General features: G+C 66.3%; 109 protein-coding genes and 1 tRNA gene (2 of these 110 cut by a window edge). 60 read left to right on the forward strand and 50 right to left on the reverse strand.

Going from position 1 to position 111,738, the window contains the following annotated elements; all coding sequences use genetic code 11:
* The 3 genes from K7G82_RS30190 to K7G82_RS09810 form a co-directional block, all read right to left on the reverse strand.
* Positions 1-122: the beginning of a TehB family protein gene (locus K7G82_RS30190; RefSeq protein ID WP_343228554.1), read on the reverse strand. The gene continues 460 nt to the left of window position 1, outside the view; 122 of the gene's 582 nt are visible here — the first part of the coding sequence; the start codon lies at positions 120-122; the stop codon falls past the left edge of the window.
* A gap of 24 nt (positions 123-146) precedes the next feature.
* Positions 147-545, reverse strand: a complete 399-nt coding sequence (locus tag K7G82_RS09805) for a group III truncated hemoglobin (RefSeq protein ID WP_222989659.1) — start codon at positions 543-545, stop codon at positions 147-149.
* A gap of 148 nt (positions 546-693) precedes the next feature.
* Positions 694-1,125 (reverse strand): Ros/MucR family transcriptional regulator, encoded by a 432-nt coding sequence (locus K7G82_RS09810; RefSeq protein WP_222989660.1) that lies wholly within the window; start codon positions 1,123-1,125, stop codon positions 694-696.
* Between the two features lie 101 nt (positions 1,126-1,226).
* Between K7G82_RS09810 and K7G82_RS09815 the strand changes: the two genes are divergently transcribed.
* The gene (locus tag K7G82_RS09815) at positions 1,227-1,433 is read left to right on the forward strand and encodes a DUF5818 domain-containing protein (RefSeq protein ID WP_222989661.1); all 207 of its coding nucleotides are present in this window, start codon (positions 1,227-1,229) and stop codon (positions 1,431-1,433) included.
* Between the two features lie 63 nt (positions 1,434-1,496).
* The gene (gene dinB / locus K7G82_RS09820; RefSeq protein WP_222990247.1) at positions 1,497-2,537 is read left to right on the forward strand and encodes a DNA polymerase IV; all 1,041 of its coding nucleotides are present in this window, start codon (positions 1,497-1,499) and stop codon (positions 2,535-2,537) included.
* Between the two features lie 99 nt (positions 2,538-2,636).
* On the opposite strand, the gene K7G82_RS09825 is transcribed toward dinB, so the two are convergent.
* Positions 2,637-3,854 (reverse strand): cytochrome P450, encoded by a 1,218-nt coding sequence (locus K7G82_RS09825; protein WP_222989662.1) that lies wholly within the window; start codon positions 3,852-3,854, stop codon positions 2,637-2,639.
* Between the two features lie 96 nt (positions 3,855-3,950).
* On the opposite strand from K7G82_RS09825, the gene K7G82_RS09830 reads away from it, so the two are divergent.
* Together K7G82_RS09830 and K7G82_RS09835 are read left to right on the forward strand one after the other, a co-directional pair.
* Complete coding sequence (locus K7G82_RS09830) at positions 3,951-4,457, forward strand: MarR family winged helix-turn-helix transcriptional regulator (RefSeq protein ID WP_246623398.1); 507 nt, start codon at positions 3,951-3,953, stop codon at positions 4,455-4,457.
* The gene (locus K7G82_RS09835; protein WP_343228556.1) at positions 4,454-5,077 is read left to right on the forward strand and encodes a Pr6Pr family membrane protein; all 624 of its coding nucleotides are present in this window, start codon (positions 4,454-4,456) and stop codon (positions 5,075-5,077) included. Before K7G82_RS09830 ends, K7G82_RS09835 begins: the two co-directional genes overlap by 4 nt.
* 15 nt (positions 5,078-5,092) lie before the next feature.
* Here the strand turns inward: K7G82_RS09835 and K7G82_RS09840 are convergent, their stop codons facing one another.
* Positions 5,093-5,854, reverse strand: a complete 762-nt coding sequence (locus K7G82_RS09840; RefSeq protein WP_222989663.1) for an NRDE family protein — start codon at positions 5,852-5,854, stop codon at positions 5,093-5,095.
* Positions 5,855-5,982: 128 nt separating this feature from the next.
* On the opposite strand from K7G82_RS09840, the gene K7G82_RS09845 reads away from it, so the two are divergent.
* From K7G82_RS09845 to K7G82_RS09855, 3 genes are all read left to right on the forward strand, one after another.
* Complete coding sequence (locus K7G82_RS09845; protein ID WP_222989664.1) at positions 5,983-6,459, forward strand: anthrone oxygenase family protein; 477 nt, start codon at positions 5,983-5,985, stop codon at positions 6,457-6,459.
* 102 nt (positions 6,460-6,561) lie between these two features.
* Entirely contained in the window at positions 6,562-9,057 is a 2,496-nt protein-coding gene (locus K7G82_RS09850; protein WP_222989665.1) for a putative bifunctional diguanylate cyclase/phosphodiesterase, read from the forward strand.
* A gap of 88 nt (positions 9,058-9,145) precedes the next feature.
* Positions 9,146-9,295: a hypothetical protein gene (locus tag K7G82_RS09855; RefSeq protein ID WP_222989666.1), complete on the forward strand. Its 150-nt coding sequence runs from the start codon at positions 9,146-9,148 to the stop codon at positions 9,293-9,295.
* Here K7G82_RS09855 and K7G82_RS09860 read toward each other — a convergent pair.
* A complete protein-coding gene (locus K7G82_RS09860; protein ID WP_222989667.1) occupies positions 9,277-10,239 on the reverse strand; it encodes a LysR family transcriptional regulator in 963 nt (320 codons plus the stop codon). The genes K7G82_RS09855 and K7G82_RS09860 overlap by 19 nt on opposite strands.
* Positions 10,240-10,386: 147 nt before the next feature.
* On the opposite strand from K7G82_RS09860, the gene K7G82_RS09865 reads away from it, so the two are divergent.
* Complete coding sequence (locus K7G82_RS09865; protein ID WP_222989668.1) at positions 10,387-10,713, forward strand: UrcA family protein; 327 nt, start codon at positions 10,387-10,389, stop codon at positions 10,711-10,713.
* A gap of 7 nt (positions 10,714-10,720) precedes the next feature.
* Here K7G82_RS09865 and K7G82_RS09870 read toward each other — a convergent pair whose 3' ends face one another.
* From K7G82_RS09870 to K7G82_RS09890, 5 genes are all read right to left on the reverse strand, one after another.
* Positions 10,721-12,106, reverse strand: coding sequence for a sensor histidine kinase (locus tag K7G82_RS09870; protein ID WP_222989669.1), 1,386 nt, complete (start codon positions 12,104-12,106; stop codon positions 10,721-10,723).
* Positions 12,107-12,793, reverse strand: a complete 687-nt coding sequence (locus K7G82_RS09875) for a winged helix-turn-helix domain-containing protein (protein WP_222989670.1) — start codon at positions 12,791-12,793, stop codon at positions 12,107-12,109.
* Positions 12,794-12,795: 2 nt separating this feature from the next.
* A complete protein-coding gene (locus K7G82_RS09880; RefSeq protein WP_222989671.1) occupies positions 12,796-13,200 on the reverse strand; it encodes a PDZ domain-containing protein in 405 nt (134 codons plus the stop codon).
* Entirely contained in the window at positions 13,197-13,748 is a 552-nt protein-coding gene (locus tag K7G82_RS09885) for a DUF1003 domain-containing protein (protein ID WP_222989672.1), read from the reverse strand. Before K7G82_RS09885 ends, K7G82_RS09880 begins: the two co-directional genes overlap by 4 nt.
* 68 nt (positions 13,749-13,816) lie before the next feature.
* Positions 13,817-14,041 (reverse strand): hypothetical protein, encoded by a 225-nt coding sequence (locus tag K7G82_RS09890; RefSeq protein ID WP_222989673.1) that lies wholly within the window; start codon positions 14,039-14,041, stop codon positions 13,817-13,819.
* Between the two features lie 244 nt (positions 14,042-14,285).
* Between K7G82_RS09890 and K7G82_RS09895 the strand changes: the two genes are divergently transcribed.
* Genes K7G82_RS09895 through mprF form a run of 5 tightly spaced genes read left to right on the forward strand, consistent with a single transcriptional unit; the run spans position 14,286 to position 20,005 of the window.
* Positions 14,286-14,651: a DUF6491 family protein gene (locus K7G82_RS09895; RefSeq protein ID WP_222989674.1), complete on the forward strand. Its 366-nt coding sequence runs from the start codon at positions 14,286-14,288 to the stop codon at positions 14,649-14,651.
* Positions 14,652-14,694: 43 nt separating this feature from the next.
* Positions 14,695-16,158, forward strand: coding sequence for an AcvB/VirJ family lysyl-phosphatidylglycerol hydrolase (locus K7G82_RS09900; RefSeq protein WP_222989675.1), 1,464 nt, complete (start codon positions 14,695-14,697; stop codon positions 16,156-16,158).
* Positions 16,155-16,961, forward strand: a complete 807-nt coding sequence (locus K7G82_RS09905) for a virulence factor (RefSeq protein ID WP_222989676.1) — start codon at positions 16,155-16,157, stop codon at positions 16,959-16,961. Before K7G82_RS09900 ends, K7G82_RS09905 begins: the two co-directional genes overlap by 4 nt.
* A gap of 12 nt (positions 16,962-16,973) precedes the next feature.
* The gene (locus tag K7G82_RS09910) at positions 16,974-17,393 is read left to right on the forward strand and encodes a DUF2147 domain-containing protein (RefSeq protein ID WP_222989677.1); all 420 of its coding nucleotides are present in this window, start codon (positions 16,974-16,976) and stop codon (positions 17,391-17,393) included.
* A gap of 5 nt (positions 17,394-17,398) precedes the next feature.
* The gene (gene mprF, locus K7G82_RS09915) at positions 17,399-20,005 is read left to right on the forward strand and encodes a bifunctional lysylphosphatidylglycerol flippase/synthetase MprF (protein ID WP_343228557.1); all 2,607 of its coding nucleotides are present in this window, start codon (positions 17,399-17,401) and stop codon (positions 20,003-20,005) included.
* Between the two features lie 10 nt (positions 20,006-20,015).
* On the opposite strand, the gene K7G82_RS09920 is transcribed toward mprF, so the two are convergent.
* Together K7G82_RS09920 and K7G82_RS09925 are read right to left on the reverse strand one after the other, a co-directional pair.
* On the reverse strand, positions 20,016-20,879 hold the full coding sequence (locus K7G82_RS09920; protein WP_222989678.1) for a MipA/OmpV family protein: 864 nt from the start codon (positions 20,877-20,879) through the stop codon (positions 20,016-20,018).
* Between the two features lie 83 nt (positions 20,880-20,962).
* Positions 20,963-21,988 (reverse strand): dipeptidase, encoded by a 1,026-nt coding sequence (locus K7G82_RS09925; protein ID WP_222989679.1) that lies wholly within the window; start codon positions 21,986-21,988, stop codon positions 20,963-20,965.
* Positions 21,989-22,049: 61 nt separating this feature from the next.
* On the opposite strand from K7G82_RS09925, the gene K7G82_RS09930 reads away from it, so the two are divergent.
* A complete protein-coding gene (locus tag K7G82_RS09930; RefSeq protein WP_222989680.1) occupies positions 22,050-24,044 on the forward strand; it encodes a M3 family metallopeptidase in 1,995 nt (664 codons plus the stop codon).
* A gap of 149 nt (positions 24,045-24,193) precedes the next feature.
* On the opposite strand, the gene K7G82_RS09935 is transcribed toward K7G82_RS09930, so the two are convergent.
* Both K7G82_RS09935 and K7G82_RS09940 read right to left on the reverse strand, forming a co-directional pair.
* A complete protein-coding gene (locus K7G82_RS09935) occupies positions 24,194-26,200 on the reverse strand; it encodes a M3 family metallopeptidase (RefSeq protein ID WP_222989681.1) in 2,007 nt (668 codons plus the stop codon).
* Complete coding sequence (locus tag K7G82_RS09940) at positions 26,197-27,381, reverse strand: alpha/beta hydrolase (RefSeq protein WP_222989682.1); 1,185 nt, start codon at positions 27,379-27,381, stop codon at positions 26,197-26,199. Before K7G82_RS09940 ends, K7G82_RS09935 begins: the two co-directional genes overlap by 4 nt.
* A gap of 111 nt (positions 27,382-27,492) precedes the next feature.
* On the opposite strand from K7G82_RS09940, the gene K7G82_RS09945 reads away from it, so the two are divergent.
* Complete coding sequence (locus tag K7G82_RS09945) at positions 27,493-28,080, forward strand: TetR/AcrR family transcriptional regulator (protein WP_222989683.1); 588 nt, start codon at positions 27,493-27,495, stop codon at positions 28,078-28,080.
* Between the two features lie 5 nt (positions 28,081-28,085).
* Here K7G82_RS09945 and K7G82_RS09950 read toward each other — a convergent pair whose 3' ends face one another.
* Positions 28,086-29,414, reverse strand: a complete 1,329-nt coding sequence (locus K7G82_RS09950) for an MFS transporter (protein WP_222989684.1) — start codon at positions 29,412-29,414, stop codon at positions 28,086-28,088.
* Between the two features lie 152 nt (positions 29,415-29,566).
* Between K7G82_RS09950 and K7G82_RS09955 the strand changes: the two genes are divergently transcribed.
* From K7G82_RS09955 to K7G82_RS10015, 13 genes are all read left to right on the forward strand, one after another.
* A complete protein-coding gene (locus K7G82_RS09955; protein WP_222989685.1) occupies positions 29,567-31,675 on the forward strand; it encodes a TonB-dependent receptor in 2,109 nt (702 codons plus the stop codon).
* Between the two features lie 28 nt (positions 31,676-31,703).
* The gene (gene solA / locus K7G82_RS09960; RefSeq protein WP_222989686.1) at positions 31,704-32,915 is read left to right on the forward strand and encodes an N-methyl-L-tryptophan oxidase; all 1,212 of its coding nucleotides are present in this window, start codon (positions 31,704-31,706) and stop codon (positions 32,913-32,915) included.
* 26 nt (positions 32,916-32,941) lie between these two features.
* Positions 32,942-34,144, forward strand: coding sequence for a M20 metallopeptidase family protein (locus K7G82_RS09965; protein WP_222989687.1), 1,203 nt, complete (start codon positions 32,942-32,944; stop codon positions 34,142-34,144).
* Between the two features lies 1 nt (position 34,145).
* Positions 34,146-35,855 carry a DUF885 domain-containing protein gene (locus K7G82_RS09970; RefSeq protein WP_222989688.1) on the forward strand — a complete coding sequence of 570 codons (1,710 nt, stop codon included), beginning with the start codon at positions 34,146-34,148 and terminating at the stop codon, positions 35,853-35,855.
* Positions 35,855-36,661: an alpha/beta fold hydrolase gene (locus K7G82_RS09975; protein WP_222989689.1), complete on the forward strand. Its 807-nt coding sequence runs from the start codon at positions 35,855-35,857 to the stop codon at positions 36,659-36,661. Before K7G82_RS09970 ends, K7G82_RS09975 begins: the two co-directional genes overlap by 1 nt.
* A 38-nt stretch (positions 36,662-36,699) precedes the next feature.
* Entirely contained in the window at positions 36,700-37,770 is a 1,071-nt protein-coding gene (locus K7G82_RS09980; protein WP_425517256.1) for a choice-of-anchor A family protein, read from the forward strand.
* A 132-nt stretch (positions 37,771-37,902) separates the two neighbouring features.
* Positions 37,903-38,769, forward strand: a complete 867-nt coding sequence (locus K7G82_RS09985) for a pirin family protein (RefSeq protein WP_222989691.1) — start codon at positions 37,903-37,905, stop codon at positions 38,767-38,769.
* 140 nt (positions 38,770-38,909) lie between these two features.
* Positions 38,910-39,551 (forward strand): hydrolase, encoded by a 642-nt coding sequence (locus K7G82_RS09990; protein ID WP_222989692.1) that lies wholly within the window; start codon positions 38,910-38,912, stop codon positions 39,549-39,551.
* A gap of 146 nt (positions 39,552-39,697) precedes the next feature.
* On the forward strand, positions 39,698-40,591 hold the full coding sequence (locus K7G82_RS09995) for a pirin family protein (protein ID WP_222989693.1): 894 nt from the start codon (positions 39,698-39,700) through the stop codon (positions 40,589-40,591).
* Between the two features lie 10 nt (positions 40,592-40,601).
* Positions 40,602-41,018, forward strand: coding sequence for an OsmC family protein (locus tag K7G82_RS10000; RefSeq protein WP_222989694.1), 417 nt, complete (start codon positions 40,602-40,604; stop codon positions 41,016-41,018).
* Positions 41,015-41,572 carry an NADPH-dependent FMN reductase gene (locus K7G82_RS10005; RefSeq protein WP_222989695.1) on the forward strand — a complete coding sequence of 186 codons (558 nt, stop codon included), beginning with the start codon at positions 41,015-41,017 and terminating at the stop codon, positions 41,570-41,572. The genes K7G82_RS10000 and K7G82_RS10005 overlap by 4 nt, the downstream gene beginning before the upstream one ends.
* A gap of 111 nt (positions 41,573-41,683) precedes the next feature.
* Positions 41,684-42,223, forward strand: a complete 540-nt coding sequence (locus K7G82_RS10010; RefSeq protein ID WP_222989696.1) for a nuclear transport factor 2 family protein — start codon at positions 41,684-41,686, stop codon at positions 42,221-42,223.
* A gap of 25 nt (positions 42,224-42,248) precedes the next feature.
* The gene (locus K7G82_RS10015; protein ID WP_222989697.1) at positions 42,249-42,719 is read left to right on the forward strand and encodes a DUF3237 domain-containing protein; all 471 of its coding nucleotides are present in this window, start codon (positions 42,249-42,251) and stop codon (positions 42,717-42,719) included.
* A gap of 21 nt (positions 42,720-42,740) precedes the next feature.
* On the opposite strand, the gene K7G82_RS10020 is transcribed toward K7G82_RS10015, so the two are convergent.
* A complete protein-coding gene (locus K7G82_RS10020; protein ID WP_222989698.1) occupies positions 42,741-44,378 on the reverse strand; it encodes a long-chain fatty acid--CoA ligase in 1,638 nt (545 codons plus the stop codon).
* A 226-nt stretch (positions 44,379-44,604) separates the two neighbouring features.
* Between K7G82_RS10020 and K7G82_RS10025 the strand changes: the two genes are divergently transcribed.
* Genes K7G82_RS10025 through K7G82_RS10035 form a run of 3 tightly spaced genes read left to right on the forward strand, consistent with a single transcriptional unit; the run spans position 44,605 to position 48,060 of the window.
* Positions 44,605-45,783 carry an acyl-CoA dehydrogenase family protein gene (locus K7G82_RS10025; RefSeq protein WP_222989699.1) on the forward strand — a complete coding sequence of 393 codons (1,179 nt, stop codon included), beginning with the start codon at positions 44,605-44,607 and terminating at the stop codon, positions 45,781-45,783.
* 11 nt (positions 45,784-45,794) lie between these two features.
* The gene (locus K7G82_RS10030; RefSeq protein WP_222989700.1) at positions 45,795-46,910 is read left to right on the forward strand and encodes an acyl-CoA dehydrogenase family protein; all 1,116 of its coding nucleotides are present in this window, start codon (positions 45,795-45,797) and stop codon (positions 46,908-46,910) included.
* 1 nt (position 46,911) lies between these two features.
* Positions 46,912-48,060 (forward strand): acyl-CoA dehydrogenase family protein, encoded by a 1,149-nt coding sequence (locus K7G82_RS10035; protein ID WP_222989701.1) that lies wholly within the window; start codon positions 46,912-46,914, stop codon positions 48,058-48,060.
* Here the strand turns inward: K7G82_RS10035 and K7G82_RS10040 are convergent.
* The gene (locus tag K7G82_RS10040) at positions 48,042-49,391 is read right to left on the reverse strand and encodes a spinster family MFS transporter (protein WP_222989702.1); all 1,350 of its coding nucleotides are present in this window, start codon (positions 49,389-49,391) and stop codon (positions 48,042-48,044) included. The genes K7G82_RS10035 and K7G82_RS10040 overlap by 19 nt on opposite strands.
* Positions 49,392-49,725: 334 nt before the next feature.
* On the opposite strand from K7G82_RS10040, the gene K7G82_RS10045 reads away from it, so the two are divergent.
* Together K7G82_RS10045 and K7G82_RS10050 are read left to right on the forward strand one after the other, a co-directional pair.
* Complete coding sequence (locus K7G82_RS10045; RefSeq protein WP_222989703.1) at positions 49,726-50,547, forward strand: IclR family transcriptional regulator; 822 nt, start codon at positions 49,726-49,728, stop codon at positions 50,545-50,547.
* A gap of 105 nt (positions 50,548-50,652) precedes the next feature.
* The gene (locus K7G82_RS10050; RefSeq protein WP_222989704.1) at positions 50,653-51,519 is read left to right on the forward strand and encodes an SMP-30/gluconolactonase/LRE family protein; all 867 of its coding nucleotides are present in this window, start codon (positions 50,653-50,655) and stop codon (positions 51,517-51,519) included.
* Positions 51,520-51,522: 3 nt separating this feature from the next.
* On the opposite strand, the gene K7G82_RS10055 is transcribed toward K7G82_RS10050, so the two are convergent.
* The gene (locus K7G82_RS10055; RefSeq protein ID WP_222989705.1) at positions 51,523-52,284 is read right to left on the reverse strand and encodes an SDR family NAD(P)-dependent oxidoreductase; all 762 of its coding nucleotides are present in this window, start codon (positions 52,282-52,284) and stop codon (positions 51,523-51,525) included.
* Positions 52,285-52,342: 58 nt separating this feature from the next.
* Positions 52,343-54,505, reverse strand: coding sequence for a TonB-dependent receptor (locus K7G82_RS10060; RefSeq protein WP_222989706.1), 2,163 nt, complete (start codon positions 54,503-54,505; stop codon positions 52,343-52,345).
* Between the two features lie 316 nt (positions 54,506-54,821).
* Between K7G82_RS10060 and K7G82_RS10065 the strand changes: the two genes are divergently transcribed.
* The 6 genes from K7G82_RS10065 to K7G82_RS10090 all read left to right on the forward strand — a co-directional run bounded on the left by K7G82_RS10065 (position 54,822) and on the right by K7G82_RS10090 (position 67,132).
* Positions 54,822-55,586, forward strand: a complete 765-nt coding sequence (locus tag K7G82_RS10065; RefSeq protein WP_222989707.1) for an enoyl-CoA hydratase/isomerase family protein — start codon at positions 54,822-54,824, stop codon at positions 55,584-55,586.
* An 11-nt stretch (positions 55,587-55,597) separates the two neighbouring features.
* Positions 55,598-57,175, forward strand: coding sequence for an AMP-binding protein (locus K7G82_RS10070; RefSeq protein WP_222989708.1), 1,578 nt, complete (start codon positions 55,598-55,600; stop codon positions 57,173-57,175).
* 70 nt (positions 57,176-57,245) lie between these two features.
* Positions 57,246-58,871 (forward strand): flavin-containing monooxygenase, encoded by a 1,626-nt coding sequence (locus K7G82_RS10075; RefSeq protein WP_222989709.1) that lies wholly within the window; start codon positions 57,246-57,248, stop codon positions 58,869-58,871.
* A 104-nt stretch (positions 58,872-58,975) separates the two neighbouring features.
* On the forward strand, positions 58,976-60,004 hold the full coding sequence (locus K7G82_RS10080; RefSeq protein WP_222989710.1) for an MBL fold metallo-hydrolase: 1,029 nt from the start codon (positions 58,976-58,978) through the stop codon (positions 60,002-60,004).
* A gap of 139 nt (positions 60,005-60,143) precedes the next feature.
* Positions 60,144-61,478, forward strand: a complete 1,335-nt coding sequence (locus tag K7G82_RS10085; RefSeq protein WP_222989711.1) for a porin family protein — start codon at positions 60,144-60,146, stop codon at positions 61,476-61,478.
* 14 nt (positions 61,479-61,492) lie between these two features.
* The gene (locus K7G82_RS10090; protein WP_222989712.1) at positions 61,493-67,132 is read left to right on the forward strand and encodes a hypothetical protein; all 5,640 of its coding nucleotides are present in this window, start codon (positions 61,493-61,495) and stop codon (positions 67,130-67,132) included.
* A gap of 57 nt (positions 67,133-67,189) precedes the next feature.
* Here the strand turns inward: K7G82_RS10090 and K7G82_RS10095 are convergent, their stop codons facing one another.
* The 3 genes from K7G82_RS10095 to K7G82_RS10105 are packed head-to-tail and all read right to left on the reverse strand — an operon-like array spanning position 67,190 to position 69,740.
* Entirely contained in the window at positions 67,190-67,723 is a 534-nt protein-coding gene (locus K7G82_RS10095) for a hypothetical protein (RefSeq protein WP_222989713.1), read from the reverse strand.
* Positions 67,720-69,060: a sensor histidine kinase gene (locus tag K7G82_RS10100; protein WP_222989714.1), complete on the reverse strand. Its 1,341-nt coding sequence runs from the start codon at positions 69,058-69,060 to the stop codon at positions 67,720-67,722. Before K7G82_RS10100 ends, K7G82_RS10095 begins: the two co-directional genes overlap by 4 nt.
* A complete protein-coding gene (locus K7G82_RS10105) occupies positions 69,057-69,740 on the reverse strand; it encodes a response regulator transcription factor (protein WP_222989715.1) in 684 nt (227 codons plus the stop codon). The genes K7G82_RS10100 and K7G82_RS10105 overlap by 4 nt, the downstream gene beginning before the upstream one ends.
* Positions 69,741-69,898: 158 nt before the next feature.
* Between K7G82_RS10105 and K7G82_RS10110 the strand changes: the two genes are divergently transcribed.
* Together K7G82_RS10110 and K7G82_RS10115 are read left to right on the forward strand one after the other, a co-directional pair.
* Entirely contained in the window at positions 69,899-72,766 is a 2,868-nt protein-coding gene (locus K7G82_RS10110) for a CHAT domain-containing protein (RefSeq protein WP_222989716.1), read from the forward strand.
* 547 nt (positions 72,767-73,313) lie between these two features.
* The gene (locus K7G82_RS10115) at positions 73,314-73,814 is read left to right on the forward strand and encodes a hypothetical protein (RefSeq protein ID WP_222989717.1); all 501 of its coding nucleotides are present in this window, start codon (positions 73,314-73,316) and stop codon (positions 73,812-73,814) included.
* Positions 73,815-73,986: 172 nt separating this feature from the next.
* On the opposite strand, the gene K7G82_RS10120 is transcribed toward K7G82_RS10115, so the two are convergent.
* Positions 73,987-74,063, reverse strand: a tRNA-Arg gene (locus K7G82_RS10120).
* A gap of 176 nt (positions 74,064-74,239) precedes the next feature.
* On the opposite strand from K7G82_RS10120, the gene K7G82_RS10125 reads away from it, so the two are divergent.
* Genes K7G82_RS10125 through K7G82_RS10135 form a run of 3 tightly spaced genes read left to right on the forward strand, consistent with a single transcriptional unit; the run spans position 74,240 to position 75,553 of the window.
* Positions 74,240-74,917 (forward strand): queuosine precursor transporter, encoded by a 678-nt coding sequence (locus tag K7G82_RS10125; protein ID WP_246623482.1) that lies wholly within the window; start codon positions 74,240-74,242, stop codon positions 74,915-74,917.
* Position 74,918: 1 nt separating this feature from the next.
* Positions 74,919-75,263 carry a hypothetical protein gene (locus K7G82_RS10130; protein ID WP_222989719.1) on the forward strand — a complete coding sequence of 115 codons (345 nt, stop codon included), beginning with the start codon at positions 74,919-74,921 and terminating at the stop codon, positions 75,261-75,263.
* Entirely contained in the window at positions 75,260-75,553 is a 294-nt protein-coding gene (locus K7G82_RS10135) for a hypothetical protein (protein ID WP_222989720.1), read from the forward strand. Before K7G82_RS10130 ends, K7G82_RS10135 begins: the two co-directional genes overlap by 4 nt.
* 10 nt (positions 75,554-75,563) lie before the next feature.
* On the opposite strand, the gene K7G82_RS10140 is transcribed toward K7G82_RS10135, so the two are convergent.
* The 6 genes from K7G82_RS10140 to K7G82_RS10165 all read right to left on the reverse strand — a co-directional run bounded on the left by K7G82_RS10140 (position 75,564) and on the right by K7G82_RS10165 (position 81,811).
* Positions 75,564-75,977 (reverse strand): GFA family protein, encoded by a 414-nt coding sequence (locus tag K7G82_RS10140; protein WP_222989721.1) that lies wholly within the window; start codon positions 75,975-75,977, stop codon positions 75,564-75,566.
* Positions 75,974-76,639 (reverse strand): phosphoribosylformylglycinamidine synthase subunit PurQ, encoded by a 666-nt coding sequence (gene purQ, locus K7G82_RS10145; protein ID WP_222989722.1) that lies wholly within the window; start codon positions 76,637-76,639, stop codon positions 75,974-75,976. Before purQ ends, K7G82_RS10140 begins: the two co-directional genes overlap by 4 nt.
* Positions 76,636-76,872 carry a phosphoribosylformylglycinamidine synthase subunit PurS gene (gene purS, locus K7G82_RS10150; RefSeq protein WP_222989723.1) on the reverse strand — a complete coding sequence of 79 codons (237 nt, stop codon included), beginning with the start codon at positions 76,870-76,872 and terminating at the stop codon, positions 76,636-76,638. Before purS ends, purQ begins: the two co-directional genes overlap by 4 nt.
* A 73-nt stretch (positions 76,873-76,945) precedes the next feature.
* A complete protein-coding gene (locus K7G82_RS10155) occupies positions 76,946-79,822 on the reverse strand; it encodes a M16 family metallopeptidase (protein WP_222989724.1) in 2,877 nt (958 codons plus the stop codon).
* 181 nt (positions 79,823-80,003) lie between these two features.
* On the reverse strand, positions 80,004-80,783 hold the full coding sequence (gene purC, locus K7G82_RS10160; RefSeq protein WP_222989725.1) for a phosphoribosylaminoimidazolesuccinocarboxamide synthase: 780 nt from the start codon (positions 80,781-80,783) through the stop codon (positions 80,004-80,006).
* Between the two features lie 113 nt (positions 80,784-80,896).
* Complete coding sequence (locus tag K7G82_RS10165; protein WP_222989726.1) at positions 80,897-81,811, reverse strand: DUF4349 domain-containing protein; 915 nt, start codon at positions 81,809-81,811, stop codon at positions 80,897-80,899.
* A 157-nt stretch (positions 81,812-81,968) separates the two neighbouring features.
* Between K7G82_RS10165 and K7G82_RS10170 the strand changes: the two genes are divergently transcribed.
* The gene (locus K7G82_RS10170) at positions 81,969-82,907 is read left to right on the forward strand and encodes a glutaminase (RefSeq protein ID WP_222989727.1); all 939 of its coding nucleotides are present in this window, start codon (positions 81,969-81,971) and stop codon (positions 82,905-82,907) included.
* Here K7G82_RS10170 and K7G82_RS10175 read toward each other — a convergent pair.
* Complete coding sequence (locus K7G82_RS10175; RefSeq protein WP_222989728.1) at positions 82,888-83,064, reverse strand: hypothetical protein; 177 nt, start codon at positions 83,062-83,064, stop codon at positions 82,888-82,890. The genes K7G82_RS10170 and K7G82_RS10175 overlap by 20 nt on opposite strands.
* Positions 83,065-83,182: 118 nt before the next feature.
* On the opposite strand from K7G82_RS10175, the gene K7G82_RS10180 reads away from it, so the two are divergent.
* Positions 83,183-84,079 carry a LysR substrate-binding domain-containing protein gene (locus K7G82_RS10180; protein WP_222989729.1) on the forward strand — a complete coding sequence of 299 codons (897 nt, stop codon included), beginning with the start codon at positions 83,183-83,185 and terminating at the stop codon, positions 84,077-84,079.
* Between the two features lie 67 nt (positions 84,080-84,146).
* Here K7G82_RS10180 and K7G82_RS10185 read toward each other — a convergent pair whose 3' ends face one another.
* The 3 genes from K7G82_RS10185 to K7G82_RS10195 all read right to left on the reverse strand — a co-directional run bounded on the left by K7G82_RS10185 (position 84,147) and on the right by K7G82_RS10195 (position 86,269).
* Positions 84,147-84,665, reverse strand: a complete 519-nt coding sequence (locus K7G82_RS10185) for a CAP domain-containing protein (RefSeq protein ID WP_222989730.1) — start codon at positions 84,663-84,665, stop codon at positions 84,147-84,149.
* A gap of 117 nt (positions 84,666-84,782) precedes the next feature.
* Positions 84,783-85,829 (reverse strand): aldo/keto reductase, encoded by a 1,047-nt coding sequence (locus K7G82_RS10190; RefSeq protein ID WP_222989731.1) that lies wholly within the window; start codon positions 85,827-85,829, stop codon positions 84,783-84,785.
* A gap of 86 nt (positions 85,830-85,915) precedes the next feature.
* Positions 85,916-86,269, reverse strand: a complete 354-nt coding sequence (locus K7G82_RS10195) for a hypothetical protein (protein ID WP_222989732.1) — start codon at positions 86,267-86,269, stop codon at positions 85,916-85,918.
* A gap of 129 nt (positions 86,270-86,398) precedes the next feature.
* Here K7G82_RS10195 and parC point away from each other — a divergent pair, with 129 nt between their 5' ends.
* The gene (gene parC, locus K7G82_RS10200; RefSeq protein WP_222989733.1) at positions 86,399-88,648 is read left to right on the forward strand and encodes a DNA topoisomerase IV subunit A; all 2,250 of its coding nucleotides are present in this window, start codon (positions 86,399-86,401) and stop codon (positions 88,646-88,648) included.
* Positions 88,649-88,747: 99 nt separating this feature from the next.
* Positions 88,748-90,508 carry a putative bifunctional diguanylate cyclase/phosphodiesterase gene (locus tag K7G82_RS10205; RefSeq protein ID WP_222989734.1) on the forward strand — a complete coding sequence of 587 codons (1,761 nt, stop codon included), beginning with the start codon at positions 88,748-88,750 and terminating at the stop codon, positions 90,506-90,508.
* On the opposite strand, the gene K7G82_RS10210 is transcribed toward K7G82_RS10205, so the two are convergent.
* From K7G82_RS10210 to K7G82_RS10225, 4 genes are all read right to left on the reverse strand, one after another.
* Complete coding sequence (locus K7G82_RS10210; protein WP_246623399.1) at positions 90,484-91,689, reverse strand: CCA tRNA nucleotidyltransferase; 1,206 nt, start codon at positions 91,687-91,689, stop codon at positions 90,484-90,486. The genes K7G82_RS10205 and K7G82_RS10210 overlap by 25 nt on opposite strands.
* Positions 91,677-92,279: a CoA pyrophosphatase gene (locus tag K7G82_RS10215; protein ID WP_222989735.1), complete on the reverse strand. Its 603-nt coding sequence runs from the start codon at positions 92,277-92,279 to the stop codon at positions 91,677-91,679. Before K7G82_RS10215 ends, K7G82_RS10210 begins: the two co-directional genes overlap by 13 nt.
* Positions 92,276-92,827, reverse strand: coding sequence for a DUF1285 domain-containing protein (locus tag K7G82_RS10220; RefSeq protein ID WP_222989736.1), 552 nt, complete (start codon positions 92,825-92,827; stop codon positions 92,276-92,278). The genes K7G82_RS10215 and K7G82_RS10220 overlap by 4 nt, the downstream gene beginning before the upstream one ends.
* Positions 92,828-92,898: 71 nt before the next feature.
* Positions 92,899-93,441 (reverse strand): GNAT family N-acetyltransferase, encoded by a 543-nt coding sequence (locus K7G82_RS10225; RefSeq protein ID WP_425517257.1) that lies wholly within the window; start codon positions 93,439-93,441, stop codon positions 92,899-92,901.
* A gap of 130 nt (positions 93,442-93,571) precedes the next feature.
* Here K7G82_RS10225 and K7G82_RS10230 point away from each other — a divergent pair, with 130 nt between their 5' ends.
* Together K7G82_RS10230 and K7G82_RS10235 are read left to right on the forward strand one after the other, a co-directional pair.
* Positions 93,572-93,943 (forward strand): dihydroneopterin aldolase, encoded by a 372-nt coding sequence (locus K7G82_RS10230; RefSeq protein ID WP_222989737.1) that lies wholly within the window; start codon positions 93,572-93,574, stop codon positions 93,941-93,943.
* A gap of 7 nt (positions 93,944-93,950) precedes the next feature.
* Positions 93,951-94,715 (forward strand): SDR family oxidoreductase, encoded by a 765-nt coding sequence (locus K7G82_RS10235; RefSeq protein WP_222989738.1) that lies wholly within the window; start codon positions 93,951-93,953, stop codon positions 94,713-94,715.
* On the opposite strand, the gene K7G82_RS10240 is transcribed toward K7G82_RS10235, so the two are convergent.
* Positions 94,691-95,566, reverse strand: a complete 876-nt coding sequence (locus tag K7G82_RS10240; RefSeq protein WP_246623400.1) for a hypothetical protein — start codon at positions 95,564-95,566, stop codon at positions 94,691-94,693. The two genes, K7G82_RS10235 and K7G82_RS10240, sit on opposite strands and share 25 nt — an antisense overlap.
* A 259-nt stretch (positions 95,567-95,825) precedes the next feature.
* Here K7G82_RS10240 and K7G82_RS10245 point away from each other — a divergent pair, with 259 nt between their 5' ends.
* The 4 genes from K7G82_RS10245 (at position 95,826) to K7G82_RS10260 (ending at position 98,393) form a co-directional block, all read left to right on the forward strand.
* On the forward strand, positions 95,826-96,482 hold the full coding sequence (locus K7G82_RS10245; protein WP_222989739.1) for an energy transducer TonB: 657 nt from the start codon (positions 95,826-95,828) through the stop codon (positions 96,480-96,482).
* Positions 96,483-96,542: 60 nt separating this feature from the next.
* Positions 96,543-97,355 (forward strand): MotA/TolQ/ExbB proton channel family protein, encoded by an 813-nt coding sequence (locus K7G82_RS10250; protein WP_222989740.1) that lies wholly within the window; start codon positions 96,543-96,545, stop codon positions 97,353-97,355.
* Between the two features lie 96 nt (positions 97,356-97,451).
* A complete protein-coding gene (locus K7G82_RS10255) occupies positions 97,452-97,943 on the forward strand; it encodes an ExbD/TolR family protein (protein ID WP_222989741.1) in 492 nt (163 codons plus the stop codon).
* Positions 97,944-97,961: 18 nt separating this feature from the next.
* A complete protein-coding gene (locus K7G82_RS10260; RefSeq protein WP_222989742.1) occupies positions 97,962-98,393 on the forward strand; it encodes an ExbD/TolR family protein in 432 nt (143 codons plus the stop codon).
* Positions 98,394-98,798: 405 nt separating this feature from the next.
* Here the strand turns inward: K7G82_RS10260 and K7G82_RS10265 are convergent, their stop codons facing one another.
* From K7G82_RS10265 to rsmI, 4 genes are read right to left on the reverse strand one after another with little or no spacing between them, the layout of a single operon-like run.
* Entirely contained in the window at positions 98,799-99,398 is a 600-nt protein-coding gene (locus K7G82_RS10265; RefSeq protein WP_222989743.1) for a DedA family protein, read from the reverse strand.
* Positions 99,398-100,354, reverse strand: coding sequence for a glutathione synthase (gshB, locus tag K7G82_RS10270; protein WP_222989744.1), 957 nt, complete (start codon positions 100,352-100,354; stop codon positions 99,398-99,400). The genes K7G82_RS10265 and gshB overlap by 1 nt, the downstream gene beginning before the upstream one ends.
* 52 nt (positions 100,355-100,406) lie before the next feature.
* Positions 100,407-100,757: a YraN family protein gene (locus K7G82_RS10275; RefSeq protein ID WP_222989745.1), complete on the reverse strand. Its 351-nt coding sequence runs from the start codon at positions 100,755-100,757 to the stop codon at positions 100,407-100,409.
* A complete protein-coding gene (gene rsmI / locus K7G82_RS10280; protein WP_222989746.1) occupies positions 100,754-101,593 on the reverse strand; it encodes a 16S rRNA (cytidine(1402)-2'-O)-methyltransferase in 840 nt (279 codons plus the stop codon). The genes K7G82_RS10275 and rsmI overlap by 4 nt, the downstream gene beginning before the upstream one ends.
* Before the next feature lie 11 nt (positions 101,594-101,604).
* Between rsmI and K7G82_RS10285 the strand changes: the two genes are divergently transcribed.
* Positions 101,605-102,801, forward strand: coding sequence for a penicillin-binding protein activator (locus K7G82_RS10285; RefSeq protein WP_222989747.1), 1,197 nt, complete (start codon positions 101,605-101,607; stop codon positions 102,799-102,801).
* A 62-nt stretch (positions 102,802-102,863) separates the two neighbouring features.
* Here K7G82_RS10285 and hemW read toward each other — a convergent pair whose 3' ends face one another.
* Genes hemW through rph form a run of 3 tightly spaced genes read right to left on the reverse strand, consistent with a single transcriptional unit; the run spans position 102,864 to position 105,369 of the window.
* Positions 102,864-104,033, reverse strand: a complete 1,170-nt coding sequence (gene hemW, locus K7G82_RS10290) for a radical SAM family heme chaperone HemW (RefSeq protein ID WP_222990253.1) — start codon at positions 104,031-104,033, stop codon at positions 102,864-102,866.
* Positions 104,030-104,650, reverse strand: a complete 621-nt coding sequence (rdgB, locus tag K7G82_RS10295; RefSeq protein ID WP_222989748.1) for an RdgB/HAM1 family non-canonical purine NTP pyrophosphatase — start codon at positions 104,648-104,650, stop codon at positions 104,030-104,032. Before rdgB ends, hemW begins: the two co-directional genes overlap by 4 nt.
* Positions 104,647-105,369: a ribonuclease PH gene (gene rph / locus K7G82_RS10300; RefSeq protein ID WP_222989749.1), complete on the reverse strand. Its 723-nt coding sequence runs from the start codon at positions 105,367-105,369 to the stop codon at positions 104,647-104,649. Before rph ends, rdgB begins: the two co-directional genes overlap by 4 nt.
* A gap of 360 nt (positions 105,370-105,729) precedes the next feature.
* Between rph and hrcA the strand changes: the two genes are divergently transcribed.
* Together hrcA and grpE are read left to right on the forward strand one after the other, a co-directional pair.
* Positions 105,730-106,773, forward strand: a complete 1,044-nt coding sequence (gene hrcA / locus K7G82_RS10310) for a heat-inducible transcriptional repressor HrcA (RefSeq protein WP_222989750.1) — start codon at positions 105,730-105,732, stop codon at positions 106,771-106,773.
* Positions 106,770-107,330 carry a nucleotide exchange factor GrpE gene (grpE, locus tag K7G82_RS10315; protein ID WP_222989751.1) on the forward strand — a complete coding sequence of 187 codons (561 nt, stop codon included), beginning with the start codon at positions 106,770-106,772 and terminating at the stop codon, positions 107,328-107,330. Before hrcA ends, grpE begins: the two co-directional genes overlap by 4 nt.
* A gap of 15 nt (positions 107,331-107,345) precedes the next feature.
* On the opposite strand, the gene K7G82_RS10320 is transcribed toward grpE, so the two are convergent.
* Both K7G82_RS10320 and K7G82_RS10325 read right to left on the reverse strand, forming a co-directional pair.
* Positions 107,346-107,771: a hypothetical protein gene (locus K7G82_RS10320; protein ID WP_222989752.1), complete on the reverse strand. Its 426-nt coding sequence runs from the start codon at positions 107,769-107,771 to the stop codon at positions 107,346-107,348.
* 57 nt (positions 107,772-107,828) lie between these two features.
* Positions 107,829-108,272, reverse strand: a complete 444-nt coding sequence (locus K7G82_RS10325) for a PH domain-containing protein (RefSeq protein ID WP_222989753.1) — start codon at positions 108,270-108,272, stop codon at positions 107,829-107,831.
* 44 nt (positions 108,273-108,316) lie between these two features.
* On the opposite strand from K7G82_RS10325, the gene K7G82_RS10330 reads away from it, so the two are divergent.
* Positions 108,317-108,601, forward strand: a complete 285-nt coding sequence (locus K7G82_RS10330) for an HNH endonuclease (protein ID WP_222989754.1) — start codon at positions 108,317-108,319, stop codon at positions 108,599-108,601.
* 9 nt (positions 108,602-108,610) lie between these two features.
* On the opposite strand, the gene K7G82_RS10335 is transcribed toward K7G82_RS10330, so the two are convergent.
* Together K7G82_RS10335 and K7G82_RS10340 are read right to left on the reverse strand one after the other, a co-directional pair.
* Positions 108,611-109,072 carry a vgr related protein gene (locus K7G82_RS10335; protein WP_222989755.1) on the reverse strand — a complete coding sequence of 154 codons (462 nt, stop codon included), beginning with the start codon at positions 109,070-109,072 and terminating at the stop codon, positions 108,611-108,613.
* Positions 109,069-109,521, reverse strand: a complete 453-nt coding sequence (locus tag K7G82_RS10340; protein ID WP_222989756.1) for a copper chaperone PCu(A)C — start codon at positions 109,519-109,521, stop codon at positions 109,069-109,071. Before K7G82_RS10340 ends, K7G82_RS10335 begins: the two co-directional genes overlap by 4 nt.
* Before the next feature lie 153 nt (positions 109,522-109,674).
* Between K7G82_RS10340 and dnaK the strand changes: the two genes are divergently transcribed.
* The gene (gene dnaK / locus K7G82_RS10345) at positions 109,675-111,579 is read left to right on the forward strand and encodes a molecular chaperone DnaK (RefSeq protein WP_222989757.1); all 1,905 of its coding nucleotides are present in this window, start codon (positions 109,675-109,677) and stop codon (positions 111,577-111,579) included.
* 69 nt (positions 111,580-111,648) lie between these two features.
* Positions 111,649-111,738 carry the 5' portion of a molecular chaperone DnaJ gene (gene dnaJ / locus K7G82_RS10350; protein ID WP_222989758.1) on the forward strand. Its footprint extends 1,032 nt past the window's final position, so only the first 90 of its 1,122 coding nucleotides appear in the window; the start codon lies at positions 111,649-111,651; its stop codon lies beyond the right edge, outside the window.

A 111,738-nucleotide genomic window follows, 5' to 3' on the forward strand; every position in this document is an offset into this window, starting at 1 on the left:
CCGAACAGCGACAGATACCAGAGCGCCCCCACGGTCATGACGATGCCGGCGATGCCGATCAGCTTCATCATCCGGCGGAAATCGGCACGGGCGCTGTCGCGGCTGGTCGATGCGGTCGTCATGGCAGGATCCCTTTCGATAGGCAATCAGGCGGTTGCCTGTCGTGCGGGCGGGTCGAGACGAAAGAACAGGGCGAGTTGCAGGCTCTCCGCGATGCGCGCGGCCTTGGCCTGCAGCGCCGCTGCATCATCGTGCGGCATGTGCCTGTCGGTGATCTCGGCCCAGAGCGTCAGCCATCGTCCGAACATCTCCGGCGTGATCGTATCGCGATGCGCGAGATGAGCGCGCATCGGATTACCCTTGTAGCGTCCGCTGGCGAGCATGACCGACGACCAGAAAGCAGTCAGCGTTTCGAGATGCGCCGGCCAGTCGTGTACCACGCCATCGAACACCGGCCCGAGCACGGGATCCAGCCTGACCCGATCGTAGAAAAGCGGGATCAGCCGGCCCAGTGCCTCTTCATCGATCTCGGATGTTGCGATCATCATCGGCTCACTAAACATGCTGCTAAAATGCATGTATAGGGCGGGCTTTAAAGATGCAAGAAAAATACATCTATCGGGCGTGAGGGAGATGATGCGAGATGCGCCTGGCCACGCTGGTTACGCGTCGGGGCCGCGTGTGGCCCCCCGGTCAGCGACTCTTCTTGCGCGTCGGCTTCTTTTCGGGGCGCTTGCCCAGGCCGATGGCGAGCGCGAGATTGCGGCGCTGCTCGGCATAATTGGGGGCGACCATCGGATAGTCGGCGGGAAGGCCCCAGCGCGCGCGATATTGTTCGGGCGTCAGATTGTGATGCGTCATCAGATGGCGCTTGAGCGTTCGCATCTTCAACCCATCCTCGAGGCAGACGAGATGGTCGGGCTTGAGCGAGGCGCGGATCGAGACCTTGGGCGTCGGCGGCTCTTCCTCGACCGGGGCGGGCGGGCTCGCAAGGCCGGCCAGCGCATCATGGACGTTCGCGATCACCATCGCCAGATCGGAGACCGCGACCTTGTTGTTCGACACATGTGCGGCGACGATATCCGCGGTCAGAACGAGCAGCTTTTCGTCGCGTTCGTCGGCCATCGAAACTTCCTCCAAAATGGAGGTAAATTCGATACCCAGCTTCGGCGACAATGCAAGCTTTTGGACTAGCGGGATCGCGATCCAGGCCATAGAGCGGCCGCATGGCGGGCATCGGCACCAGGATCGACGAATTGGGAACACTCCTGCGCGAGGGTGCGGGCTTTGTGTTGCGGCGCGATCTGGGCGGACGCTGGATGCTCGATATGCACCGTGTTCCCGTTGACCATGTGGAGAAGCGCGTCCGCGTCACCGGCGTGGTCGTGGCCGACGGACTCGTCGATGTCGATGGCGTGACCGCCGAGGCGTAGAACCGGCGACCGCTTGCTCCTAAAGTGCGAACGGTGGCCGAACGTAAGATCATTCATATCGACATGGACGCCTTTTTCGCGTCGGTGGAGCAGCGTGACGATCCGTCGTTGCGCGGCCGGCCGCTCGCGGTGGGAAGCGCCGGCGGGCGCGGCGTGGTCGCCGCCGCGAGTTACGAGGCGCGCAAGTTCGGCGTCCGGTCGGCGATGCCCTCGGTCACCGCGATCCGCCGCTGTCCCGAACTGACCTTCGTGCCGCCGCGTTTCGACGTCTATCGCGCGGTCTCGCACCAGGTGCGTGCGATCTTCGCCGATTATACCGATCTGATCGAGCCATTGTCGCTCGATGAAGCCTATCTCGACGTTACCGAGGATCGCCGTCGGCTGGGATCGGCGACCGCGACGGCGGAGGAGATCCGCCATCGTATTCGGGAGGAGACGCGCCTGACTGCCTCGGCCGGTGTCTCGTACAACAAGTTCGTCGCCAAGCTCGCGTCCGACCAGAACAAGCCCGATGGACTGTGCGTGATCACGCCGGAAATGGGGCCGGCCTTCGTCGCGGCGCTTCCCGTCAGCCGCTTTCGGGGCGTTGGGCCGGTCACGGCGAAGAAGATGGAACGACTGGGCATCCGCACCGGCGCGGATCTGCGCGATTGCGGGCTCGATTTCCTCGTTCGCCATTTCGGCGGCAGCGCCGAATATTTCCATCTCGCCGCGCAGGGCATCGACAATCGCGCGGTGATGCCCGATCGCCCGCTCAAATCGGTGGGCGCGGAAACCACCTTCGCCGACGATCTGATGGATGTGCCCGCCGTCCAGGCCGCGCTCGGCGAGATTCTGGATTCGTTGATGCGCCGGGTGGAGCGGTCGGGCGCGCGGGGCCGGACGGTGACGCTGAAAGTCCGCTATGCCGATTTCCGGTCGATGACGCGTTCGCGCACCCTGACCGGCGCGACCGGGAATGCGGAGATGATCGAGGCGCTGGCCCGCGGATTGGTCGACGATCTGCCCGCGATCCTGCCGGGTATCCGGTTGCTCGGCGTCACCCTCTCCAACATCGTCGAGGAGGATGAGGACGGGCCCGTCCAGCCGGCGCTGCCGCTGTGATATGACCCCTGGAGCGCTTCCGCCATGAGCGGAACGCTCTGGTCTTTCGTTGTCGCATTTTCCGAGCCGTCGACCGTAAACGGTCAACTCGAAAATGCTCTAGGCCGGAACCAGCTCCATCGGCAGGCTCGACCAGCTTCTGATCGTGTTGTTGTAATGACGGACGGGTTCGCCGGCGAGCAGGATGCGGCGCGCCCGGCGGGCGAGCGCGGTCAGCACCGCTTCCCCCTCCATCCTGGCGAGGAGCCGGCCGACACAGCCATGGATGCCGGCGCCGAAGCCGACATGATGGGTGATGCGCCGGCCGATATCATAGCGATCGGGCGCGTCCCAGGCATGGGAATCGCGATTGGCGGCGCCGAGGAACATCAGGATCTTGTCGCCCGCGCGCACCGGCAGGCCGCCGAGTTCGGCGGGGCGCGTGACGGTCCGGAAAAAGGTCTGGACGGGGGATTCGAAGCGCACCGCTTCCTCGAACGCGTTCTTCGCCAGATCGGGGCTGGCGCGCAGCCGATCGAATTCGGCGGGGAACCGTGCGAGCGCGTGCAGCGCCGCCGCGAGCGAATTGATCGTCGTGTCGAGCCCCGCCTGAAGCAGCGCGCGGACCAGCATCGGCGCATCGCCATGGCCGATCTCGCCCCGGTCGGCCGCTTCATGGACCATCATGCCGAGCCCGCCCGGGGCCAACCGCTCGCGATGCCCTTGCGCCTCGATCCATTCGAAATTGACCTTCGCGGTCGATGCCTGGAACAGCGCATTGCGCGGGCCGAACGAATTGAACAGCGCATCGGCATGGGGAAGCAGCTTTTCCCGATTTTCCGCGCCCATGCCGACGGCATCGGGAAACACGCGCAGCGGATAGGCGCGGGCGAGGTCCGCAATCCCGTCGAAGCGTCGATGCTCGATCAGTTCGGCGATCATGGTGTCCGCCGCCGCGAAAAATCGTTCGCGAAGGTCCGCCAGCACGGCTGGAGACAGTACGCGATTGAGCACGCGGCGAGCCGCGTCATGCTCGGGCGGATCGACCTCCAGGATCAGGCTGCGCAACCGGAACCGGCCATGCCGCTCGAAATCCTCCATGCCTACGCCGCGCGACGAGCAATAGGTACGCCAGTCCGCCAGCACCGCGCGGACGCTGTCGTGGCGCGCGACCGCGCCGACGCCGTAGCGGGACAGCCAGAAATACGGCCCCGCGTCGCGCATCGCCTGCTGCGCCGGATAGGGATCGTTGAAATAGCCGGTCTCGAAGGGATCGATATCGAGCACCGGCACGCCGGGCGGCGGATCATCGTCATAGATCGCATAAGGGGATCGCATCGCATTCGCCTCCTATGTTCATATTGATAAGTCAATATGAAGTGTCAATATGCGATCGCGATTTGGCAGGCGGCGGGCTTGTTGTAGGTTGGCGCGATGACCGAGCCCGAGAAACCGCATGCGCACCCGGCACAACTGGCGATGGATCTCGACCGTTCGGTTTCGGTGCTGATCAATTTCGTCGCGACGAAGCTCACCGCGAGCGGTTCTGCCGCCTATCGCGCGCGCTTCGGGCTCAACATCACCGAGTTCCGCGTCCTCGCGATGCTCGCGGTCGAACCCGATATCCTCGGTCGTCGCTTCACCGAAGTGATGGGGCTCGATCCCGGCGCGGCGAGCCGGACGCTCAAGGGGCTGGAAGCGCGGGGGCTGGTGGTCAGCCGTATCGACGACCGTCACCCCGCCTATCGCCGCTGGTCGCTGACCGCCGCCGGCGCGGCGCTGCAGGACGAAGCTGTCCCGATCGCGTTGGAACGCGCGCGGATATTGCTTCAGGATTTCGACGCGGACGAGGAAGCGCGGCTTGTCGACTTCCTGCGCAGGATGCTGAAGCGGATGCCCGATGTGTCCGCGCTGAACGGCGATGCGGGGGAGGCGGGGTGATCGATATCGGCCCGGTCGGGCGCAGAGTGGCGGCGGGACTGATCGCACTGGTCGGCTGGATCGGGATCGGGGTTCAGCTCGATGCGAGCACCGTCCTGGCGGGCTCGGTCCTGGGCGCGGTCTGGACGATGCTGCTGTTCTTCACGATCATCGCCAATCTGCTGGCCGCGATCGTCATGACCGGGATCGCGCTCGATCGGCGCGCTTTCACGGCGCCCGTCACGATCGGCGGCGTCACGATCGCGATCCTGCTCGTCGGCGTGGTCTATGCGCTGCTGCTGCGCGGTTTGCTCGAATTGAGCGGCGGCGCGTGGCTTGCCGATGTCCTGCTTCACAGCGTCACGCCGGTGCTGGTGCCGCTCTATTGGCTGCTGCTCGCGCCCAAGGGCGGATTGACGTGGCGCGCGCCCTTCCTCTGGGCGTGCCTGCCGCTCGCCTATTTCGGCTATGCGTTGGTGCGCGGCGGCCTGGAAGCGCGTTATCCCTATCCCTTCATGAATGTCGCGAAGATCGGATGGGCGGCGACGCTGACCAACGCGACGGCGATGGCCGTGGGTTTCCTCCTCGTCGGTTTTGCCCTCGTCTGGCTGGACCGGCGTCTGGCGCGGGGCGGCCGCTGAGCCGGCGTCACCGCGTCAGTCCGGCCAGGTGAAGTCCATCATCGTCTCGCCGGTCGTCACACCGTCCGGCCCATAGCGTCGTTCGACGATCACGCCCCGGCCGCGATCGTCGATTGCGACGACGGTGCCACAGCGCGTGCCATAAACGGGATTGCGGATGAAGATCGGCGACAATGCGGGCTCCTGCGGCACGTCCGACGCGGCGACCGTGCGGAGCCCGACATCGGGCAGCACATCTTCGCGAAGACCGTCGAGCAATGTTTCGGGATGCATCGCGTCGCGCACGATCCAGTCCAGCATCAGCGCCTTTAGCCTGAGCGTCTTGGGCCATGGCTCGTCGAGCGTGCCGTTGGACAGGCCGTAGATGCCCGGCGCGAGCAGGCTGCGCTGCGCTTCGGGCCGGTTGGACAGGAACAGCGCGCGATCGCGATCGGCGACGATCAGATTGAAGGGATTGAAATCCGCGAGCGCGGCGTGATCCGCATCGGCATAGGCGCCGTGCCCGGCCAGAAGATCGGTGACGAGCGCACCGCGTGACGCGCGATCGGGGTTCGGCCCGCCATGGCCGCGCAAATTGGTGACGACGGCGAAGCGGCCCTGTTCGGAAACGCCCATCCAGGTGCCGCCAGATGCCAGATCGCGCCCCGCGATCAGATGGTCGGGATCGTCCCACCGCGCGAGCGGGCTGGCGGGGCGGGCGTGAAGCTCGTCGCGATTGCCCGCGACGACCAGGCGCCAGCGCGGATGCGATCGCCATGCGAAGGCCAGGACACACATGGCCGAACCATTGCCCGCCGCGCCGCCCGCTGGCGACCGAAAAAAGCGCGCTCGACAAAGAACCGTGACAAAATCTTGGCGGGAGCACAGTCTCGTCTCCGTCGAACCCCCATGAAGGGAGTCTCGCCATGACCGACACGATCGTCTCCGTATCGCTTCTCGTCGCCGCGGTCGCCGCCATCCTGGTCGGCGGCATCTTCCATGCCTTTTCGTCCTTCGTGATGGCCGGGCTCGGCCGTATCCCCTCCGATCAGGGGGCGAACGCCATGCGGGCGATCAACGTCACCGTGTTCACGCCCAGCTTCATGATCCCGTTCATGGGCATGGTGCCGTTCAGCCTCGCGCTCGCGGGCTGGGCGCTGTTTGCCTGGGATCGCGCGGGTTCGGGCCTGATCCTGACCGGCGCGCTTCTGTATCTGTTCGGCTGCTTCGGCGTGACGATGGCCTTCAACGTGCCGCTCAACAACCGGCTCGCCGCCGTCCAGCCCGCCGGGGAGACGGCGCTATGGGCGCATTATCGACAAGCCTGGACCCGCTGGAACACGGTGCGGACGATCGCGCCGGTGCTCGCGGGTCTGTCGTTCGTCCTGGCGTTTCCTGCCTGAACGACAATCAGCCTTAACCGTCCATGCACCCTGATATGATTTGGCGCGTTTAGCTTCTCTTCAGCATGGCGGGCCTAACGACCCAGTCCCGAAGGGAGCCGAGTGCACGTACGTCATATCCTGCCGATCCTGTTCCTGCTGCTCGCGGTATTCTGGCCGGGGGCGGCGTCGGCGGAGAGCGTCGAGCTGAGGTCGCATTTCTGCCACGCCAATGCGCCGGCGGACAGCGCGCCGGATGCGGGCACGGTCCGCGGCCTGGCCTTTGATTGCAGTGCAAGGAAAGCCACAGGCTATCATGATCGCTGGCTTTGGCTGCGGCTCGATACCGCCCAGCTCACCGGCACGGATGCGGCCAGCCTGGCGGCACTGCCGATCAGGTGGCGGCTGCTCATCGATCAGGCGCGTTTCGACCGGGTTGCGATCGTGGTCATCGACTCGCACGGGCGGGCCCAGGAAATCGTGCGGGCCGCCGGCGATCTCGACAGGAACTGGGCGCCCGGCGGTTTGCAGCGCTTCGTCGTCGATCGCCCGGGCCGCGACGTCCGGCAGATCCATATCGGCTATTACAGGCTGGCCGATCTCGGCCTGATGCGAAAGGTGACGGCGGCAAGCCCGGAGACCGCGCGGCGGCTGAGCGACCGCTGGCTGCTGTTGATGGGGCTGTTCAGCGGCGCGCTGCTTTCGGCCTTCGCCTATAATCTGGTGATCTATATCGGGCATCGCCAGACTTTCCAGCGTTGGTATCTCATCTGGGCGGCCACCGTGCTTGCCTATGGGCTGATCTGGACAAATGTGATCGCGCTGCTGCTGCCCGGCTTCGTCGGGCCGGTCGCGGTCCGGCTCGATTTCATCCTGGTCGGCGTCATGATCGGCACCGGCAACGTCTTCTTCCTGGCGGTGATCGAGGAAGGCGTGTTGCCGCGCTGGCTGCATCGCGCCGGCCGCGTGCTGGCGCTGATCGGCATCCTGCTCGGCGCCGCCGCCTCGGCCGACCAGATCCTGCCCGCCGCGCTGATGGACCGGCTGATGAACTACGCCATCCTCGCCAGCGCGATCTCGGTCTTTGTCGGCGTCTGCTATGCGATCCGCCGGGGCAGCCGCATCGTCTGGTTCTATCTGCTGGGCTGGACGCCGGTGCTCGTCATCTTCGCGCTGCGGCTGGCGCGCAACCTGGGTTTCCTGCCGCAGAACGATCTGGTCGACCTCGCGACCTTCGGCACGCTCGCCTTCGAGTCGATCGCGCTTTCTCTCGCGATCGCCGATCGCTTCCGTCTGTTGCGCCGCGAACGCGACCTGGCCGAACAGGCGCGCGCCGCGATCGCGATCGAAAGCGACACGTTGCGGCGTGCGGCGCAGACCGACTTCCTGACCGGCCTCGGCAATCGCGCATCGTTCCAGGCGGCGTTGCGCACCAGCATGGAATCGAGCGCGCGCGGCATCCAGCTCTATCTGATCGATGTCGACAATCTGAAGGAGATCAACGACCGGCTGGGTCATGACGGCGGCGATGCGCTGCTGGTGCATGTCGGCGAGATGCTGCGCGGCGCGGCGGGCGCCGACGAACATGTCGCGCGCATCGGCGGTGACGAGTTCGCCCTGATCCTGACACGGCCGGACGAACGGCGCATCGCCGAAATTTCCGAAACGCTCGACATGATGCAGGGTGAGGTCTGGAGCTATGGCGGGCGAAGCTGGGCGCTGTCGCTGAGCATCGGCCTTGCCCGTTACCCCGAGGATGCTCTGGACGCCGATCCGCTGTACAAGAATGCCGATCTGGCGCTGTACGAGGCCAAGCTGCGCGGTCGCCGTCGCCTGCATCGCTATGACCCCAGCCTGCGCGCGGAGATCGATCGCAGCGCGGCGCTGGCGCGCGACGCGCATCTGGGGCTGGAGCGCGACGAATTCGTCCTCCATTATCAGCCGATCGTGGAACTGGAGAGCGGCCGCGTCGCCAGCTACGAGGCATTGCTGCGCTGGCAGCACCCCGAACATGGCGTGCTGACGCCGTCGGTGTTCGGCAGCGTGCTGGTCGACCCGAAGATCGGCAGCGCGGTGCAGGATCGTGTATTGGCGCGCGTTCTGACCATGCTCGCCGCGCGGCCCGACGATATCCGCACCGTCTCCATGAACTTCACCGCCGCGCAGCTCGATGGCGCGCACGCCGCACGCCGCCTGCTCGGCCGGCTGGAGGATGCGGGCGTCGCGCCGGAACGGCTGTGCATCGAAGTGACCGAGGATATCGTGCTGGGCCGTTCGGTCGATGCGATGGCGGAGGCCCTGCGCCTGCTTCACGATGCCCGCGTCCAGATCGCTCTCGACGATTTCGGCACCGGCTACGCGTCGCTCATCCATCTGAAGCGCATGCCGATCGATATCCTCAAGATCGATCGTTCCTTCGTGCTCAGCCTGTTCGACGGCGACCGCAGCAGCGAGGCGATCGTGCGGGCGATCATCGGATTGGGCCGGGGCATGCGCAAATCCGTGATTGCGGAGGGGATAGAGACGGTCGCGCAGCGCCAGCGCCTGATCGAACTCGGCTGCACGCTGGGGCAGGGCTATCTGTTCGCGCGGCCGGGGCCGCTCGACGATCTGCGATAGCCGATTGCGTCGATCCCGGGCAACGATGTGGCCGTGTCGGCGGTTGGATTGAATATCCACGCCGTCCGCCACGCGAAGGAGAAGCATGATGGGAGCCGACGAAATCCTGGCGCTGGAGATCTGGAAGGCATTGCGCGGCCGGCCGATCAGCGAAGCCGAGATCGTCGGGGAGGTCGCCGATTACCGACGCTGCCTCGACGCCGTACGTGCGACCGCGCCTCAGGAGGATCCGGACTGATCCTGCACGGCTGACGCCGGCATGATCGATCCCGGCGCCATGCCGGTGCCGGCCTGCGCCTGGCGGCGGGCAAGCTGGGTCAGCCGTTCGCCCAGGAAATCCAGCACCACGCGCACGCGGGGGATATGGCGTGATCGCTCGTGCGTCAGCAGCCAGACGCCGCGTTCCACTTCCTTGGGGATGGGCACGCAGCGGATCAGTTCCGGATCGGTATCGGCGACGAAGCAGGGCAGGGTGGCGAGCCCCATGCCCGACCGCACGGCGGACAGCAGGCCGGTGGCGGAATCATGGTGGATGGCGACGCTGTCGGCCAGACCATGCTGTTCCAGCCAGGCGCGATAGATGCGCCAGACGCCCTTGCCGCCGCCGCCGATGATCACATGATCGATCATGTCGCGGGCGCGGCGCGGCGTGCCGTGGCGCGCCGCATAGTCCCGGCTGCAATAGACCGTCCATGGCTCGTCGGCGACGCGGCGTCCGACCAGTCCGCTGCCTGACGGGCGCCCGGCGCAGCGCAGCGCGATATCGGCTTCGCCCGCTTCCAGGTCGCGCACCTGCTCGCTGGTGTCGAGTTCGATCCGGATCGTCGGATGCGCCTCCCGCAGGTCGCGCAGGATCGGCGCCATGATGGTGACGGCGTGGATTTCCTGCATGGTGAGCCGCACCGTGCCGCTCGCCTCGCGGCCATGCGATCCGGCATCCTCGGCGAAGCGATGCGCGGCCGCCTCCACCGCTTCGGCGCGCTCGCGCAGCGCTTCGCCCACGGCAGTCAGCACGTAACCGGCCTGGCGGCGTTCGAACAGCGTGACGCCCGCCGCGGCCTCGAGCGCCGCGACCCGGCGCGCGGCCGTGGTCTGGCTGACGCCGAGCGACTTGCCCGCCGCGAGCGTGCTGCCCGTGCGTGCGACGGCCAGGAAATAGCGCAGATCGTTCCAGTCGAGCATCCGTGGATCATGCCCCGGTCATGTGATGAGGGCATTCTGCAATAATGCAGTATCGCAGTGCAACATCGTTGTTCGTGCGCACCCGCAGGGCGGTGTATATCGGCCGGGCCGGACAAGACCGGCGACCCAGACATGATGGAGACGGTCATGAAGACCTTGCTAGCGCTGTCCGCGCTTGCCGGAGCCCTGTGCGTGGTGCCGGCCGCCGCGGCCGAAACCCGCCACCCGCCCGTCGTCCGCGCCGTCGCGCACGACGATCTGGACCTGAGCACGGCCAAGGGCCGCAAGACGCTCGACCGCCGCATCGAGATCGCGATCGCCACCGCTTGCGGCGACGCGTCGAGCGCCGATCCGATGGGCTGGAAGGCGATCCAGCGCTGCCGCCTCGACGCGGCCGACCGCGTCTCCGCGCAGCGCGAAGGCGTGATCGCCGCGGCCCAGCGGCAGGGGGGCACACGCATCGCCGCGCAGTGAGCGCGGATTACTGCTGCCGAACGATCGCCGGGCCCAGCGTCATCACGACGCGCAGGCCCGGCTGATTGTCTTCCAGCGCGATCGCGCCGTGATGCAGGCCCGCGACCGCTTCGACCAGCGACAGGCCCAGCCCCGATCCGGGGCGGTGGCGCGACGGATCCAGCCGGCCGAAGCGGCGGAGTGCTTCGCCGCGCCGGTCGGCGGCTATGCCCGGGCCGTTATCGGCCACCGCGATCGCCAATATGCCGTCGCGATCGCGGGCGGTGAGCGTGATCGCGCTGCCGCCATCGCCATGGTTCAGTGCGTTCTCGATCAGGTTGCCGATCGCCTGGCTGACGAGTTCGCGATGCAGGCGCCCGGCGAGGCCGGCCGGCGCATCCGCCGCGATCGCGAATCCGCGATCCTCCACCAGCGGGCCATAGACCTCGACCAGATCGGACAGCAAAATCGCCAGATCGGTCTCGACCAGCGATTCACGCCCGATGCCGGCTTCCGCCCGGCTGATCAGCAATGCAGTCGACAGCATCGAGAGCAGCGTGTCGGCCTCGGCCGACGCCTTTTCCAGCGCGGTGAGAGCTTCGGTATCGCGCGTTTCGACGATCGCGCGTTCCAGCACCGATTTGAGCCGTGTCACCGGGGATCGCAGGTCATGGGCAAGGCCGTCGGTCATCATCCGCAATTGCGACACCAGCGCCTCGATCCGCTGGAGCATCGCATTGATCGATTGGCCGAGCGCGTCGAACGCGTCGCCGCTGCCATCGACCGGAACGCGTTGCGCCAACGCGCCGTCCCCGACCGCCGCCGCGGTCGCGACCACGTTCTGGATCTTGCGGCTCAGCAACCGGCCGAAGATGAGCGTACCGATCAGGGTCAGCGATAGTCCGATCAGCAGTGCCGCGAGCATCGCCTCGGCATTGACGCGGGTCAGCCGCAGATTGGCGTCGATGACATGGCCGGTCAGCAGCCGCGATCCATCGGGCAGCCTGGACGTGGCCACGCCCATATGTTCGGGCTGGTCCGCACCCACGCGGTAAAGGTCGATCGTCCGCCAGTCGGTGTCCAATGGCACGACGGTCGGCCAGGCGGCGATATTCCCCGCGACCGGCATGCCCGCGCGATCGGCGAGCAGGATCACCACCGCGTCGCTCCGCACCGATCGCAGCCGCGTCAGGATCAGGCGTTTCACCTCGGCCTGGCCGCCGCCGGCATAGGCGCCGCGCAACTCGTCGCGCAATTCGCCCACCAGCGCCTGTTGTTCCTCGATCAGTGCATGCTGGCTCGCCTGCTGCACGAACAGCAGCACGCCGGCGGTCACCAGCATCTGGAACAGGAAGGCGAGGACGACCAGTCGCGCGGTCGTCGAACGGGTGAGGCTGCGCCGGCGCGACGCCATTCAGGCGGCTGCCCCCAAACGATAACCCGCTCCCCGGACGGTGTGGAGCAATGGCGTGTCCGATCCGTCGTCCAGCTTGCGGCGCAGGCGACTGACATGGACGTCGATGACGTTGGTGCCGGGATCGAAATGATAGTCCCACACGCCTTCCAGCAGCATCGTGCGGGTGACGACCTGATCGGCATGGCGCAGGAAATATTCGAGCAGGCGGAATTCGCGCGGCTGCAGTTCGATCGTCCGCCCGCCGCGCCGCACCTTGCGGGAAAGCAGGTCCATCTCGAGATCGGCGCAACCGAGGCTGGTCACCACCGCCGATCCCGATCCGCGATGCCGCAGCATCAGCCGAACCCGTGCGAGCAACTCGGCGAAGGCGAAGGGCTTGACCAGATAATCGTCGGATCCCGCGGTCAGGCCGCCGACGCGATCCTCCGTCGAGCCGAGCGCGGAAAGGATGATCACCGGCGTTTCGATCTTCGCCGCGCGCAACGCGCCGAGCAAGGCCATCCCGTCCATCCCCGGCAGCATGCGATCGAGGATGATCGCGTCGTAGCTGCCGTCGCTGGCCAGGAAAAAGCCGTCCCGGCCATTATCGGCATGGTCGAGCACGAAACCCTCTTCGGTCATGCCCTTGACGATATAGCTCGCGGTCGCCTCATCGTCCTCGATCAGCAGCAGCTTGTGCCCCATGCTCAACCCTCAACCTTCGTAAGCGCGACCATCCGGATATGGCGATCATGGACGATATCGAGCGCGATCGCATCGCCCCCGTGGTTATGCAGGCAAGCCGCGGCTTCATCCAGTGTCGAGACGCGGTGGCCGTCGATCGCCGCGATCGCGTCACCGACCGCAACACCCTTCGCCGCGGCCTCACCATCGGAACGCAGGCTGGTGACGACAAGGCCGCGCCCCGTCGCCGCCGGCTCGATCGTCATACCGGGCAGCAGGTCCGACGGCCGGATCGCCATGGTCTGCGCCGCCTGGTTCCCGGCGATCGTCCGCGTCAGCAGCGGTGCGGCGGCGAGAGGCGCGCAGCACAACAGCCAGATGCCCCACCAGGCCATGCTGTTGCGGTGCCCGCCGCGCGCCATCGTCATGCCGTCCGCGCCGGCCCATCAAGGCGCTGCGCGATTGCGGTGATCTGCTGGGTAAGCTGGTCGAGCCGGTCCACGACGCCCTGGTCGATCTTGTGGTGAAGCCGCAGGATCTCCAGCTCCGCGCGCAGATTGACCTCGAAATCGAGGCTGGCGGCGACGCGATCCTTCGCGGACTGGCGGTTCTGGCTCATCATGATGACCGGCGCCTGGATGGCGGCGAGCATCGAGAGCATCAGATTGAGGAAGATATAGGGATAGGGATCGAAGGCCAGGCCGAGATGGCCGAGTATGTCGGTGTTCAGGATCATCCAGCTCAGCAGGATGACGGTGAAGGCGATGATGAAACCCCATGAGCCGCCGATGGCGGCGACGCGATCGGCCAGCCTTTCACCGAAAGTCGCGCGCTCGTCGGCGATGTCGGCGGCGTCGCGGCTGGTCGGCTGGCGCGCCTGCATCGTCTTCAGGACATAATGTTCCTCGGGGTCGAGCGCATCGACCGGCTTGCCCAGCAGGCGAGTGGCGAGTGTCTGGATGTCATGGCCGGTCATGTCGTGTCCCCCGTCTGGATAGGTCCGGAGGATCATCGCGCGATCCTCCGGACGAGGGGCCCATGCTATCATCCGCGAACGGTCGCCGCACGCCGCTTGGTCGCGGCATGATGATGGCGTGCATGATGCGTCGCGGCGGCGGGTGCCGCCTGGGGATTCATGCATTCGTCGGTCACCGTCTTCGAACAGAGCGGTACGTCGCCCTGCGGCGTGGAAACGGTGCGCGGGGTTGCGGCCCCGGCCGCGGTCGCGCCGCCCAGGAGCAGCGCGGTGGCAAGCAGCAGCGTCTTCATGGCACTTCCTTTCGTGATGCGGGCGCACCGTTTCACCGGATCGGCGCGGCGCCCCGCGATCCCGATATTGGGTGATCGGCCCTGGCGAGTCATGTTAAGCTTTGGTCATCCGGCGGCCATCCGGCGCCTCGGGGGGGCAACCTGTCCAAAGCTTAATGCTGCGCCCAGCACGCCGACAGTTTCGCGCGCCTATCGTTCAGTTCATGGCCGGGCAAAGGGCCCGGTGGAACGAAAGGATCGCGATATGTTTCGCAAGCTCCTCATCGGCGCCATGGCCGCGTTCTCGCTGGCGGCCAGCACCGCGCCCGCTCTCGCCGCGCATCAGGCGGCGACCACCGATCGTCAGGCGACGATCCCGTTCGTCGATCTTGGCGGAATCCGGGATTGGCGCGCGGACGGCACCAGCGGCGTCTGGATCCAGGACGCGCATCGGCAATGGTATCATGCCACCTTGATGCAGCCGGCGTTCGACCTGCCCTTTGTCGAGCATATCGGCTTCGCCACCGGCCCGATCTCGACGCTCGACCGTTTCTCCTCGATCGTCGTGCGCGGCCAGTCCTATCCGCTGGCCTCGCTGGTGAAGAGCGACGCACCGCCGGCGAAGCGCTGACACCGTCGCGCTGAACGCTTCGATGAAAAAGGGGGAGGGTGAGATGCCTGTTCCGTTTTTGAAGATCGGGTCGGCCGTGGCTTTGGTCGCGGCGGCCGGCGCGCTCGCGCTTCCGCGCTCGCACGTCACTGCCGGCGCTATACCCGCCGTCGAGCAGGATGCGCCGCGCCCGGTGATGGACGGCACCATGCGGCTGGCGCAGGTGGGGCCGGTCTCCACCTATTTGCCGTCCGGCCCCGTCCGGGGCGTCGCTCTGTTCATGTCGGGTGACGGCGGCTGGAACCTGGGCGTGGTCGATATGGCGAAGGCGCTGACGCGCCAGGGCATCGCGGTCGCCGGCTTCTCGACGCCCGCCTTTCAAAAGGCGCTCGAGAAAGGCGCTGACCGCTGCATCAATCCGAACTATGCGCTGGCCGCGCTCGCGCAGGATTTCGAGCATCGCGCCGGGCTCGATCACTATATGAAGCCGATCCTGGTCGGCTATTCCTCTGGCGCGACGCTTGCCTATGGCGCGCTGGCACAGGCACCCGCGGGGTCCTATCGCGGCGCGGTCTCGCTCGGCTTCGGTCCCGATATCAGCGGCGGCAAGCCCTGGTGCGCGGCACCCGGCCTGTCGGTTTCGCGGATCACCAAGCCGGCGGGCTGGCTGTTCGCGCCGGTTCCGCATCTGTCCGCGCCATGGCTGGTGTTGCAGGGCCTTGACGATCAGGTCGTCCAGCCCGCGGTCACGCGCAGCTTCACGGGCAGGATTCCGGAGGCCCAGTTGATCGAACTCGCCAAGGTCGGCCATGGCTTCTCGGTGCAGGCGAACTGGATGCCGCAATTCGCCGCCGCCTTCGCGCCGATGCTGGAAAGCGCTTCGTCGTCGATCGGTTCCTCCGCCAGCATCGACGATCTGCCGCTCAACATCGTTACCGATCCGGCCGCGCCGCGCACCAGCCTGATGGCGGTGATGTATTCGGGCGACGGCGGTTGGGTCGGCCTGGACCGCGCGGTCGCGGCGCGGCTGGCGGCGTCCGGCGTGCCCGTGGTCGGTGTCGACAGCCTCGACTATTTCTGGAATGCCAAGACGCCGCAGCAGGCGGGCAGCGACCTCGGCCGGATCGTCAATCATTTCAGCCAGCAATGGCAGCGCCCCAGGCTGCTGTTGCTCGGTTATTCGTTCGGCGCGGACGATCTGCCCTTCATCGTCGACGCAATGCCCCAGGTCCTGCGGCCGGCGCTTGCCCGCGTCGCCATGCTGGGGCTGAGCGGCAGCGCCGATTTCCAGTTCCATCTCGCCTCCTGGCTCGATGTGGAGGGGGCCAATGCATTGCCGACGGTGCCGCAGATCCGGCGGATGCCGAACGTGCCGTTCCAGTGCATTCGCGGCGCGCGCGAAACCGACAGCGCCTGTTCCGCGCTGGCCGCGCCGTCCATCGCGCAAGCCGTGGTGCCGGGCGGTCATCATTTCGACGGCAATGCGGATCTGATCGCGGCGACGGTGCTGCGCGGGATCCGCGCATGAAGGGGCGGGGCAGGCTGGCCCTGGGCCTGCTGGGTCTTCTCGTCGCCGCGCTTTTCGGTTTCGCCGTCCATATCGGCTATTTCGGCGGCCCGGTCTTCACCGATGTGCCGGCGACGTCGCCGGCGGCACCGGGACGGGGCGGGGTCGCGGCGGTGATCCTGTCGGGTGATATGGGGTTCAAGGTCGGCATGGGGCCGCGCATCGCCCGGCGCCTGGCGGCCGACGGCATTCCGGTGGTGGGCGTCAATTCGCTGGCTTATTTCCGGCATGAACGCACGCCCGACGAGGTGGCCGCCCTGGTCGCCTCCGCCGCGCGGCGCGCGCTGGCGTTCGGCCACGCCCGCCGGCTCGTCCTGATCGGCCAGTCGTTCGGTGCGGACATGCTGCATGTCGGACTGACGCGGCTGTCGCCCGATCTGCGCGCCAGGGTCAGGCTGGTGGCGCTGGTGGTGCCGACGGACACGCTCTTCTTCCGCGCATCGCCGTCCGAACTGTTCAACTGGGCGAAGCCCGATGCGCTCGCGCTACCGACCGCGCGCGCGCTCACCTGGGTGCCGGTGGTCTGCATCCATGGCGAGGACGAGACCGAAAGCCTGTGTCCGCTGCTCGGCCAGCCCAATGTCCGGAGCGTCGCCCTGCCCGGCGGCCATCCCCTCGACGGCGATGTCGATGCGGTGCATCGCGTGCTCGCCGCCACCATCGACCGTGTATTCCCGCGCTACGCCAACATTACCAAAATTTCGGGAATCCCCCATGCTGCCATCATCGCGCAGCCGCTAATCTCGACGCAACCGAAGCGTTAGATGGAGGATGTCATGAGGTGCAGGTCGCTTGCGGCGCTTTCCGCCGCAGCCCTGATGGCGCTGGTGCCGGTCGGCGCGGGCGCGGCGGTTTCTCCCGGCACTGGGGTGATCGGCACCTGGGTCAATCCCAAGGGCTCGGTGAAGGTGCAGACGGGCGGATGCGGCGACAAGCTGTGCGGCTGGGTGGTCTGGGCCAATCCCCAGGCGACCGCCGATGCGCACGAGGCAGGCGTGGACAAGCTGATCGGCGTGGCCTTGCTCCAGGATTATCGCGCCACCGGCCCCGGGCGATGGCAGGGCCGGGTCTATGTGCCCGACTTGGGAAAGACCTATTATTCGACGATCCGCCAGCTCGATGCCAACAGCCTGAAGATCAGCGGCTGCATCCTGGGCGGGTGGATCTGCAAGTCGCAGACCTGGCAGCGGGGCTGATCGCCATGAACGCGCTGAGGGGCGGGGTGCGGCACATGCTGGAACGATATGGAGTCGCGATCAGGATCGTGGGGATCCTCGGCGTCGCGGCGCTCGGTTTCTTCGCGCTGCACGCATTGCTTGCCGATGTCCATGCGCGCGACGTGCGCGCCGCCTTTCATCAGGTCGGCGCGGGTCAGCTTGCCGGGGCGATCGCGCTGACCGCGATCAGCTATTTCCTGCTCACGCTCTACGACGTGCTGGCGCTCAGGATCATCGGTCGGCCGCTTCCCTATCGCACCGCCGCGCTCGCCGCGCTCACCAGCTACACGCTCAGCCACAATTTCGGTTTCGCGCTGCTGACCGGCGGGCCGGCGCGCTATCGGATCTACAGCGCGGCCGGGCTGGAAGCCGCCGATATCCTGCGCGTGATCGCGACGGCCAGCATCACCTTCTGGGCCGGCATCATCGTGATGGCCGCGGCCGCGCTGGCCGTCCATCCGGTTCCACTGGCGTTCGGCGCATGGGCGGTGCCGATCGCGGCGCAACGCGCGCTTGGGATCGCCACCATCGTCGCGGTCGGCCTGTCGATCCTGGCGCTGCGCGGCGGCACACGCACCATCCATATCTTCAAATGGCATTTCCCGCGGCCAACCGCCGGGCAGGCGTGCCTGCAGGTCGGCCTCGCCGCGCTGGATCTCGCCGCCGCGAGCGCGGCGTTGCTTGTCCTGGTGCCGGGCGCCGGCCTCTCCGTCTTCCCCACCGTCTTTCTGGGCTATGCGCTGGGCATCGTCGTCGCGTTGCTCAGCCATGTGCCCGGCGGGGTCGGCGTGTTCGAAGCGGTCGTGATCGCCGCGCTGCCCGGTGTGGATCCCCCGAAGCTGCTGGCCGCGCTGATCCTCTATCGCGTCGTCTATTATCTGCTGCCGCTCGGGCTGGGCGCGATCCTGTTCGCCATCCATGAGCGGCGCAGCATCCGGCGCCCGCTCGCAACCGCCTTCGGCGCGTTGCGCTTCGCGCTGCACGGCATCGCGCCGACCTTCCTGTCCGGGCTGGTCTTTGTCGGCGGGGTCGTGCTGCTCGTGTCGGGGTCTTTGCCCGCGATCCCCGCGCGGCTTCATCTGTTGCGCGATCTGGTGCCCTTGCCCTTTGTCGAGGCTTCGCACATCGCCGCGAGCCTGGCAGGCACGGCGCTGCTGCTGATCGCGCCGGGCCTGTATCGCCGGCTCGATGCCGCCTTCCTGATGTGCCGAGCGCTGCTGCTCGCGGGCGCGGCCTTCTCGCTGGCCAAGGGCATCGATTATGAGGAAGCGCTGATCCTTCTCGGCATTGCCGGGCTGCTCCAGCTTTCGCATCCCGCATTCTACCGCCGGACCGCGATGACGGGGCTTCCCGGCACGCCGCGTGCGCTCGCCACCGTCGTCGTCGCGCTGGCGCTGTCGACCTGGATCGGCTTCTTCGCCTTCAAGCATGTCGCCTATCAGGATGATCTCTGGTGGCGCTTCGCATGGAGTGGCGATGCCTCGCGCTTCCTGCGCGGGAGCTTCGCGGCCGCGATCGTGCTGGTCGGCGTGGCGGTATACCGGCTGTTCGGCCATGCGCGTCCGCCCGCGACCGAGCCGCTTGCCGATGATGGCGGCATCACCCAGCCCGCGCTTGCGCACAGCCAGCGCACCGACGCCATGCTCGCGCTGACCGGCGACAAGCGATTCCTGCGCTCGGAGAGCGGCGAAGCGTTGCTCATGTATCAGGTGCAGGGGCAGAGCTGGATCGTGATGGGCGATCCGATCGGTCCGAAGACCGAATGGCCCGACCTGCTCTGGCGGATGCGCGAGATGGCGGACGCCGCGCAGGGGCGGGTGCTGCTCTACCAGATTTCACTGGCGTCGGTGCCGGTGGCGATCGATCTCGGTTTGCAGCTCGTCAAATATGGCGAGGAAGCGAGGGTGGCGCTGCCCGGCTTCACGCTCGATACGCCCGACAGGAAGTCGCTGCGCCATGCCGAACGACGCGCCGAACGCGAAGGCGCGGTGTTCGAGATTGTCGCGGCGGCGGAAGTGCCCGCGATCATGGCCGAACTGCGCGCGGTCTCCGATGCCTGGCTGCGCGCCAAGCGGCAGAGCGAAAAGGCCTTCTCGATCGGCCGCTTCGATCCCGCCTATCTCGCGCGCTTCGATTGCGCGGTCGTCCGCCAGCATGGCCGCATCGTCGCCTTCGCCAATATCTGGACGACGGGCACGCGTGAGGAATTGTCGGTCGATCTGATGCGCCACGCCGAAACCATGCCCTATGGCACGATGGACTATCTGTTCGTCCAGTTGATGAAATGGGGCAGCGCCCAGGGATATCGCTGGTTCAATCTCGGTCTCGCACCGCTCTCCGGCATCGAATCGCGCCGGCTGGCGCCGATGTGGGCGCGGATCGGCGCGCTGCTCTATCGTCATGGCGACGCTTTCTACGGCTTCGAGGGCCTGCGCGCCTATAAGGACAAATTCTCGCCGGTCTGGGAGCAGCGCTATATCGCCGGCCCGCATGGTGTCGGCATGGCACGCGGGCTGATCGATCTGCAGACTTTGGTGAGCGGTGGCGCAAAGAGCGTCGCAGGCCGCAAGCGGCTCGCGCTGGTCGCCTGAGCGGGCGTCGTCAGAAACTATAGGCCAGGCCGACCGCGCCGCTCCACTGATTGGGGCTGCCGGCCATGTCGACGATGGGGGAGCGACGATAGGCACCCAGCAGGCGTCCATAGCCGCCGGTCACGAACACGCCCAGGCCATGGGTCAGATTGCCCGTCAGCGAATGGGCCAGCAACATGCTTGCATTCCAGTCCTTCCACCCGGCCTTGTCCGCGCCCGTATAGGCCGGCAGGCCGCTCGCCGCGCTGCCCGCGGCATCGACGTCGTAATAATAGCGCCCGAATCCTCTGCCGACATGATCGGCCGATAGCGAAATGCTGGCATAGGCGGTGTGCGACAGCGGCGTCGCATAGTCGATGCTGGGGCTGACGATCGCGCTGCGATGCGCGCCGCTCACGTCATGCTGGTAGGACAGGCCGAACGACAAGGTGTCATAGGGGCTGGTGACGACGCCGGTGCGCTGGATGCCTGCCCAGCCGCCGAGCTCCAGCGCCTTTCTGCGCTTGCCCAACGCCGCGACCGCGCTGTCGTCGATCATCGAATTGCGATCGAGCCGCAGCGCCGCGAGCGGCCCCAGTTGCAGCTTCCATCCCGGCTTGCCGCTGTCCGGAATCGCATCGAGGTAGAATGCGGTTCCCTGGCTGTTGAACGACAGGCCGGATACTTGCCCCTGGATCGCGAGCGTCGGCAGCGCGATCGTCGAATCCGATCCGATATAGCTGGGCGTCACCGCCAGGCCGGCGCCGATGGTGATCCGGTCGCCGCCGATATCGATGTCGTTATCCGAAGCGCCGGTGCTGCCCTGGGCCAATGCAGGGGTGGCTGCTGCGAACAGCAGCGACAGCCAGAGCATCGGTTTGGCGATCGATCTCATCCCGCACTGTCCTGTCGATGGCGCGGCGCGCGCCGATCGTCCGGCGATAAACGAAAGGCGCGTTCCGCCCGCTGGCGGGCGGGTTAAACATCGGTCATCTCCTGGACGGCGGCATCGACCGGGCGCCAGCAGGCGTCGGCGACGCGGCGCCAGTTACCGCCCAGGATCTGGCGAATCGCCGCGTCCGGATAGCCCAGCCCGATCAGCCGCTCGACGATGCCCGTCAGCCCTTCGGGGCCGATCATCGGAACGGTCTCATCCATGTCGGCGGGCAGCGTGTCCTTGTGCGTGCGGAAATATTCGAGCAGTTCCTCGCGATCATAGACATAGTCGAGCGCGATGCCGACATGCTCCGGCCCGACCAGCGACACGGCATGGTCGATATGCGCGACGATCGCCGTGTCGAGATCGGCGCCGCGCGGACCGAGGAAATCGCCGAGCCCGTTGATGCCGACGACCCCGCCGGTTTCGGCGCAGGCGCGGATGAGTGCATCGGGAATGTTGCGGGGGTGCTGGTAGACCGCACTGCAATTGGAATGGGAGAAGATCACCGGCGCTTGCGCGGCCTCAAGCACGTCCATCGCGGTACGATGTCCGGTATGCGTGCAGCAGACTGTCATGCCGACGCGGTTCATCTCCGCGATCATCGCGCGACCGAACGCCGTCAGCCCGCCATCCTCCGCGTCGAGGCAGCCCCCGCCGGCGAGGTTGGCGCGATTATAGGCGATCAGCATCCAGCGGACGCCGCCCGCATAGAAACGCTCAACCAGATCCAGCCGGTCGGCGATCGCGCAGGCGCCTTCGATGTCGAACAGGATGCCCAGCCTGCCCTCGGCCCGCGCATCGTCGAGATCGGACGGGCGCTCGATCAGACGATACTGCTGCGCGCGCGCGCTGAACCATTCGCGCATCGACGCGAGCATCGCGAAATGCTCGTCGGGGCCGCTCTGGCCGAAGCCGATATTGATCGTGACCGCGTCGAATCCGGCGGCACGGGCGCGCTCGATCTGCGGAAGGAACGCGGTGTCGGCCGGGCGCAGCGGCATGCAGGCGTGATTGTCCCATGCGAAACTGGAGCGGATCAGCGCGGAAGCGGCGGTTTCGGTCACGATCGTCCTCGAAGCTGTTTGGACTGGATACACCCCTGTATCGTGTTCTATAGCATTCGTCATGAGCGAATCTTCATTGACGCAATGGGCAGGGCCGCTGGGCGGCCTGCCGCCCTTCGATCGCACGACACCGGTGGGCATCGAGACCGCCTTTGTCGCGGCGCTTGCCGCCAAGCGTGCCGAGATCGAGCGGGTCGCGACCGATAGGACCGAGCCCGGCTTCGCCAATGTCGTCGAGGCGATCGAGGCCTGTGGAGGGGCGTTGCGCCGGGTCGATGTGCTTCGGCAGATGCAGGTCACCACCGCCGCGTCGCCGGAAATGCAGGCGGTGAACGCCCGGCTCGCATCGCTTGGCGCCGAACTGGACGTCGAGATCGCGCAGGATCGGCGGCTGTTCGAGCGTGTCGAGGCGGTCGCGGCGGGGCCGCTCGAACCCGAGCAGCGCCGGCTGACCGAACAGGTGCTGCAGCGCTTCGTGCGTGGTGGCGCCCGGCTGGACGCGGGCGATCAGGCGGAACTGCGAGAGTTGAACGAGCGGATCGCCGCGCTCCAGGCGCGCTTTCATGCGAACCTGCTGTCCGAAGCGGAGGAACTGGCGGTCGAGGTCGATGATCCCGGCCGGCTGGGCGGCATCGCGGAAACCGCGCTGTCGCAGGCGGCGGCGCTCGCCGAACGGCGTGGCCGACCGGGGACATGGGCATTCGCCGCCAACCGCCCGGCGGTGATGGCGGTCCTCCAGCGCGCGCATGACCGGGATCTTCGGCGAGAGGTGTGGGCGATGTGGATCGGCCGTGGCGCCAATACCGGGCCGCACGACAATCGGCCCGTCGTCAACGCGATCATCGAAAGCCGGGCGGCGCTGGCGCGGCTGATGGGTTATGACAGCTACGCCGAACTGGCCTGTGCGCCGCGCATGGCCGGAACGCCCGAACGCGCCAGGGAATTGCTGGAGCGGATATGGGCGGATGTCCGGCGCATAACCGAGGCCGATCTCGCTGCGTTGGGCGACGATATCGAGCCCTGGGATCGCTTGTACCTGGCCGAACGGATGAAGGTGGAGCGCTTCGGTTTCGATGCCGATGCGGTGCGCGATCACCTCTCGCTCGACACGGTGCTCGCCGCTGTCTTCCATGCGGCGGGCGCGCTTCATGGCCTGAGCTTCCATGCCATGCCCGATGCGCCCCGGCTCCATCCCGACATCCAGGTCTTCGAAGTCCGGCGCGGCGATGCGCCGATCGGCGCGCTCTGGCTCGACCTGATCGCGCGTCCCGGCAAGGGGCATGGATCCTGGCAGTCCGAACTGCGTGGGGCGGAGAGCTTTCGCGGGTACGTGCTGCCGCTATCCTGCATCGTTTCCAGCAATCCGCCGGGGCGGCCGGGCGAGCCGGTGCTGCTCGCCTGGGAATATGCCAATGTGCTGTTCCACGAATTCGGCCATGCGCTCCATATGCTGATGAGCCGCGCCCGCTATCCGTCGCTCGGCAGCACGTCGGTCGCATGGGATTTCGTCGAGGTGCCGGCATTGCTCAACGAGCGCTGGCTGCTCGATCGGGCCTTGCTGCGGCGTTTCGCTCGGCATCATGCGACGGGCGAGCCGATGCCCGATGCGACGATCGACGCGCTCGAGGCCGCGGTGCGGCATGACCGGGTGTTCAGCGTGACCGCCGAATATCTCGCGACCGCCCTGGTGGATCTGGCGATCCATGGAGCGGACCCTGGGGACGCGCAGGCGATCGAGGCGCGCGTGCTGGCGGACATGAACATGCCGCGCGCGATCGATCCGGTGATGTACGTCACCCATTGCTATCACAGCTTCACCGACGTCTATGCCGCCGGCGTCTATTCCTATCTCTGGGCGGACGTGATGGCGGCCGATATCGCGGAGGCGTTCACCGCGACGCCCGATGGTTTGTACGATGCCGAAACCGCCAAGCGCTGGCGCGAGACCATGCTCGAGATCGGCGCGAGCGTTCCGGCGGACGATGCGTTCCGCGCCTTTCGGGGGCGCGATCCCGATGGTGATGCACTGCTGCGGCGGTTCGGTCTGGCGGCTTGAATGACAAGTTCGGTTCCAACAGCCGTGCGGTGGCCGATCCGTAATTGTCATTCCCGCGAACGCGGGAATCCAGGAGATGTCGGCCATAGCGCTCTATGTCACTGGATTCCCGCGTTCGCGGGAATGACACAGGGAGAATGGGGCAGACCCTAAGCGCTCTGGACGGGTAGACCCCGCGCCCTGAGCAGCGCGTCCGGGCTGGGATCGCGTCCGCGAAAGGCGCGGAACGCGGCATCGGGCGGATCGGCGTCGCCGACCGATAACAGGCAGTGCTCCAGTCGTTCGGCGGTCGGGCGATCGAGCAATGCGCCGGGTGCTTCGGCAAAGGCCGCGACCACGTCCGCCGACATCAGCTCGGCCCAGATATAGACATAATAGCCCGCCGAATATGTCGGCTCGCCACCGGCGAAGAGATGCCGGAACGCCGCGAGCGGATGGAGCGGGCGCAGCGCGTCGGGCATGCCCAGCGCCGCCCTGGCCTCATCCTCGAACGCGCGCAGATCGGCGGGTGGGTCGGCCCGCATGTGCAGCCGCAGATCGATGATCGCCGCCGCGAGATATTCGGCGGTCTCGATTCCCGATTTCGCGACCGCAAGGCCCAGCGTCTCGGCCAGTTCGTCGGGCATCGCCCGGCCCGTCGCCGGATCGCGCGCGAAGGCGGCGAGCATGTCGGGCTGCGTCAGCCAGTTCTCGAACATCGTCGAAGGCAGTTCGACGAAATCCCATGGGACATGGAAGGCGCTTTGGCGATGATCTTCGACATCGCCCAGCAACAAATGCAGCGCATGGCCGAATTCGTGAAACAGCGTGACGGCATCCCATAGTCGCAGATGCGCGGGCGCTCCCTCCTGCGGCCGCGCGATATTGTGGACGATCATCGCGATCGGCAGGTCATGGCCGCGCTCGGGCTGCCGCAGCGGCTGCACCCAGGCGCCGCCGGTCTTGCCCGTCCGGGCGAAGGGATCCAGATAGAGCGCGCCGATCGGCGCGCCGGCGCGTTCGACACGATAGGCGGACACATCGGGATGATGGGCCGGTGCGTCCGGCAGCACGGTAAAGCGCAGGCCGAACAGTCGCTCCGCCAGCCAGAACAGTCCGTCGCGCAGGCCGTCGAGCGTCAGATATCGCGAAAGCGCGCTTTCGCCCGCGCCCAGCCGGTGCTGGCGATCGCGCTCGCGGTAAAAGGCGACATCCCAGGGGGCGAGCCGATCGATCCCGTCCTGCCGCGCCAGGGCCGCCAGTGCGTCCAGTTCCCGATCCGCCTTGTCGCGCGCCGCGGGCCAGAGCCGGTCGAGCAGCGCGAGCGCGGTTTCGGGGCGCGCCGCCATGCGGTTCGAGGTGGTGAGGTCGGCATGGGATGCGAAGCCGAGAAGGCGCGCGCGTTCGGCGCGCAGGCGCAGCAATGTCGCGGCGAGCGGCAATGTGCAGCGATCGGGCGCGCGGTCGCCCCGGGCGGCGAACAGCCGCCAGGCGCGCTCGCGAACCGCGCGATCCGGGTGTTGGGTCAGGATCGGCTCGATCGTCGCGCGCGTGCAGGGCAATGGCCGGTCCGCGAGACCGGCGGGCAGACCCGCACGTTCGGACGGCGCCAGCGGCAACAGGTCGCCTTCGTCCTCGACCAGGATCCGGCGGAACCCGGCATGGCAGGTCGCCATCTCCTCGCCGATCGCGATCAGCCGCGCCTTCTCCGTCGCGCCGAGCGACGCGCCGGACATGTGGAAATCCTGCAGGGTGCGTTCGAGCAGCCGGGCGCGCCGGCGGGCCTGGACGATATCGTTCGCCGGTTGGGCGTCCTGCCCCGCCAGCATCGCAAGCCGGTCATGAAGGCCGACATGCTGGCCGATGCGGTCGTCATGCGCGGCGAGCATCGCGAGCACCGTCGGTGCGGCGGCCGAAACCTGCGCATCCGCCATCGTATCCGCAGCGACGTTGAACAGCGCACGCAGCCGGCGAAGCGCGCGGCCGCATTGCCCGAGCGCCGCGAGCGTGTTGGCGTGATCGGGCGGTTCGGGATTGTCGGCGATCCCGTCGATCTCGCGTTCGCAATCGTCGATCGCGCTTTGGAAGACCTGGACGAAACGGTCCGGCGCGATCGCGTCGAGCGGCGGCAATCCGCCCAGCGGCCCATTCCAGTCAGCGAGCATCGCCTCGCTCATGCGCGGGCGCCGGTCGAGACCGTGTCGCGCATCCGGCGCACCGCCGCCGCCGTGAATTCGGGCGCTTCATAGACGAAATTATGTCCGGTGCCGGCGGGTGCGCGAATGCGTTCCGCGCGTGTGGAGATGGCGAGATACCGCTCGCGCGACGCCGCGTAGAAACGCGGCGCGCGGTTAGGATCGCCGGCTCCATCGGTGACGATCGCCTTCATCACGTCCCGCTCCGCATCGGTATCGCCGGGGGCGACGAGGAAGACGGGAAGGTCGCCCAGATCGCGGTCATAGGCAATGGCGTCCCAGGCGATGCGGGCCATGCCCTCCGGCGACAATTCCTCGAAGATCGACGCCGCCGCGCAGGTTTCGCGCGTGCGCAATCCCAGGGCCTCGATCGCGGCATCGACCTTCGGCCCCTGCGCATCGCGGACCGCCGCGATCACGGAGGCGAAAGTGGGATCGTCGCGCTGCCGGCGCTCGGCCGCGCTGCGCCGAAAGCCGAACAGGCGGATGGTCGCCGACCAGAGCGCCCCACGTCGCATCTGGCTGAGAAAGGGATTGGGCGGGCCGAACACGATGGTTTCGGGCGGCGTCGCGTCGAGCAGGACGAGCCCGGCGACCGATGCCGGACGGTGCCGGGCAATGGCGGCGGCCAGAAAACCGCCGAAGCTGTGGCCGGCGAAGACGAACGGGCCTTGTTCTCCTGCCTTGTCGAGCGCGGCTATGATCTCCTCCACCTCGCGCATCGTGGTGCGGGGGAAGGGGCCGGGATCGCTCCAGCCGCTGCCCGGCCGGTCGATCAGGATCGACCGGCCGTCGCCGCGCAGCATGCGGTGGAGATGATCGAGCGCGATCCCGGCGCCATGCGCGCCGGGCAGCCAGACGATCGCGGGTGCGCCGTTCGCATCGCCTTCCGCTAGCAGGTGGATGCGGTGTCCGCCCACGTCGATCAGCCGGCCGGGGGCGGGATGCGCCGCCATCGCCCGGCGGACCTGGGCGAGATGCACGATGCCGCCGGTCGCGGCGAGCAAAGCGATGAGGATGAGGAGCGATCCCGCGATCGATGCGCCGAACGCGATCAGCAGCAGTCCGGTCAAAGTGAGGATCAGCGCAAGCGCAAGCGCCGCCCAGTCCCGGCTCATCACCGTCAGCAGATAGTCGATCGGTCGCCGCCGCACCCTGCGCATCCTTGCATTTCCCTTTCGCATTCAGCCGGTCTTCGCTAACAGATACAAGTATGTATTGCGGTGCGCGTCGGCCTTGCCGTGTCGCGCGCCGCGTCGATTTGAGAGAGTGGAATGGCCGGGACCAAGCAGGATGACGCGCCGGGCGGCACGGCGACGCCGGTGGAGCGCGACTGGATCGCGGCCGCGCGCGAGATGCTGATTGAAGGCGGTGTTTCCGCCGTCCAGATCAATCCGCTCGCGGCCCGCCTCGGCGTCACGCGCGGCGGCTTCTACTGGCGTTTCAAGAACCGGCAGGACCTGCTCGATCATCTGCTGCGCGAGTGGCGCGACGGCAATGTCCGCGCCTTTCTGCGCGCCGCCGATCGGGCGGGTACGCCTGTGGACCGCTATCGCCGGATCGTCCGGCTGTGGATGGAAGGGCGCGATTTCGATGCGGCGCTCGATTCGGCGATCCGCCAATGGGGCCGCGTCGAGCCCGAGGTCGCGGAGCAGGTGCTGCAGGCCGACGAGGAATGCATCGCGGCGCTGGCGCGGATCTTCGTCGATGCGGGGCAGGAGGAGGTTGAGGCGACGGTGCGCGCGCGCATCGTCTATTTCCACCAGATCGGCTATTGGGCGCTCGGCATCCGCGAGACGCAGGAACAGCGCCGCGCGCTCGCACCCGTCTATACCCGGCTTCTCACCGGCTTTGACGACTAGCATCGTCAGGCCCTGACCGCCGCCAGCGTCCGTGGCAGCCCGCGTTCGCTGTAGCGGAGCAATATCGCGCCGCCGGCGAAGCCGGGCAGGGCGACGATCAGCATCGCCTGCAGCAGGTTGAACGGGGCGGCGCCCAGCGCGTCGGAAATGGCGCCGACCAGCACCGGGCTGAGCGCGCCGAACAGGGTGTAGAACAGGCCGGCGATCGCCAGCAGGCGCGTGCGGATCTCCGCCGGGGCGAGCGCCTGGGTGAGCGTGGGCGAAAGCACCAGCCCGCCGAATGATGCCGCGATCTGTGCGGTGGCGATCATGTAGAAACCGTCGGGCGATCGGGCGAAGGGATAGAGGCAGCAGAGCAGCAGCGCGACGAGCGCGCCGATCTGCGCGACGCGGCCCGGCGTGAGATCGCCGGCGCGCGCGGAGATCATGCGGACAAGGAGGTTCGCCGCGACCACGCCGCCGATGCTGCCGACCGCGAAGACCTGGCTCAGCCGGATGCCGACGGCGGCCGGATCGGCATCGAACAGGCGCACGATCGCGATCGCCATCCAGCCGAATACCGTGAAATTCGCTGCGGCGATCGCGCCGAAGCCGATGAAGACCGGAAACAGCGTGCGCGGATGCGCCTGGAGAAAGGACAGCACCGAGCCGCTGCCGGCATCGGCGGCGGGCCTGTCCCGCTTTGCCTTGCGCAGGGGAATGAGCAGCACCATCGGGATCAGCGCGATCGCCGGCAGCGCCATCGCCATCAGCGCCAGCCGCCACGGCGCCAGCGCGGCGAGCCCGGCGGGCAGTTCGGCGTGATGCTCCGCGATCCCGCCGACCAGCGCGCCGCCGATCGCCAGGCCGGCGGAGATGCCGAGCAGTTGCGAGATGAAGAAGATCGAATTGGCGATCATCCGCTGCTTTTCCTGGAACAGGTCCGGGATGATCGAGAAGGTGACCGGCCCCAGCACCGCTTCGCCGGCGGCGATCGCCATCGCGCAGGCGAAAAGGGCGCCATAGCTGCCCGCCATCGCGGTTGCGGCCGCCCCCAACGACCAGATCAGGATGCAGGCCGCATAGATCGGCCGGCGCCCGGTGCGATCGGCGAGCCAACTGATCGGATAGGAGGCGATCGCCACCACCAGCGTGACCGCGATGCCGCGCAGTGCGCCGATCTGGATGTCCGACAGGTCCAGGTCGGCTTTGATCGCTTCGGTCACCAGCAACATCACCTGAGGGATCGCGTTGCCGACCATCGAGGTGAGGATAAGCACGAACAGACCGTACCAGGCGCCGAATCCGGCACGTTCGCTGTCGATGGGCGCTGATGTTGCTGCACGCGATTCCATGCGTCTCTCCAATTCATGGATGTATTCTAAGCTAAACCAAATGTCGCCGTGTGCAAGCGTTGAGTTGCACGATCACTCCGATAATTCGAAGGCTATTGCGATTTTATCGGATACATGCTTGTATCGTGAAAATGACGATGAAAGGGCGGAGCATGACGGGGCGGAAAAATCGGGCGGTGATGGTTGCGGCGCTGTTCGCGGGAACGGGGCTCGGGCATGCGGTGCCGGCGATGGCGCAGGATACACAGACGGCCGGGGAGGCCGGCTCGCCCGACATCGTCGTGACCGCGCAGCGGCGCGAGGAACGGATCGTCGACGTGCCGATCTCGATTTCGGCGATCGGAGCGCGCGATATCGAGCGTCGCGGCGTCACCAGTCTCGATTCGCTGCAGACCTCGGTTCCCGGGCTCCGGCTGGTCGATATCGGCATCGGCACGCAACGCATCCAGTTGCGCGGCATCTCGCAATTTCTGGGGCTGCCGACCGTCGGCAACTATATCGACGAATTCTCGATCAACAATTTCTCGGCGGCCGGCGTATCCGATATCCGCCTGCTCGATATGGAGCGGGTGGAGGTGCTGCGCGGTCCCCAGCCGACCCTTTACGGCGAAGGGTCGATGGGCGGCACGATCCGCTATGTGACCGCGTCACCCGATCTCGCGCGGATCGGCGGCAGCGCGGAAGCCCAGATCAACACCATCGACGGCGGCGAGGCGGGCTATCGCGCCGAGGCGGTGCTCAACCTGCCGCTGGTCGAGGACAAGGTGGGCATCCGCTTCGCGGCGGCGCGCGAGCAGGTGGGCGGCTATGTCGATGTGCCGGCGGGCAACGACGTCAATGATGCGCGTTACACCACGCTGCGCGGCAAGCTGCTGGTGAAGCCGAGCGATGGTTTTTCGCTCTCGCTGCTGATCCAGCATCAGGTCGCGAGCCAGATGTACAAGAATTACAGCGAGCGGGATTATGACAGCGACGCGCTCGTCGCCTCGCCGTTGCGGCAGAGCTATACGCTCGGCAATCTCGTCGCGACTTATGATTTCGGGGCGGTCACGCTGCTGAGCTCGACCGGCTATCTGCGCAACAGAAGCCGCTCGGTCGATGATTCCGGCGAATATTACAACACATTCGTCTTCGGCGCGCCGGTGCTGACCAGCGCCATCGGCGAGAGCGTCGCGCGGCTGAGCAAATTCTCGCAGGAAGTGCGGCTGACGACCAATGCGACTGGACCGTTCCGTCTCGCCACGGGGGTGGTCTATGCGCGCGGGCGGACGGACAGCGATCTGAGCGGCGGATCCGATCCGGCGATACCGGGGCTCGATTATGTGATCACCGGGCCGCAGGTTTCGAAGAGCTGGGCGGTGTATGGCGATCTGAGCTACGACGTCACCGATGCGGTGAAGGTCGAGATCGGCGGGCGCTATTTCCACGATCGCCGGACGAGCGACACGGTGCTGCAGATCCCGTCGCTCGGCATCACTTCGCCCACGGTGCAGTCGGGCAGCTTCAACAGCTTCAATCCGCGCGCCAGCATCAGCATCAAGACCTCGGCCGACGGAACGATCTATGCGAACGCGGCCAAGGGGTTCCGCAGCGGTGGCTTCAACACCGTCACCTCGCCGCTGACGCCGCCGACCTATGGCCCGGAAAAACTGTGGAGCTACGAGATCGGGACAAAGCAGGCGCTGTTCGATCGCCGGATGTTCCTGGAAATTTCGGTCTATTACAATGATTACAAGGGCGTTCAGGCGGTGTTCCCGCAAAGCGCGACGATCAGCGCCACCACCAATTCGGGCAAGGCCAGCGGCCCCGGCGTCGATGTGACCCTGCAGGGCAAGCTGCGCTCCGATCTCTCGGTTTCCGCGAGTGTCGGTTACAATCATCTGCGTTTCGACACGACGGGCATCGATCGGCGCAAGGGCGAACCGCTCGACATGGTGCCGGACTGGACCTGGTCGGCGGCGATCGATTACGAGCCGCTGATCGGCAGCGATACCCGCCTGCTCGCGCATCTCGATTATGGCTATAGCGATGCGGCCCGGATCACGCTGCACAGCGCGGTGCTCGATCAGGTGAGCTTCACGCAATCCCGCGCGATACTCAACGCCCGGCTCGGCGTCGATCTCGGCCGGCTCAAGCCCTATGTCTTCGCCAACAACCTGACCAATACCGCCCGGATCGTGAACCCCGCGTTCGGCGCCTATTTCGAACCGGTCTATACGCGACCGCGCACGATCGGCGCCGGGGTGCGGGTGCAGTTCTGAGTGGTCGGGCCGGATCGTCGATAATAACATGACCGAAACCGCAGACGTCATCGTGATCGGCCTGGGGGCCATGGGCGCCGCCGCGCTGCACCAGCTCGCCCGGCGCGGCGCGCGCGTGCTCGGCATAGACCGGTTCGCGCCGCCGCACGACAGCGGCTCCAGCCATGGCGAAACGCGGATCACGCGCCAGGCCATCGGCGAGGGTGAGATCTATGTGCCGCTCGTGCTGCGGTCGCATGAGATCTGGCGCGAACTCGAAGCCGAGACCGGCGAGCAATTGCTGCTGGAATGCGGGTTCGTCGCGATCGACAGTTCGGGCGGCCAGGCGGTGATGCACGGCAAGAACGGTTTCGCCGAACGGACCGAACGCGCCGCCGCGCGTTTCCGGATTCCGCACGAGGTGCTGACGCCCGACGAGCTGATGCACCGCTTTCCGGGTTTCACGCTACGCGGGGACGAGCGCGTCTATTACGAGCCCGGCGGCGGACTGGTCTATCCGGAGCGTTGCATCGCGGCACAGCTCCAGCGCGCGGCGGCGCTGGGCGCGGAGCTGCGGCTGAACGAAACGGTCCAGGCGATCGTGCCGGTGGCCGGCGGCGTCCGCGTCACCACATCGCGCGGCAGCTATGAAGGCGGCCATGTCGTCGTGGCGGCGGGGGGGTGGACGCCGGCACTGATCGGCCCGCCGCTGCGCCGACTGCAATTGCTGCGGCAGGTGCTGCACTGGTTCGTGCCCGATCGGCCGAGCCGGTATCAGGCCGGGCATTTCCCCACCTTCATCTGGGCGCATGGCGTGGCACCGGAGGACAGTTTCTATGGTTTCCCGATCGCGCCGGGCGCGACGCCCGGCGTGAAGCTGGCGACCGAGCAATTCTCGACCGGGATGGGCGCTCCGCACGATCTGGATCGCACGGTGACGGCGGCGGAGGTGGAGGCGATGCATGTCGCCCATGCCGATGGCCGGCTGATCGGGCTGTCGCGTTCAGCGCTGCGCTCTGCCGCCTGTTTCTACACCAACGCGCCCGATGGCGATTTCGCCATCGATCATCGCCCGGACAGCGATCGTGTCCTCGTCGTTTCCGCCTGTTCGGGCCATGGCTTCAAGCATTCGGCGGGCATCGGCGAACATGTCGCGCGGGTGCTGGACGGCGAGGACAGTCTTCGCCCCGCTTTCGCGCTCGATCGTCCCGCGCTCGAACCCTTTCGGATGCGCGAACCCGACAAACCGGTTAGCTCATGAGCCTGACACGGGATGAGGAGCAGGTGATGGCGTATCGGGACGAGGATCTGGCGAGGCGAGGCGAGGCGATGCTGCCGCTGATGGTCTCGCTGCGGCGGGCGATCCATGGCGAACCCGAGATCGGCCTGCAAACGCCGGCGACGATGGCGAAGGTCCGGGAGGCGCTTGCCGATCTGCCGCTCGAATGGCGAGAGGGCAGCTCGACCACCGGCGCGGTCGCTTTGCTCAAGGGCGGCACGGCGGGACGCCGCGTGCTGCTGCGCGGCGACATGGATGCACTGCCCATGCAGGAGCATACCGGGCTCGATTTCCAGTCCAGGATCGCGGGCGCCATGCATGCCTGCGGCCATGACGCGCATACCGCGATGCTGGTGGGCGCAGCGCGATTGCTGGCGGAGCGGCGAGAGACGCTGCCGGGCGAGGTGGCTTTCATGTTCCAGCCCGGCGAGGAGGGCTGGCACGGCGCGCGCTTCATGATCGACGACGGTCTGCTCGATCCGCTGCCCGATGCCGCCTTCGCCCTGCATGTCATGCCCAATGCGCCGCATGGCGTGATCGCCGGCCGCCCCGGGCCGCTGCTCGCCTCGTCCGATCGGCTGAATATCACGGTGCATGGGGCGGGCGGGCATGCGTCGATGCCGCACCACGCGCTCGATCCTGTGCCGATCGCGTGCGAGATCGTGACCGCGATCCAGAGCTTCGTCACCCGCCGCGTCTCGGTCTTCGATCCGGCGGTGGTCACGATCGCCCGGATCGAGGCGGGCACCACCGACAATGTGATCCCGCATAGCGCGTCGATGGCGGGCACGGTGCGCACATTGTCACCCGAGCGGCGCGCATCGGTGCAGGAAGGGCTGACGCGCCTGGCGACAGGGATCGCGGCGGCGCATGGTGCGCGCGCGGACGTGTCGTTCGATCCCGGCTTTCCGGTCACGCGCTGTGATCCCGCCGCCGTCGCGTTCGGCAAGGCCGTTTCACAGTCGCTGTTCGGCGACGATGCCTGGATGGCGCTCGACGCGCCGATCATGGGTGCGGAGGATTTCTCCTATGTGCTCGATCGCGTGCCCGGTGCGATGTTCTTTCTGGGGGCGGCGGAAGCAGGGGCCGACTGGACCCGGTGCTGCGGCCTCCATTCCGGTCACATGATACTCGACGAACGGGTGATGGCGCGCGGCGGTGCGTTGCTCGCCGGGCTCGCCGAGCGCTTTCTCGAAAAGGGGTTCGATTGATATGGGCGATGCGCGGCTGGCCGCACTGGCGGAGCGGTTCTGGCGGTTCGAATGCCGGGAAACGCCGCTCGCGGCGATCCTGGCGGGCCAGCCGACCGAGGATGAAATCGTCTTCCGCGAGTCCGCCGCCGATCATGCGCGCCGCGACGCGGGCGCGACGGACATGCTGGACGCGCTGGCGGCGATCCCGGCCGAAGGGCTGGACGATCAGGATCGCGCGACGCGCATCCTGCTCGAACGCGAGTTGCGGGCGATCCGCGACCTGTATGCGGTCCAGGCGCATCTGCGGCCCTGGCTGCTGCCGGCCGGCCCCGATTTCAACACCGTGTTCTTCGCCAATTCCAGCGCGATCGCGGACAGCGCGGGCGCGGCGCTCTATCTGGACCGGCTATCGACGATTCCGGCATTCATGGCCGATATCCGCGCCAATCTCGCGGCCGGGCACGCGATGGGCATCCGCTATCCCCGCGCGGTGCTGGAGGGGGCGGCCGCCAATACGCGCGGCATGATCGCCGGCGATGCCGAGCATCTGCCATGGTATGGGCCGTTCAAGCGATCGGCGGCGGGCGGGCAGGTGGGCGTGCAGGCTGCCGGCGAGCGCGCCCTGACGCTGATCCGCGACGAGATCGTGCCTGCCATGGCCGGCTATGCCGACGACCTGACCGGGGCCTTGTCGGCCGGTGCGCGCGAGAGCCTGAGCTGCTGCGACACGCCGGGCGGACGTGCTTATTACGAGACCTTCGTCCGCCATTTCACCACCACCGGCATGACTCCCGACGAAGTGCACGCGCTCGGCCTCGACGAAGTCGCCCGGCTCGAACGCGCGCTCGACGCGCTGGCGGCGGAGGCCGGCCATGCCGGCGATATCGCCGGCTATCGCACTTTCCTGACGAGCGATGCGCAATTCGTTGCGGAGAGCCCCGACGCGCTCCGTGCCACGCTCGAAAGTCTTTGCAAGCGGATCGACAAGCGCATCCCCGCCTATTTCGGTCGGATCCCGCGCATCACCTATGGCGTGGAAACGATGCCGGCGGCGCTGTCCGCCAACATGCCGCCCGCTTATGCGCAGCCGAGTCCGGCCGACCGGTCCGCGCCCGGCATCTTCTGGGCCAGCGCGATCCCCGCCAAATGCCCCAGCTACATGCATGTGGCACTGGCGGTGCACGAGGCCTGGCCCGGGCATCTGATGCATATCGCGCTGATGCACGAACAGGATGGGCTGCCCGAGTTCCGCCGCCATGGTGCGGTCAAATACACTGCCTGTGTCGAAGGCTGGGCGCTGTATTGCGAAGGCCTGGCCGCCGAGATGGGCCTCTACCAGACCCCGCACGAACATTATGGACGGCTGGAGATGGAGATGTGGCGCGCCGTGCGCCTGGTCGTCGATACCGGCATCCACTGGTTCGGCTGGAGCCGCGATCGGGCAATCGCCTATATGGCCGAACGGCTGGCGCTTTCGGCGGAAACGATCGCGGGCGAGGTCGATCGCTATGCGGCGCTGCCCGCCCAGGCCCTGGCTTATCAGATCGGCAATCTGCGTATCCGGGCGTTGCGTGCCCGCGCGGAAGCGGTGTTGGGCGATCGTTTCAGCCATCGCGGATTCCATGACGCGATTACCGGCGTCGGCGCCGTGACCCTGCCGGTGCTCGACGATCTGATCGGCGCCTGGATCGATCGCGAGGCCGCGATGCCGCAAGCGGCGGCCGCCTGATGCCGCTCGATCCCGCGACCGGCGTCTATTACGAGCTGCATGGCCAGGGCGCGCCGCTGATGATCGGCCTGCCGTTGATGGCCTCTCATCAGGCCATTTTCGGCGAGAGCCAGGCGGCGGTGCTGCGCGGTTATCTCGACCGGCTGGCCGATCGGTACCGCATCCTGCTCGTCGACTATCCGGCGATCGGGAAGAGCCGCGATATCCTGCCCGAACCGATGACGGCGGAGCGTGTCTGTGCCGATCTGCTGGGCGTGGCGAGTGCCGCCGGCTTCGATCGTTTCGCCTATTGCGGCTATAGCTGGAGCGCGGCCGTCGGGCTGCAACTGGCGACGCGCAGCGACCGGTTGACCGCGCTCGCCATTGGCGGCTGGCCGCCGATCGATGCGCCCTATGGCGCGCTGCTGGCCGCCAGCCTGGCCAAGATCGGCCAGGTCGAGCCGTCTTCGATGGTCGTGCTGCGATCGGCCGAACAATATGTTCAATGGTCGCAATTCTACGCGAGCCTGCAAGGGTGGGGAGAGGCGGATGCGGCGGCGTCGATCCGCTGCCCCAGGCTGGTCTTTTTCGGTGGTGATGGCGATCTGGTCGAGGCCGGCCATCCCGTTCCGATCGCCTCGACGATCCGGCGCTGCCGGTCCGATCTGGAATTGACGGGCTGGGAGGTGCGCGAATTTCCCGGCCATGGCCACGAGGTCACGCTTCAAGCCGCTCTGGTTGTTCCCGTGATCGCAGATTTCCTGGACCGCGCATTGGTGTCGGCGGAGACGGGTGAATTCGACTCGTCTCGTTTTAGGAAAAATTAACCTTCATTTCTCCACCACCGGTTTCGACGGTCAACTATATGCGGCGAATGAGGAAAATTCACTTGCTGCTCGGCGCCGCGCTTGCCGCGGCCATCTCCATCCCCGTCCTGGCGGCGCCGCCCGTTGTCGGGCTCGACAGCATGCGCGAATGGAATCTGATCGTGCTGGGCGATCTGCAATCCTCGTCCGAAGTGGAGGGGCGCACCTTTGTCGGCGGTGACCTGACAGGCAATTCCTCCAACTATCAGATCAAGACGCCGACACCGTCGCCGACCGGGCAGCCGGGGCTGACGGTGGTCGGCAATGTCGTCGGCGGCGCGAAGAATCTCAACAACGGTTCGGGTGCGATCGTCGGCGGCAATGTGTCGAGCGGCTTCAACCTGAACGGCGCGGCGCAGACGGTGCAGGTGGGCGGCACGATCAGCAACACCAATGTCAACCAGAACACCGTCCAGTCCGGGCTGGCCGCTTCCAATCCCGATTTCGTATCGAGCCTCAACCAGCAGAAGAGCGTGCTGACGAGCAGTCTCACCGACATGTCGCACACCTTGTCGACGCTGGATTCGAACAGCGCCGTCGCGATCAGCGGCAACCGGGCGACCTTCAACGCAGCGCCCAATGCGGAAGGCGTCGCCATCTTCAACATCACCGCCGATCAGCTCAACAGCATCGGCGAGATCGATTTCAAGCTGAACGGCGCGGACACCGCGATCGTCAATGTCAGCGGCAAATCGATCCTGCTCAACGACAATTTCCTGGGCGGCACCAACAATCTCGGTGAGCATGTCATCTGGAACTTCGCCGAGGCGGAGTCGCTCAACCTGACGACGGCCTGGGGCGGATCGGTGCTCGCGCCGCGCGCCGCCGCGACGACGGGCAATTATATCCAGGGTTCGGCGGTGTTCGGCAGCCTCGTCCAGAATGGCGAGATGCATGTCGGCACTTACAAGGGCGGTTATACGCCGCCGTCCGGCCCGCCGACGGGCGGCGGCAGTTCGGGCGGTTCGACGCCGGTGCCGATCAATGGCGCATGGGGCCTGTTCGCACTGGGGCTGGCCGGGCTTCTGCTCGGGCGGCGGATCGGGCGCGAGAAGCTCGCCAAGGCATGATGTCAGGTTCGGTGTCCTGTTGATAGGACGCTGCGTCGAGTTTCGTGACCTTCTGGCCTCAACGTTGCCATGATATCTCCAGGGCAACAGCGATCGGATGGACAATCGTCCGATCGCACCTGGAGACAGATGATGAGCAAGAAGATCCTGGGCCGCTATGGCAATGATCGCGGCCATTGGGTGGGCGACGGCTTTCCCGTCCGCTCGCTCTTTTCCTATAACAGCCTGGGCGCGCATATCAGCCCGTTCCTGCTGCTCGATTATGCGGGGCCGCATTATTTCGCGCCCACCGATGCGCGACGCGGCGTCGGCCAGCATCCGCATCGCGGGTTCGAGACGGTGACCATCGTCTATGACGGCGAGGTCGAGCACCGCGATTCCGCCGGCAATGGCGGCATCATCGGCCCCGGCGACGTCCAGTGGATGACGGCGGCGGGCGGTATCCTGCACGAGGAATATCATTCGCCGGCCTTCGCCCGGACCGGCGGGCCGTTCCGCATGGTGCAGCTCTGGGTCAACCTGCCCGCCAAGGACAAGATGGCGCCCGGCGGCTATCAGGCGATCGTCTCCGCCGACATTCCGGTCGTCGATCTGGCGGACGGAGCGGGCAAGGCGCGGATCATCGCGGGCGAACTGGGCGGGATGAAGGGACCGGCCGGAACCTTCACGCCGATCAACGTGTGGGACGTGCGGCTGAACCGCGACGCCGATGTGACGCTCGACCTGCCCGATGGGCATACCGCCATGCTGGTGGTGCTCGGTGGCCATGTCACGGTCAACGGCACCGAACATGCCGGTGAGGCGGAGATGCTGCTGCTCGATCGCGACGGCAGCGACGTCGCCATCCATGCCGATGGCGATGCGGTGCTGCTCGTCCTGACCGGCGAGCCGATCGACGAACCGATCGTCGGCTATGGCCCGTTCGTGATGAACAGCGAGGCCGAGATCGCGCAGGCGATCGACGACTTCAACAGCGGCCGGTTCGCCGAGGCGGCCTGATCGTCGGACCCGGTCCTCCCTGGTGGAGGGCCGGGTTCTTTTTTCCGAACCGGGGCGGACATGTCCGCACTGCCCCATCCGCCGGACCGGGTCCGCGCGGAAACGAAGGCGGGCGCCATCACCACTGAAGGAGACCCGAAATGTCCAGCGAACCGATCCGCGATCCCAAGGATGATCATCTGCTGACGCCGCAGAATGCCGCCTTCGTGATCATCGATTACCAGCCGGTGCAGGTGAACTCGATCGCGTCGATGGACCGGCAGCTTCTGCTCAACAATATCGTCGGCTGCGCGCGGGCGGCGGTCGCTTATGGCCTGCCGATCGTCCATTCGACCGTGAATGTCGAAACCGGGCTCAACAAACCGCCCGTGCCCCAGATCCGCAAGGCGCTGGGCGATTATCCCACCTATGACCGCACCACGATCAACAGCTGGGAGGATGTGGAATTCCGCAAGGCGGTGGAGGCGACGGGCCGCAGGAAGCTGATCATGACCGCGCTGTGGACCGAGGCGTGCCTGACCTTTCCCGCGCTCGATGCGCTGCGCGAGGGATATGAAGTCTATGTGCCGGTTGACGCCGTTGGCGGCACCTCGCTTGCCGCGCACGACGCGGCGCTGCGCCGGATCGAACAGGCGGGCGGCAAGATGATTTCGGTGCCGCAGCTTTTCTGCGAATTGCAGCGCGACTGGCGGCGCGCGGAAACCGTGCCGGCCTTCATCGATCTGTTCATCGAAACCGGCGGCACTGCGGGTATCCAGTTCTCGTACGACCGGTCCGAATAAGGTTCCGTCATCGGCGCCCGCATGTCCTTACCGGCGATCGGAGGTTGATCGCATGCGGCTTGCGGGCGCACAGAGACGAGAGGCGCATGGGCGTGCGAATCCGTCGAAGACCGGCGATCGTGCGCAGATGGCAAGGAGAAGCGATCATGATCGAAATGGTGATCGAACAAAGGCGCCGCAGTCTGGGCGGCGGGCTGGACGTGGGGCGTGTGCTGCCCTTCGCCAAGCGGCGCATGGTCGGGCCGTTCGTGTTCTTCGATCATATGGGGCCGCTCGATCTTGCGCCGGGCATAGACCGCAGCCTGGATGTGCGCCCGCATCCGCATATCGGCCTGTCCACCGTCACCTACCTGTTTTCCGGTGAGATCATGCACCGCGACAGCATCGGATCGCAACAGGCGATCCGCCCGCAGGAAGTCAACTGGATGACCGCCGGCAGCGGCATCACGCATAGCGAGCGTTTCGAAAAGGGGCGGGCGACGGGCGATCATCTCCATGGCATCCAGGCCTGGGTCGCGCTGCCGCTTGCGGACGAGGAAACCGATCCGTCCTTCTCGCATCATGAGGGCGATGACCTGCCGCAATGGAGTGACGGCGGCGTGCACGGCCAGCTCATCGCGGGCAGCGCCTATGGCCTGACCGCCGCGGCACGGACGCATTCGCCGCTCTTCTACGCGCATCTCGATCTCGAACCCGGCGCGACCGCCGAACTGCCCGACGGCTTCAGCGAGCGCGCGCTCTATGTCGCGACGGGCGCGATCGAGTTCGACGGCATCCGCTACGACACCGGCAAGATGCTGGTGCTGGGGGCAGGGGCGTCGCGCATCCGCGCGGCTGAACGCGCGACCGTCATGGTGTTGGGCGGCGAGCCGATCGGCGAGCGCTTCCTCTACTGGAACTTCGTATCCTCGTCCAAGGACCGGCTGGCGCAGGCGGCAGCCGACTGGCGGGCGGGGCGGATGAAATTGCCCGATGCCGACGACCAGGAATTCATCCCCTTGCCCGAGGATCCGGCGCGTCCTGCGCCCGCCGCGACATGAGGAGCATGGCATGACCGATCACAGACTGAGCAGGGTTCGCGCCAGCATCGGCATCACCCCCTATGCCGTCGCCATCGATGCGGGGCGCCACCGTCTGACCGCCGACGAACCGGCGAAGCTGGGCGGCCAGGATGCCGGGCCCGCGCCGTTCGAGCTGCTGCTTTCCGGGCTGGGCGCCTGCACCAGCATCACGCTGCGCATGTATGCCGAACGCAAGGGCTGGGCGCTCGACGCGCTCGACGTCGATCTGGTGCTCGTTCGCGGCGACGATGGTGACCATATCGAACGCACGCTCCATCCCAAGGGAGAGCTCGACGATGCGCAGCGCGCGCGGCTTGCCGATGTCGCCGAGCGCACGCCCGTCACCCTGGCGATCAAATCGGGGCTGAGGATCGACACGCATCTGGGCGAGGGTACCGGACGATGACGCGCATCGTCGGGATCGCGGGCAGCCTGCGGCGCCAGTCCTTCAATCTGGGCCTGCTGCGCGCGGCCGGAACGGCGATGCCGGAAGGGGCGACGCTCGACGTCCACACCATCGCCGGAATCCCGCTCTACAATGCCGATGACGAGGCCGCATCGGGGCTGCCGGCCTCCGTGGTTGCGCTCAAGGATGCGATTGCGAATGCGGATGGGCTGATCCTGGCGACGCCCGAATATAACAATGGCATTCCCGGTGTTTTCAAGAACACGATCGACTGGCTCTCTCGGCCCGCCGACGATATCGGCCGCGTCTTCGGCGATCGGCCGGTGGCGCTGATCGGTGCCTCTCCGGGCAATTTCGGCACCATGCTCGCGCAGGATGCCTGGCTTTCGGTGCTGCGCACGCTCGGCACCCGGCCCTGGTTCGGCGGGAGGCTGCTCGCCTCGCGCGCCGGCGGTTTGTTCGATGGCGAAGGACGATTGTCCGACGAGGCCATGCGCGAGCGGCTGCGGGCGTTCATGGCCGGTTTCGTGGCATTCTCGGCGCAAGGCGGCTGAACCGGGATAATCGCGAATGGGATAAAGCGGCACCGGTATCGACATGCCGCGCATCGATGGTCGCGCGCGTTACAGATGCCGCTCCATTTCCTGTCATGGGGCATCGCGATCATGTCTTCAATCGAAGCCAAGCTGGAAGCCCTGCACGATCGCGAGATGATCCGGGACTGCCTGTTCCGCTACTGCCGCGGCATCGATCGGGCGGACGAGGCGGCGTTGCGATCCGCCTATTGGCCGGATGGAACCGATTGCCATGGGCCGTATCAGGGAAGCGCCTCGGGATTCATCGAATGGGCGCTGCGGACGTTGCCGTCGATCGAGCGCGGCATTCATCAGATTCACAATATCCTGATCGAGTTGCGGGGCGCCGAGGCGGCGGTCGAAACCTATTTTACCGCGCTTCAGCGCCAGCCGGGCGCGGACGGCGCGTTGGCCGATGTCCATATGGCCGGGCGGTATCTCGACCGGTTCGAGAAGCGCGGCGAGGAATGGCGCGTTGCGGACCGTCTGGTGGTGTTCGACCTGGTATCCGAAACCCCCGCGCGACCGGGCAGCGAAGCCGAACGGTTTGGGCGCCGGACGCCGATCGGCGGCCGCTGGCCCGACGATTCGGTCTATCGGTTCCTGGGCGCGACCGTGGCGGTCGACTGAAATCCGGATCGAAGGAGGATCGTGCATGTCCGCTATCGAGGCACTGGCATGGGAACCGTTGTTCGTGTTGCGGCTCGACGTCGATTATGCCGCCGCGCAATCGATCGGCGGCGACGATCGCCTGGGGATTTTCCCCGTGCGCGGGGGCACGTTCGAAGGCGCAAAGCTGCGTGGCCGCGTGCTCCCCGACGGCGCGGACTGGGTTACCTGGCGTCCGGACGGAACCATGAACATCGATGTCCGCACCTCGCTGGAAACCGAGGACGGGGCGCGTATCGCGATGCACTATACCGGCATCGCGGTTCCGACATCGCCCGCTGCCGTCGAGCGTTTTCGCCGTCGTGAGCCGGGCCCCTACGAGGATCTGTATCTGCATACCACGCCCCGTTTCGTGACCGATCATCCCGATTATGCGTGGCTCAACCATGTGATCGCCGTCACCAACGGCATGCGATCGCCCGATGGCCCCGTCTATCACGTGTTCGCGATCCGCTGAGAGGGAGGCTCGGAAACGCGGTCATTTCCCGGCGTAGTGACCGCCATAATCTTCGCGGAGCCGGGTCTTGAGCAGCTTGCCCGTCGCGGTATGGGGAAGTGCGTCGACGAACACGATGTCGTCGGGCAACCACCAGCGCGCGACCTGGCCTGAAAGGTGATCGAGGATTTCCGGAGGCGAGCAGCGTTCACCCGGATGCAGCCGGATCAGCATCAGCGGCCGTTCCTGCCATTTTGCGTGGGCGACGCCGATCACCGCCGCTTCGGCAACCTTGGGATGCGACGTCGCGGCATTTTCGAGATCGATCGACGATATCCACTCGCCGCCCGATTTGATGACATCCTTCGCGCGATCGGTGATCTGAAGGAAGCCGTCGGTATCGATGCGGGCGACGTCGCCGGTGTCGAACCATCCGTCCGCATCGATCGCCGAGCCCGGCCGGGTGCCGTGATAGGCGTTGAGCACCCATGGACCGCGCACCTTCAGCAGGCCCGATGCTTCCCCATCGCGCGGCAGGGCGTTGCCCTGATCGTCCTCGATGCGCAATTCGACGCCGAACACGGCGCGCCCCTGCCGGGCGCGCAACTCGGCCTGATCGCCGGCGCTCAAGGCGGATTGATGGGCGAGCGGGCGGCAGACCGTCGCCACCGGGCTCGTCTCGGTCATGCCCCAGGCTTGAAGCGTCTCGACGCCGAGCAGGTCGCGCAGGCGTTCGATCAGCGAGCGCGGCGCTGCGGCGCCGCCCGTGAAGATGCGGTCGATCCGCAGCGCCGCGCGTTCCGCCGCGCTGCGATCGCGTTCCAGATGATCGCAAAAGGCGAACCAGATCGTGGGCACGCCGAGCGAAAAGGTGGCGCCTTCGTCGCGCGCGAGTTCGTAAAGCGAAACGGGATCGAGCGCCGATCCCGGCAGCACCAGCTTGGCGCCGCACATCGCGGCGGAATAGGGAATGCCCCAGGCGTTGACATGGAATAACGGCGTCACGACCAGAATCGAGTCATGGGCGGACAGCGCCATCGAGTCTGCGGCAAGCGCGCTCATCGCGTGCAGGATCGTCGAGCGATGGCTGTAGAGAACGCCCTTCGGGTTTCCTGTGGTGCCTGACGTGTAGCAGAGCGAGCTGGCGGCGTGTTCGACGATCTCGGGCCAGTCTGCGATCGGCGCGGTTGCGGAAAGCAGTGCTTCATAGGCGATCAGGCCCTGCAGCCGCGTATCCGGCATGTCGGCCTCTCCACACAGCACGATGACCGCTTCGATCGTGTGCAGTTCTGCGAGCAGGGGGGCGACGATCGGCAGCAGATCGGGGTCGACGCACAGGATGCGGGCACCGCCATGCTCGAGGATGTAGCGGATCTGTTCGGGAAACAGCCGTGGGTTGACGGTGTGGAGCACCATGCCGGCGGCGCTGACGCCATAATAGAGTTCGAGATGCGGCAGCCGGTTCCAGGCCAGCGTCGCGACGCGGTCCCCTGGCGCCAGACCCAATGATGCAAGCGCGCCGGCGACGCGGCGGGCGCGTTCCTCGAGGCTTGCCCAGTCGGATCGGACCATGGTCCCGTCGAATGCGCGCGACACGATCTCGCGCCGCGGATGATTGATCGCCGCATGGCGGATCAGCATCGCCGTCGTGAGTTGCTGTGACTGCATCAGGCCCTGCATCGCCCGTCTCTCCTCGCTGAACTTTGCGGGCGAGGATCGGCGTGCGCGCAGCGGAAGCGAAGGCCTGCGGGCATCGGTCATGCCTTATCGCCTGCGTGATTTTGGGCCTGCAGGTCGGCACGGGGGCAACAATCACATGCTGGAATTTGCCGGGCCTGCCTGTCCTTCGGGATGGCCCCGGCGCGCCGGCGGCTAAGCTTGGGCGAAGGATTGTGGAGAGCGCGAAATGAATCTCGACCTCACCCCGGACGATCTGGCGTTTCGCGAAGAGGTGCGTGCCTTTTTCGCCGACGGCATTCCGGAGGATTGGAAGACGACGGTGCGTGCGGGCTTGCGCCTGCCGCCCGAAACGCTTGTGGCCTATCAGCGCCGGCTCGCCGCACGCGGCTGGGGCGCGCCGACCTGGCCGGTGGAACATGGCGGCACCGGCTGGTCGCCGACCCGGCTGCACATCTTCTGGTCGGAGGCGTCGGCTGCCGATGCGCCCGCGCAATATCATCAGGGCCTGGAACTGATCGGCCCGATCATCTTCACGTACGGCAGCAAGGCGCAGAAGGATTTCTACCTGCCGAGGATCATCCACGCGGACGACTGGTGGTGCCAGGGTTATTCCGAACCGGGCGCCGGTTCCGATCTTGCCGCGATCCGCACCCGCGCCGACCGCGACGGCGATCATTATGTGGTCAACGGCCAGAAGATGTGGACCAGCTATGCCCATGTGGCGGACCGCATGTTCGCGCTGGTCCGCACTTCGGCCGAAGCCAGGCGCCAGCAGGGAATCTCGCTGATCCTGGTGGATATGGATACACTTGGGCTGCGTGTCCGTCCGATCCATACGCTCGACGAGAAATATCACACCAACGAGGTGTTTCTCGACGATGTCCGCGTGCCGCTGGCCAATCTGGTCGGCGAAGAGGGTCAGGGCTGGGGCTATGGCAAGGTGCTGCTCGATCGCGAGCGCATGGTTGCGGCCGCCACCGCGATGTTTCTGCCGCAAACGCTTCGCGCGGTGCGCGATGCGGCCCGCCGCCGCCGCATGGGCGGCGGAACGTTGCTGGATCAGAGCGGTTTCCGCGCGAAGCTCGCCCAGGTCGAGATCGAGGCGATGGCGCTGCAGGCGATGGTGATGCGGCTGATGGCCGATGCCGCCGCCGGAGCCGATTCCGGCCCGCGCGGATCCATGGTGAAGCTGCGCTGGTCGGAGCTCATCCAGCAGGCCACCGCGCTCTGGGTGGAGGCGCTTGGCCCCGCCGCGCAGCATTTCGGCGCGCTGGACGACGGCGATGCGCCGCCGGACATGCCGCTTGCGCTGCAGGGCGCACTCTATTCGCGCGTGACCACCATTTACGGCGGATCGAGCGAGATCCAGCGCAACATCATCGCGCGTCGCGCGCTCGGGCTGTGAGGTAGGACGGGATGGATTTCGCATATAGCGAAGAGCAGCTGATGCTGCGCGACAGCGTCGATCGTTTCGGCGAGGATCGCTGGGCGGGCGCGGATCGACTGGCAAGACTTGCCGAGGGGCCCGAAGGATCGCGCCGGCGCTGGGCGGCCATGGCCGAACTGGGCTGGCTGATGCTGCCGATCGCCGAAGCCGAAGGCGGCCTTGGCGGCGGTCCGGTGGATGTGATGGCGGTGATGGAGGGGTTCGGCCGACACCTGATGACCGAACCTTATGTCAGCAATTGCGTGCTTGCCGCCGGCCTGATGCATGGCGGCGGAGAACTCGCGAGCGACCTGCTCGCGCGGATCGGCGCCGGTGAAGTACGCGTCGCCGCGGGGCTGACCGAAAATGACGGTTATGCGATCGAACAGGTTTCGGTCGCGGCGATCGATGGCCCCGGTGGCGTGCATCTGAGCGGCATGAAGACGCATGTCGAGGATGGGGCGGATGCCGACTGGTATGTCGTGTCCGCGCGCACCGCTGGCGCCATGGCGGAACGTGACGGCATCAGCCTGTTTCTCGTGCCCCGCGACGCCGCCGGGTTGACGGTTCGGCGTTTCCGCGCGGTCGATGGTCACAGGCATTGCACGCTCATGCTCGATCGCGTTCCGGCCACGCCGCTGGGGGAGCGCGACCGTGCGGCCGATCGCATCGATGCCGCGGTGGACCGCGCGATCGTGGCGCATCTTGCGGAGGCCGTCGGCTCGATGGAAAGCGCAACCGCCGCCACGCTCGACTATGTACGGACCCGTCAGCAGTTCGGCGTGCCGATCGGCACCTTCCAGGTGATCCAGCACAAGCTGGTCGATATGAGCGTGGCTTGCGAGGAAGCGCGCGCGCTTGCCATCGTGGCGACGCGCGGCATGACGCAGCCCGGCGCTGGTCGCGCGCTGATCGCGGCGGCGAAGGCACGGATCTCGCAATGCGGCATCGCGGTGGCGCAACAGGCGGTGCAGCTTCATGGCGGTGTCGGCACCAGCGAAGAACTGGTGGTGAGCCACCATCTGCGGCGCCAGATGATGCTCGACCTCGCTCATGGCGACCGCGATTTCCAGCGCGCGCGCTTCATCCTGCTTTCGGCCGGGTGACATGGCGATCGATACCGAAACCTTCGCGCTTCTGCTCGACGCCGTTCGCCGCTTCGTCGCACAGCGACTGATCCCGAACGAGGTGCTGGTCGCGGAAACCAATCGCATTCCCGAGGGACTTGTCCAGGAAATGCGCGAGCTTGGCCTGTTCGGCCTCTCGATCGCACCGGAACATGGCGGTCTCGGCCTCTCGATGGAGGAGGAGGTGCGCGTCGTGTTCGAACTCGGCCGTGCGTCTCCGGCCTTTCGTTCGATGGCGGGCACCAATATCGGCATCGGATCGCAGGCGATCGTGATTGCCGGCAGCGCGGCGCAGCGCGCCCGCTATCTGCCGCAGCTCGCATCGGGCGAGATCATCGGCAGCTTCGCGCTGACCGAGCCCGATGCAGGGTCCGACGCGATGTCGATCCGGACCAGCGCGCGTCGCGACGGGGAGCATTACATACTGAACGGCACCAAGCGTTACATCACGAATGCGCCGGTCGCGGGCCTGTTCACGGTGATGGCGCGAACGGGCGATGCGATCGGCGCCGACGCCATTTCATGTTTTCTGGTCGAGGCGGGCGCACCGGGCCTGGCGATCGGCAAGCCCGACAGGAAGATGGGGCAGGCCGGGGCGCTTACCTGCGACGTGATGTTCGACGAATGCCGCGTGCCTGCGACGGCGCTGCTCGGCGGTGTGGAGGGCAATGGCTTCCGGACCGCGATGAAGGTGCTCGACAAGGGGCGTCTGCATATCGCCGCGCTTTGCACCGGCATGGCGGAACGGTTGATCGCGGAAGCGGTGGGTTTCGCGCGTTCGCGAATCCAGTTCGGCCAGCCGATCTCCGAATTCCAGCTTGTCCAGGCGATGATCGCCGACAGTCAGGCCGATACGCTGGCGGCGCGCGCGCTGGTGCTAGACGCGGCGCGGAAGCGCGACGCAGGCGACCGGATCACGCTGGAGGCGGCGTGCGCCAAGATGTTCGCATCCGAAATGCTGGGCCGCGTTGCGGATCGGGCCGTGCAGATTCATGGCGGCGCGGGTTATGTCAGCGAATATCCCGTGGAACGCTTCTACCGCGACGCGCGCCTGTTCCGGATCTTCGAGGGCACCACGCAGATCCAGCAATTGGTGATCGCGCGCGAGACCTATCGCCTGTTCGATTGATCGGCCTGCTCATCGGCCGCGATCCTGCGGCCGCCGAGCCAGAACAGCAGCGATCCCAGCGCCAGCGGCAGCGCGACCAGCGCCATGGCCGCGCGCAGACCCTGTTCGCTGCCGAGCGAAGGGGCGAGCAGATCGCTGGCGACGCCGACGAACAGGGGGCCGAGCGCCAGGCCGATCGCATTGGTGATGAACAGCTGGATCGCGGATGCCATCGCGCGGATCGACGGTTTTGCAAGCGTCTGCACTGCCGCGAATACCGATCCGTAGTTGAGCGCGTGGACGAAGATGGCAAGGCCGAGCAGCACGAAGGACAGGTCGATCGTCCCCGCCATGGCAGCGCCGGCGAACAGCGGCGCCGCGAGCACGAGCGTGATCGAGGGCACGCGCGTATAGCCGGCGATGCCACCGCGCGCTGCCCGATCGGCGAGGTGCCCGCCGGCGAGCGTGCCCAGCATGCCGATCACCCCGACCATCAGGCCAAGAGCGAGGCCGAGCATCACGCTGGGCGCCACGCCCCAGGATACCGCGAGCGCATCGAGCCCGGCGCTATGGGTCCGCATGTAAAGCGAGCCGAAAAATGCCGCCTGCCCGTAATAACCGAAGGCGCCCATCGCCGTTCCGAACGAGATCAGCCAGAAGCTCGGCAGGCGGCGCAGCGTCGCGATGACCTCGCCGAGCGGCAGTTGCGGCGATGCCGCCGACGACGCGCCGGCGGCACGTCGGCGCGGCTCGTCGAGCGCGAACCAGACCAGCCCGGCAAGCAGCATGCCGGGAAGACCGGCCACCAGGAATGCCGCGCGCCAGCCCAGGCTGGCGAGCAGCACGCCGCCCAGTACCAGCCCGGCAAGCGACCCGACCGGAACGCCGAGCGAATAGAGCGACAAGGCCCAGCCGCGCCGTTCGCGCGGTACATAATCGGTGATCAGGCTGTGCGCGGCCGGCGTGCAGCCCGCCTCGCCGATCCCAACGCCGATCCGTGCGAGCAGCAATTCGGTGAAGTTCCGCGCGACGCCGCACAGGGCTGTGAATCCGCTCCAGACCAGCAGGGATACGGCGATCAGGCCGACGCGGTTCCCGCGATCCGCGAGCCGCGCCAGCGGAATGCCGAGCAATGTGTAGAACAGCGCGAAGGCCAGCCCGCTGATCATGCCGATCTGCCAATCCGCGAGCCCGAGATCGGCCTTCATCGGCTCGACCAGGATCGTCACGATCTGGCGGTCCAGCAGGTTGAAGGCGTAAACGGTCATCAGCAGCGCGAGCGCGCCATAGGGCAGGGGCCGGCCGGCGGCGGGTGTTTCGGATGGTGCGGGCGGGCGGGGGGCGTCTGTCATGGAATCCTTCCGGTGCCGGCCTTCGGACAGGCGCGATGCATCGGCGATCCTAGGCGGTGATCGGCGCTGTGCGCCGGCGGCGGCGGCGGGCGCCGTCTTTATCCCCTATATGATGAACCGATGCCCGGCGGCCTGCCGCGAACGCGCGGCCGGCGCCCCGCCAGGGCAATGCCGGGGGACGATGGTGCCGATATCACATATGTGATATCCCCGGCGAAACCGTGATGGCGGCTGCCCGGCGGCGTCTCGCGCGGCATTTTCCGCGTATCGAGACCGCCACCAACGCGGCAGACGGACCGTAATGACGTCCAGTGCGCCATGAAGGATGGAGAGGATGAAGAGAAAGCCAGTCAAGTCGGCATCGCGCACCTTCGAAGTGCTCGAACTGTTTCGCGATCGACGCCAGCCGCTCCGGCTCAACGAGATCTATTCCGCGCTCGGCTATCCGCAATCGAGCACCACCAACCTGCTCAAGAGCATGGTGATCGAGGGATACCTCAATTACAATCGCGCCACGCGCACCTATCTGCCGACGCTTCAGGTCGCGTCGCTGGGAAGCTGGCTTTACGGCCATATCGCGTCGGGCAGCGGCTATACCTGGTTGATCGACGAGCTGTTCCGTCTGACCGACGAGACCGTGGTGCTCGTCACCCAGAACGATCTGTTCATCCAGTATATGATGATGCGCGTGCCCGATCATCCCCACAAGCGCCCGCCCAATCCCGGCGAGATGCGACTGATGCTCGACGCGACGTCGGGCATGGCGTTGATGAGCCAGATGCGCGACCGCGAGATCGACAAGATCTATCGCTATTCCAACTATTATGAACTCAATCCCGATCGCCGGATCACGCTGGAGGATGTGATGCGGCGCATCCGCTGGATCCGCCATACCGGCTATTGCTACTGGCCCGAGCATCCCGTTCCCGGCATCGCTTCGATCGCCATGTCGTTGGGGGAGAGCATCCACGGCATCCCGCTGGTCCTGGGCATCGGCGGCACGACGGAAAGACTGTCGAAGCGGCGCGCCGAACTGGTCGATCTGATGCGCGGCAAGATTGCGGAGTTCCGCCACCGTTTCATGCATGACGACGGATTGCCCGATCCGCAGGTGCCGTTCGACGAAACCGATTATTTTCTCGCCGCGGCGGAGTGAGCGCATCGCCCTTGGGATAATCGCCGCCGATCCGCGATCCTCCGACGCGCTGTTGCGGTTTCGCTTATGATCGACCGTTCCCCGGACCATAGCGAGACATGAGCGATGCCGATCCAGATCGACCTGTTGGCGGCCGAACCCGCCGCATTGGGCGAAAGCCCCTTGTGGGATCATCGCAATGCGCGGCTATGGTGGGTCGATGCGCTGGCCGGGCGATTGCGGTCGAGCGATGACGAGGGGCGCGATCCGGCCGAGTGGCGGTTCGATCGGCCGGTCGGCAGTATCGGGCTTTGCGATGATGGGCTGATCCTTGCCCAGGCCGACAATTTCTGCCGTTTCGATCCGGCAAGCGGCGCCACCCGTCTTGTCGCGCGGCCGGCCATGGAACCGGCAACGCGCCTGAACGACGGCAAGGCCGATCGCGACGGGCGCTTTCTGGCCGCGTCCATGCGTGCCGGCGAGGATGGCGGGGTCGGCAGCCTGTTCCGGCTCGATGCCGATGGCGGTTGCGAACGCATCGAGCATGGCATGGCGATCGGCAATGCGCTGTGCTTCTCGCCCGCAGGCGATCTGATGTATTTTGCGGACAGCATGGAGGGTCTGCTGCGGCGTTATCGCTATGATCGCGATACCGGCGCGATCGGCCCGTGCGAGGTGCTGGCGGATTGCCGCGAGCAGGGCTCCGGCCCGGACGGTGCGACGGTCGACAGCGAAGGACGGATATGGGTGGCGCTGGTTCTTGCTCAGGCGATCGCATGTTACGATGCGCAGGGGCGTCACCTGCGGACGATCGCAATGCCGGTGCCTTATCCGTCATGCCCGGCTTTTGGCGGACCGGCACTGGATACGTTGTACGTGACGACGATCGCGAATTCCGGGCACAGGCTGGTGGCCGATCACCCTGATGCGGGCCGGATCGTCGCGGTCCGCGGGCTGGACGCCCTGGGCCTGGCCGAGGGCGTCTATCGCTGATCGTCAGCGGAGCGCGATCGATATCCCGCCATCCACGAGCAGCGACTGGCCGGTCACGAAGCCCGAGCGTTTCGGATCGGCAAGGAACAGGACGGCTTCGGCGATATCCGCGGTTTCGCCAAGGCGGCCGAGCGGGGTGCTGGCGACGCGTGCTTCGAACGTCGCATCGTCCAGCATGGCGCGGACCCCTTCGGTGGCGACGGTGGAGGGTGCCACCGCGTTGACGCGGATGTTGAACGGCGCCAGTTCGATCGCCGAAGATCTCGTCATGCCCTCCACCGCGGCCTTCACCCCGCAATAGACCATCGCGTTGGGCAGGCCGAGCTTGGCGGAAACCGACGCGATGTTCACGATCGCCCCGCCGCCGCGTGGCCGCATCGCCGCGACGGCGGCCTGCGTGCCCCAGACGATTGCGGCGATGCCGACGCCCAGCATGCGATCGACGGTTTCCTGATCGATCTCGGGAATCGGCGCGTAACGGGTCCACATGGCGTTGTTCACGACGACATCGAGACCGCCGAACGCCTCGGCGGCTTCGGCAAAGGCCGCGTGCAGCGCCGCACGATCCGAAACGTCGCAGCCCAGCGGCAATGCCCGTCCGCCTGCCTGTGCGATCTCTTCCGCCAGTTCGGCCGACCAATGGGCCTTGCGGTCAAGCAGCGCGACGGCTGCGCCGGCATCCGCAAGGCGCTTGGCGATGTCGCGGCCAAGGCCGCGCGATGCACCGGTGATGAGCGCGACGCGCCCGTGAAGCTCGTTGCTCATGGATGCTCCTGTCCGGATTGCCGGGCTCGCCGCGTGCGAGCCCGGTTTGCGATGGGGTTTAGAAACGATAGCCCAGCTCGAGGCCGTAGACCCGGCCCTTGTTGAGCGGCGAGAAGGTCGACCCGGCGAAGAAGGGCAGCGGCGCTTCGGTGCCGAATGTCGCCTTGTTCAGCAGGTTCGTGCCATAGACCGATACCTTGAAGGGGCCGTGGCTGACGGCCAGGCTGGCATCGACCATCGTCGCCGCGTTGAGCAGGCCGGTATTCTGGTCGTTGTAGAAAGCCGCGTCGCGATAATTGGCGCCCACGCGTCCTTCGATCGAGGTGTCGGCGGTGACCTTGGTTTCATAGGTGATCGACGCGCCATAGCTCCATGGCGACAGACGCGGCAGCTTCAGCGCATAATCGCGTGCGTTGACGACACCGTCGGCATTCAGGTCGAACAGGATCTTGTCGTACTTGCCGTGGGTGTAGCCGAACTGCGCGGCGACGGTCAGGCCGCGGACGGGCGTGAACAGGAATTCGCCTTCGACACCCTTGATCGAGATATCGGCGGCGTTGGTGATGACCTGGAAATTGCCGAAGGGCGGGAATGGCGCCTGGAATTCGCGCTGCACGCCGTAGATCTTGTTGTAGAAGCCGGCGAGATTGACGCGCGCGATGCGGCCGAATTCCTGTTTCAGGCCGATTTCATAGGCGTCCTGCTTTTCCTGGTCGAACGGACCGGGATCGACATTCGGGTTGAGGTTGCGGAAATTATAGCCGCCGCTGCGGAATCCCTTGGAAAAGGATGCGTAGAGCTGCGTCTTGTTCGTCGGTTTGAACTGGATGCCGATGCGCGGCGTGAATCCGTCCCAATTCTCCCGGTCGCGGAAGTCGTAATTGCAGTTGAGCGTGTCGAGGTTGCAGCCATTGCCGCGGATGCTGGCGATATCGACCGACTTCTCCTCGGTCGAATAGCGTCCGCCCAGATTGAGCGTCAGCGTGTCGGTGATCCGCCAGTCGACCGTTGCGAAGATACCGAAAGTGTTCTGTTCCTGCCGTCCGCCGCCCGATACGAGCAGCGCACCGCCCGAGAGCAGGCGCGATTCCGCATAGTTGATGTCCTGTTCGAAATAGAACAGGCCGGTGGTCACGTCGAAGCGGCCGAAACTGCCCGCGTAACGCAGTTCGTTGCTGAACTGGAATTGCCGGGTGTTGTTGCGCGAATGAAGCGAGGTCTGCGGCGAGGCGTCGACATCGCCGCCGGTATCGTTCGACAGCGCGCGCACGGCGGCGATGTTGGTGATCCGGCCATTGCCGAAGCCGACGTCCAGATTGGCCTCGGCGATGCCCTGATCCCAATCGGATCTGGTGAAACCCGCATAGTTCAGGTTCACGCGGAAGCTGTCGCGCGGATAAAGCCCGTGATTGGTCGCGATCGGTCCGTCGCCGCGAATGCGGCCATGCTCGTAGCGCAGGATGAGCTCGAAATCGTCCGCCGGGGTGAAGCGCAGCGCCGGACGCACGATCAGCGTTTCGTTCTTGCCGACCTTCTTGCCGTCATAGTCGTTTTTGAACCAGCCCTCGTCATCGCTGTAATAGACGGCGATCTTGCCGCTCAGCCGGTCCTCGACCAGCGGTCCGGACACCGAAATGCTCGCGCGTTTTTCCAGGCCGGACGAAATTCCGGCCCTGGCATCGATGCGCAGCCGGCTTGAGGGTGTCGTCGTGCGCAGCACCACGGCGCCGCCGGTCACGTTGCGACCGAACAGCAGCCCCTGCGGACCACGCAGGACTTCGACGCCTTCGAGGTCGAACGTGTCGAACAGCACGCCGGCGCTGACGCCCAGATACATCCCGTCGACGAACACGCCCACAGTGGGGTCGATCGACGGAATGGAACTGTTGATGCCCAGTCCGCGCACAGAGAAATTGGCATAGCCGGGCGTCGTGCCCACGCTTTCCAGCGACGCGTTCGGCACGCTGTAGCTGACGCTGGCGATCGAGCGCGCATGCAGGCTGTCGAGCTGGTCGCTGCCGAAGGCGGTGACGGCGATCGGCACGTCCTGCACATTCTGTGCGGAACCGCGCTTGGTGGCCGTCACGACGATATCGTCCAGCCCGCCTTGATCCTGCGCGGCGGCATCGTCCTCGCCGGCGGTCTGCGCCAGAGCGGGCGTGCCCAGAAGCAAGGCCAGCGCGCTCGCGCCGGCCAGAAGAATTTCGAACTGCCTTTTCATCACCATCTCCCGATATGATCGGCTGTTTTCATCGCGCAACACCAGGCCGAGCGCTGAACGGGCTCGCGGCGATGCTCAACGGATTGCTCTGCTGTGATTGACCGCGATGTCGTGCGATCGGCTGTCATCGATCCGGATTTGGGGGCGCTTGGGCAACCGGCGGCGCGTTCCGTCATCCGATAATCACAAGCGAGATTCCGCGCCCGCCCTTTCGAACGCGGCATTTTCCAGAATGAGATTTTCCGGGGTGTGCGCGCCTTTTCGCCGGTCGGCGGCGTCCGGCGATGCATCATCGTTGCGATTTGGGAGAGACGATATGGGCAATGTGCGCACCGAGGTCGCCGATCATGTGGCGCTGGTCACGCTGGACAATCCACCGGTCAATGCGGCCGCGCTCGATATGCTTCAGGAACTGACCGATGTTTTCGACAGCTTCAACGATCGCGACGATGTTCGCGTGGCGGTGCTGACCGGCGCCGGGCGCTGTTTCAGTGCGGGCGCGGATCTGAAGAACCGGCCCGATCTCAGTATTCCCGGCAAGCGCTGGAACCGCAATCGCGTCGTCCGCGAAGTGGCCTATTCGATCGCGGATTGCGCAAAGCCGGTGATCGCGGCGGTCAACGGGCCGGCGCTTGGCGCCGGATTGGGTCTGGTTGCCAGCTGCGACATCATCGTGGCGTCGGAAAATGCGGTCTTCGGCCTGCCAGAGATCGATGTCGGCCTGATGGGCGGCGGCAAGCATGCCGCACGCATCCTGCCGCATTCGCTGGTCCGTCGCATGATGCTGACCGGCTATCGCGCACCGGCGGAGGAACTGTATCGCCGCGGCGTGATCGAGGCATGCCTGCCCGCCGAGGATCTGCTGCCCTGGGCGCTCGACATGGCACGGACGATCGCGTCGAAAAGTCCCCTGGCGACGCGCTTCGCCAAGGACAGCATGCGCACGATCGAGACGATGACGTTGCGCGACGGCTATATCTACGAACAGGGCAATACGGCGAAGCTGTCGACGTCGCACGACGCGCAAGAGGCTGTCGCGGCTTTTGTCGAAAAGCGTCCCCCCGTCTTTCTCGGTCGCTGACGGTGGCGGGGATGGACTGGAATTTCGGCGATCTGCTCGATGCGACGGCGGCGAACGTTCCGGGTGACCGGCCGGCGATCGTCCGTGGCGACGCGGTATTGAGCTGGGCGGATTTCGACGCCCGCACCAATCGGGTGGCGCGGGCCATGCGGGACGCCGGGCTTCGTCCGGGCGATCGCGTCGCGATCCTGGCGCGCAACATCCCCGAATTCATCGAGATCGCGGCGGCTGCGTTCAAGGCGCGCGTCACCCATGTCAATCTCAACTACCGTTATTCCACCGCCGAGATCGATTATGTGCTGCGCGACTGCCAGGCGGCGGCACTGTTCTATCAGCAGGATTTCACCGATGTCGTGGCGCCGCTGATCGGGGGCGCGATCGACCATCTGGTGCTGGCGGTCGGGATCGGCGGCGGCGGAGGTTATGGCGACATGGCCGGGACGGGCGATGCGTCGCCGCTCCGTATCCCGCGTTCGCCCGATGACGGCTATCTTCTCTATACGGGAGGCACGACGGGGCGGCCCAAGGGGGTGATGTGGCGCTCGGTCGATGCGCGCCGGTCGCAACTCGAATCGCCCGTCGCGGTGACGACGCCCGCGAGCATGGAGGATCATGTCGCGCAGGTCCGGCGCGGCACGGCGGGACGGGTTCTGCCGGCATGCCCGCTGATGCATGGCGCGGGCCTCAACAGTTGCCTTGCCGAACTGCTCGTCGGCGGCACCGCGGTACTCTTGCCGTTCGATCGCTTCGATGCCGAGGGGCTCTGGTCGCAGGCCGCCCGCCACGGTGTGACGCGCATCCTGATCGTGGGCGACGCCTTTGCACGGCCGATGGCGGAGGCGTTGATCGCCAATCCCGGTCGCTGGGACCTGTCTTCGCTGCGCCTGATCTCGTCGGCCGGGCTGATGTGGAGCGAGGAAGTGAAGGCGGCATTGCTCGACGCGCTTCCGCAACTCACCCTGCTCGACATACTCGGGGCTTCGGAAGCCTCCGGTTTCGGCTATGCGATCACCAATCGGGAACGCTCGACGCCAACCGGAACCTTCGAGCCCGGGCCCCATACGGTGATCGTGGCGCAGGAGGATGGCCGCATCCTGAGCCCCGGCCAGGCCGGGCGCGGCTGGCTGGCGCGGCGCCCGCCTTTCGGCGCCGGCTATCATGGCGATCCCGAAAAGACCGCTTCGGTCTATCGGGAGATCGATGGCCAGGCCTATGCGGTTCCCGGCGACATGGCCGAATGGCTGCCAGACGGACGCCTTCGCCTGCTCGGCCGAGGCAGCACCTGCATCAATACCGGTGGCGAGAAGGTTTTTGTCGAGGAAGTCGAGGAAGCGCTGAAGCGTATTCCGGGAATTGCCGACGCGATGGTGTTCGGCCTGCCCGATCCGAAATGGGGCAGCGCGGTGACCGCGCTTGTCGAGGCCGGATCCGAACCAGACGACGCGGCGATCCGCGCGGCGCTGATCACCGATCTCGCCGCCTATAAATTACCGCGCCTGATCATCCGCACCGACGCGATGCCGCGTCAGGCGAGCGGCAAGAGCGATTACCGCCGCGCGATCGAGATCGCGCAGGCCGGAGCGGCGTGAACGCCGGGGTTTTCCGGTGACCGCCGGTTTTTCGAGACGAAATGGAAGATGGCGAATGGGGATGGAAGATATGGCCGATACTGATCAGGCGCGGATGGGCGGGGAACGCCGCCGTCTGGATGCGCTTGTCATCGGCGCGGGGTTCGGCGGGATGTACGCGCTTCATCGCGCACGCGGCATGGGCCTGGATGTGCTGGCGATCGAAGCGGGCGACGATGTCGGCGGCACCTGGTACTGGAACCGCTATCCCGGCGCGCGCTGCGACGTGATGAGCATCGACTACAGCTATTCATTCTCCGACGAAATCCAGCAGGAATGGACCTGGAGCGAGCAGTTCGCGGCGCAACCGGAGATCTTCGCCTATGCCCGTTTCGTCGCCGATACTCTGGATCTGAAACGCGACATCCACTTCGGGACGCGTGCGACCGCGATCGAATATGACGATGATGCCTGCCTGTGGCGGATCACCACGGATCGCGGAGATCTGTTCGAGGCGACCTATTGCCTGATGGCGACGGGGCCGCTCTCGGTTCCGAAGCAGGTCGATATCCCCGGTGCCGACCGGTTCGGGGGCGAACTCTATCTCTCGGGCAAATGGCCGCATCATCCCGTCGCGTTCGCGGGCAAGCGGGTCGCGGTGATCGGAACCGGATCCTCGGGTATCCAGATCGTTCCGGTGGTCGCGGAACAGGCGGCGCATCTTCATGTGTTCCAGCGCACGCCCAGCTTCACGCTGCCGATGCGCAATCGTCCGCTCGATCCCGATTTCGTCGGGCATATCAAACGACATTATCCGGGCCTGCGCGCGGTAGCGCGCCATTCGCTGACCGGCGGGGTCCGGCCGATTTCCAGCCGCCCGCTTTTCAGCGTTTCGCCGGAGGAGCGCGAACGGCTGATGGAAGAGGCGTGGCAGCATAGCGGCCTCGCCTTTCTCGGCCTGTTTTCCGATCTGCTGACCAATGCCGAAGCCAATGAGGTGGTGGCCGACTTCGTGCGCGGCAAGATCGCCGAAGTGGTCGACGATCCCGATACGGCGCGGCGCCTTACCCCGCGCGGCTATCCGATCTTCGCGCGCCGGCCCTGCCTCGACACGCAATATTATGAGAGCTTCAATCGCGAAAACGTCACGCTGATGGATTGCCTGGAGGATCCGATCGTCGAGATCACCGAACATGGCATCCGCACGCGCGAGCGCGAGGTGCAGGTCGACATGATCATCGCCGCGATCGGCTATGATGCGCTGACCGGCGCGATGCTGTCGATCGACATCAAGGGCAAGGGCGGGCGCAGCCTGAAGCAGAAATGGGCGGATGGCGGCCGGTCCTATCTTGGCCTGGTGATGGAAGGATTTCCGAACCTGTTCATCATCGCCGGACCCAACGGCCCATCGGCACTCGCCAATTTCATCCTGCTCAACGAACAGAATGTCGACTGGATCTGCGATTGCATCGAACATATGCGCGCCAATGGATTGCGGGCCGTGCAGGCATTGCCCGATGCCGAGGATCGCTGGATGCGCAAGGTGACCGAACTCGGCGGCCGGTCGCTCTATCCCACCGCGAACACCTGGTACACCGGCGCCAACGTACCGGGGAAACCGCGCGTGTTTCCGGTGTATATCGGCGGCCTGGGACGATATCGGGAAATCTGTTCGGATGCCGCGGCGCAGGGATATGAAGGCCTGGAATTCGAATAGATCCGTCCGTCCGTCGGCTGGAAAAGAGCGGCGCCCCATCCTAGGGTCGATGCCTGGTCGCGGGGCGAGCGCCCCCGCGGGCATCGGGTGGGAGGATAGGGATCATGCTGTTCGAACAGATCGCGACGGGCGGATGCCAATCCTATCTGCTGGGATGTCCGGATACCCAATGCGCGGTGCTGATCGATCCCGAGATCAGCCAGATCGATCGTTATCAGGGGCTCGCCTCGCGCTATGGCGTGCGGATCCGCTATGTGATCGACACGCACACCCATGCCGATCATTTCTCCGCCGCGCACCGGATCAGCGAGACGCTGGGCGTGCCGACGGTGATGCATCAGGTGAGCCCGGCGCCGCATGCGGGATTGCGCCTGGGCGACGACGAGATGCTGATTGTCGGCAATCTGCGGATCCGGGCACTGCATACGCCCGGGCATACGCGCGATTCGATGTGCCTGGTGGTCGGCGATCGCGTCTTCACCGGCGATACGCTGCTGATCGGCGGAACGGGGCGGACCGATCTGCCGACCGGCAACCCTGAGCAGCTTTACGACAGCCTGTTCGGCAAGCTGCTGACGCTCGATCCCGCGCTGCTGGTCTATCCCGCGCATGACTACAAAGGGCGCACGCATTCGACGATCGGCGCGGAGATCGCGGAGAATCCCCGGCTGCAGAAGCGCGATCGCGCCGAATTCGTACAGATGATGCGCGAGCTCAATCTGGCGGCGCCGACGCATATGACGGAGGCGCTGCGCACCAACATGACGGGCGGCAAGACCGTGAGCCAGCTGCTCGCCGATGCCGCGGCGAAGGTGCCGCATATCGGGCTGGAGGAATTGCGCAGGCATATCGATGGCGGCGCGAACAACCTGCTCGTGCTCGACGTGCGCGAGGATGCCGCCTTCAGATCCGGCCACATTCCCGGTGCGCGCCATTTGCCGCGCGGCCAGCTCGAACTGCGCGTGAACGAGGAGATTCCCGATCCGACGATGCGCATCGTCACCTGCTGCGAGTTCGGCAAGATCTCGACGCTCGCGGCGGCGACGCTGCGCGAGCTCGGCTTCATGCGTGCCGTCGCTCTCGATGGCGGCATGAAGATCTGGCGCGACAAGGACTACCCGATCGAGACTTGAGGCCCGCTGCGCCAAGATGCGCGGTTTCGCGCCGTTCTCGCGGCACCGAACATCACTTGTCAGAAGTCTGACAGGGCTTGTCATTTGAATCAGAACCCCCCGGCGGACATTCGTGCCCTGCATCAAAAAGGGGGTTCGGATGCTTCGGAATCTGCGTTCAACGTGCAGCCGTACGGTTGCGGTTCTGGCACTCGCCACCTGTGCTTTCGTCGCCACGCCGGCGGCCGCCGAGCAGGATGCGCTGGTGCGCGACGCGACGTTGCTCCACGCATCGGGCGAGCCCGAAAAAGCCTATCAGATGCTCAGCCCGCATGCCGCGTCGCGGATCGGCGATCCCGATTTCGATTATGCGCTGGCGATCGCTGCGATCGACAGCAAGCGGCCGGGCGAGGCGATCATGGCGTTGCAGCGTGTGCTCGCGCTCCAGCCCGGCAACGCCCCGGCGCGCGCCGAGCTTGCGCGCGCCTATGCGATGACGGGCGATATCGACACCGCCAAACAGCAATTCGATACCGTGCTGGAAGATCCGACGCTGCCTGATCCCGTCCGCCAGCGCTTCACCGGGATCGTCCGCAAATATGGCCGCGACATTCGCGGCGGCGGCTCCAGCATATCCGGTTTCGCCGATATTTCGGGCGGGTGGGACAGCAATATCAATTCGGCGACCGAACTGACGTCGATCGTCATCCCGCTTTTCGCCGGGCTCGGGCCGGGCACGCTGGGCGGCGCGGCGCGCGCGATCGACGACAGCTTCATCGACGCCCAGGCCGGCCTGTCGGGCGTCACCGCCATCGGGCGGCAGGACCGGCTGTTCGGCAGCGTGCTCGGCGGCTGGCGCGAGAATCTGTCCGACGACATGTTCGATCAGCAGAGCCTGACCGGCACGGCGGGCTATGCCCATAGCTTCGCCGACCGCGACGTCGTCTCGATCTCGCTCCAGGCGCAGCAATTCTGGCTGGGCGGATCGAGTTTTCGGCAGGGCTATGGCGCGATCGCCCAATATACGCACCTGATCGGCGGTGACGCGCTCTCGATCTCCGGCCAATATTATCGCTTCGACTATGATCGCGATGCGCTGCGCGATGCCGATCGCGTGGCGGCGGCGGTCAGCTATGCCGCGCGGCGCTGGGTCGTCACGGTCAATGCCGGCAAGGAAGCGACGCGCCGCGCGGCGGGCGACGCCAATTCGCATTTCTTCGCGGGCGCCAATCTGGGGGCCGAATTGCCGATCAACGATCGGCTCGCCTTTGTCGGCGGCCTCGCGTTCGACCTGCGCCGTCACGACGCCGCGGACGTGCTGTTCCTCGCCAAGCGGAAGGACGAGCGCGTGGACGCTTCGCTCGGCCTCAAGCTGCTGGTCTTCGACGATATCTATCTTCGGCCGCGCGTCACCTACACGCGCAACTGGAGCAATATCGGGCTTTACGACTTCGATCGCTGGACGGCGGGGCTCGGCGCCCGCGTTGAATTTTGAGGGGAAGAACCGCCATGAACGCAACGCTGAAGCTGACCCTCACCGCCGGCCTGCTCGCCGGGTCCTCGCTCGCCCTGCCTTGCGATCGCGCCGAGGCGGGAGAGGTCATATTCGGATCGACCAATTTGCGCGGTCAGGCGATCGAGCCGGGCCGCCGGCTGGTGCTGGCTGGCGGCGTGACCCAGATCCGCCTCGACGGCGGTGCGGTGGCGTCGTTCGTCGGCGCGGCGGAATTCGCGATCCGCGATGCCGACGCGATCGAGCTCCAGTCGGGCACCGTCACCGTCACCTCGCAGACCGGCAAGGCAGTGGTCGTCCATATGCCGAACGGCGTGGAAGGGCGGCTGGACGGGACGGGCGCCGCATCCTTCACGGCGGCGGCGGACGGCGCGCGCGGCCATGTGATGACGGGCAATGCCATCGTCACCGGCCGCACTGGCCGTACCCGCTATGCGGGCGGGCAATTCTGGCGCGTCGATGCGCGCGGCGAACCTTCGCGCGCGGTCGCGAATGCCGAAGGCGCGCCGGCGCCGGTGCTCGCCTCCGGCCAGCCCGTGGCGACCGCGATCCGCGCCGCCGACGCTGTCGCCGTGCCCGATCTGCGCGCCGGCGGCCCGGTCGCCGCCGCGGTGGCGGGGCTGCCGACCGGGCTGGGCGAGGCGCTGGCGGCGAACGGCGCGTCGGGCGACATCGTCAGCGCCGCCAACGCGGTGGAGGCGAGTGCCGCCAATCCGTCGCTCACCAGCTTCCCGGTCGGCGATTATGGCGCGCTCGTCGCCTATGCCGCCCAATTGTCCGCACCGCTCGGCGGGCAGGCCTTTCCGGGCGCGGGGCCGGATATCGTGCGCACCTATCTCGAATATCTGTCGAAGGGCGGCGCGCGCGAGAGCTTTCTCCAGGGCTATGCCGCGCTGCTCGTCCAATATCTCGATCTGATGCGCGGCGGCGCGCTGCCGTCGAGCTTCCAGGGCGCGAGCGTTCGGCAGATCAACGATTTCCTGGCCTATCAGGCGCGTACCAGCGGCTTTGCCGGCCTCTCTGCCGAGAACCGCGTGCTGCTCGACGCCTATCGCGGCTTCCTTGCCGGCGGCGGCAATGCCGACCAGTTCACCCGCCGCTACACCGATCTCGCCAAGGCCTATTTCGATTTCCTGCTGGCCGGCGGCTCGCCCGCCGAATTCACCGGGGCGAGCCAGCAGACCGTCAACGCCTATCTCGCCTTCCTGCGCGACGCCAGGCTGACCGGAGCGCTTTCGCCCGCCAATCGCGCGCTGCTCACCGCCTATCTCGACGGGCTCGCCAATGGCAGCAACGGGCTGGCGTTCGTCGATCAATATCGTTCGGCGCTCGGCGCCTATTTCGATTATCTCAAGGCCGGCAATCTGCCGAGCAGCTATGCCGCCCTGCCGCCCGCCACGCTGCGCGCCTATCTCGACACGCTGGCGCAGGCCGGCCTGCTCGATGGCGTGCTCGGTTCGCAGGCGGCGTTCTACCGGGCTTATCTCGATCATCTGAACGCGGGTGGCGCGATCGACGCCTGGACCGCGCTGCCCGCCAACCAGTTCACGGGCTATGCCGGCGCGCTCGCGGCGTTCGAGGCCTATCTGAAGGGTGGCAACCTGCCTTCGGCCTATGGCGCCGTGCCGGTCGCCACGCTCAAGGCCTATCTGGAGGCATTGTCCGCGGCGGGCGCGCTCGATCGCTTCCTGGGGAGCGATGCCGGCTTCTTTCGCGACTATCTCGCGCATCTGGCGGCCGGCGGTGCGGCGGACGGCTGGGCCGGACTGCCGGTCAATGTCTATGCCGGCTATGCCGACGCGCTGTCGGCCTATGCCGCCTATCTGCAGGCCGGCAATCTGCCTTCCGCCTATGGCGTGCTGCCGGCGGAGACGCTTGCCGCCTATCTCGATGCGCTCAAGGCGGCGGGCGTATTCGATCGCCTGCTCGCCCAGCAGACGCAGTTCTTCGATGCCTATCTGGCGCATCTGAAGGCGGGCGGCGGCGCCGATGGCTGGCAGGGCCTGCCAGCCAACCTCTATTCGGGCTATGCGGCGGCGCTTGGCGCCTATCTCGACTATCTGAAGACGGGTGGCGTGCCCAGCGCCTATGCCGCGCTCAGCGCCGCGCAGATCGCCGACTATCTCGACGCGCTTACGGCCGCGGGCGTGTTCGACCGGTTCCTGGGGAGCGAGGCCGGCTTCTGGACGGGGTATCGCAGCTATGTCGTCGGCGGCGGCAATCCCGACGCCTACCCCAATCTTCCCGCGCCGATCGACTTCGACGCCTATGCGGGCGTGGTCAACGCCTTCGCGACCTATCTGCGCGGCGGCGGGCTGCCGGGTGGCTATGTCGCGACCGACGCGGCCACGCTTCAGCGCTATCTCGCGGCGCTCAAGGGGGCGGGGCTGCTCAGCGATACGTTGCTGTCCGCCTATCTCGATCATGTCGTGGCCGGTGGCGCGCCGGGGAGTTTCGCCGGTGCGCCGGTCTACGGCAGCTATGCGGCGGCGCTGCAAAGCTATTATGCGCATCTTGCGGGCGGCGGCTTGCCGAGCGGCTATACCGCACTCAGCGCCGCGCAGATTCGCGACTATCTGAACGCGCTTGCCGGTGCGGGCCTGCTTCAGGGATTGCTGGGCGGCGATGCGGCGTTCCTGTCCGCCTATCTCAGCCATATCGAGGCCGGCAAATCGCCCGATCTTTTCCCCGGCCTGCCCGTGTTCGACGGTTATCGATCGGCGGTGCTGGCGTTCCTCGCCTATGTCCAGAATGACGGGCTCCCCAGCGGCTATGGCGCACTGCCCGCGGGCCAGCTCCTCGCCTATCTGACGGCGCTGCGTGACGCCGGCCTGCTCGAACAGACGCTCGCCGGCGCCGGCGGCGCGTCCGCCTATGTGACGCATCTGCTGGCCGGCGGCGCACCCGACGGCTTTGCGGGCCTGCCGGTCTTCGAAGGTTACAAGACAGCGTTGCTCGCCTATTTCGACTATATCTCGGGCGGCGGCAAACCGTCGCTCTACACAGCGCAGAGCCAGGGCACGCTGATCGGTTATATCCGCAAGCTCGATGCCGCCGGCGTGCTCGCCGCGAGCCTCGACGCGGACGACCGGCAGATGCTGCTCGACTATGCCGCCTGGGTCGATGGCGGCAGCAATCCCGATCTGTTTCCGGGGCTTCCCCAGGCACCGCTGACGCCGTTGCCTGCGCCCGCCTTCACCTATTCGGGCGGCTTCACGCCGAACGCGAACACCAGCTACAAGGCGATCACGCCGAGCGCCGCCGGGCAGCGGCTGTTCACCAGCCAGAATAACGGGTCGCAGGTCGTCGTGAACGCTCAGGGGCAGGCGACGCAGCTCGCCAGCCTGATCCGCACCTCGGGCGCGCAGGTCAAGGACGCGGCTGGCAACGCGAATGTCGTCGTCGGTCGCTGGACGGCGGGCGCCTATACCGTCGGCAATCCGGTGTTCGATCCGACGGGCGCCCAGTCGCTCCATTATTACGCCGCCGCGCCGGCAAGCTTCACCGCGCCGGTCTCGGGGCGCATCGATTACGAGATATTGGCGGCGACCCAGCCGACCTATGAGAGCGGCTATGGCGCCGCCGGGCTGTTCGATGCCGATCTCTCGATCGATTTCGCGACGCGCAAGGCGGGCATCGCCGGCACGATCCGCATGCCCGAACAGGGCGGCCCGATCAGCTACGCCTTCACCACCCCCGGCGGGGCGGCCACGCCCAGCGAAACGCTGAATCTCGGCACGCTTGCGCAGCTTTCCATCATCGCGGCGATGACCGGGGACGGCCGGGGCTGCGGCGGCAGTTGCAGCCTGCGCTTCGAGGGCGGGTTCGGCGGATCCAGCCCGGAAACGCTCGGCTTCGTCTATTATTCGCTGGGAACCGGCGTCGATCCGATCATGGGTGCCGTCGCTTTCACCGGCGACTATGTGGCGCCGCAAAATCCCTTGCCCGATCCGAACCATGGCTATGTGGCCGGGCTTCCGGGGACGGGCATCCGTCACATGCTGAGCGGCGTGCGCGTCACCGGCAGCTCGAACGGCCAGCTTTTCAGCCAGGTGCGCAACGGCACCGCGACGATCCAGCCCGATGGCGGTGTCACCGCGATCGGCATCGCCAATGGCCAGCCGGCGGGCATCACGCTCACCCGTGATCAGGCGAAATCCAGTGATGTCGCTGGCAATGCGCGCATCGTCGTGGGGCGCTGGAACGATGGCCGCTATGTGCCCGCGGGCAATGGCAGTTTCGCCACCACGCTGACGGCCAACACCGGCATGCATTATGTGCTCGGCCTGACGCCGGATTTCATCATCCCCTATATGGGGCGGGTCGATTACACGCTGCTGGCCGCGACGCGGCCCACCTATGTCGGCGGCGGCACCATGCCCGGCCTGTTCGACGCGGCGATGTCGATCGCTTTCGCATCGCAGCCCAAGATCGGCATCACCGGCACCATCCGCATGCCCGAGGCTTCGGGCATTGCCACCTACAGCTTCACCACGCCGGGCGGGAACACCAATCCGAACAGCAGTTTCCAGTTCAATTCGGATAGCAGTTTCAGCTTCTCCGCGCCGTTGCAGGGCAGCGGGGCGGCGTGCGGAACCGCCTGCTCGATCGGATTCGCCGGAACGCTGACCGGCAATGATCCGCTGGCGATCGGCGTCACCTATTCGACCTCGCAGCAAAATGGCTCGCCCGATGCCGTTATTCATGGTGCCGCGGCCTTCACCGGCAATTGGATCGGGGGCGCCCAGACTCTCACCCGCGTCACCGATCGTACGCTGTTTGCCTATACCGGCACCAACAGCGCACTGAGCCCGAGCAACAGCGGTACCAGCTACGATGTGAATCCGGCCGGCCAGGTGACCGGCATGACCAATTTCAACGGCCTGCATGATCGGCTGGGCACCGCGACGATCGCGGAAAGCGGCAGCCTTGCCGGCAATCTGATCGGCTGGACGCGCTGGACCAACGGCCAGCTCGACATTGCGCGCTTCGGCCCCAGTTCGGTCGTGCTCGGCGCGAACGACAGCTACCAGATCATGCATGGCCAGCCGCTCAGCAACATGCCGACGAGCGGCACGGCAAGCTACACGCTCGCGGGCGGAACGCAGGTCGCGGACAATCTCGGCGCGGTCGCGGCAGGGGGGACAAGCACGGGTACGGCGAAGGTGATGTTCGGATCGACGGTGAAGGTCGGTTTCGACATCACGACGCAATTCAACGGCAACAGCTATAATCTGTGGACCACGGGCCGCACCGGCGACGTTTCGGCGAGCGAGCTGACCGTCGGTGCCGGCGGGCGCTTCAACTCGATCGGCCCGAACGGCAACGTCACGGGCACCGGATGCGCGGGCAATGCCTGCCGGCCGATCTGGAACGGCTTCCTCGCGGGCAGCGGCGCGGCGGGTATCGGGTTGCACTTCCGCGTCCAGAACACGGTGCAGCGTAATCTCGACTTCCACGGCATCGCGGCGTTCGCGAAGGACGGCGTCGCAGCCGGCGCGCCGCCGCAGGCGGCGGCCTGGTCGACCGCTCCAGATGTGCCGGGCCTCTCGACGATCGCGACGCCCACGGGCATCGACATGGCGACGATGCGCGATCAGGCAAGCCAATTGCTCGGCGGCAATATCCGCTTCTGAACCAGCGTGCTACAAGGGGGCGGGGGCATGGCGGATCGCCGTGCCCCCGTATCCTTTTCAGTTGCTGACCAGCCAGTAGCGCAGCGGTTGCGCGGAACTGTTGGTCAGGCGGATTTCGATGCGCCGGGTGAAGGTGGGGATCCAGCTGCACCCGCCGCGCGGCGCCGAGACCTGGCGCTCGCAGATCGCGGTGTCGCCTTCGCCGATCCGGATCTTCACCGTGCCCGCGCCATGCGGAACGATCGCGACCTCGGCGCGCTGGCCGGCCAGGAAGATCTGTTCGGTGCTGATACTGGCGTTGGGCGCGATCAGCCCGGATCGATAGGCGGGGCCGAGCAGGCGTCCCCGCACGGGCGGCATGGGCGTCGCGCCGGCGGCGATCGCCTGTTCGCGCCAGCGCGCGGCGGCATCGTCGTCGGCGGGTTTCGCGCCCAGGGCGCGCAACGTCTCCGCAGCGTTCATCAGGGGCTGCGGGCTATTCGCGGCGGCGGCCTGTTCGCCGGCCGCGAGCGCTTCGGCGACGCGGCCGACCGGCGTGATCTCGACCTCCGTGGCGGACGCCGCCACGGCCAGCAAGGCCAGTCCGATCATGATCGCTCCCCTTCCAGAATGAACATCGCGCCCGGCTGCCCGTCCTCGTAACGGATCGACAGGCCATGGCGTTCGGCGATGGCGCGCACCAGCGCAAGCCCCAGTCCATGGCCCGGGCCGGGCCCGGCGCGCCGGAACGGCTCGAACATGGTCTGGCGCAGCGGCGCGGCGACGCCGGGGCCATTGTCCGCCACGACGATGCGCGGGCCCTGTTCGACGGAAACCGAGATACCGGCGCCCGGACCCGCATATTTGAAGGCATTGTCGAGCAGGTTGCTGAACATCCGTGTGAGCTGCATCGCGTCGCCGGCGATCATCACCTGCGGGGTGAGGTTCGCGCTCAGGCGATGGCCGGCTTCGTCGGCGCTGTCGGCGTAGAGATCGACCACATCCTGCGCGACGGCGGACAGGTCGATCCGTTCAAGGCCCGAGCGGTCGCCACGGCGCGTCTCGCTGGCGGCGATGTCGAGCAGCGAATCGAGCATGTCGGCGATGCCGCGTGCATCCCTGCGCACCGCGCCGAGCGCCGCCACTTGATCCGGATCGGGATTGACGGCGATGATCCGGAGCAGCCGACTGTCGAGATGGGCCAGCGGCGTGCGGATCTCGTGCGCCACCTGATCGGTGATTGCGCGCTGCCCTTTCAGCGCATGCGACAGTCGCCCGATCAACTGTTCCGCATGGCGGGAAAGCGCGCCAAGCTCGTCCTCGTCACTCCGGCCCGGCACCGGCTGGTCGAGCGCGCCGGCCTGGACGGCGTCGAATGCGTCGTTGAGCGCGGAAACGCGCCGGCCGAGCCGCGCCGCATAGCGCCAGGCCAGCAGCAGCGAAGCGATCAGGACCAAGATGGCGGCGACGGCGAACACCCAGTTCAGATGGGTGATCAACGCGCTGCGCTGTCCATATTCGCGCGCCGCGATCACGCTGACGCCCGGCGCGAGCTGCGTCGCGCGCGCATAGACCCGAATATCGCCGTTGATGGTGAGGAAACCGGCCTGACTGTTCTCGGCGGAGAGCATCGGCCAGCCATGGATATCGCCGGCGATCCGTTTGCCATCGGCATCGGCGAGCAGATAATGGGCATCGTCGCCCGAAGCGCCGCGCAACGCCAGCCGGTCCGAAATCCGGGCCGCGGTCTCGTCCAGGCCGCCGGTCGCGAAGACATCGGCCAGCGCGGCAAGCTCGATATCGACGGCCTGGGCAAGGCCGGCATCGCTGTCGCTACGGACCACCCACAGGGTGGCGAGATAGAGGAACAGGCAGGTCGCGAGCGCGAAGACGGCGCTCGCCAGGATCACCGGAACGACCAGCGACCGACCGGTGCGGACCTTGTTCAATGCGCCACCAGCCGATAGCCGGTGCCCCAGATCGTTTCGAGGACCGAGGTTCCGAACCCGTCTTCCAGCTTGCGGCGCAACCGGCCGACATTCACGTCGATCACATTGGTCTGCGGATCGAATGACAGGTTCCAGACATTGCGCAACAGCATCTCGCGCGTGATCACTTCGCCCGCATTTTCCATGAAATAGCGGAAGAGCTCGAACTCCTTGGGGCTGAGCGGGATATGCCGTCCGTCGCGATGGGCGGTGCGCGCCTTCACATGGCATTCGAGCCCGCCGAACAGGATCACCGCACTGTGCGAATGCCCGGTCGCGCGCCGTTGCAGTGCGCGTACGCGCGCGACGAGCTCGGCCGGTTCGAAGGGTTTCGCCATATAGTCGTCGACGCCGGCATCGAGCCCCTCGATCCGGTTTTCGGCGCGGCCAAGGGCGGAAAGCATCAGCACGGGGGCGGCGACGCCCGCGCCGCGCAGGCGTTCGATCACCGCGATGCCGCTCAGATCGGGCAGCATGCGATCGAGGATGATGACGTCGAAGGGCTCGGCGGCGGCGCGCCTCAGCCCGTCCTGGCCGCTCGCCGTCCAGGTCAGGCGATTGCCTTCGGATGCCATGATGCGCGCGACATCGTCCGCCAGCATCGCATCGTCTTCGACGTAGAGAATGTTCAGTCCTGTCATGCGTCCGGATGGTCCCCTGCGAACCTGGCGCATATCGCATCGCAAGCCCCGACTGCAGTGACAATCCCTGTTAGGAGAAGACGTTGCAATCCTGACGATGGCATCTAGTTTGCGCGGCGGGGTCGCGCCCGAGATGGATTCGACGACTGGGGGAAGCCGTGCGTTGGACATATCCCGCCGCCGCGATCGCGGCGGCGCTTGCCTTTTCGACATCCGCGACCGCTCGCCCGGCCGATTCGCAGCCGGATCGCGCGGCGATCGCGAAGCTTGATGCGATGTATGAGGCGGCCGACGCGATGGACGGCCGTGCCGACCTGAAGGCCTATCGCAAGACCTGGGAGGATGTGCACGCCTTCGCGCGGAGCATCTATCCGGCGGATCATCCCCGCCTCGCGGTGATCGAGGGGCAGATCGGCGTCGTCTCCTATCTGGAGGGGGACGTGCTGGGCGCGCTGGCGCGTTCGCGCCCGATCGTCGAGCGATTGCGTCGGGCAGGACCCGGCTATGCGGAGGCGCTGACCAGCGAACTGAACGGCGAAGTCGTCTATATGATGACGCTCGGATTGCACCGGGAGGCGCGCGAGATCGCGGCGGAAGTGCTGGCGCGCCGGCGCGCGCAATATGGAGAAACGCCGCACCGGCAGGTCGCCGCCGCCTATGGCAATCTGGCGCATGCCGAATTCGAGTTCGGCAATTACGATATTGCGATCGAGACCGACCGTCGCGCGATCGCCGAATCGAAGCGCCTCTCTCCACCATCCCCCAATCTGCCACTCTATCTGGCGAATCTGGCGATCTATCTTGGCGGGGCGGGGCGTATCGAAGAGGCGGTGGACGCCGCCCATTCCGCGCAGCGCGATTATGAAACGCTCTTGCCCGCCGACCATCCGACCGTCGCGCAGAATCTCAACACGCTCGCGCGGCTGCAACTCCAGCTCGGCAGGCCTGCCGAAGCCGAACTGGTCGCCAGACGTGCGACCGATATCGCGGCCGCCAAGTTCGGCGAGATGCAGCAGACCGCCAATTATCTGGCGACGCTCGCCCAGTCCCTGGTCGAGCAGCGCAAGGTGGCGGAGGGCAGGACGATCGCCGAACGCGCCATCGGCATTCTCGAGCGCGATCTCGGCCCCGATGCGGATCGCACGCTGATGGCGCGCGAAACGCTCGCCGCGGCAATGGCGGCGGGCGGGGATCGAGCGGGTGCGCTCGCGCTGCGGACGCGCATCGCCGAGACGCGCCAGCGCAAATTTCCGCCCCATCATCGCGATCGCATCCTTGGCGGCGACCGTATGGCGACGGAGGCGCTGATGCTGGGTGCTTTCCCGCAGGCGCTTGCCGCGCAGAGCGATGCGCAGGCGTTGCGCGCGGCGACCTATCCCGCCGACGATATCGCGCGACTGGTGGGGGAGGCGCGGCTGGGCGCGATCGAGGCGCGCGGCGGCCAGGCGGATGCCGGATTGCGCCGCGCCGGCGCGGCGGCGGCGATGCTCGATCGCAGGCTCGATCAGTTGCGCGCCGCCGGGGCGGCGCGCACCGGCCATGATCGCGAGGCGCGGGGCGGCTATGGCTGGGCGCTGGATGCCGCGCTCAGCGCCGGCGATACCGATGCGGCCTTTGCCTTCGCGCAGCGTGCCATCGAGAATGCGGCCGGCCGTGCCGCCGCCGATGCCGCCGCGCGCGAGGCGATCACCGATCCCGCGACGGTCACGGCGTTGCGCGATCGTCAGGATGTTGCGGCCGAGCTCCAGCGCGTGCTGGACCGGCAATTGCGGCTGGCCGGGCGCGGCGAGGACATGCGCGAGATCGACGCCCAACGCGCGGCACTGGCCGAGAAACTGGCCGGTGCGGATGCGCGGCTGGTTGCGCTGGCGCCCGCACTGGTCGCTGCCGAGCGCGCGGGGCCCGTCTCGCTGGCGGACGTGCGGGCGGCGCTGCAGCCCGAAGAGGCGCTGCTGGTCGCGGCGGTCGGCCCGACGGGAACCGCGCTGATCGCGGTCACACGCGATGGAGCGACGCTCGCGCGCGCCGATCTCGGTCGCGAGACGGTCGAGGCGCTGGTGCGGCGGCTGCGGACCAGTATCGCGCCGGGGGCGGACAGCTTCGACTTCGCGGCATCGGCGGCTTTGCATGACGCCCTGCTGCCGCAACCGATCGCGCGGGCGATCGCGGGGCGCAGGCGGTTGCTGGTCGCGACCGGCGGAAGCCTTTCCGCCTTGCCCTTCGCGGCGCTTGCGCCGGCTATGGCCGTACCGACGCCGGGCAAGGCGCGCTGGCTGATCCGTGATCACGCGATCGTCCAACTCCCCGATGTCGCGGCGGCGGCGCGGCGGCGCGCGTTCGTCCAGGCCAAGGATGTGACGCGCTTTGTGGCGGTCGGCGCCCCACAGCTTGCCGCCGCCGATCCCGATTCCAGCGCCACACCTTTCCGTTCGGCCAATCTGGCGCGTCAGGTTGCCGAATTGCCGTCGCTGCCGGCGACCGCGCCCGAACTCACCGCGCTGGGCCGGGCGCTGGCCGCGCCGAACCAGACCATATTGACGGGCGCGGGCGCGACCGAGGCTGCGGTGCGGCAGACGCCGCTGGCGGGCGTCGTCGCCTTTGCCACGCACGGCCTGATGCCCGGAGAACTCGATGGGCTCGACGAACCGGCGCTGGTCGTGACGCCCGGCGGGGGGGACGATGGATTGCTGACCGCGAGCGAGATCATGCGGTTGCGCATGGATGCGGATTGGGTCGTGCTTTCGGCCTGCAACACGGCCGGTGGCGGCGGTGCGGACGATGCCGGCTTCGCCGGGCTGGCGCGCGCGTTCCTTCATGCCGGCGGACGCAATCTGCTGGTATCGCATTGGGCGGTGCGCGACGATGCCGCCGCGTTCCTCTCGGTCGAGACCGTCAAGCGCTACCGCGCCGGCGCCGATCCTGCCGAGGCATTGCGCGAGGCGATGCTGACGATGCTGAAGCGATCGCCGGTCCCCGGCGGCGATCAGCCGGTCAATTGGGCGCCTTTCGTGTTTGTGGGCCGCTGACGAAACAGGGCGCCGCCACCCTTGGATGACGACGCCCCTGACCGCTCCGCTCCCCCTGCCAGGGTCGCATAATGGCAAGGGGGCGGACGATGTCTCGTGCCTGGAAGGCGATACGCAACTGGCGCGCGCGATGGCGGGCGGGGCGCCGGCCATCGCTTGACGGGCGGTTTCGCGTTCAGGCGATCCGGAGGAGCACCATGTTCGCGAAACGTCCGCCGTCGCGCCCCGATCATGTGCAATTCGCCGAGTCCGGACCAGTGACGTCTGGTGCCAGAATCATGTCAAATCCTGTCATGAATGCGGACATGCGGGTGGGAAGGTCGGGAACGATGGAACCCCGGATGCACATGATCATGCGCTTGAGCCGGGCGAACTTCGAGCATGAGGGCGTGCGCCTGCTCGACCTGATCGGCGGAGTAATACCGACTGGAACGATCCAGTGACCGGGGTTTTCATGATCGTAGATTGATCAAAAATGGATGCTTCAGATGTTGACGAATGAAGCTGCCCACCTACGTTCGCTGAAGATTTGCCAGGAGGGTCGTCGATGGCTCGTTCAGTGATGACCGGCGCGGGTATGATAATTGCCGCATTCGGCCTGTCCGTTCCGACAATCGCTCAGTCTGATCCGCCGATCACCAGAAGTGACATTGATGCCGGAAAGCGTTCAATCATCGAATACGCCGACAGAGGAATCGCGGAAAATCTGCCTGAATATTCAAAAAGCTTTGAACCCGTTGGAGTAACGCTGGCGCAGTTTCGTACCACTTTTCGGTGGGCGTTTTACGGCGCAACCATCGGGAACTGCGCAAAATTTGCTTCCCCGGGCGACAAGGAAAATTGGCTCGCCAAGTTGGATCAGCTGGAGCTGGGAGACGGAAAATTAGCGACGGCGACGATCCGCGAGCTAACAAAAAAGAACGGCCTAGAATATTACGATTGGGCAGCCAGCGATGCTCAGGCCGACCCTAACCAATGGGGAGTTAGGCATTTCTGCCTCATAAACCTGCCGGCGGTCCGGGAGTTGCTCGCAGAGCTGGGCCGATGAACACCCGCGCGCTCAAAGACCTGGGTTGAGATGAAACGCTTGCGCTCGATCAGGTTCGCCGGGGCGGCGCGCGCGGCGCGCAGTAAACGAAACCAGCGTGCTTATCTTGTGATTGTCCAGCGTGATTAGCCTGAGGCGGCTTGGGTTGATGGTCGGCTAAGTCATCGAAAATTGGCGCGCCCGGCAGGAGTCGAACCTGCGGCCTCAAGATTAGAAGTCTCGCGCTCTATCCAGCTGAGCTACGGGCGCGCGCCGGACATCCGCTTATCGCGTGATCGCGCGCGGGGGAAGCGTCTTGAAATCGGAACCTTTCATGTCCGGCATGGATTGCGCGGGCACGAAAGCTCGATCATCATGCCGGGATGAGCATGCGGGGCATTGGGGTCGGCGTTGGCGCGCCACGGGCGGTTTCGGCCGAATCGCTGATGGGCGGGCATTTCCGCTGGTTCGATTTCGTGATGGCGGCCTTCGTCACCGTGCTGCTGCTCTCCAATCTGATCGGCGCGGCCAAGCTCTCCACCCTATGGGGTTTCACCTTCGGCGCGGGCATTCTGTTCTTCCCGCTCGGCTATGTGATCGGCGACGTGCTGACAGAGGTTTACGGCTATGCGCGCGCGCGCCGCTGCGTCTGGGCGGGCTTCGGCGGGATGACGTTCATGGCGGTGATGAGCTGGGTGGTCGTGGCGATGCCGCCGGCCGAGGGCTGGACCGGGCAGGCGGCCTATGAATCGGTGTTCGGCAGCACCTGGCGCATCGTCTTCGCATCGTTGCTCGCCTTCTGGGCGGGCGAGTTCGCCAACAGCTTCGTGCTCTCCAAGATGAAGATCCTGACCAAGGGCAAGCATCTGTGGAGCCGCACCATCGGCTCGACGGTGGTGGGGCAGGGTGTGGACAGCGTGATCTTCTACCCGCTCGCCTTTCTGGGCGTGTGGACGACCGATCAGGTGCTGACGGTGATGGTCACCAACTGGGCCTTGAAGGTGGGCTGGGAAGCGGTGCTGACGCCCGTCACCTATGGCGTGGTCGGCTGGCTGAAGCGTCAGGAGGGCGTCGACGTCTTCGACGAAGGCACCAATTTCACGCCGTTCAGCGCACAGGTTTGAAATGAGCCCCGTCCAACAGGCGAAGCTGTGGCTGGTCGATCATGTCCATCTCGCCAAGGATGCGCTGCATATCTATGTCGCGCTGCTGCTGTTCCTGGGTTCCGCCTTGCTGTTCAAATGGCCGCTCAGGAGCTGGAAGCCCTGGTCGGTCGTGCTCGCCGCCGCGCTGATCGGTGAGGCCTGGGATCTGCGCGACAGCGTGACCTACGGCACCTCGATCGACCTCACCGCCAATCTGAAGGATATCTGGAACACCTTGTTCTGGCCGACCGCCTTGCTCATCCTCGCGCGGACGACGCGGGTGTTCGAGCGGGGCGCCGCCGTCACCGCCAGGGATGCACGATGATCCTGATTTCGCTGCTGGCGGCGACGGGAGACGTTGCGACGTTGCGCCAGCGCCTCGATGCCCTGCCGCGCCCGGTGGGCACGTTTGTCGAACGCCGGGCGGACTGCAATCACTGGACGGGCGAGGAGCCGTATGACGCGCCGCGCCGCGCGGAGATCGAGCGCGCGATCCGCGATCTGCGCTGCGCGCGGATCGAGAAGGATGAACGGCGGATCCGGCAGCGCTATCGCGGTGATGCGGCGGTGATCGCGATGCTCGACGAAACCGCGGACCTGCCCGGCATCGATTGAAGGCGTCGCGTCAGGCGACCGGCGGGGGCTGGCCTTCGTTCTGCGGGATCGCAGGATCGAAACACGCCCAATCGGGCGCCTGGCTCGTCCAGATCGTCGCCTGCGGCGCGATCAGATTGGGGTTGTCCAGCGCCCCGGCGCGGATGAAGGTCAGATGCGGTCGGATCTCGGCATTGCTGAACAGCGGCGTGCCGCATTGCGGGCAGAAGCCGCGCCGCATCCGGTTGCCGCTGTCGGCGATGCTGGCGTGCCAGCGTATCTCACCCTCGACTTTGAGCGCATCGGCGGGGAAACAGATATTCACTGTCGACGATCCGGCGCCGAGATATTGGCACAGCCGGCACCAGCATTGCCGCGCCGCCAGCGGTGCGGCGTCCACCGTGAAGCGCACCGCGCCGCACAGGCAGCCGCCTGAGGCCATCATGCAACGGTTTCCAAAAGACCTTCGAACAGCCGGCGGCCGTCGCTGCGGCCGTGCGCCGCTTCGATCACGCGTTCGGGATGCGGCATCATGCCGAGCACATTGCCCTGTGCATTGAGGATGCCGGCGATGCTGCGCGCCGATCCGTTGACCTGCTCGGCATAGCGGAAGGCGACGCGGCCTTCGCCTTCGAGGCGGTCGAGCGTTTCGTCGTCGGCGAAGAAATTGCCGTCATGGTGCGCGACGGGAACCAGAATCTCCTCGCCCGCGTCGTAGCGGCTGGTGAAGGCGCTCTGGGCGTTGTCCACCGTCAGCCGTACGTCGCGGCAGACGAAGTTCAGGCCGGCATTGCGCATCAGCGCGCCGGGCAGCAGTCCGGCTTCGGTCAACACCTGGAAGCCGTTGCACACGCCGAGCACCGGCACGCCGCGACCGGCGGCTTCGACCACAGCGCGCATGATCGGGCTGCGTGCAGACATGGCGCCGGCGCGCAGATAGTCGCCATAGGAAAACCCGCCGGGCAGTGCGATCAGCCCGACGCCGTCGGGGAGATCGGTGGCGCCGTGCCACACCATCTCGGCCTTGCGGCCGGTCACCTGTTCCAGCGCGACGGCGAGATCGCGGTCGCAATTGGATCCGGGGAAGACGATGACGGCGGTTTTCATCCCTGCACCCTTTCGATGCGGTAATTCTCGATCACCGTGTTGGCGAGCAGCTTGCGGCACATCTCGTCGATCTGCTCGTCCGAAACGCCATCGTCCAGATCGAGCTCGATCAGCTTGCCGGCGCGCACGTCGTTCACGCCGTCGAAGCCGAGCCCTTCCAGCGCATGATGGATCGCCTTGCCCTGGGGATCGAGAACGCCGCCCTTGAGAGTGACGAAGATGCGCGTTTTCATGGATGTCCTCGGGCCTGGATGGAATGCCGTCCCTATGACGCCGGAGCCGCGAAGGTTCAACCCGATTCCGGCCTTATCTTGGCGAAGGGGCGTCCGGCGGCATCACGCGGATACGCAACATGGCGTCCGGCCACAGGTAGCGCCGCGCCGCGGCCTGAAGGTCGGCGGCGGTGATCGCCTGATAGACCGACTTGCTGGTCCGGAACCGCTCCAGATAGCGCGGCGCCGATTGCGCCTGGCCGGTGATCGCCAGCCAGCTTGCATTTTCGCGGCGATTCCGCTCGATCCGCTCCAGGATCGGCTGGCGCGCGCGCAGCAGCAGATCGGCATCGACCGGCGTGTCGCGCAGCGTCTGCGTGATCTCCGCGATCGCGGCTTCGACGATGGGGGCGTCCTTCGGGTCGATGCTGTTCGTCACCGAGAATTGGCCGAAACCGGGATAGGTGTCCGACATGCTGGACCCGGCGCTCGGCGAATAGGTCGCCCCCAGCCGCTCTCGCAGTTCCTCGGTCAGCATCAGCCGCATCACCCCCGCCAGCAGGTTCAGCCGCGCCACCTGCGGATAGTCGCTATCGTCGGTGGTGGGCCAGTAAGCGAGCGTCATCGCCTGATCCGGCTTGCCTTCGTGATGCAGTGTCACCGGCGTGCGATCCGCACGAAATTCGACGCACCGGGCTTCGGCGAAGCGCGGCGGGGTTGCGTCGCGCATGGGCAGCGCACCCAATGTGCGGGCGACACGATCGATGGCGTCCTGCTCGCCGACATCGCCGACGATAGCGATCTCGATCGCGCCGGTGCGAAAGGCGTGGGCCGTGGCGGCGCGCAACTCGGCCATGTTCCGGCGCAGCAATGTTTCGAGCGGCGGGACACCGAAGCGCGCATCGCCGTTCGCCAGGATACGCCCGACATCGCGGCCGACAATGGCGCCGGGCGACGCGTCGAGCGTATCGTAGAAGGTGGGCACCATGCGCTGCCACTGCGCGTCGGCTTCGCCACGAAAACCCGGCGCGGTCAGGAAGGCCGCGAAAAGCTGCATCTGCAACTCCAGGTCGCGCGGATTGGTCGTCACGGTGCCGCCGAAATGATCGTCGGACGCGGCGAGGCCGAAGGTCACCGACCGTCCCGCCAGCATCGACTGGAGCGCGTCGAAGCTGTGCTTCTCCAGCCCGCCGGCGGAAAAGACGCTGTTCATGAGCAGCGCCAGCCCCGGCTGATCAGCCGGAAACTCCAGCATGCCGCCACCGACGCGCAGCGATACGCGCACGCGATCCTTCTCGAACGCCGTGGTCTTGATCGACAGGCGGACATTGTTGGCGAAGCGGATCGTGCGAATGCCCAGATCGGCGATGCGCGTATCCTCCACGATCGCGCCAGACGGGCCGAAATCTGCATAGGCGAAACTGTCGAGACCGGTGTCCGGAAGCGCATCGACCGCGACCGAGCGGCTGGCGGCATAGGCCGCCAGAATCGTGGCATCGGCATTGTCGAGCGCGGCCTTGCCGGAAACATGGATCAGCGGATTGGCGCCGGCCCATTGTTCGCGAAATGCCGTCTCGACCGCATCCAGTGTCAGGTCCGGCGCGAAGCGCTCGAACAGGGTCAGGCGATAGGCGGGTGTCGTGACGATACTGTCCTGCTCGATCGCGCTGACGATCGCGCCCGCCAATGCATCGCTGCGCCGGGTATCGGCCTGGCGCGCGGCATTTTCGAAGCCGGTTCGCAGATTGGCGAGCTGTTCGGCGAGTTCGGCGCGGGTGAAGCCGTGCGCCAGCGCGCGGCGCAATTCCCGGTCCGCGACGGCGAGCGCGCTTCGCCAGTCATCGCCCTTGCCGCCGATCGTGATCGCGCTTTGCTCGGCGGTTGAGAAGATTTCGCCATTGCTGGCGCCACCACCCAGGATCGGCGCGTCGGCCTCGCGCGCCAGGCGTGCGATCCGCCGGCTGACGATCGCATTGGCCAGGCTTCGGAGAATATCGGTGCGGCGCTTGGCGATATCGTCCGGCCCGTTGTTGCGCGGCTTGATCACGAACAGCGAAACGCTGGTCGGCACGTCGGGATCACGGAAATAGGCGGCGGCGCTCGGCCGATCGGCCGCGATCCGGGCCGAGGTCGGATCGCCGGACGTTTCTTCGCTCGCCCGCCAGCGCGAGAAGCGCGCGCGAATCTTCGCTTCGGTCGCGCGGACATTCACATCGCCGGCAATAACGATCGCGGCGCGGCGCGGCGTATAATAGCGTGCATAAAGGTCGCGGATGCGGCTGGCGGGTGCATTGCCGATCACGTGCGGATCGCCGATCGGCAATGCCCGCGACACCGGGGCGCCGGGCAGCGCGAAATCGATGAAATGCTCCAGCCGCCGCAGCGCGAACTGGTCGCGCGAGCGGCGTTCGGACAGGATCACGCCGCGCTCGCGATCGACGGCTTGAGGGGAAATGGTCAGCTCGCCCGCGATCTCGCGCATCAGCATCAGGCCGGTATCCAGCGTCGCATGGCCGGCATTGGGCAGGTCGAGCGAATAGACGGTCTGGGTGAAGGAGGTGGATGCGTTGGTATCCGGGCCGAAGGCGAGGCCGTGGCGCTCCAGAATCTTGATCATCTCGCCTTCGGGAACGCGCTTCGATCCGTTGAACGCCATATGTTCGAGGAAATGCGCGAGGCCGCGCTGGTCGTCGGCCTCGGCGGTCGATCCGACATCGAAGCGCAGCCGGATCGAGGCGGCATGGAGCGGCGTGGTGTTGCGGCGGATGGCATAGCGCATGCCGTTGCGGAGCACGCCATAGCGGATATCGGGATCGGGCGTCAGATCGCTGCCGCGCAGGCCCCAGGCGCTCGCCGCCCGGTTCGAAGGCGGAACGATCGTTCCGTTCGACGATGGCCGCTGGGCGGGAAACTGGCACGCGGAAAGCAGCGACAGGCCGGACAGGGCCAGGATCAGGGCGGGGCGCATCATCGACGGGCGATCAAGCACGGCGCAGGGGCGCAGGCAAGCATCGGCGGGAGCGATACGGGTCGCATGAGCATCGCCCCCGCCGGACCCGAAGGCCTGGCGACTCGATAGCGCCCGCGCGCGAATCGGAATTGGATGTTTCGGACGATGGGCCGATTTGATCGGCCCATCTGCCGCGACGGGATTACTTGCCGCGCTTCTTGCGATGGCTTTCCAGGTCGAGCACCGGATTGTCGCCACCCTCGGGCAACAGGCCCAGCCGGCGCGCGACTTCCTGATAGGCTTCCACCTCGCCGCCCAGGTCGCGGCGGAACCGGTCCTTGTCGAGCTTTTCGTTGGTGGTCATGTCCCACAGGCGGCAGCCGTCCGGGCTGATCTCGTCCGCCAGGATGATCCGGGCATAGTCATTGTCCCAGATCCGGCCGAATTCGAGCTTGAAATCGACCAAGCGGATGCCGATCCCGGCGAACAGCCCGCTCATGAAGTCGTTGATGCGGATCGCCATGTCGGCGATGTCGTGCATCTCTTCCTGGCTGGCCCAGCCGAAACAGGCGATATGCTCGTCGGAGATCATCGGATCGCCGAGCGCATCGTCCTTGTAGCAATATTCGATGATCGTGCGGGGAAGCTGGGTTCCCTCCTCGATGCCGAGCCGCTTGGACAGCGTGCCGGCCGCGACGTTGCGCACCACCACTTCGATCGGAACGATCTCCACCTGGCGGATCAACTGCTCGCGCATGTTGAGGCGGCGGATGAAATGGTGCGGGATGCCGATATTGCCGAGCAGCGTGAAAATATGCTCGGAAATCCGGTTGTTGAGGACGCCCTTGCCGTTGATCGTGCCCTTTTTCTGGGCATTGAACGCGGTCGCGTCATCCTTGAAATACTGGATCAGGGTGCCGGGCTCCGGCCCCTCGTAAAGAATCTTGGCCTTGCCTTCGTAGATCTGGCGGCGGCGGGACATCGGCACGAACCCCTGAAAAAAGCGGCCCCGGCCGCGCAACGCGGATGGTGCGCAGGCCGGGGCGGGAAGGGGGCGCCTATAGCTCAATGGGAACGGTGGCGCAATTGCGGGGTTCAGTCCGTCGTCGATGGCGCGACGGAGGCGGGCGATCCGGCCTGCCACCTGCGGACGAGCGGGCGCAGCAGCAACCGCCAGAGCCCCCAGCCCAGCGCTGCCAGCAGAGCCAGCGGCAGCAAGGCGCCAAGCACGACGATGAAGGCCGCGATTGCGCCGACAAAGGTTTCGCCGGCCGTGCGGAAGGCATCGCGCAACGGCGAGCCCGCATCGAAGCCCGGCACGATCTCGCCCGATCCGTAATTGAACACCATCGGCGTGTTGGCGAGCGATTCCCGATTCTCCTCGCGCGTGACGCTGGCCGATTCGATCTGCCGCGCGACCTCTTCCAGCCGGCTGTTGATCTCGGCGCGTTCGGCTTCGGTGAGCTTGGGCTGTTTCAGCCGCGCTTCCAGCCGCGTCTGTTCGTCGCGCAGCCGGCCTTGCGCGCGGCCGGCCGCGCTGATCGCCGAGCCGGCATCGACGCCGCTGATCTCGCTGCGGACGAGCATGCCCTCCGCCGCGTTGACCAGTCCGATTCCGTCCTTGCCGAATTGCCGGGCCAGCGACGGTTCGAGCTTGAAGGCCAGCATCGCGGCGATGTCGCGATCGTTGATCAACCTGTAGGACATGCCGGTGATCCGGCAGCGGTCGATGCCCAGCTTCTCGCAGGCCTGGGCATGTTTCTCCTGGGTTTCGCCGATCTTCGCGGCATCCATGCGGAAATCATAGCGATAGTTGAAGGCGACGCCCGGCGCGCCGGTCGGGGCGATTCCGGGCGGGCTGGCGCGGCCTGCGGCAGGCGGTTCGTTCGCATCTTCGACGGTGAGCGCCTGCACGTCCACCGCATTCTCCGATGGCGCCGGCTTGTCGCAGCCGGCAAGCGCCAGTGTGGAGAGCATCGATACCAGAACCAGTCCGGAAAACCTGCGCATGCACCTTCTCCTCCTTGTTGATGTTATATTAGCTCATTGGTTGAGATTGCGGTCAATCGTGCAAATATGTCGATGAGCTGTTGCGTAAAGGCCACGCGCGCAAAACGAGTGATGCGTAGCCGCCAAGCGGTTAAGGGAGGGGCGAAGGGGAGGCGGTGTGCCTGATATCCAACGCATCATCGATACGATTGCAGAGGAGATTGCGGGCGCTCCGCATCGCGGCAGGGTCGCCGATTATATTCCGGCGCTCGCCAAGGTCGATCCGATGCGATTCGGCATCGCGGTGGTGGCGGCGGACGGACGCGTCTTCACCGCCGGCGAAGCGGATGCCGCATTCTCGATCCAGAGCATTTCCAAGGTGTTCACGCTGACGATGGCGCTGGGCAAGGCCGGGCAGGCGCTGTGGAAGCGGGTCGGACGCGAACCGTCGGGATCGGCGTTCAATTCGATCGTCCAGCTCGAGCAGGAGCATGGCATACCGCGCAATCCCTTCATCAACGCGGGGGCGCTGGTAGTGAGCGACGTGGTGCTGGGTGGCGGCGATCCGCGCGCGACGATCGGCGAAATCCTGCGCTTCGTCCGCTATCTGGCGGATGACGACGCGATCGCGATCGATATGGATGTCGCTGGATCGGAGGCGCGGACCGGATTCCGCAATGTCGCGCTCGCCAATTACATGAAGGCGTTCGGCAACATCGAACGGCGCGTCGAGGATGCGCTGAACGTCTATTTCAACCAGTGTGCGCTGGCGATGAGCTGCCGCCAGCTCGCGATGGCCGGACGGTTCCTTGCGCATGACGGCATGCATCCCGGCACCGGGCGGCGCGTGGTCTCGGCGCTTCGCGCGCGGCGGATCAACGCGCTGATGCTCACCTGCGGCCATTATGACGGATCGGGCGAATTCGCCTTTCGCGTCGGCATTCCGGGCAAGTCGGGTGTCGGGGGCGGTATCCTCGCGATCGTGCCGGGGGAAGCGTCGATCGCGGTCTGGTCGCCGGGGCTGAACGAGCGCGGTAATTCCCAACTGGGATCGCTCGCGCTCGAACGCCTGTCGGACGCCACCGGCTGGTCGGTGTTCACCGCGCGGGGCGGATGACTTTCGCGTTGTGGCGTGGCGCGCGCCACGGTGCCTCGAACTGAATTTCGTTCAGCTTGGTCAGTGCCGCCATGGTCGCGCTGGCGATCGCGCCGATCGCGCTGGTGAAGGATTGGTGATGTTCCGCCCACATCCGGGCGTCATAAGCGTCGCGCATGATGATGCTCCTTTCGGGTTGTTCCGGACTGGCCGGCTGACACCCAAATGGAGGATCCCTGGGCATTCCGCCAATCAAAGGCTGGACCGATATCATAAGTGTAGCTTATGATGTGGCGATGCGCAGATTGCCGCCCCTCGCTGCCGTCCGGGTGTTCGAGGCGGCCGCGCGCCATGGCAACTTCACGCGCGCGGCCGAGGAGCTCGGCATGACGCAGGCGGCCGTCAGCTATCAGATGAAATTGCTCGAGGAGCGACTGGGCGTCGCCTTGTTCCATCGCGTCCGGCGTCAGGTAAGCCTCACCGAAGTCGGCCGCCGCATCGCGCCCCTGGTGTCGGGCGCGTTCGATGCGCTCGACGGCGCCTTCGCGAGCGTCCGTTCCGAGGATGAGTCGATGCTGACAATCTCGACCTCGCAGACTTTCGCCAACACCTGGTTCGCGTGGCGACTGGGCGGCTTCCAGGTCCAGCATCCCGATATGGCGGTGCGGTTGCTCGCCAGTGATGCGCTCACTGATTTCAGTGACGATGTCGATGTGGCGGTGCGCGTCGGGCTCGGTCCCTGGCCGGGGCTGGCGACCGATCTGCTCCTCCCGATCGATTTCACGCCGATGTGCAGCCCCGAATTCCTGGAGCGTCATGGCGGCAGGATCGATCCGCGCGATCTGCTCGATGTGCCGCTGATCAGCCCGCAGGATCCCTGGTGGGCCTATTGGTTGCGCGAGGCGGGCGTTGATGTGCCGGACGGTACGATCAAACCGGGCGTCAGGCTCGATTCACAGGCCAATGAGGGCAATGCCGCGATGGCCGGGCAGGGCGTCGCGATGCTGACGCCGTTCTTCTGGCGCAACGATCTCGCGGAAGGCAAGCTGGTGCGACTGTCCGAACAGCTTTCGTCGCGGGGCTATGCCTATTGGCTGGTCTGCCCGGAGCAGCGCCGCAACGTTCCCAAGATCAAGCGTTTCCGCGAATGGCTGCTGGGCGAGATCGCGAAGGATCAGGCGGACCGGGGCTGAGGATGAGGCTCTATCCCGAGGGAGATGCCGGCTTTCGCCGGCCTGACCTTCAAGGAGGGTGAACTGCCTAGAAGGGCCGTTCGCCCATCACATTGCCGCTCGCCGCATAACGGCAGACCAGATAATCGTCCTCGTCATTGCTCGCGATCGCGCAGCCGACGGCGCCGGTGTCACGCCAGACGATCTGGGTATAATGGCCGACATCCTCGAGATCGCCGGTGCGGCTGTTGTCGGGGAAGGTGCCGTAGACGAAATCCTTCTTCTCGCCGATCCAGTGGCCGACCATGGTTTCGGGCCGGAATGCGCCGCGCGTGCCCATCCAGAGATTTTCACCCTGGGCGTTTGGATCGTCCGATTCCTCCTCGAAATGCTCGAACTCGCCGCTCGCCGCGAGATATTGCGCCCATTCGCGTGCATCGGCGGCGAGTTTGGCGTCCCAATGCATGGCGGGCAGGCCGAGCGTCGCACGTTCGCGATTGTGCGCCGACAGGATCAGCGTGTCGCGATCGGGCGCCACGGCGCCGGTCAGCGCCGGGGCCAGCCCCAGCAGCAGCGCAGTCTTCGCCAGCCATGTCCGCTTCGTCATACCGGATCCCCAGCCGCGCTGTCCCCCCGGAGCGCGCGCGGGAGTCAGTATAAGGGGATGCGATCTTGGTGATTGGTAACCGGCAGCGGTGAATGGGGCGTTAGGGGTGTTTGGTGTTCAGGCGACCGGCGTAAAGGGCGTGGGGATCCGGCCGCTGCCCTGGCGTGAGAGCATCCAGCCCGGATATTCCTCGGGAAGCGCGCTCACGGCATCGAGCCGCGCCATATCCTCACCGGTCAGGGTGAGGGCGGATGCGCTCAGATTGTCGTCGAGCTGGTCGAGCCGCTTCGCGCCGATGATGACGCTGGTCACGAACGGTTTGGCGAGGATCCAGGCGAGGGCGACCTGCGCCACCGTCACGCCATGCGCGGCCGCCACCTCACGCATCACCGCGATCGCGCGGTCGGCGCGGTCGCGATCGACCGGCGGAAAATCGAAACTGGCGCGGCGGCCCTCGCCTTCGCTGCTGCCGGGGCCATATTTTCCCGACAGCAATCCACCCGCGAGCGGGGACCAGACCATCAGCCCCATCTTCTCGAATTCGATGAAGGGCACGATCTCTCGCTCCAGATCGCGGCCGGCGATCGAATAATAGGCCTGTACGCTTTCGAAACGGGCGAAGCCGCGGCGTTCGGAGATGCCGAGCGCCTTCATCATCTTCCAGGCCGCCCAGTTGGACACGCCGATATAACGGACAAGGCCGCGGCTCACGAGGTCGTCCAATGCGCGCAACGTCTCGTCGATGCCGGTGACGCTGTCATTGCCGTGGATCTGGTAGAGATCGATATGATCGGTCTGCAGTCGGTCCAGGCTCTGCTGCACCGCATCCATGAGATGGCCGCGCGAAGCGCCAGCATCGTTGGGGCCGGGCCCCATTCGGATGAACGCCTTCGTGGCGATGACGACATCGCTGCGCCTGACGCCGAGGTTCCGGAGCGACTGGCCGAGCAGCCGTTCGGACTCGCCGCCCGAATAGACATTGGCGGTGTCGATGAAATTGACGCCGGCGGCGAGCGCGCGTTCGACGATCCGATCGACGCCATCCTGATCGAGCCCGGCGATCTGGCCCCACATCGTGTCCTGGGCGGACGAGCCGAAGGTCATCGCGCCCAGGCAGATTTCCGAAACGAACAGGCCGGTATTGCCGAACTGGTTGTAACGCATGGCAGGTCTCCAGGGCCGAGGGAGGGAGGGGCGAAGATAGGCGGTGCGGTCGCCGGCTCCAAGCCGGGCGCCGAACCGTCGAACGATCAGAAGGGCGTCTTGAGCCGGATCATCGCGCGATTGCTCCGAAGGCCGTTCATGGTGGTGCTGTCGGCCTCTACGGCGACCTTGCTGTTGCCGAAAACACCCATTTCGGCGCGCACCGGCTCGGCGGCGTAATCGGTGTCCGGAAGCGCGCGCAGCCGATGGCGCTGCTCGCCGCTGCGACGCGCGCAGACCACGATCTCCGTCCCGTCTTCCGATCGGCAATGCCGTGATCCGGTCAGGTCCAGCGGCTCCTCTTCCTGTTCGGGCAGCTTGCGCAGATCGAAATCGGCCGGGATGCCGGGCTCGGCCAGGGCGCTGGCGGCTTGAAGGGCGAACAGGAAAAACACTGCCACACGGATCTCCCCACCGTCACCCGTGCAGCCTCACATGCGATTGTGTCGTCGATAGGGCGGGCCCGGAAAGCGTGGTTGAGATGATCGGGGGTACTCGCCACGCCGAATCCGCGCTGCTATCGCCTGATCATGGCCACTGAATTTTCCGATCCTCTCGATCAGATCGTCGACGCTCCCTTCGATACCGCGCTCAGCGAACGCTATCTGGTCTATGCCCTGTCGACCATCACCGCGCGATCGCTGCCGGATGTGCGCGACGGGCTGAAGCCGGTGCACCGGCGGTTGCTCTGGGCGATGCGGCTGCTCAAGCTCGATCCGGGGCAGGGGTACAAGAAATGCGCGCGCGTCGTCGGCGACGTGATCGGTAAATATCATCCGCATGGCGACGTTTCGGTCTATGACGCGATGGTGCGCCTGGCGCAGGATTTCGCGCTGCGTTACCCGCTGGTCGATGGCCAGGGCAATTTCGGCAATATCGATGGCGATAATGCCGCGGCCTATCGCTACACCGAAGCGCGGCTGACCCAGGTCGCGATCGACCTGATGGCCGGGCTCGACGAGGGCACGGTCGATTATCGCCCGACCTATAATGGAGAGGATGAAGAGCCGGAGGTAATGCCCGGCCTGTTCCCCAACCTGCTCGCCAATGGCGCGAGCGGGATCGCGGTGGGCATGGCGACGAACATCCCGCCGCACAACGCCGCCGAGCTGATCGACGCGGCGATGCTGCTGATCGACCAGCCCGCCGCCGAACCCGCGCAATTGCTGCAATATGTGAAGGGTCCCGATTTCCCGACCGGCGGGATCGTGATCGACAGCGCCGCATCGATCGCGGAGGCCTATGCCATCGGGCGCGGCGGTTTCCGCGTCCGCTCGCGCTGGGAAAAGCAGGATGAAGGCCGGGGCACCTGGGTCGCGGTGGTCACCGAGATTCCCTATGGCGTCCAGAAATCGAAGCTGATCGAGCAGATCGCGACGCTGATCAACGACAAGAAACTGCCGATCCTGGCCGATGTCCGTGACGAATCGGACGAGAAGATCCGGCTGGTGCTCGAGCCGCGCAGCCGCACCGTCGAGCCCGAGATGCTGATGGAAAGCCTGTTCCGGCTGACCGACCTCGAATCCAGGATTTCGCTCAACCTCAACGTGCTTGATGCGAACCGGACGCCGCGCGTGATGGGGCTGAAGGAGGTTCTGACGTCATGGCTTCGCCACCAGATCGAAGTGCTCATCCGCCGTTCGCAGCATCGGCTGGCCAAGATCGACGACCGCGTCGAGCTGCTCGACGGCTATCTGATCGCCTATCTCAACCTCGATCGCGTGATTGAGATCATCCGCACCGAGGATGAGCCCAAGGCGGTGATGATGGCCGAGTTCGGCCTGACAGACCGCCAGACCGAAGCGATCCTCAACATGCGGCTGCGTTCGTTGCGCAAGCTCGAGGAAATGGAAATCCGCAAGGAGCGCGACGACCTCGCCAAGGAGCGCGAGGGGCTGGTCGCGCTCATCGAAAGCCCGGCGCGCCAGCGCACGCGGCTGAAGCGCGATCTCGGTGTGCTGCGCGAGCGTTACGGGCTGGAAACCCCGCTTGGCGCGCGGCGGACCACGATCGAGGAAGCCGCCCCCGCGCGCGAGATTCCGCTTGAGGCGATGATCGAGCGCGAGCCGATCACGGTGATCATGTCGCAGCGCGGCTGGATTCGCGCGATGCGCGGCCATATCGACCTCGCTTCGGCCGATGCGGTCAAGTTCAAGGAAGGCGATGGGCCCGCCTTCGCTTTCCACGCGCAGACCACCGACAAGATCCTGCTCGCCGCCGATACCGGGCGCTTCTACACGCTCGGTGGGGACAAATTGCCGGGTGGGCGCGGTTTCGGCGAGCCGGTGCGGCTGATGATCGATATGGAGGGCGATGTCGGCATCGTCGCGCTGGTGCCCGCTTCGGCGTCGGACAAGCTGCTCGTCGCGTCGTCCGATGGTCGCGGCTTCATCGCCGCGACGGCGGAGGCGGTCGCGGAGACGCGCAAGGGCAAGCAACTCGTCAATCTCCGCCCTGGCGCGAAGCTGAAGGTGGTGAGGGCGGTTCCGGCCGAGGCCGATTATGTCGCGGCGATCGGCGACAATCGCAAACTGGTGGTGTTCCCGTTGAACGAGCTGCCCGAAATGGGGCGCGGGCAGGGCGTCACCATCCAGAAATATCGCGATGGCGGCCTGTCCGACGTGATCGCCTTCCGCTTCGAGGAGGGGTTGAGCTGGACGATGGGCGGCGAGACCGGGCGCACGCGAACGGAAACCGATCTGACGCCATGGCGCGTCGCCCGTGGCGCGGCCGGCCGCATGCCGCCAACGGGCTTTCCGCGCAACAACCGCTTCGTCTGAGAAGGGCAACCCGGCCTCTTCTCGGGCGGTCTCGTGTTGTCGTTGCCATTAACCTAGTTTCACGAAGAATTTACCTGATCCGGGCTAGGCCGGGTCCGCATGCGTGTTGTGTCGAAAATCAGGGGCGACAAACGCCTCGAACGGCAGGCCGGAATTCCGGCGCAGCTACCCCTTGGGCTGCGCGTCGCCGAAACCCCGCTTCAGAAATTTTTCGAGGCGCGCCAACAGCTTCTGGACACTCTGCCGATCGCCGCCGCGCTGGTTGCGGTCAGCAAGTCCGGCAAGACGTTCGTCGAATGCAGCAATCCGATCTTCAAGCGTTATGAAACGCCGATCTCCACGTTCGACGGCGACGATGCGCCGATCCTGGAACGCAACGGCCTGGGCGCGCGCGTCCGCGCCTTCCTGACGAGTGGAGACGCGAGCGACGAGTTCGTCTGGAATGACGGCAGCCCGATCGAACAGCGCCATTTCACCGTAAAGATGACGCGGCTGGTCGATACGCCGGACGACAAGCGGCGCTGCATGGTCTTCCTGCTCGACCAGACGGCGCAGGTGCGGACCGAACAGAATCTGCGCCGTGAAATGCTGTCGGACAGCCTGACCGGTTTGCCGAATCGCGCCGGTTTCACCGAATTGCTGGAGGACGCCGCCGAACAGGACGGGCATTTTGCGGTGCTCGTGATCGATCTCGTCCGCTTCAGCCGGATCAACGAATGCATCGGCGCGATCGCGGGGGATGAGCTGATCATCACCGTGGCGCGACGCCTGCTCAAGGCGATGCGGTCGGGCGACCGGCTGGCGCGCACCGGGGGCGACGAATTCGGCATGCTCATCCGGCTTGTCGACGGGCCGGGCGATGCGCTGCATGTCGGGCGCCGGATCAAGGAAGCGCTGGCATCGCCCTTCAGGCTCACCGATCTTGAGATCCGCGTCGATTGCAGCGTCGGCTGCGCGCTGATGCTCGACGAGCAGAGCGATGTCGAGAAGCTTGTCCGCCACGCCCAGTTCGCGCTCAAGCGCGCGAAGGAAACCGGCAAGATCGAGATCTACCAGCCGACCGCTTTCCACCTCGCGCGTCATCGTTTCAGCATGGAGACCGAACTGCGGCGCGCGATCGAGGTCGGGCAGCTCCATCTGGCCTTTCAGCCGCTTATCGACCTTTCCTCCGAAAATGTGTCCGGTTTCGAGGCGCTGGCGCGCTGGGAGCATCCCGAGCATGGCACGATCGGCCCGCAGGACTTCATCCCCGTCGCCGAGGAATCGGGGCTGATCGTCCCGCTCGGTCGCTGGGCGCTGACCAATGCGGCCCGCACGCTGGCCGAATGGGATCGGCGCGCGGGATCGGCGTTGCCGGTGCGGATGAGCGTCAACCTGTCCGCGATCCAGATCGTGCGCGACGATATGTGCGCGGCTGTGGCGGAGGCGCTGGCGGCGACGGGCATCGCGGGCAATCGGCTGACGCTGGAATTGACCGAAAGCGCGATCATCGCCGACCCCGAACGCGCGGTGCGCGTGCTCGACGGGCTGAAGGCGCTCGACACCACGATCGCGATGGACGATTTCGGCACGGGCTATTCGAGCCTCGCCTATCTCCAGCGCCTGCCGATCGACATATTGAAGATCGACCGCAGCTTCATCACCGGCATGTTGCTCGACAAGAACAAGATCGCGATCGTCCGCGCCGTGCTGTCGCTCGCCGACGCGCTGGGCATGAAGACCACGGCGGAAGGCATCGAGTCGTTCGAACTGTCCCGTACGCTGGCCGCGCTCGGTTGCGCGACGGGGCAGGGCTATTTCTATTCCGATCCGCTCGATACGGATCAGGCCTATGACTATCTGGTCGCGCGCAACAGTTGATCGACTTCGGCGTCGGCGATTTCGCCGATGCGCGTTTCTCCCGGAAAGCCTTCCTCGATCCAGCGCCGCTCGATCGCCTGCATCGCCTGCGCCACGCGCGGGCCGGCGGTCAGCCCGCGCGCGACCAGCGTGCCGCCGCGCAGGGGAAAGACGGGGCGATCGCGATCACGGATGCGCGCCCATTGCGCAGCCGCATCGGTCGCCAGCAGCAGCCGATCCAGGGCACCCTCATGGCCAAGCCGGTAGAGCGCTTCCACCGGATCGCTGGGATCGGGCGCCAGTGCGGCGGCGATGCGTTTGCGCTGCGCGTTCGACAGGCGCAGCCGAGACGCCACGCCATCGGCGGCGGCGGTGTCCTGGGGCAGCAGCGCGATCAGCCGGCGGACCGCGTCCGGAGACGCCGCGATCTCCCGCTCCTGTGACAACAATACGCCAAGCCGGTCGAGCCCGGCCTGATCGATCTCGGGCAGGGCAGGCGCCAATATGCCGTTCTCCAGCATCAGCGCGATGGTGGGAAAGGGATCGGGCAGCGCGAGCAGCTTGGTGAGTTCATCGGCGATGCGCTCGCGCGAAAGCGCCATCAGGTCACGCGCGCGCTGCCTGCAGGCGGTGAGCGCTTCCGCGTCGGGCGCGCCACGGCCGAACCGGGCGTGGAAACGGAAGAAGCGCAGGATGCGCAGATGATCCTCGGCGATCCGGGTCAAGGCGTCGCCGATGAAGCGGATGCGTCCGGCTTCCAGATCGGCCAGGCCGCCGAAATAATCGAACACGGCACCGGTCAGCGGATCGGCGTAAAGCGCGTTGATCGTGAAATCGCGCCGTGCCGCGTCTTCGCGCCAATCATTGGAAAAGGCAACGGTCGCGCGGCGGCCGTCGGTGGAGACGTCGCGCCGCAGCGTGGTGATCTCGATCGGCCCGTCGGCCAGCACGGCGGTCACCGTGCCATGCGCGATACCGGTGGGGATCACCTTGATTCCCGCCTGTTGCAGCCGGCGCATCGCATCGTCGGGCGCCAGCGGCGTGGCGATGTCGATATCGTTGACCGCGATGCCCATGATCGTGTCGCGCACGGCGCCGCCGACATAGCGGGCCAGCCCGTCATCGGCGCCCAGCGCCTGCAACAGCCTGTCCAGCCCCTCGCGTGTCCGCCATGCGGCTTCGGGCAGCGTCACTCCGTCCAAGCGAGCCTCCGCGCCAGGTTGACGATCATCGCCGCGGTCGCGCCCCAGATCCGCCGTTCGCCATAGGTGATCTCGTAATAATGGCGCTCGCGGCCCTGCCACTCCACCGCCTGTTCGAGATGGTTCATGGGCTCGAGCAGGAAGGAGAGGGGCACTTCGAAGACGTCGGCGACCTCGGCGTCATTGGCGCGGAACCTGATGTCGGGCGGCACCACGCCAACCACGGGCGTCACCTGAAAGCCGGTGATGGTGCGATAGGGGTCGGTTTCGCCGATCACCGTCACCGCCGATGGCGGCAGCGCGATCTCCTCCTCCGCCTCGCGCAAGGCGGCGCTCACCGCGCCCGTGTCGCCGGCATCGATCCTGCCGCCGGGAAAGGCGATCTGGCCGGCATGTTTGCGCAGCGTTTCGGTGCGCTGGGTCAGGATCACGCCGGGATCGGCGCGATCCGTGACCGCGACCAGCACGGCGGCGGGCACCAATATATCCTGTTTGCCGAGCACGGCGTCGCGATTGTCGCCCGCCAGCAGGATCGGCGATCCCCGGTGGCCGGCGTCGAGCGCCCGGCGCAGCTTGTCGGCCAGCATCATGCCGCCTCCTCGATCGGAAAGAAGGTGTCACGGCTCCACAGGCCGGGCGGCTCGTGATCGAGCGCGAGATCGGCGAGCTCATACCAGACCGAGCGGGCGACAAGCGCTTCCAGCCCGCCGCGCACATGAAGATAGAGGTGCGGCCCATCGACGGTTTCGGCGAAGCGCAGCGGATGGTCGGGCCCAGCGACGACGATATCGCCGGTATTCAGCCGAAAAGCGAGCGCGTCACCTTCCACCTTGACCTCGACCGCGAGAAACGGCGCGTCGTCCACCGCGATATCGAGTTTCTCGACCGGCGTGACGAGCACATGGCCGCCATCAGCCTCGCGCCGCAGGATCGTCGAGAAGAGCCGCACCATCGCCGGTCGACCGATCGGCGACCCCTGATGATACCAGGTGCCGTCGCGCGCGATCCGCATTTCGCTGTCGCCGCAATGGGTGGGGTTCCATTTCTCGACGGGCGGCAGCCGTCGCTCCTCGGCAAGCCGCGCGATCTCGGCGAGCGAAAGGCCGGTCAGGTCGGCGGGCGGTTCGATCGAAGGCATGGCGCGGAGTTAGGGCGTCGGCGGGACGTACGCAATGTCATCCGGCCGTCATCCGGCCGGATAATGGCGCGTCACTCGGGGCGCGGCAGCACTTCGCCGGCGGCGGGCATTGGTTGACCGGCGCGCGCACGGGCGAGCAGGCGGCGGCGCTCGACCGGGCCGTCCACGATCCAGCCGGCGGTTCCATCGGCGCTGAAGCCGAAGAACCGCCCGTAATATTCGGGATCGCCGATCATCATCAGCGGCGGCCAGGCGCCGGCATCCGCCGCGTCGAGCATCGCCTGCATCAGCGCGCGGCCGATGCCGCCGCGCTGCACGGCGGGTTCAACCGCGACCGGGCCGACCATCACCATCGCGGCGTCGCCGATCCTGACCGGCCAGCACTGGATCGTGCCGAGCAGCGCGCCGGCCGTGTCGAGCGCGGCGAAGCTCAGTGCTGGAATCGCGCGCGTTCCCGCGCGCAGGCGATAGGCGGTACGGCCATGGCGGTCGGTTCCGAACGCATCGTCGAGCAAGGCTTCGACCGCGTCTTCGGAGACATGGGCGATTGGGACGATATCGATCGCGTCCGCCGCGTTTGCGTTCGCGGCGTCGATCTTTGCGGGATGCGACACCTGGATCCTTTCATCGGGCCGGGCAGGGGCCGGCGGTCGCGGGCATTTAGCGATTCCGGCACGCAAGAAAAGCGTGAATCGCGCGCCAGCCGTGATACGGAGGCCGAAACAGCCTTGGAACAGGGTCTCAATGGACGATCGTCTTCAGTTGCGCGTGCTCGATCTCGAGGTTCCGGTGCTCACCGGCATCTACTCGGAAGAGACGCATCTTCCCCAGCCGCTGCGGATCTCGGTGCGCGTCGATATCGACTGCCCCGCGCATTTCGCGCCCGAAACGCCGCTCTCCGCGTCGAAAAACTATATGGACCTGAAACATGCGGTGACGTCGGCTCTGCCGGAGGGGCAGCATTTCACACTGGTCGAGGCGATCGCCGATCATATCGTTGAAACGCTGATGGTGCAGGATGCACGGGTGCAGCGAGTCGAGGTCGAGATCGTGAAGATCGCCATCGCCGAGGCGGGCGAGTCGATCGGCATCTCGCTGGTGAGGCACCGGCGATGAGCGCGCGGTGAAGCTCGCGCTCGTCACGGGCGGCTGCCACAGGCTGGGCGCCGCGATCTCCGGCCGGCTCGCGGAGGCGGGCTGGGCATTGGCGCTCCATTCGCGCGAGCATCCGGAGCCGGACCCCGCCCTGCGCGCCCGGCTGACGCAATGGGGTGCGATCTGGGACGGCTTCGCAGCCGATCTTTCGGATACCGGACAAGTTGCCGGGCTGGTCGAACGCGTGACCACGCATTTCGGTCAGCCGCCGACCTTGCTGGTCAACAATGCCTCGATGTTCGGGCTCGATGGGCCTGAGGATATGACGGCGGATACGCTGATCGCGCATTTCACGATCAACAGCGCCGCGCCCGTGCTGCTGGCGCGCGACGTGGCGGCGCGCGCGCAACCCGGCGCGCCGGCGGCGATCGTGAACATCCTGGATCAGCGCATCGTCCATCCGGCGGGGGACCAGGCGAGCTACACGCTCTCCAAACTGGCTCTCGCCGGGGCCACCGACATGCTCGCGCGCACGCTGGCGCCGCAGGCGCGCGTCTGCGCGGTCGCGCCGGGACTGACGCTGCCGACGGAGGATTATCTGCCGGCACAGATGGTAAGGCTGGAGCAGGAGATGCCCCTCTGCATGCTGCCCGACCCCGAGGACGTCGCCGATGCGGTCGTCTATCTGGCGGGGGCGAATGCGGTCACCGGCCAGACGATCTTCGTCGACGGCGGTGCGCATTTGCGCAGCTTCGGCCGCGACTTCCTCTATCTGGGGCGCGACGAGACCTGAATCGCCGGATGTCGGCGCTCGCAAGGGCCCAGGCCATCGCGCACGACGCGATAATCCTCGCGCGCCTGCGCGGCATTGGCCGGGTCGCCCGGATCGATCGCCCGTTCGGGCAGTTGCGGCGGCAGCGCGCAGGCCAGCCTGTACCAGAGCAGCGTGCCGGGCTTTGGCGGGCCGGCGGCTTCGTCGACGATCTCGCCGAGCGCGACCGACCATCGGGCGATCTCGCCGGGTCGGCGCAGGATCGAGAAGGAAACCGGATTACCGGTCTCGGTCTGCACGAAGATCTGGGTTTCCCCTTCGCCCTTGACGGTGCCGGGCACATGAAAGGCGCTGCGGATGCCCGTGATCCTCGGCGGTGCGCCGGCTGCGGTCAGTTCGCCCAATATCGCCCGGAGCTGGGTGTCCACCGGTTGACTCCACGGGATCTGGGCGTGGGGGGCGAGCAATTGCAGGGCGCCGGGCTTGCCCGCCACCTGGCGGGCGAGAAGCAGCACGCGCATCTTCTTGAGCTTGGGGGGCTTCCCGCGCGCGTCGACCGGTACGTCGGCGACATAGGTGACCAGCGCCGGGCTGCCCGCCGGGCCGCGAATCAACGACCGAACCGTCGCCTCGACATAGAAGCGCGCCATGCCGGCCGGCGCGCCCTCCTCGATGCGAATCGCCGACTTGATCTGGGCGTCGATGACAACGGGCGCATTGGCTGAAAGATCGGCTAAATCGGCATAGGTATATGCCGTCGCTGCATAGCCTGACCCGGCGGCCGGGCGCGCGGGAGCCGCCTGGGCGAGGAGATTCGCGGGGGTGAGGGCGAGCGCCGCGAACAGCGGAAACGCCAGTCTTTCAAACGTCATAAACTCTCCGTAACGTGACGCCGGGCTTATGGCAAAAAACGGATTAACGGGGCCTGCAACGCTCCGGCGAACCGAAGCGTTTCGGGCGAAACAAAGCAATTGCGTCAAAATGCACGGAGCGATAGAGACTCGCGTTCTGCCTTAGGACATAAAATCGTGGCGGGACCGGATCGTTGACGTTCTCCTGGCGCCTTGCCTTGGTGCGTCCATCGTCCGAAGCCTCCGCGATCCGAGGAATATGAGGGAGTGTCGTTTCTGAATGGCTTACGCTGATCAATCGATGAGTTCGAGCCGCATGGTGGCGATTATAGTCGTCGTCCTATTGCATGCGGTACTCGGCTACGCCTTCGTCACCGGACTGGCCTATAATGTGGTCAAGAAGGCGGCCGAGGATCTGAACGTCTTCGATGTCGAAGACGAACCCCCACCACCCGAGGAAGAGCCGCCGCCGCCGCCGCCCGAAAAGCAGATCGAGCCGCCGCCGGTCGTGACTCCGCCGCCGATCGTTCAGACGAACGTCGCGCCTCCCCCCCAGATCGTGACGGTCGATCGTCCGCCGCCGCCGTCCCCGCCGACGCCGGTCGCCGCTCCGCCGCCACCGCCGCCGCCGCCTGCCATCAGCAAGGCTGCCGGCGCCAAGGGCGATCCGGCACGCTGGATCACCAATGACGATTATCCGCCTTCGGCGATCCGTGCCGGTGCACAGGGCACGACCTCGATTTCCTGGGATATCAATGCTGAGGGCCGCGTCGAGAACTGCGTGGTGACCGCATCCAGCGGTAACTCCGATCTCGACCGCGCAGCCTGTGCCGCGCTCACCCGTCGCGCCCGCTACACGCCGGCCGTCGACTCGAACGGAGCTCCAACCCGCTCCAAGTCGTCGCGTCGCGTTCGCTGGGTGCTGCCGGACAATTGAGTTCGCTTATCTAACAAGAACATCCTGAACATTTTCAGTTTTTGAAGAGGAATAACCCGAATGTTGATCCAGTTTGCTGCTGCGGCCGGAGCCGCCAACGCCGCCGCCGCACATGGCGGGGAGAACCCCTATGGTCTGTGGGCCGCGCTCGAGCAGGGCGGCGCCATCGCCTGGGCCGTGTTCCTGATCCTGGTCGCGATGTCGATCTTCTCCTTCTACATCATGTTCACCAAGCTGTTCGATCAGCAGAAGATCATCAACCAGTCGAAGCGCGTCCGCGCCAGCTTCTGGGGCAATCCGAGCCTGAAGGAAGGCGCCGCCAAGCTCGAGAAGAACTCGGCCTACAAGCAGATCGTCGATGACGGCCTGACCGCGCAGGAACAGCATGGCAAGCTGACCGATCCGGTCGAAGCGCATGACTGGCTGCACGGCTCGCTCAGCCGCAGCCAGGCTTCGATCAACTCGAAGCTCAACGGCGGCCTGGCCTTCCTCGCCACCGTCGGCGCGACCGCTCCCTTCATCGGTCTGTTCGGTACCGTGGTCGGCATCTACCGCGCGCTCGTGAAGATCGGTGCGTCGGGTCAGGCGTCGATCGACGTCGTCGCCGGTCCGGTCGGTGAAGCGCTCATCATGACCGCGCTCGGTCTGGTCGTCGCCGTTCCCGCGGTGCTCGCGTACAACTGGCTGCAGCGCCGCAACAAGTCGATCGCCGAAGACCTGTCGGCCTTCGCGAACGACGTGCTGGGCTACATGGCTTCGAACGGCGCCGTGAAGCCGACCATCGCCGCTCGTGGCGCCGCCAAGGTCGCCCCGCCGGCCGCGGCTCCGAAGCCCGGCGTCGGCACGACGACGGCTGGTGCGCCCAAGGCCTGAACGGATAGCGGCGGCGCGCCATCGGGCGCGTCGCCGCCGCCATTTGCGGGCGCTCGCCAGGGTGTCCCGAATTCAGCAGGATAGGATCCTAATACAATGGCAATGAGTGTAGGCGACGCGGGCGGCGACGAGACCCCGATGTCCGACATCAACACGACGCCCCTCGTGGACGTCATGCTGGTGCTCCTCATCATCTTCCTGATCGCCGTTCCCGTCGTGATTCAGACGATCGACGTGAAGCTTCCCGAAGTTCGCCACGATCCGACGACCACAAAGCCGGAGAACGTCTCGCTTTCGGTCAAGGCAAGCCCGAGCGGCGAGTGCGAGGTTTACTGGAACCTCACGCGCGTCAATTCGCAGGAACTGCTGGATCGCGCGGTCGCGAAGCTGAAGGCGGAAATCGAAAAGAAGGGTGGTATCGAGAACTTCACCGCGGAAGACATGCCTGAAGCGCATATCCGCGGCGACGTGAATACGCCCTATCGCTGCATCGGTGGTACGATCTTCACGATGCAGATGGCCGGTTTCGCACGCGTCGGTTTCATCTCGCAGCCGCCTGCGGGCAGCTTCGTGGCCCAGCGTCTCTGAGATCAGGAGTAGTTTGACATGGCAATGAGCGGTGGCCGCGACGACGGCGAGCCGATGATGGAAATGAACACGACGCCGTTGATCGACGTCATGCTCGTGCTCCTCATCATGTTCATCATCACCATCCCGATCCAGACCCATGCGGTGAAGATCGACCTTCCGATCGACGATCCGAACGCGCGGCAGAACCCGCCGCCGATCGATCCCGAGAAGAACAAGATCACCATCGATCCGGCTGGTGTAACTTACTGGAACGGCGCGCCGATCGATCGGGTCACGCTGCGTCAGTATCTCGACCGGACCAAGGTGATGGAGCCCGAGCCCGAGCTGCACTTCCAGCCCGACGCCCAGGCCCGTTACGATACGGTCGATCAGGTGTTGGCGATCATCAAGAAGTCCCAGGTGACCAAGATGGGCTTCGTCGGCAACGAGCAGTATCGCGCTTTCTGATCCTCGGATCAGAAGCGGGAATCGGGGGCGGTCCGGTCAGGATCGCCCCTTTTTCTTTGTCTATCGTCCGGCCGTCGGCATGCGGCTCTCGATCAGCCGCCACCCGCCATCGCCTGAGCGCGTGTCGACGAGCGGTATATCGGTCGGCAGGGAGGGGCCGCGCCCCTGCAGAAGCCGGGATTGAAACGGCCTTTCACAACAGGATGCGCACGCGGATATCCAGGACGATGTGTGCAGCCACGCTTCACGATCCGTTCCGGCGCTTCCAGGATAGATGACGGCGCGGCAATCCGGGGGGGGGCAACCGGACCATGGCATTCGTCCAGGCCGGCAGGACAATCTCCCTCGCCATGCGTCACCCGGCCGGATGCGATATCGCAACGGGCGCCTTCCGCGGGATTGCGGTCAGCGTTTCGGCCGCCAGAAGATCACCCGCCACACATAGGCGGCGATGATCAGCACGATGACCGCGCTGGAGACCGGGCCGACGAAATCATCGACCTTGTCGACATTGCGCCCGAGCATCCAGCCGGAGACAGCGAGCAGACTGGTCCATCCCGCCGTGCCGATCGTCGACCAGATCACGAAGGTGGAGAGCCGCATGTGCAGCAGGCCGGCGGGAATCGAGATCAGCGAGCGCAGCGTGGGCAGCATGCGCGCGAAGAAGACGAAGGCGGATCCGTAGCGGCCGAACAATTTTTCGGCCCGCTCCACTTCATGCCAGTCGATGGTGAGCCAGCGGCCGAATCGCTCGATGAAGGGCCGGAAGCGCTCGACACCGATCACGCGCGCGGCGAGATACCAGAAATAATTGCCGAGCATCGCGCCCGCCGTGCCACTGGCGATGACAAGCCCGAGCGACATGTCGCCCTTGGCCGCATGCACACCCGCGATCGGCATGATCACCTCCGACGGGATCGGCGGGAACATCGTTTCCAGGAACATCAGGAACGCGACGCCGAGATAGCCCGACTGGTCGATGAGATTGACGATCCATTCGGACATCAGCGTTTCGCCGCAACCTTCCGCTCGATCGCATCCCAGATCATCGCACCGGTATCGGTGCCGTTGAACCGGTCGATCGCGACGATGCCCGTCGGGCTCGTCACGTTGATCTCGGTCAGCCATTCGCCGCCGATCACGTCGATGCCGACGAACAACAGCCCGCGCCGCTTGAGTTCGGGCCCGAGCACCGCGCAGATTTCCGCTTCGCGCGCGGTGAGTTCGGTCTTCGCCGCCGATCCACCGACGGCCAGATTGGACCGGATCTCGCCTTCACCCGGAATGCGATTGACCGCGCCGGCCACTTCGCCATCGACGAGCACGATCCGCTTGTCGCCCTGGCTGACCGCAGGAATGAACGCCTGGATCATATGCGGTTCGCGATAGGCGGTGTTGAACACTTCGATCAGCGAGGCGAGATTGGCGCCGTCGCTGCCGACCTTGAAGATCGCCTTGCCGCCATTGCCATGCAGCGGCTTGACGACGATTTCCCCGTGCTCGGCCAGGAAGGCGCGCGCTTCGTCGAGCGAGCGCGTCACCAGCGTCGGCGGCATGAATTGCGCATAGTCGAGCACGAAGACCTTTTCGGGCGCGTTGCGCACCGATGCCGGATCGTTGACGATCAGCGTGCGATCGCTGATCCGTTCGAGCAGATGGGTCGCGGTGATATAGCCGAGGTCGAAGGGCGGATCCTGGCGCATCAGCACCACGTCCATCTGTTCGCCCAGATCGATATTCTCGGCGGCGCCGAACGCGAAATGATCGCCGGCGACGCGCTGTACCGTCACCGGATGCGCACGCGCCCAGACCTTTCCGGCCGAATAGCTGAGGTCGGATGCGTCATAATGCCATAGCCGATGGCCGCGTGATTGTGCCGACAGCATGAGCGCGAAGGTCGAATCCCCCGCGATGTTGAGGGTCTCCATCGGGTCCATCTGGACGGCGACATTCAGGGACATGCTTGTGCTCCGCCTGCGGGTTGCGCGGCTTTAGGCCAGAGTGGCGAGGCTGTCACCCATGCCAGGCGTTGACGATGTGACGCGGGCGTCGCCAGGGGGCGAGCAGGATCACATCGATGCGGATATCTTCGCCGCGTGGCGCATAGCGGGCGGCCAGCACATTGGCGGCCGCGGCGACGCGGGCCAGCCTCCGCATGTCGATGGACAGATCCAGCCCCGCGTCGGTGGCCCGGGCCTTCACCTCGACCAACGCGACGATACGGCCGCGTTTGGCGATCAGATCGACTTCGCCCAGCCGTGTTCGAGTGCGCCGGGCCAGAATGCGCCAGCCATGAAAGCGCAACCACCAGGCCGCCAGCGATTCGGCCATCCGGCCACGCCGTTCGGCCGCGCGTCGCGTCATTCGCCGTTCTTCATCGCCATGGCGCGCGCGTAAAGCGCCTTGCGGTCCAGCCCGAACGCCTTGGCGACTTCGCCCGCGGCTTTCGCCGGGGGCAGGCGGATCAAGGCTTCGGCCAGCGCGGCATCCGCATCGTCGGCTGGGGGCGGCGGCGCTTCGCCGGGCGGTGCGACCACGACGACGATCTCGCCCTTGGGCGGATGTTCGGCATAGCGCGCGGCGAGTGTCGAAAGCGTGTCGGTCACGCATTCCTCGAAGCGCTTGCTGATCTCGCGCGCGACACCCGCTTCGCGATCGCCCAATCCTTCAGCCAATGCCGCGAGCGTGGCGGCCAGGCGCGGGCCCGATTCGTAGAAGATCAGGGTGGCGCGCACGTCCGCCACTTCGGCGATGGTGTTGGCGCGGGCCTTTGCCTTGTTGGGAAGGAAACCCAGGAACAGGAAGCGATCGGTCGGGAGTCCGGCCAGCGTGAGCGCGGCGATCGCTGCCGAGGGGCCGGGAATCGTCGTCACAGTTATGCCGGCGGCCCGCGCCTCGCGGACCAGCTTGTAACCCGGATCGGAGATGAGCGGGGTGCCCGCATCACTGACCAATGCGATCGATTCGCTTGCCATGCGTGCGATCAGCCCGTCGCGCACATGCGGCGCGCTGTGATCGTGATAGGGGATCATCGGCCGCCGGACGCCAAGATGATTGAGCAATTTGGCGGTTACCCGGCTGTCTTCGCACGCGATCGCGTCCGCCGACGACAGGATGGCGCCCGCGCGCGGCGATAGATCGGACAGATTGCCGATCGGGGTGGCAACGATGTAGAGACCGGGATCAAGTTTTGCGTTCATCGGAGGATGTCATGGCAGAGGCAGGGGTTGCGCCGCAACCGGCAGGTAGGATGCGGTTGCGCCTGGGGGTGCTTGTGGCGGCTTTGCTCGTCGCCGGCTGTCAGACGATCGTTCCGCGCGGCGACAAGCCGCCGACGCAGGGGCCGGATCGTCCGCCCCAGGTCGATACACCGATCACGCCGGGCCTGCCCGACGATCAGGAACGGCATCGTATCGCCCTGCTGGTGCCGATGACCGGCGCCAATGCGGCGGTCGGGCAGTCGATCGCCAACGCCGCCAATCTTGCGGTGCTCGATACGGGCGGCCAGCGTATCCGCATCACGACCTACGACACCGCGCTTGGCGCCGCGGCGGCCGCGCAAAAGGCGGTCGCGGAGGGCAACCGGGTCATTCTCGGGCCGCTGCTCAGCGAGGATGTCGCGGCGGTCGCGCCGATCTCCCGGCGCGCGAATGTCCCGCTGCTCAGCTTCTCCAATGATTCGACGGTGGCGGGCAACGGCGTCTATCTGCTCGGCTACAGCCCTGCACAGGCGATCGAACGCGTCGTCGGCCATGCCCGGTCGCGCGGCGTGACCAGCTTTGCCGGCTTGATGCCCAACGGCGTCTATGGCCAACGCGCCTCCACCGCCTTCATCCGCGCGGTCGAAGGCGCGGGCGGGCGCGTGGTGGGCATGCAGAATTACGACCGATCACAGCGTTCGATCGCCGCGGCGGTCACCCGGCTCGGCCAGACCAGCTCCTATGATGCGCTGCTGATCGCCGACAGCGGCGGCGTGGCGCTCCAGGCGGCGCCGCTCGTTCGCAAGGGCAGCGGCCCTGCGGCGCGCTTCCTGGGTACCGAATTGTGGAACACCGAACCGTCGCTGGCGACCAACCCGGCGTTGCGCGGCGCCTGGTTCGCCAGTGTTTCGAACGGGCTCTACAACCAACTCGCCGCCAAATATCGCGCCCGTTACGGCAAGGCGCCTTACCGGCTGTCCAGCCTGGGCTATGACGCGGTGCTGCTGGTGACGCGTGTCGCGCGCGACTGGAAACCGGGCACCGCCTTCCCGGCGCGGGCGCTGGCCGATCAGGGCGGTTTCTCCGGCATCGACGGCGCCTTCCGCTTCGGTCGTGACGGCATCGCCGAACGCTCGCTTGAGGTGCAGCAGATCGACGCGGGCAAGTTCACCACGGTAAGCGCCGCGCCGGCCCGTTTCGCGGAGTAAGCGAGCCTCGACGAAGGAAGAACGGCTGGAGGCGATCCGGTTCGGCTTGAACCGGATCGTCTCTATACAGCGACGATTTCCGCGAGCACGCGATCGAGCAGGGGCATGCCGGCATTGGTGACGGTGAGCCGGCTGCCGTCGAGCGAGAGCAAGCCCTGTTTCGACAATTGCGCGACAGCCTTGCCGTCGAGCAGCGTTTCCTGTGCGACAGTGCTTTGCGCCGCAATGCGGGCGAGATCGACGCCTTCGGCGAGCCGCAGTCCCATCAGCAGGGCTTCGGCGGCTTGTTCGTCCGCCGCGAGTGGAGTTTCGCTCTCGATGCCATGGCCGTTGCGGTCGATCGCCGCCGTCCAGTTTTCGGGCTTCTTGCGGCGGATGGTGGCCAGCCCGCCGCGACGGCCATGTGCGCCGGGGCCGATGCCCGCATAATCGCCATAGCGCCAATAGGTCAGGTTGTGGCGGCTCTCCGCGCCGGGACGGGCATGGTTCGAAATTTCGTAGGCGGGCAGCCCGGCCGCGGCTGTCCTCTCGCGGGTCTGTTCGAACAGGTCGGCGCCGAGGTCGGGATCGACGGGATCGAGCCGGCCCTGCGCCGCCAGCGTCGCGAAGCGGGTGCCGGGTTCGATGGTGAGCTGGTAGAGCGAGAGATGTTCGGTGCCGAAGCCGAGCGCGCGACCGAGTTCGGCGTCCCAGTCCTCGGGCGACTGGCCCGGCCGAGCGTAGATCAGGTCGAAACTGACACGGGCAAAGGCCGTCTGTGCCGTGTCGAGCGCGCCCAGCCCTTCGGCGACGCCGTGCGCGCGACCGAGAAACACCAGCGCTTCGTCGTCGAGCGCCTGAAGACCCAGCGAGACGCGATTGACGCCGGCGCGTGCGAGATCGCCGAAGCGTGCCGCTTCCACGGACGAAGGATTGGCCTCCAGCGTGATCTCGACATCATCCGCGATCGCCCAGTGGCCGGCCGCCGCATCGATCAGCGCGGCGACGGTGTCGGGGGGCATCAGCGACGGCGTGCCGCCGCCGAAGAAGATCGAGCCAAGTGCGCGACCCGGCGTCAGCGCGGCTTCATGCGCGAGGTCGGCGAGCAGCCCCGCGCGCCAGGCCGCTTGGTCCACCGTATCGCGGACATGGCTGTTGAAGTCGCAATAGGGGCATTTGGAGACGCAGAAGGGCCAGTGGACGTAAAGGGCGAGCGGCCCGTTCGATTCCGCGCGAGATCGGGCTTCGGTCAGAACACCGCCGCCACAAGCTTGGCGAAGGCGTCGGCGCGATGGCTCATCGCGTGCTTCGCCTCGGGCTCCATCTCGCCGAAGGTCTGCTCATGGCCGATCGGCTGGAACACCGGATCATAGCCGAAACCCTGCGTGCCGCGCGGCGGCCAGACCATCACGCCGTCCACGCGCCCTTCGAAGCTTTCGATATGGCCGTCGGGCCAGGCGAGCGCGAGCGCGCAGACGAAATGCGCATCGCGCCCGGCATCTTCGCCGGCCTGTTCCAGCTTCTGTTCGACCAGCCGCATCGCATCGCCGAAGTCGCGCTTGGGGCCTGCCCAGCGGGCGGAGAATATGCCGGGTTCGCCACCCAGCGCCTCGACGCACAGGCCGCTATCGTCGGCGAGTGCCGGAAGACCCGAGAGATCGGCCGCCTGGCGCGCCTTCAGTTCGGCATTGGCGATGAAGGTCGTCCCCGTTTCCTCGGGTTCGGGCAGGTCGAGCGCCGCGGCCGAAACCGGTTCCACGCCATGGCCCGCGAGCAAGGCCGCGATTTCGCGGACCTTGCCTTCGTTATGGCTGGCCACGACGAGCTTGCCGGGGCCGAGCTTGCGGATGGCCTGCGGCGCGATCGTCACGCCGCGCGCCCGGTCGCCGCCGCCTGCGCGGCGAAGATATCGCGGCAGCCGATGCGGGCGAGGCGCAGGAGGCGCAGCAGCGCTTCCTCGTCATAGGTCTCGCCTTCGGCGGTCGCCTGCGCCTCGGCGATGTTGCCGTCCTCGGTCAGTACGAAATTGGCGTCGGCGCCGGCGTTCGAATCCTCGATATAATCGAGATCGAGAACGGGCACGCCCTGATGGATGCCGCAGGAGATGGCCGCGACCTTCTGCTTGATCGGATCGACCTCGATGAGCTTGCGCTCCATCAGCGAATCGACGGCGAGCCGCAGCGCGACCCAGGCGCCGGAAATCGAGGCGGTACGCGTCCCGCCATCGGCCTGGATCACGTCGCAATCGAGCGTGATCTGGCGCTCACCCAGCGCCTTCAGATCGACCACCGCGCGCAGCGAACGACCGATGAGCCGCTGGATCTCCTGCGTGCGGCCCGATTGCTTGCCCTTGGCCGCTTCGCGATTGCCGCGGGTGTGCGTGGCGCGCGGCAGCATGCCGTATTCGGCCGTCACCCAGCCTTCACCCTTGCCGCGCAGCCAGGGCGGCAGCCGCTCTTCGATGGACGCGGTCACCAGCACCTTCGTGTCGCCGAAGCCGATCAGGCACGATCCCTCCGCATGGCGGGTGAAGCGGGGCTCGATGGTGATGGGACGCATCTGATCGGGTGCGCGGCCTGATGGGCGCATGCTGGTCTCCTGGACTATGACGGTTCGGCGCAGGCTTTAGACCGGCTGGATCGCTCAATCCAGTCATTCCGCTTTTTCATGGCACGGCAAGCGGATAGACTGGCGGTGTGGGGAGGGGAAGCGATGGCGATATTCAAGTTCGCGATCACCGCGCTCGCGACGGTGGCGGTAGCGCTCGGGCTGCTCTGGATGGGGCAGGGGCTGGGCCTGCTGCATTGACCGGCGGACAGTTTCATGATCGGTATGCGCGAATGGACGGTGCGCGGCGCGATGATGGCGGCCGCCGGATTGCTGCTGATCGTCCTGGCCCGGAAATAGACGCGGATTGAGCATCGGGCCGGCCGCGCCTACATCGGGGATATGACGACACCGCCCGTTTCAGAACTGACCGACCGCGCGCGCGATATTTTTCGCGTCGTCGTCGAGAGCTATCTGGAAAGCGGCGCGCCGGTCGGTTCGCGGACGATCTCGAAATTGTCGGCGCTCAGCCTGTCTCCAGCCTCGATCCGCAATGTCATGCAGGATCTGGAGGAACTGGGCCTGCTCGCGGCGCCGCACACTTCGGCGGGGCGCATGCCCACCGAAACCGGCCTGCGCCTGTTCGTCGACGGCATGATGCAGGCGGCGGAACCGTCGGCCGAGGAGCGCGCCGCGATCGAATCGCGCGTCGAGCGGGGCGGCCCGATCGAGGAAGCGCTGGCGGCCGCGACGGCCACTCTGTCCGGCTTGTCGGCCTGTGCCGGGCTGGTGCTGGTGCCCAAGCGCGAGCCGGTGCTTCGGCAGGTCGGCTTTGTCTCGCTTTCGGAAACCCAGGCCCTGGCGGTGCTCGTCGGCGCCGATGGTTCGGTCGAGAATCGCGTGGTCGATCTGCCGCCGGGCATGGGCCATGTCGCGCTCGTCGAGGCGGCGAACTATATGAACGCCCGCCTGTCGGGACTGACCTTGTCCGACGCCCGCATGCGCATCGCGCGCGAGATCGGGCAGGGCCGTGCCGCACTCGATTCGGCGTCGCAGGAGCTGGTTTCGCGGGGGCTGGCGGTCTGGTCCGAGGATCCGGCGCGGCGCCCGGTGCTGATCGTGCGCGGACAGGCCAATCTGATCGACGCGGCCGCGTCGGCCGACCTGGAACGCGTCCGCCAGTTGCTCGACGAGCTTGAAAGCGCAGAGGAAATCGCCCGGCTGCTCGACAGCGCGCGCGAGGGCACCGCGACGCGGATCTTCATCGGATCCGAAAACAAGCTCTTTTCGTTATCGGGTTCGTCGGTCATAGCCGCTCCCTATCGCGGGCAGGACGGACGCGTGGTGGGTGTGGTCGGCGTGATCGGCCCGACGCGCTTGAACTATGCCCGCGTGGTTCCCATGGTGGATTTCACTGCACAGACATTATCGAGATTGATCGGATGAACGAAGAACAGAAGCTTGACGACACGCTGCGCACCGAAACCGCGGAGGCCGCGCCCGAAGTGAAGGAGCATGACGCGGCGATGGGCCTGGAAGGCGACCTCGTGAAGCTGGAGCGCGATCTGGCGGAAGCGAAGCAGGCGGTGCTTTACGCGCAGGCGGAGACGCAGAATGTCCGCCGCCGTCTGGAAAAGGACGCGCAGGATGCCCGTGCTTATGCGGCGACGGGCTTTGCCCGCGATATTCTGTCGGTGGCCGACAATCTGCAGCGCGCGCTCGATGCCATCCCCGCCGAACTGCGCGAGGATGACAAGATGAAAGGGCTGGTGACCGGCCTGGAAGCCACGGGCCGCGAGCTGACCAGCGTTTTCGAACGCAACGGCATCACCCGCATCACCGCGCTGGGTGAAGTGCTCGATCCCAATCGCCACCAGGCGATGGTCGAGATTCCGAGCGCGGACGCCGCGCCCGGCACGATCGTGCAGGAAATGCAGGCGGGTTACATGATCAAGGATCGCCTGCTGCGCCCCGCGCTGGTGGGCGTGGCGAAAGCGGGCTGACGGCCGGCCGAATGGTCATGCCGCGTTTCGGCGCGGCATGGCCGCCCAGCCCGACAGCGACAGGCCGATCAATGCCGGGAGTGTGACCCCGGCAAAGTCGCGCGGAAGTGCATCGGTTGAACAGATTCCGACGGCGACTTCCCAGAAATGGAACAGGGCATGGCCCGTCAGGAAGAGGGTCGCGGCGCTCCATAACAGCAGACGGTTGCGCGGCATCGCGGCGCCCAGAGCGAAACCGATCCCCGTCATCGCGTAGATCAATCCGATATCGCGGATGAAATGCTGGTTGAACGGGCCGGTCTGGATCACGCCGGGCACGCGTCCGTACCAGGCGAGCGGAGCCGTCAGCATCGCGATGCCGTTGAGCAACATCGCAGCCCCCAGCAGCAGCGCCAGCCCGGTCATCGCCAGTGTTGCCGGTTTCTTGGAATCGATCGTCATGCCGTGTCTCCTTCATGCCCGAGACGATCGGGGACGAGGAAATGTGACATTGCGGGATCAGAGATCCTCGTGAACCATGTCGACTTCGCGAACGCGGCGCTTTTGCCGGGCGGTGTCGACGAGCAGGCGCAGCGATTCGCGCCGGGCCTGGGCATTCTCGATATCGGGCATGATGAGTGGCGCGTCGCGCGTCGTCTCGTCGCTCGACAGCACGGTGATCGTGCCGATGCCTGCCCATTGGTTGATCAGCGTGAAGTCGATCCTGATATCCTTGACCCGGTAGAGTTCGATCTCGTCGATCGACTTCACGAATATGCCCTTGCGCAGGATCAGCCGATCCTCGGTCACCTCATAGGTGGTGGCGAGGTTCTGGATCCATTTGATCAGGATGATGACGAAACCGACCGCGACGATGCAGAGCGCGAGCGTCAACCAGCCGAGCAGGGTGCCGCGCAGCCAGCCCCAGGTGGAGGAGCGGAACGAGTCGAGCGGTTGAGCCATCGGGTATCTCCCTGTTCTTGGGCGGAGTGTGTATCGTCGAGGCGATGAGCACAAGCGCTCCCGAAACCTGCGCCTTGTGCGAACGCCCGCTGGGGCGGCGGATCGAATGGCATCACTGGGTGCCCAAGAGCCGCGGCGGGCGTGAAGTCGCCGCGCTTCATCCGATCTGTCATCGCGCGATCCACGCATCGTTCGGCAATACCGATCTTGCGCGAAGCTATGCGTCGGTGGATGCGCTTCGCGCCGAAGGCGGGATCGCGAAATTCCTGAAATGGATCGCGAACAAGCCGCCCGATTTTCATGCGCCGACGTTTCGACGGAAGCGGTGATCCGGTTTATTATCGGTTGTAAGGCAGCAGCGCTTCATAGACGTCGAGTGGCGGCTTCTCCGCGAGCACGGCGCCCTGGCGCATCAGGAAGGCGTGGCGGACGATTTCCGCCTGTTGCTCGATCCCGTAGCGGTGAAAGGGTTTTCCCGCTTCGATCTCGTAATCATAGCGGCAAAAGGGATGGCGCATCAGCGGCAGATACCAGCGCCCGCCATGCGCGGCCTGCGCGACATGCGTCATCTCGTGGATGAACAGGCCCTGTGCCGAAAGATCAGCGCAGGCGAAATCCTCGCAATAGCGGCCGCCCTGCGGGTGGAACCATAAATGGCCGTCGGGCGCCATGGTGACGCGCTGCGGCTGGAACGGCCACCATTTGCGATTATTGACGGTGACCCGCGAGTAATCGATCGCCTTGCCGAAGACCGATGCGGCAAGCGCGCGCTCGCCCTCAGTCAGGGGGCGGCGGGTCAATGCTTGTCGTGCGGCGAGGGCGTGCCGGCGGACTGGGCGAGAGCCTCGATATAGATCTGCTCGCCGCTCGCGAAGGTGAAGTCGAGCCGGATCTTGTCACCCGTCTTGTAATTGGGGCGCAGTTCGAAAAGCATCACATGCTTGCCGCCCGGCGCGAATTCGACCGTGCCCTTTGCGGGAATCGGCACGGATTTGAGCGGCTGCATCTTCATCACGCCGCCTTCGTTCGACATGTCGTGCATTTCGCTGCGAATCGCGACAGGAGAGCTGACACCGATCAGCGTATCGGCCTGCGGGCCGCCATGAACCGTGAAATAGGCAGCGGCCGGATTACCATCCACCGCGGCGAGATTGACCCATCCCTTGTCGATATAGAGATACTCGTCCTTCGCGCAGCTCGACAGGGCGAGGGCCGAAAACAGCGCGGCGGCGACGACGGGCAGGCGCATCGATTTGGCTCCTGAATGGGACATAGCGATCAACTACTCCCCGCTTATGCTTGCGACAAGAAAAAGCCCACCTATATCGCGCGGGTTACTTCGGTTCGGATGCTTTCGAGGTCCGGGCCGTCCACATGATTATGCGGGGTATGAGGGAAGAATATGGCGAAGGTTATCGGGATCGATCTCGGCACAACGAACAGCTGCGTTGCCGTTATGGAAGGTGGCAAGCCGAAGGTCATCGAAAATGCGGAGGGCGCGCGCACCACGCCCTCGATCGTGGCGTTCGCGAAGGATGGCGAGCGACTGATCGGTCAGCCGGCCAAGCGCCAGGCTGTCACCAATCCTGACAATACCGTTTTCGCGGTGAAGCGCCTGATCGGCCGCCGCTTCGACGATCCGGTGACGCGCAAGGACACCGAACTGGTTCCCTACACCATCGTGAAGGGTCCCAATGGCGACGCTTGGGTGAAGGCCGGCGGCGAGGATTATTCGCCCAGCCAGATCTCCGCCTTCACGCTGCAGAAGATGAAGGAAACCGCCGAGAGCTATCTGGGCGAGACCGTGACCCAGGCGGTGATCACCGTTCCGGCCTATTTCAACGATGCCCAGCGCCAGGCGACCAAGGATGCCGGCAGGATCGCGGGCCTCGAAGTTCTGCGCATCATCAACGAGCCGACCGCGGCCGCGCTTGCCTATGGTCTCGAGAAGCAGGACGGCAAGACCATCGCGGTCTACGATCTTGGCGGCGGCACCTTCGACATCTCGATCCTCGAGATCGGCGACGGCGTCTTCGAGGTGAAGGCGACCAACGGCGATACCTTCCTGGGCGGCGAGGATTTCGACGCCAAGCTGGTCGCCTTCCTCGCCGAGGATTTCAAAAAGGCCGAGGGGATCGACCTCACCAAGGACAAGCTCGCGCTCCAGCGCCTCAAGGAAGCTTCGGAAAAGGCGAAGATCGAGCTGAGTTCGGCTGCGAGCACCGAAGTGAACCTGCCCTTCATCACCGCCGACCAGAATGGCCCCAAGCATCTGGTCAAGGCGATCACGCGCGCCGATCTCGAGCGTCTGGTCGATGATCTGATCAAGCGTACCCTCGAGCCCTGCAAGAAGGCGCTCGCCGATGCCGGCGTGAAGGCCGACGAGATCGCCGAAGTCGTGCTCGTTGGCGGCATGACGCGCATGCCCAAGGTCCGCGAAGTCGTGAAGGGCTTTTTCGGCAAGGAACCGCACACGGGCGTCAACCCCGACGAAGTCGTCGCGATGGGCGCGGCGATCCAGGCCGGCGTGCTCCAGGGCGACGTCAAGGACGTGCTGCTGCTCGACGTGACTCCGCTGTCGCTGGGCATCGAGACGCTGGGCGGCGTGTTCACGCGCATGATCGACCGCAACACGACGATCCCGACCAAGAAGTCGCAGGTCTATTCGACCGCCGACGACAATCAGCAGGCGGTCACGATCCGCGTGTTCCAGGGCGAGCGCGAAATGGCGGCGGACAACAAGATGCTTGGCCAGTTCGATCTGGTCGGCATTCCGCCGGCGCCGCGCGGCGTGCCGCAGATCGAGGTCATTTTCGACATCGACGCCAACGGCATCGTCAACGTCACGGCGAAGGACAAGGGCACCGGCAAGGAGCAGCAGATCAGGATCCAGGCGTCGGGCGGTCTCAGCGATTCGGACATCGATCAGATGGTCCGCGACGCCGAGCAGTTCGCCGAGGAAGACAAGAAGCGCCGTGAGGCGGCCGAGGCGAAGAACAACGCCGAAAGCCTGATCCATACGACCGAGCGCCAGCTCGAGGAGCATGGCGACAAGGTCGATGCGGCGCTCAAGTCCGAGATCGAGACGGCCATCGCCGAAGCCAAGTCGGCGGTCGAAGGCGGCGACAGTGCCGCGATGACCGAAAAGGCCCAGGCGCTTGCGCAGGTCGCGATGAAGCTCGGCCAGGCGATCTACGAGAAGGAGCAGGCTTCGGCCGCGTCTCCCGCCGCCGACGGCGATGCGCCCAAGGCGGACGACGACGTCGTCGATGCCGAATTTTCGGAAGTGGACGACAACAAGGCATAAGCCGATGAAGGCGAACTTCGTGAACACCCTCCCCCGCATGCGGGGGAGGGGCATCGCGCCGGGGGCGGCATGAGCGGTCAAGTCGATTATTATGAACTGCTCGAAGTCGAGCGGACGGCGGACGACGCCAGGATCAAGTCGTCCTATCGCCGGCTGGCG

The organism is Sphingomonas colocasiae (assembly GCF_019880585.1).
Classification (GTDB): domain Bacteria; phylum Pseudomonadota; class Alphaproteobacteria; order Sphingomonadales; family Sphingomonadaceae; genus Sphingobium_A; species Sphingobium_A colocasiae.

What these genes read in the sequence shown, in the direction of transcription:
- K7G82_RS10220 (WP_222989736.1), bottom strand. Translation starts at nt 92,827, where the DNA reads ATGCCTTCGATCGAACCGCCCGCCGACCTGACCGGCCTTTCGCTCGCC.
- K7G82_RS09830 (WP_246623398.1), top strand. Translation starts at nt 3,951, where the DNA reads ATGACCGAGCCCGAGAAACCGCATGCGCACCCGGCACAACTGGCGATG.
- K7G82_RS09825 (WP_222989662.1), bottom strand. Translation starts at nt 3,854, where the DNA reads ATGCGATCCCCTTATGCGATCTATGACGATGATCCGCCGCCCGGCGTG.
- purQ (WP_222989722.1), bottom strand. Translation starts at nt 76,639, where the DNA reads ATGAAAACCGCCGTCATCGTCTTCCCCGGATCCAATTGCGACCGCGAT.
- K7G82_RS09945 (WP_222989683.1), top strand. Translation starts at nt 27,493, where the DNA reads ATGGCCGGGACCAAGCAGGATGACGCGCCGGGCGGCACGGCGACGCCG.
- K7G82_RS10015 (WP_222989697.1), top strand. Translation starts at nt 42,249, where the DNA reads ATGTCCGCTATCGAGGCACTGGCATGGGAACCGTTGTTCGTGTTGCGG.
- K7G82_RS10125 (WP_246623482.1), top strand. Translation starts at nt 74,240, where the DNA reads ATGGGCGGGCATTTCCGCTGGTTCGATTTCGTGATGGCGGCCTTCGTC.
- K7G82_RS10000 (WP_222989694.1), top strand. Translation starts at nt 40,602, where the DNA reads ATGACCGATCACAGACTGAGCAGGGTTCGCGCCAGCATCGGCATCACC.
- K7G82_RS09990 (WP_222989692.1), top strand. Translation starts at nt 38,910, where the DNA reads ATGTCCAGCGAACCGATCCGCGATCCCAAGGATGATCATCTGCTGACG.
- grpE (WP_222989751.1), top strand. Translation starts at nt 106,770, where the DNA reads ATGAACGAAGAACAGAAGCTTGACGACACGCTGCGCACCGAAACCGCG.
- K7G82_RS09875 (WP_222989670.1), bottom strand. Translation starts at nt 12,793, where the DNA reads ATGGGGCACAAGCTGCTGCTGATCGAGGACGATGAGGCGACCGCGAGC.
- K7G82_RS10025 (WP_222989699.1), top strand. Translation starts at nt 44,605, where the DNA reads ATGAATCTCGACCTCACCCCGGACGATCTGGCGTTTCGCGAAGAGGTG.
- K7G82_RS10265 (WP_222989743.1), bottom strand. Translation starts at nt 99,398, where the DNA reads ATGTCCGAATGGATCGTCAATCTCATCGACCAGTCGGGCTATCTCGGC.
- K7G82_RS09905 (WP_222989676.1), top strand. Translation starts at nt 16,155, where the DNA reads ATGAAGGGGCGGGGCAGGCTGGCCCTGGGCCTGCTGGGTCTTCTCGTC.
- K7G82_RS10155 (WP_222989724.1), bottom strand. Translation starts at nt 79,822, where the DNA reads ATGATGCGCCCCGCCCTGATCCTGGCCCTGTCCGGCCTGTCGCTGCTT.
- K7G82_RS09930 (WP_222989680.1), top strand. Translation starts at nt 22,050, where the DNA reads ATGAGCGAATCTTCATTGACGCAATGGGCAGGGCCGCTGGGCGGCCTG.
- K7G82_RS10135 (WP_222989720.1), top strand. Translation starts at nt 75,260, where the DNA reads ATGATCCTGATTTCGCTGCTGGCGGCGACGGGAGACGTTGCGACGTTG.
- K7G82_RS10165 (WP_222989726.1), bottom strand. Translation starts at nt 81,811, where the DNA reads ATGCGCAGGTTTTCCGGACTGGTTCTGGTATCGATGCTCTCCACACTG.
- dnaK (WP_222989757.1), top strand. Translation starts at nt 109,675, where the DNA reads ATGGCGAAGGTTATCGGGATCGATCTCGGCACAACGAACAGCTGCGTT.
- K7G82_RS09910 (WP_222989677.1), top strand. Translation starts at nt 16,974, where the DNA reads ATGAGGTGCAGGTCGCTTGCGGCGCTTTCCGCCGCAGCCCTGATGGCG.
- K7G82_RS09845 (WP_222989664.1), top strand. Translation starts at nt 5,983, where the DNA reads ATGACCGACACGATCGTCTCCGTATCGCTTCTCGTCGCCGCGGTCGCC.
- K7G82_RS09955 (WP_222989685.1), top strand. Translation starts at nt 29,567, where the DNA reads ATGACGGGGCGGAAAAATCGGGCGGTGATGGTTGCGGCGCTGTTCGCG.
- K7G82_RS10245 (WP_222989739.1), top strand. Translation starts at nt 95,826, where the DNA reads ATGGCTTACGCTGATCAATCGATGAGTTCGAGCCGCATGGTGGCGATT.
- K7G82_RS09940 (WP_222989682.1), bottom strand. Translation starts at nt 27,381, where the DNA reads ATGCGCAGGGTGCGGCGGCGACCGATCGACTATCTGCTGACGGTGATG.
- K7G82_RS10185 (WP_222989730.1), bottom strand. Translation starts at nt 84,665, where the DNA reads ATGACGAAGCGGACATGGCTGGCGAAGACTGCGCTGCTGCTGGGGCTG.
- K7G82_RS09950 (WP_222989684.1), bottom strand. Translation starts at nt 29,414, where the DNA reads ATGGAATCGCGTGCAGCAACATCAGCGCCCATCGACAGCGAACGTGCC.
- K7G82_RS09860 (WP_222989667.1), bottom strand. Translation starts at nt 10,239, where the DNA reads ATGCTCGACTGGAACGATCTGCGCTATTTCCTGGCCGTCGCACGCACG.
- K7G82_RS09855 (WP_222989666.1), top strand. Translation starts at nt 9,146, where the DNA reads ATGGGAGCCGACGAAATCCTGGCGCTGGAGATCTGGAAGGCATTGCGC.
- hrcA (WP_222989750.1), top strand. Translation starts at nt 105,730, where the DNA reads ATGACGACACCGCCCGTTTCAGAACTGACCGACCGCGCGCGCGATATT.
- K7G82_RS10085 (WP_222989711.1), top strand. Translation starts at nt 60,144, where the DNA reads ATGCTTCGGAATCTGCGTTCAACGTGCAGCCGTACGGTTGCGGTTCTG.
- K7G82_RS10070 (WP_222989708.1), top strand. Translation starts at nt 55,598, where the DNA reads ATGGACTGGAATTTCGGCGATCTGCTCGATGCGACGGCGGCGAACGTT.
- K7G82_RS09805 (WP_222989659.1), bottom strand. Translation starts at nt 545, where the DNA reads ATGATCGCAACATCCGAGATCGATGAAGAGGCACTGGGCCGGCTGATC.
- K7G82_RS09985 (WP_222989691.1), top strand. Translation starts at nt 37,903, where the DNA reads ATGAGCAAGAAGATCCTGGGCCGCTATGGCAATGATCGCGGCCATTGG.
- K7G82_RS10060 (WP_222989706.1), bottom strand. Translation starts at nt 54,505, where the DNA reads ATGAAAAGGCAGTTCGAAATTCTTCTGGCCGGCGCGAGCGCGCTGGCC.
- mprF (WP_343228557.1), top strand. Translation starts at nt 17,399, where the DNA reads ATGAACGCGCTGAGGGGCGGGGTGCGGCACATGCTGGAACGATATGGA.
- K7G82_RS10190 (WP_222989731.1), bottom strand. Translation starts at nt 85,829, where the DNA reads ATGCGTTACAACCAGTTCGGCAATACCGGCCTGTTCGTTTCGGAAATC.
- K7G82_RS10075 (WP_222989709.1), top strand. Translation starts at nt 57,246, where the DNA reads ATGGCCGATACTGATCAGGCGCGGATGGGCGGGGAACGCCGCCGTCTG.
- K7G82_RS10325 (WP_222989753.1), bottom strand. Translation starts at nt 108,272, where the DNA reads ATGGCTCAACCGCTCGACTCGTTCCGCTCCTCCACCTGGGGCTGGCTG.
- K7G82_RS10205 (WP_222989734.1), top strand. Translation starts at nt 88,748, where the DNA reads ATGCGTGTTGTGTCGAAAATCAGGGGCGACAAACGCCTCGAACGGCAG.
- purC (WP_222989725.1), bottom strand. Translation starts at nt 80,783, where the DNA reads ATGTCCCGCCGCCGCCAGATCTACGAAGGCAAGGCCAAGATTCTTTAC.
- K7G82_RS09870 (WP_222989669.1), bottom strand. Translation starts at nt 12,106, where the DNA reads ATGGCGTCGCGCCGGCGCAGCCTCACCCGTTCGACGACCGCGCGACTG.
- K7G82_RS09885 (WP_222989672.1), bottom strand. Translation starts at nt 13,748, where the DNA reads ATGACCGGCCATGACATCCAGACACTCGCCACTCGCCTGCTGGGCAAG.
- K7G82_RS10340 (WP_222989756.1), bottom strand. Translation starts at nt 109,521, where the DNA reads ATGCGCCTGCCCGTCGTCGCCGCCGCGCTGTTTTCGGCCCTCGCCCTG.
- dinB (WP_222990247.1), top strand. Translation starts at nt 1,497, where the DNA reads ATGGACGCCTTTTTCGCGTCGGTGGAGCAGCGTGACGATCCGTCGTTG.
- K7G82_RS09975 (WP_222989689.1), top strand. Translation starts at nt 35,855, where the DNA reads ATGCCGCTCGATCCCGCGACCGGCGTCTATTACGAGCTGCATGGCCAG.
- K7G82_RS09920 (WP_222989678.1), bottom strand. Translation starts at nt 20,879, where the DNA reads ATGAGATCGATCGCCAAACCGATGCTCTGGCTGTCGCTGCTGTTCGCA.
- K7G82_RS10045 (WP_222989703.1), top strand. Translation starts at nt 49,726, where the DNA reads ATGAAGAGAAAGCCAGTCAAGTCGGCATCGCGCACCTTCGAAGTGCTC.
- K7G82_RS09810 (WP_222989660.1), bottom strand. Translation starts at nt 1,125, where the DNA reads ATGGCCGACGAACGCGACGAAAAGCTGCTCGTTCTGACCGCGGATATC.
- K7G82_RS10005 (WP_222989695.1), top strand. Translation starts at nt 41,015, where the DNA reads ATGACGCGCATCGTCGGGATCGCGGGCAGCCTGCGGCGCCAGTCCTTC.
- K7G82_RS09840 (WP_222989663.1), bottom strand. Translation starts at nt 5,854, where the DNA reads ATGTGTGTCCTGGCCTTCGCATGGCGATCGCATCCGCGCTGGCGCCTG.
- K7G82_RS10090 (WP_222989712.1), top strand. Translation starts at nt 61,493, where the DNA reads ATGAACGCAACGCTGAAGCTGACCCTCACCGCCGGCCTGCTCGCCGGG.
- K7G82_RS10255 (WP_222989741.1), top strand. Translation starts at nt 97,452, where the DNA reads ATGGCAATGAGTGTAGGCGACGCGGGCGGCGACGAGACCCCGATGTCC.
- K7G82_RS10330 (WP_222989754.1), top strand. Translation starts at nt 108,317, where the DNA reads ATGAGCACAAGCGCTCCCGAAACCTGCGCCTTGTGCGAACGCCCGCTG.
- K7G82_RS09865 (WP_222989668.1), top strand. Translation starts at nt 10,387, where the DNA reads ATGAAGACCTTGCTAGCGCTGTCCGCGCTTGCCGGAGCCCTGTGCGTG.
- K7G82_RS10050 (WP_222989704.1), top strand. Translation starts at nt 50,653, where the DNA reads ATGCCGATCCAGATCGACCTGTTGGCGGCCGAACCCGCCGCATTGGGC.
- K7G82_RS09890 (WP_222989673.1), bottom strand. Translation starts at nt 14,041, where the DNA reads ATGAAGACGCTGCTGCTTGCCACCGCGCTGCTCCTGGGCGGCGCGACC.
- K7G82_RS10240 (WP_246623400.1), bottom strand. Translation starts at nt 95,566, where the DNA reads ATGACGTTTGAAAGACTGGCGTTTCCGCTGTTCGCGGCGCTCGCCCTC.
- rsmI (WP_222989746.1), bottom strand. Translation starts at nt 101,593, where the DNA reads ATGAACGCAAAACTTGATCCCGGTCTCTACATCGTTGCCACCCCGATC.
- K7G82_RS09815 (WP_222989661.1), top strand. Translation starts at nt 1,227, where the DNA reads ATGGCGGGCATCGGCACCAGGATCGACGAATTGGGAACACTCCTGCGC.
- purS (WP_222989723.1), bottom strand. Translation starts at nt 76,872, where the DNA reads ATGAAAACGCGCATCTTCGTCACTCTCAAGGGCGGCGTTCTCGATCCC.
- K7G82_RS10140 (WP_222989721.1), bottom strand. Translation starts at nt 75,977, where the DNA reads ATGATGGCCTCAGGCGGCTGCCTGTGCGGCGCGGTGCGCTTCACGGTG.
- K7G82_RS10080 (WP_222989710.1), top strand. Translation starts at nt 58,976, where the DNA reads ATGCTGTTCGAACAGATCGCGACGGGCGGATGCCAATCCTATCTGCTG.
- K7G82_RS10095 (WP_222989713.1), bottom strand. Translation starts at nt 67,723, where the DNA reads ATGATCGGACTGGCCTTGCTGGCCGTGGCGGCGTCCGCCACGGAGGTC.
- K7G82_RS10320 (WP_222989752.1), bottom strand. Translation starts at nt 107,771, where the DNA reads ATGACGATCGATTCCAAGAAACCGGCAACACTGGCGATGACCGGGCTG.
- K7G82_RS10105 (WP_222989715.1), bottom strand. Translation starts at nt 69,740, where the DNA reads ATGACAGGACTGAACATTCTCTACGTCGAAGACGATGCGATGCTGGCG.
- K7G82_RS10055 (WP_222989705.1), bottom strand. Translation starts at nt 52,284, where the DNA reads ATGAGCAACGAGCTTCACGGGCGCGTCGCGCTCATCACCGGTGCATCG.
- K7G82_RS10030 (WP_222989700.1), top strand. Translation starts at nt 45,795, where the DNA reads ATGGATTTCGCATATAGCGAAGAGCAGCTGATGCTGCGCGACAGCGTC.
- K7G82_RS10035 (WP_222989701.1), top strand. Translation starts at nt 46,912, where the DNA reads ATGGCGATCGATACCGAAACCTTCGCGCTTCTGCTCGACGCCGTTCGC.
- K7G82_RS10260 (WP_222989742.1), top strand. Translation starts at nt 97,962, where the DNA reads ATGGCAATGAGCGGTGGCCGCGACGACGGCGAGCCGATGATGGAAATG.
- K7G82_RS10215 (WP_222989735.1), bottom strand. Translation starts at nt 92,279, where the DNA reads ATGATGCTGGCCGACAAGCTGCGCCGGGCGCTCGACGCCGGCCACCGG.
- K7G82_RS10040 (WP_222989702.1), bottom strand. Translation starts at nt 49,391, where the DNA reads ATGACAGACGCCCCCCGCCCGCCCGCACCATCCGAAACACCCGCCGCC.
- K7G82_RS09895 (WP_222989674.1), top strand. Translation starts at nt 14,286, where the DNA reads ATGTTTCGCAAGCTCCTCATCGGCGCCATGGCCGCGTTCTCGCTGGCG.
- parC (WP_222989733.1), top strand. Translation starts at nt 86,399, where the DNA reads ATGGCCACTGAATTTTCCGATCCTCTCGATCAGATCGTCGACGCTCCC.
- K7G82_RS09900 (WP_222989675.1), top strand. Translation starts at nt 14,695, where the DNA reads ATGCCTGTTCCGTTTTTGAAGATCGGGTCGGCCGTGGCTTTGGTCGCG.
- K7G82_RS10115 (WP_222989717.1), top strand. Translation starts at nt 73,314, where the DNA reads ATGGCTCGTTCAGTGATGACCGGCGCGGGTATGATAATTGCCGCATTC.
- K7G82_RS10275 (WP_222989745.1), bottom strand. Translation starts at nt 100,757, where the DNA reads ATGACGCGACGCGCGGCCGAACGGCGTGGCCGGATGGCCGAATCGCTG.
- K7G82_RS10130 (WP_222989719.1), top strand. Translation starts at nt 74,919, where the DNA reads ATGAGCCCCGTCCAACAGGCGAAGCTGTGGCTGGTCGATCATGTCCAT.
- K7G82_RS10230 (WP_222989737.1), top strand. Translation starts at nt 93,572, where the DNA reads ATGGACGATCGTCTTCAGTTGCGCGTGCTCGATCTCGAGGTTCCGGTG.
- K7G82_RS09995 (WP_222989693.1), top strand. Translation starts at nt 39,698, where the DNA reads ATGATCGAAATGGTGATCGAACAAAGGCGCCGCAGTCTGGGCGGCGGG.
- K7G82_RS10010 (WP_222989696.1), top strand. Translation starts at nt 41,684, where the DNA reads ATGTCTTCAATCGAAGCCAAGCTGGAAGCCCTGCACGATCGCGAGATG.
- K7G82_RS09980 (WP_425517256.1), top strand. Translation starts at nt 36,700, where the DNA reads ATGCGGCGAATGAGGAAAATTCACTTGCTGCTCGGCGCCGCGCTTGCC.
- K7G82_RS10175 (WP_222989728.1), bottom strand. Translation starts at nt 83,064, where the DNA reads ATGCGCGACGCTTATGACGCCCGGATGTGGGCGGAACATCACCAATCC.
- K7G82_RS10020 (WP_222989698.1), bottom strand. Translation starts at nt 44,378, where the DNA reads ATGCAGGGCCTGATGCAGTCACAGCAACTCACGACGGCGATGCTGATC.
- rph (WP_222989749.1), bottom strand. Translation starts at nt 105,369, where the DNA reads ATGCGCCCATCAGGCCGCGCACCCGATCAGATGCGTCCCATCACCATC.
- K7G82_RS10065 (WP_222989707.1), top strand. Translation starts at nt 54,822, where the DNA reads ATGGGCAATGTGCGCACCGAGGTCGCCGATCATGTGGCGCTGGTCACG.
- K7G82_RS10180 (WP_222989729.1), top strand. Translation starts at nt 83,183, where the DNA reads ATGCGCAGATTGCCGCCCCTCGCTGCCGTCCGGGTGTTCGAGGCGGCC.
- K7G82_RS10285 (WP_222989747.1), top strand. Translation starts at nt 101,605, where the DNA reads ATGGCAGAGGCAGGGGTTGCGCCGCAACCGGCAGGTAGGATGCGGTTG.
- K7G82_RS09970 (WP_222989688.1), top strand. Translation starts at nt 34,146, where the DNA reads ATGGGCGATGCGCGGCTGGCCGCACTGGCGGAGCGGTTCTGGCGGTTC.
- gshB (WP_222989744.1), bottom strand. Translation starts at nt 100,354, where the DNA reads ATGTCCCTGAATGTCGCCGTCCAGATGGACCCGATGGAGACCCTCAAC.
- K7G82_RS10250 (WP_222989740.1), top strand. Translation starts at nt 96,543, where the DNA reads ATGTTGATCCAGTTTGCTGCTGCGGCCGGAGCCGCCAACGCCGCCGCC.
- K7G82_RS09935 (WP_222989681.1), bottom strand. Translation starts at nt 26,200, where the DNA reads ATGAGCGAGGCGATGCTCGCTGACTGGAATGGGCCGCTGGGCGGATTG.
- solA (WP_222989686.1), top strand. Translation starts at nt 31,704, where the DNA reads ATGACCGAAACCGCAGACGTCATCGTGATCGGCCTGGGGGCCATGGGC.
- K7G82_RS09880 (WP_222989671.1), bottom strand. Translation starts at nt 13,200, where the DNA reads ATGACGATGGCGCGCGGCGGGCACCGCAACAGCATGGCCTGGTGGGGC.
- K7G82_RS09965 (WP_222989687.1), top strand. Translation starts at nt 32,942, where the DNA reads ATGGCGTATCGGGACGAGGATCTGGCGAGGCGAGGCGAGGCGATGCTG.